103 protein-coding genes, 1 tRNA gene and 3 pseudogenes (1 of these 107 only partly in view) are annotated in these 114,618 nt (G+C 70.9%); 61 read left to right on the top strand and 46 right to left on the bottom strand.

The window, feature by feature from the left end:
• The first annotated feature begins 77 nt into the window (after positions 1-77).
• The 17 genes from ACZ607_RS14025 (at position 78) to ACZ607_RS14105 (ending at position 16,763) form a co-directional block, all read left to right on the top strand.
• On the top strand, positions 78-944 hold the full coding sequence (locus ACZ607_RS14025) for a hypothetical protein (protein WP_469734977.1): 867 nt from the start codon (positions 78-80) through the stop codon (positions 942-944).
• Positions 945-1,028: 84 nt separating this feature from the next.
• A complete protein-coding gene (gene cpaB / locus ACZ607_RS14030; RefSeq protein WP_469734978.1) occupies positions 1,029-1,733 on the top strand; it encodes a Flp pilus assembly protein CpaB in 705 nt (234 codons plus the stop codon).
• An 8-nt stretch (positions 1,734-1,741) separates the two neighbouring features.
• Positions 1,742-3,016: an AAA family ATPase gene (locus tag ACZ607_RS14035; RefSeq protein WP_469734979.1), complete on the top strand. Its 1,275-nt coding sequence runs from the start codon at positions 1,742-1,744 to the stop codon at positions 3,014-3,016.
• Positions 3,013-3,429: a TadE/TadG family type IV pilus assembly protein gene (locus tag ACZ607_RS14040; RefSeq protein ID WP_469734980.1), complete on the top strand. Its 417-nt coding sequence runs from the start codon at positions 3,013-3,015 to the stop codon at positions 3,427-3,429. Before ACZ607_RS14035 ends, ACZ607_RS14040 begins: the two co-directional genes overlap by 4 nt.
• Before the next feature lie 6 nt (positions 3,430-3,435).
• Positions 3,436-3,831 carry a TadE/TadG family type IV pilus assembly protein gene (locus ACZ607_RS14045; protein WP_469734981.1) on the top strand — a complete coding sequence of 132 codons (396 nt, stop codon included), beginning with the start codon at positions 3,436-3,438 and terminating at the stop codon, positions 3,829-3,831.
• 34 nt (positions 3,832-3,865) lie between these two features.
• On the top strand, positions 3,866-5,203 hold the full coding sequence (locus ACZ607_RS14050; protein ID WP_469734982.1) for a CpaF family protein: 1,338 nt from the start codon (positions 3,866-3,868) through the stop codon (positions 5,201-5,203).
• 10 nt (positions 5,204-5,213) lie between these two features.
• The gene (locus tag ACZ607_RS14055) at positions 5,214-6,149 is read left to right on the top strand and encodes a type II secretion system F family protein (RefSeq protein WP_469734983.1); all 936 of its coding nucleotides are present in this window, start codon (positions 5,214-5,216) and stop codon (positions 6,147-6,149) included.
• A 13-nt stretch (positions 6,150-6,162) separates the two neighbouring features.
• Entirely contained in the window at positions 6,163-7,050 is an 888-nt protein-coding gene (locus ACZ607_RS14060; RefSeq protein WP_469734984.1) for a DUF5936 domain-containing protein, read from the top strand.
• Between the two features lie 10 nt (positions 7,051-7,060).
• Entirely contained in the window at positions 7,061-8,398 is a 1,338-nt protein-coding gene (locus ACZ607_RS14065) for a sensor histidine kinase (RefSeq protein ID WP_469734985.1), read from the top strand.
• A 67-nt stretch (positions 8,399-8,465) separates the two neighbouring features.
• Positions 8,466-9,545, top strand: coding sequence for a response regulator (locus ACZ607_RS14070; RefSeq protein WP_469734986.1), 1,080 nt, complete (start codon positions 8,466-8,468; stop codon positions 9,543-9,545).
• A 203-nt stretch (positions 9,546-9,748) separates the two neighbouring features.
• A complete protein-coding gene (locus ACZ607_RS14075) occupies positions 9,749-9,994 on the top strand; it encodes a hypothetical protein (RefSeq protein WP_469734987.1) in 246 nt (81 codons plus the stop codon).
• A gap of 35 nt (positions 9,995-10,029) precedes the next feature.
• Complete coding sequence (locus tag ACZ607_RS14080; RefSeq protein ID WP_469735570.1) at positions 10,030-10,632, top strand: pilus assembly protein TadG-related protein; 603 nt, start codon at positions 10,030-10,032, stop codon at positions 10,630-10,632.
• Positions 10,633-10,659: 27 nt separating this feature from the next.
• Positions 10,660-11,250: a hypothetical protein gene (locus tag ACZ607_RS14085; RefSeq protein WP_469734988.1), complete on the top strand. Its 591-nt coding sequence runs from the start codon at positions 10,660-10,662 to the stop codon at positions 11,248-11,250.
• Positions 11,251-11,258: 8 nt separating this feature from the next.
• On the top strand, positions 11,259-11,909 hold the full coding sequence (locus ACZ607_RS14090) for an OmpA family protein (protein WP_469735571.1): 651 nt from the start codon (positions 11,259-11,261) through the stop codon (positions 11,907-11,909).
• Positions 11,910-12,010: 101 nt separating this feature from the next.
• The gene (locus tag ACZ607_RS14095) at positions 12,011-13,306 is read left to right on the top strand and encodes a hypothetical protein (protein ID WP_469734989.1); all 1,296 of its coding nucleotides are present in this window, start codon (positions 12,011-12,013) and stop codon (positions 13,304-13,306) included.
• A gap of 273 nt (positions 13,307-13,579) precedes the next feature.
• The gene (locus tag ACZ607_RS14100) at positions 13,580-15,979 is read left to right on the top strand and encodes a Tox-REase-5 domain-containing protein (protein WP_469734990.1); all 2,400 of its coding nucleotides are present in this window, start codon (positions 13,580-13,582) and stop codon (positions 15,977-15,979) included.
• 31 nt (positions 15,980-16,010) lie between these two features.
• Positions 16,011-16,763, top strand: a complete 753-nt coding sequence (locus ACZ607_RS14105; protein WP_469734991.1) for an Imm52 family immunity protein — start codon at positions 16,011-16,013, stop codon at positions 16,761-16,763.
• A 73-nt stretch (positions 16,764-16,836) separates the two neighbouring features.
• Here the strand turns inward: ACZ607_RS14105 and ACZ607_RS14110 are convergent, their stop codons facing one another.
• The 3 genes from ACZ607_RS14110 to ACZ607_RS14120 form a co-directional block, all read right to left on the bottom strand.
• Positions 16,837-17,283 (bottom strand): DUF3592 domain-containing protein, encoded by a 447-nt coding sequence (locus ACZ607_RS14110; RefSeq protein ID WP_469734992.1) that lies wholly within the window; start codon positions 17,281-17,283, stop codon positions 16,837-16,839.
• A gap of 100 nt (positions 17,284-17,383) precedes the next feature.
• Positions 17,384-17,965 carry a hypothetical protein gene (locus tag ACZ607_RS14115; protein ID WP_469734993.1) on the bottom strand — a complete coding sequence of 194 codons (582 nt, stop codon included), beginning with the start codon at positions 17,963-17,965 and terminating at the stop codon, positions 17,384-17,386.
• Between the two features lie 93 nt (positions 17,966-18,058).
• Positions 18,059-20,044, bottom strand: a complete 1,986-nt coding sequence (locus ACZ607_RS14120; RefSeq protein ID WP_469734994.1) for a Flp family type IVb pilin — start codon at positions 20,042-20,044, stop codon at positions 18,059-18,061.
• Positions 20,045-20,232: 188 nt separating this feature from the next.
• Between ACZ607_RS14120 and ACZ607_RS14125 the strand changes: the two genes are divergently transcribed.
• The 7 genes from ACZ607_RS14125 to ACZ607_RS14155 all read left to right on the top strand — a co-directional run bounded on the left by ACZ607_RS14125 (position 20,233) and on the right by ACZ607_RS14155 (position 25,877).
• Positions 20,233-21,747, top strand: a complete 1,515-nt coding sequence (locus tag ACZ607_RS14125; RefSeq protein ID WP_469734995.1) for a Hint domain-containing protein — start codon at positions 20,233-20,235, stop codon at positions 21,745-21,747.
• A gap of 54 nt (positions 21,748-21,801) precedes the next feature.
• Positions 21,802-22,131: a hypothetical protein gene (locus ACZ607_RS14130; protein WP_469734996.1), complete on the top strand. Its 330-nt coding sequence runs from the start codon at positions 21,802-21,804 to the stop codon at positions 22,129-22,131.
• 29 nt (positions 22,132-22,160) lie between these two features.
• Positions 22,161-22,694 carry a hypothetical protein gene (locus ACZ607_RS14135; protein WP_469734997.1) on the top strand — a complete coding sequence of 178 codons (534 nt, stop codon included), beginning with the start codon at positions 22,161-22,163 and terminating at the stop codon, positions 22,692-22,694.
• A gap of 22 nt (positions 22,695-22,716) precedes the next feature.
• Positions 22,717-23,208 carry a hypothetical protein gene (locus tag ACZ607_RS14140; RefSeq protein WP_469734998.1) on the top strand — a complete coding sequence of 164 codons (492 nt, stop codon included), beginning with the start codon at positions 22,717-22,719 and terminating at the stop codon, positions 23,206-23,208.
• A gap of 133 nt (positions 23,209-23,341) precedes the next feature.
• Positions 23,342-23,785: a hypothetical protein gene (locus ACZ607_RS14145; protein ID WP_469734999.1), complete on the top strand. Its 444-nt coding sequence runs from the start codon at positions 23,342-23,344 to the stop codon at positions 23,783-23,785.
• 31 nt (positions 23,786-23,816) lie between these two features.
• Entirely contained in the window at positions 23,817-25,007 is a 1,191-nt protein-coding gene (locus ACZ607_RS14150; protein ID WP_469735000.1) for a hypothetical protein, read from the top strand.
• Positions 25,008-25,091: 84 nt separating this feature from the next.
• Positions 25,092-25,877, top strand: coding sequence for a hypothetical protein (locus tag ACZ607_RS14155; RefSeq protein WP_469735001.1), 786 nt, complete (start codon positions 25,092-25,094; stop codon positions 25,875-25,877).
• Here ACZ607_RS14155 and ACZ607_RS14160 read toward each other — a convergent pair.
• Positions 25,849-26,238, bottom strand: coding sequence for a DUF192 domain-containing protein (locus ACZ607_RS14160; RefSeq protein ID WP_469735002.1), 390 nt, complete (start codon positions 26,236-26,238; stop codon positions 25,849-25,851). The two genes, ACZ607_RS14155 and ACZ607_RS14160, sit on opposite strands and share 29 nt — an antisense overlap.
• 105 nt (positions 26,239-26,343) lie before the next feature.
• Between ACZ607_RS14160 and ACZ607_RS14165 the strand changes: the two genes are divergently transcribed.
• The 3 genes from ACZ607_RS14165 (at position 26,344) to ACZ607_RS14175 (ending at position 28,604) form a co-directional block, all read left to right on the top strand.
• Positions 26,344-27,135: a prepilin peptidase gene (locus ACZ607_RS14165; RefSeq protein WP_469735003.1), complete on the top strand. Its 792-nt coding sequence runs from the start codon at positions 26,344-26,346 to the stop codon at positions 27,133-27,135.
• 82 nt (positions 27,136-27,217) lie between these two features.
• Positions 27,218-28,045, top strand: a complete 828-nt coding sequence (locus tag ACZ607_RS14170; RefSeq protein WP_469735004.1) for a class I SAM-dependent methyltransferase — start codon at positions 27,218-27,220, stop codon at positions 28,043-28,045.
• 103 nt (positions 28,046-28,148) lie between these two features.
• Positions 28,149-28,604: a hypothetical protein gene (locus tag ACZ607_RS14175; RefSeq protein WP_469735005.1), complete on the top strand. Its 456-nt coding sequence runs from the start codon at positions 28,149-28,151 to the stop codon at positions 28,602-28,604.
• A 209-nt stretch (positions 28,605-28,813) separates the two neighbouring features.
• On the opposite strand, the gene mgrA is transcribed toward ACZ607_RS14175, so the two are convergent.
• Entirely contained in the window at positions 28,814-29,851 is a 1,038-nt protein-coding gene (mgrA, locus tag ACZ607_RS14180) for an L-glyceraldehyde 3-phosphate reductase (protein WP_469735006.1), read from the bottom strand.
• A gap of 263 nt (positions 29,852-30,114) precedes the next feature.
• Between mgrA and ACZ607_RS14185 the strand changes: the two genes are divergently transcribed.
• The 4 genes from ACZ607_RS14185 (at position 30,115) to ACZ607_RS14200 (ending at position 35,148) form a co-directional block, all read left to right on the top strand.
• Positions 30,115-30,876 carry an isoprenyl transferase gene (locus tag ACZ607_RS14185; RefSeq protein ID WP_099174712.1) on the top strand — a complete coding sequence of 254 codons (762 nt, stop codon included), beginning with the start codon at positions 30,115-30,117 and terminating at the stop codon, positions 30,874-30,876.
• Between the two features lie 336 nt (positions 30,877-31,212).
• Entirely contained in the window at positions 31,213-32,535 is a 1,323-nt protein-coding gene (locus tag ACZ607_RS14190) for a PhoH family protein (RefSeq protein WP_124274453.1), read from the top strand.
• Positions 32,536-32,924: 389 nt separating this feature from the next.
• Positions 32,925-33,626 carry an aggregation-promoting factor C-terminal-like domain-containing protein gene (locus tag ACZ607_RS14195; protein WP_469735007.1) on the top strand — a complete coding sequence of 234 codons (702 nt, stop codon included), beginning with the start codon at positions 32,925-32,927 and terminating at the stop codon, positions 33,624-33,626.
• A gap of 127 nt (positions 33,627-33,753) precedes the next feature.
• Positions 33,754-35,148 carry an AI-2E family transporter gene (locus ACZ607_RS14200; RefSeq protein WP_469735008.1) on the top strand — a complete coding sequence of 465 codons (1,395 nt, stop codon included), beginning with the start codon at positions 33,754-33,756 and terminating at the stop codon, positions 35,146-35,148.
• A 59-nt stretch (positions 35,149-35,207) separates the two neighbouring features.
• Here ACZ607_RS14200 and ACZ607_RS14205 read toward each other — a convergent pair whose 3' ends face one another.
• Both ACZ607_RS14205 and ACZ607_RS14210 read right to left on the bottom strand, forming a co-directional pair.
• Positions 35,208-35,741: an alkyl hydroperoxide reductase gene (locus ACZ607_RS14205; protein ID WP_469735009.1), complete on the bottom strand. Its 534-nt coding sequence runs from the start codon at positions 35,739-35,741 to the stop codon at positions 35,208-35,210.
• Positions 35,742-35,752: 11 nt separating this feature from the next.
• Positions 35,753-36,307 (bottom strand): peroxiredoxin, encoded by a 555-nt coding sequence (locus tag ACZ607_RS14210; RefSeq protein ID WP_469735010.1) that lies wholly within the window; start codon positions 36,305-36,307, stop codon positions 35,753-35,755.
• 132 nt (positions 36,308-36,439) lie between these two features.
• Here ACZ607_RS14210 and ACZ607_RS14215 point away from each other — a divergent pair, with 132 nt between their 5' ends.
• Positions 36,440-37,405, top strand: a complete 966-nt coding sequence (locus ACZ607_RS14215) for a LysR substrate-binding domain-containing protein (RefSeq protein WP_469735011.1) — start codon at positions 36,440-36,442, stop codon at positions 37,403-37,405.
• A 31-nt stretch (positions 37,406-37,436) separates the two neighbouring features.
• On the opposite strand, the gene ACZ607_RS14220 is transcribed toward ACZ607_RS14215, so the two are convergent.
• The 5 genes from ACZ607_RS14220 to ACZ607_RS14240 all read right to left on the bottom strand — a co-directional run bounded on the left by ACZ607_RS14220 (position 37,437) and on the right by ACZ607_RS14240 (position 42,370).
• Positions 37,437-39,833 (bottom strand): FtsX-like permease family protein, encoded by a 2,397-nt coding sequence (locus ACZ607_RS14220; RefSeq protein WP_469735012.1) that lies wholly within the window; start codon positions 39,831-39,833, stop codon positions 37,437-37,439.
• Entirely contained in the window at positions 39,830-40,516 is a 687-nt protein-coding gene (locus tag ACZ607_RS14225; RefSeq protein WP_469735013.1) for an ABC transporter ATP-binding protein, read from the bottom strand. The genes ACZ607_RS14220 and ACZ607_RS14225 overlap by 4 nt, the downstream gene beginning before the upstream one ends.
• Positions 40,513-41,037 carry a PadR family transcriptional regulator gene (locus ACZ607_RS14230; RefSeq protein WP_469735014.1) on the bottom strand — a complete coding sequence of 175 codons (525 nt, stop codon included), beginning with the start codon at positions 41,035-41,037 and terminating at the stop codon, positions 40,513-40,515. Before ACZ607_RS14230 ends, ACZ607_RS14225 begins: the two co-directional genes overlap by 4 nt.
• Positions 41,038-41,138: 101 nt before the next feature.
• Positions 41,139-41,402, bottom strand: coding sequence for a type II toxin-antitoxin system antitoxin (locus ACZ607_RS14235; protein WP_469735015.1), 264 nt, complete (start codon positions 41,400-41,402; stop codon positions 41,139-41,141).
• Complete coding sequence (locus ACZ607_RS14240) at positions 41,399-42,370, bottom strand: SPFH domain-containing protein (protein ID WP_469735016.1); 972 nt, start codon at positions 42,368-42,370, stop codon at positions 41,399-41,401. The genes ACZ607_RS14235 and ACZ607_RS14240 overlap by 4 nt, the downstream gene beginning before the upstream one ends.
• Before the next feature lie 231 nt (positions 42,371-42,601).
• On the opposite strand from ACZ607_RS14240, the gene ACZ607_RS14245 reads away from it, so the two are divergent.
• On the top strand, positions 42,602-44,833 hold the full coding sequence (locus ACZ607_RS14245) for a transglycosylase domain-containing protein (protein WP_469735017.1): 2,232 nt from the start codon (positions 42,602-42,604) through the stop codon (positions 44,831-44,833).
• 85 nt (positions 44,834-44,918) lie between these two features.
• On the opposite strand, the gene ACZ607_RS14250 is transcribed toward ACZ607_RS14245, so the two are convergent.
• The 4 genes from ACZ607_RS14250 to ACZ607_RS14265 all read right to left on the bottom strand — a co-directional run bounded on the left by ACZ607_RS14250 (position 44,919) and on the right by ACZ607_RS14265 (position 51,261).
• Entirely contained in the window at positions 44,919-46,856 is a 1,938-nt protein-coding gene (locus ACZ607_RS14250; RefSeq protein ID WP_469735018.1) for a SpoIIE family protein phosphatase, read from the bottom strand.
• Positions 46,857-47,239: 383 nt separating this feature from the next.
• Entirely contained in the window at positions 47,240-47,968 is a 729-nt protein-coding gene (fomD, locus tag ACZ607_RS14255) for a cytidylyl-2-hydroxypropylphosphonate hydrolase (protein WP_469735019.1), read from the bottom strand.
• 44 nt (positions 47,969-48,012) lie between these two features.
• Entirely contained in the window at positions 48,013-49,416 is a 1,404-nt protein-coding gene (locus tag ACZ607_RS14260) for a class II fumarate hydratase (protein WP_469735020.1), read from the bottom strand.
• Between the two features lie 177 nt (positions 49,417-49,593).
• Positions 49,594-51,261: a fumarate hydratase gene (locus ACZ607_RS14265; protein WP_469735021.1), complete on the bottom strand. Its 1,668-nt coding sequence runs from the start codon at positions 51,259-51,261 to the stop codon at positions 49,594-49,596.
• A 204-nt stretch (positions 51,262-51,465) separates the two neighbouring features.
• Between ACZ607_RS14265 and ACZ607_RS14270 the strand changes: the two genes are divergently transcribed.
• Both ACZ607_RS14270 and ACZ607_RS14275 read left to right on the top strand, forming a co-directional pair.
• Positions 51,466-52,137 (top strand): DUF1707 SHOCT-like domain-containing protein, encoded by a 672-nt coding sequence (locus ACZ607_RS14270; protein ID WP_469735022.1) that lies wholly within the window; start codon positions 51,466-51,468, stop codon positions 52,135-52,137.
• A gap of 155 nt (positions 52,138-52,292) precedes the next feature.
• Positions 52,293-52,658 carry a WhiB family transcriptional regulator gene (locus ACZ607_RS14275; RefSeq protein WP_099174696.1) on the top strand — a complete coding sequence of 122 codons (366 nt, stop codon included), beginning with the start codon at positions 52,293-52,295 and terminating at the stop codon, positions 52,656-52,658.
• Between the two features lie 61 nt (positions 52,659-52,719).
• On the opposite strand, the gene glpX is transcribed toward ACZ607_RS14275, so the two are convergent.
• Complete coding sequence (gene glpX / locus ACZ607_RS14280) at positions 52,720-53,751, bottom strand: class II fructose-bisphosphatase (RefSeq protein ID WP_469735023.1); 1,032 nt, start codon at positions 53,749-53,751, stop codon at positions 52,720-52,722.
• A gap of 144 nt (positions 53,752-53,895) precedes the next feature.
• Between glpX and ACZ607_RS14285 the strand changes: the two genes are divergently transcribed.
• The gene (locus ACZ607_RS14285; protein WP_469735024.1) at positions 53,896-54,450 is read left to right on the top strand and encodes a DUF4245 domain-containing protein; all 555 of its coding nucleotides are present in this window, start codon (positions 53,896-53,898) and stop codon (positions 54,448-54,450) included.
• Between the two features lie 91 nt (positions 54,451-54,541).
• Here the strand turns inward: ACZ607_RS14285 and ACZ607_RS14290 are convergent, their stop codons facing one another.
• The 4 genes from ACZ607_RS14290 to ACZ607_RS14305 form a co-directional block, all read right to left on the bottom strand.
• On the bottom strand, positions 54,542-55,132 hold the full coding sequence (locus tag ACZ607_RS14290) for a malonic semialdehyde reductase (protein ID WP_124274469.1): 591 nt from the start codon (positions 55,130-55,132) through the stop codon (positions 54,542-54,544).
• Between the two features lie 144 nt (positions 55,133-55,276).
• Complete coding sequence (locus tag ACZ607_RS14295) at positions 55,277-55,531, bottom strand: exodeoxyribonuclease VII small subunit (RefSeq protein WP_469735025.1); 255 nt, start codon at positions 55,529-55,531, stop codon at positions 55,277-55,279.
• Between the two features lie 94 nt (positions 55,532-55,625).
• Positions 55,626-56,837, bottom strand: a complete 1,212-nt coding sequence (gene xseA, locus ACZ607_RS14300; RefSeq protein ID WP_469735026.1) for an exodeoxyribonuclease VII large subunit — start codon at positions 56,835-56,837, stop codon at positions 55,626-55,628.
• A gap of 69 nt (positions 56,838-56,906) precedes the next feature.
• Complete coding sequence (locus ACZ607_RS14305; protein ID WP_469735027.1) at positions 56,907-58,250, bottom strand: APC family permease; 1,344 nt, start codon at positions 58,248-58,250, stop codon at positions 56,907-56,909.
• A 78-nt stretch (positions 58,251-58,328) separates the two neighbouring features.
• Here ACZ607_RS14305 and ACZ607_RS14310 point away from each other — a divergent pair, with 78 nt between their 5' ends.
• Both ACZ607_RS14310 and ppgK read left to right on the top strand, forming a co-directional pair.
• Positions 58,329-59,318, top strand: coding sequence for a 4-hydroxy-3-methylbut-2-enyl diphosphate reductase (locus ACZ607_RS14310; RefSeq protein ID WP_187281816.1), 990 nt, complete (start codon positions 58,329-58,331; stop codon positions 59,316-59,318).
• 160 nt (positions 59,319-59,478) lie between these two features.
• On the top strand, positions 59,479-60,216 hold the full coding sequence (ppgK, locus tag ACZ607_RS14315; RefSeq protein ID WP_469735028.1) for a polyphosphate--glucose phosphotransferase: 738 nt from the start codon (positions 59,479-59,481) through the stop codon (positions 60,214-60,216).
• 219 nt (positions 60,217-60,435) lie between these two features.
• Here the strand turns inward: ppgK and ACZ607_RS14320 are convergent, their stop codons facing one another.
• Entirely contained in the window at positions 60,436-61,059 is a 624-nt protein-coding gene (locus ACZ607_RS14320; protein ID WP_469735029.1) for a DUF6542 domain-containing protein, read from the bottom strand.
• Positions 61,060-61,289: 230 nt separating this feature from the next.
• On the opposite strand from ACZ607_RS14320, the gene ychF reads away from it, so the two are divergent.
• Entirely contained in the window at positions 61,290-62,378 is a 1,089-nt protein-coding gene (gene ychF / locus ACZ607_RS14325; protein WP_469735030.1) for a redox-regulated ATPase YchF, read from the top strand.
• Positions 62,379-62,728: 350 nt separating this feature from the next.
• Positions 62,729-64,789 (top strand): Shedu anti-phage system protein SduA domain-containing protein, encoded by a 2,061-nt coding sequence (locus ACZ607_RS14330; protein WP_469735031.1) that lies wholly within the window; start codon positions 62,729-62,731, stop codon positions 64,787-64,789.
• Between the two features lie 17 nt (positions 64,790-64,806).
• On the opposite strand, the gene ACZ607_RS14335 is transcribed toward ACZ607_RS14330, so the two are convergent.
• The 4 genes and pseudogenes from ACZ607_RS14335 to ACZ607_RS14350 form a co-directional block, all read right to left on the bottom strand.
• On the bottom strand, positions 64,807-65,670 hold the full coding sequence (locus ACZ607_RS14335; protein ID WP_469735032.1) for a hypothetical protein: 864 nt from the start codon (positions 65,668-65,670) through the stop codon (positions 64,807-64,809).
• Positions 65,671-66,226: 556 nt separating this feature from the next.
• Positions 66,227-66,486, bottom strand: a pseudogene (locus ACZ607_RS14340) (transposase family protein); the annotation flags it as partial.
• 7 nt (positions 66,487-66,493) lie between these two features.
• Positions 66,494-66,996: pseudogene (locus ACZ607_RS14345) on the bottom strand (HAD domain-containing protein); the annotation flags it as partial.
• A gap of 15 nt (positions 66,997-67,011) precedes the next feature.
• Positions 67,012-67,698 (bottom strand): SAM-dependent methyltransferase, encoded by a 687-nt coding sequence (locus ACZ607_RS14350; protein ID WP_469735572.1) that lies wholly within the window; start codon positions 67,696-67,698, stop codon positions 67,012-67,014.
• A 145-nt stretch (positions 67,699-67,843) separates the two neighbouring features.
• Here ACZ607_RS14350 and ACZ607_RS14355 point away from each other — a divergent pair, with 145 nt between their 5' ends.
• Together ACZ607_RS14355 and ACZ607_RS14360 are read left to right on the top strand one after the other, a co-directional pair.
• Positions 67,844-68,380, top strand: coding sequence for an NUDIX domain-containing protein (locus ACZ607_RS14355; protein WP_469735033.1), 537 nt, complete (start codon positions 67,844-67,846; stop codon positions 68,378-68,380).
• Positions 68,377-68,838, top strand: a complete 462-nt coding sequence (locus tag ACZ607_RS14360; RefSeq protein WP_469735034.1) for a hypothetical protein — start codon at positions 68,377-68,379, stop codon at positions 68,836-68,838. Before ACZ607_RS14355 ends, ACZ607_RS14360 begins: the two co-directional genes overlap by 4 nt.
• Before the next feature lie 16 nt (positions 68,839-68,854).
• Here ACZ607_RS14360 and ACZ607_RS14365 read toward each other — a convergent pair whose 3' ends face one another.
• Entirely contained in the window at positions 68,855-69,397 is a 543-nt protein-coding gene (locus ACZ607_RS14365; protein WP_469735035.1) for a hypothetical protein, read from the bottom strand.
• 872 nt (positions 69,398-70,269) lie between these two features.
• On the opposite strand from ACZ607_RS14365, the gene ACZ607_RS14370 reads away from it, so the two are divergent.
• The 3 genes and pseudogenes from ACZ607_RS14370 to ACZ607_RS14380 all read left to right on the top strand — a co-directional run.
• Entirely contained in the window at positions 70,270-70,521 is a 252-nt protein-coding gene (locus tag ACZ607_RS14370) for a type II toxin-antitoxin system VapB family antitoxin (RefSeq protein WP_469735036.1), read from the top strand.
• The gene (locus ACZ607_RS14375) at positions 70,518-70,934 is read left to right on the top strand and encodes a PIN domain-containing protein (protein WP_469735037.1); all 417 of its coding nucleotides are present in this window, start codon (positions 70,518-70,520) and stop codon (positions 70,932-70,934) included. The genes ACZ607_RS14370 and ACZ607_RS14375 overlap by 4 nt, the downstream gene beginning before the upstream one ends.
• Before the next feature lie 32 nt (positions 70,935-70,966).
• Positions 70,967-71,165 (top strand): annotated as a pseudogene (locus ACZ607_RS14380) (ATP-binding protein); the annotation flags it as partial.
• 76 nt (positions 71,166-71,241) lie between these two features.
• On the opposite strand, the gene ACZ607_RS14385 reads toward ACZ607_RS14380, so the two are convergent.
• Both ACZ607_RS14385 and ACZ607_RS14390 read right to left on the bottom strand, forming a co-directional pair.
• Positions 71,242-72,105, bottom strand: a complete 864-nt coding sequence (locus ACZ607_RS14385; protein WP_469735038.1) for a CPBP family intramembrane glutamic endopeptidase — start codon at positions 72,103-72,105, stop codon at positions 71,242-71,244.
• A gap of 92 nt (positions 72,106-72,197) precedes the next feature.
• Entirely contained in the window at positions 72,198-73,145 is a 948-nt protein-coding gene (locus tag ACZ607_RS14390) for an alpha/beta hydrolase (RefSeq protein WP_469735039.1), read from the bottom strand.
• Between the two features lie 83 nt (positions 73,146-73,228).
• Here ACZ607_RS14390 and ACZ607_RS14395 point away from each other — a divergent pair, with 83 nt between their 5' ends.
• Entirely contained in the window at positions 73,229-73,789 is a 561-nt protein-coding gene (locus ACZ607_RS14395) for a helix-turn-helix domain-containing protein (RefSeq protein ID WP_469735040.1), read from the top strand.
• 8 nt (positions 73,790-73,797) lie between these two features.
• On the opposite strand, the gene ACZ607_RS14400 is transcribed toward ACZ607_RS14395, so the two are convergent.
• The 3 genes from ACZ607_RS14400 to ACZ607_RS14410 all read right to left on the bottom strand — a co-directional run bounded on the left by ACZ607_RS14400 (position 73,798) and on the right by ACZ607_RS14410 (position 77,900).
• Positions 73,798-76,335: an ABC transporter permease gene (locus ACZ607_RS14400; protein WP_469735041.1), complete on the bottom strand. Its 2,538-nt coding sequence runs from the start codon at positions 76,333-76,335 to the stop codon at positions 73,798-73,800.
• Positions 76,332-77,156, bottom strand: coding sequence for an ABC transporter ATP-binding protein (locus ACZ607_RS14405; protein ID WP_469735042.1), 825 nt, complete (start codon positions 77,154-77,156; stop codon positions 76,332-76,334). Before ACZ607_RS14405 ends, ACZ607_RS14400 begins: the two co-directional genes overlap by 4 nt.
• Positions 77,157-77,318: 162 nt before the next feature.
• Positions 77,319-77,900 (bottom strand): hypothetical protein, encoded by a 582-nt coding sequence (locus ACZ607_RS14410; protein WP_469735043.1) that lies wholly within the window; start codon positions 77,898-77,900, stop codon positions 77,319-77,321.
• Positions 77,901-78,119: 219 nt separating this feature from the next.
• Here ACZ607_RS14410 and ACZ607_RS14415 point away from each other — a divergent pair, with 219 nt between their 5' ends.
• A complete protein-coding gene (locus ACZ607_RS14415) occupies positions 78,120-78,734 on the top strand; it encodes a TetR/AcrR family transcriptional regulator (RefSeq protein ID WP_469735044.1) in 615 nt (204 codons plus the stop codon).
• A gap of 361 nt (positions 78,735-79,095) precedes the next feature.
• On the opposite strand, the gene ACZ607_RS14420 is transcribed toward ACZ607_RS14415, so the two are convergent.
• The 5 genes from ACZ607_RS14420 to ACZ607_RS14440 all read right to left on the bottom strand — a co-directional run bounded on the left by ACZ607_RS14420 (position 79,096) and on the right by ACZ607_RS14440 (position 85,346).
• Complete coding sequence (locus ACZ607_RS14420) at positions 79,096-79,299, bottom strand: hypothetical protein (protein ID WP_469735045.1); 204 nt, start codon at positions 79,297-79,299, stop codon at positions 79,096-79,098.
• A 405-nt stretch (positions 79,300-79,704) separates the two neighbouring features.
• Positions 79,705-80,550 carry an SDR family oxidoreductase gene (locus ACZ607_RS14425; RefSeq protein ID WP_469735046.1) on the bottom strand — a complete coding sequence of 282 codons (846 nt, stop codon included), beginning with the start codon at positions 80,548-80,550 and terminating at the stop codon, positions 79,705-79,707.
• A 163-nt stretch (positions 80,551-80,713) separates the two neighbouring features.
• Positions 80,714-82,606, bottom strand: a complete 1,893-nt coding sequence (locus ACZ607_RS14430) for an SMI1/KNR4 family protein (protein WP_469735047.1) — start codon at positions 82,604-82,606, stop codon at positions 80,714-80,716.
• Positions 82,607-82,660: 54 nt separating this feature from the next.
• Positions 82,661-82,734 (bottom strand) — tRNA-Trp (locus ACZ607_RS14435).
• The gene (locus tag ACZ607_RS14440; RefSeq protein ID WP_469735048.1) at positions 82,725-85,346 is read right to left on the bottom strand and encodes a discoidin domain-containing protein; all 2,622 of its coding nucleotides are present in this window, start codon (positions 85,344-85,346) and stop codon (positions 82,725-82,727) included. Before ACZ607_RS14440 ends, ACZ607_RS14435 begins: the two co-directional genes overlap by 10 nt.
• 90 nt (positions 85,347-85,436) lie before the next feature.
• Between ACZ607_RS14440 and ACZ607_RS14445 the strand changes: the two genes are divergently transcribed.
• The gene (locus ACZ607_RS14445) at positions 85,437-85,919 is read left to right on the top strand and encodes a cupin domain-containing protein (protein WP_469735049.1); all 483 of its coding nucleotides are present in this window, start codon (positions 85,437-85,439) and stop codon (positions 85,917-85,919) included.
• A gap of 15 nt (positions 85,920-85,934) precedes the next feature.
• On the opposite strand, the gene ACZ607_RS14450 is transcribed toward ACZ607_RS14445, so the two are convergent.
• Entirely contained in the window at positions 85,935-87,053 is a 1,119-nt protein-coding gene (locus ACZ607_RS14450) for a threonine synthase (protein ID WP_469735050.1), read from the bottom strand.
• 163 nt (positions 87,054-87,216) lie between these two features.
• On the opposite strand from ACZ607_RS14450, the gene ACZ607_RS14455 reads away from it, so the two are divergent.
• The 6 genes from ACZ607_RS14455 (at position 87,217) to ACZ607_RS14480 (ending at position 94,089) form a co-directional block, all read left to right on the top strand.
• The gene (locus ACZ607_RS14455) at positions 87,217-87,969 is read left to right on the top strand and encodes a GntR family transcriptional regulator (RefSeq protein ID WP_469735051.1); all 753 of its coding nucleotides are present in this window, start codon (positions 87,217-87,219) and stop codon (positions 87,967-87,969) included.
• A gap of 202 nt (positions 87,970-88,171) precedes the next feature.
• The gene (locus tag ACZ607_RS14460; protein ID WP_469735052.1) at positions 88,172-89,893 is read left to right on the top strand and encodes a purine-cytosine permease family protein; all 1,722 of its coding nucleotides are present in this window, start codon (positions 88,172-88,174) and stop codon (positions 89,891-89,893) included.
• A 203-nt stretch (positions 89,894-90,096) separates the two neighbouring features.
• Positions 90,097-90,279, top strand: coding sequence for a hypothetical protein (locus ACZ607_RS14465; protein WP_033298025.1), 183 nt, complete (start codon positions 90,097-90,099; stop codon positions 90,277-90,279).
• 40 nt (positions 90,280-90,319) lie between these two features.
• On the top strand, positions 90,320-90,724 hold the full coding sequence (locus ACZ607_RS14470) for a (deoxy)nucleoside triphosphate pyrophosphohydrolase (RefSeq protein ID WP_469735053.1): 405 nt from the start codon (positions 90,320-90,322) through the stop codon (positions 90,722-90,724).
• Between the two features lie 151 nt (positions 90,725-90,875).
• The gene (locus ACZ607_RS14475) at positions 90,876-91,313 is read left to right on the top strand and encodes an ATP-binding protein (RefSeq protein ID WP_469735054.1); all 438 of its coding nucleotides are present in this window, start codon (positions 90,876-90,878) and stop codon (positions 91,311-91,313) included.
• 193 nt (positions 91,314-91,506) lie between these two features.
• Positions 91,507-94,089 carry a SpoIIE family protein phosphatase gene (locus ACZ607_RS14480; protein WP_469735573.1) on the top strand — a complete coding sequence of 861 codons (2,583 nt, stop codon included), beginning with the start codon at positions 91,507-91,509 and terminating at the stop codon, positions 94,087-94,089.
• Positions 94,090-94,121: 32 nt separating this feature from the next.
• Here ACZ607_RS14480 and ACZ607_RS14485 read toward each other — a convergent pair whose 3' ends face one another.
• The 7 genes from ACZ607_RS14485 to ACZ607_RS14515 form a co-directional block, all read right to left on the bottom strand.
• A complete protein-coding gene (locus ACZ607_RS14485) occupies positions 94,122-94,835 on the bottom strand; it encodes a PspA/IM30 family protein (protein ID WP_469735055.1) in 714 nt (237 codons plus the stop codon).
• 102 nt (positions 94,836-94,937) lie between these two features.
• Positions 94,938-97,016, bottom strand: coding sequence for a TPM domain-containing protein (locus tag ACZ607_RS14490; protein WP_469735574.1), 2,079 nt, complete (start codon positions 97,014-97,016; stop codon positions 94,938-94,940).
• Between the two features lie 79 nt (positions 97,017-97,095).
• Entirely contained in the window at positions 97,096-98,562 is a 1,467-nt protein-coding gene (locus ACZ607_RS14495) for a glucoamylase family protein (protein WP_469735056.1), read from the bottom strand.
• A 189-nt stretch (positions 98,563-98,751) separates the two neighbouring features.
• Positions 98,752-99,954 (bottom strand): glycoside hydrolase family 1 protein, encoded by a 1,203-nt coding sequence (locus ACZ607_RS14500; protein ID WP_469735057.1) that lies wholly within the window; start codon positions 99,952-99,954, stop codon positions 98,752-98,754.
• Between the two features lie 80 nt (positions 99,955-100,034).
• On the bottom strand, positions 100,035-100,895 hold the full coding sequence (locus ACZ607_RS14505) for a carbohydrate ABC transporter permease (RefSeq protein WP_469735058.1): 861 nt from the start codon (positions 100,893-100,895) through the stop codon (positions 100,035-100,037).
• The gene (locus ACZ607_RS14510) at positions 100,892-101,878 is read right to left on the bottom strand and encodes a carbohydrate ABC transporter permease (RefSeq protein ID WP_469735059.1); all 987 of its coding nucleotides are present in this window, start codon (positions 101,876-101,878) and stop codon (positions 100,892-100,894) included. Before ACZ607_RS14510 ends, ACZ607_RS14505 begins: the two co-directional genes overlap by 4 nt.
• A gap of 2 nt (positions 101,879-101,880) precedes the next feature.
• Positions 101,881-103,128, bottom strand: coding sequence for a sugar ABC transporter substrate-binding protein (locus tag ACZ607_RS14515; protein ID WP_469735060.1), 1,248 nt, complete (start codon positions 103,126-103,128; stop codon positions 101,881-101,883).
• Between the two features lie 262 nt (positions 103,129-103,390).
• Between ACZ607_RS14515 and ACZ607_RS14520 the strand changes: the two genes are divergently transcribed.
• Positions 103,391-104,443 (top strand): acetylxylan esterase, encoded by a 1,053-nt coding sequence (locus tag ACZ607_RS14520; protein ID WP_469735061.1) that lies wholly within the window; start codon positions 103,391-103,393, stop codon positions 104,441-104,443.
• Here the strand turns inward: ACZ607_RS14520 and ACZ607_RS14525 are convergent.
• Positions 104,390-105,445 carry a LacI family DNA-binding transcriptional regulator gene (locus ACZ607_RS14525; protein WP_469735062.1) on the bottom strand — a complete coding sequence of 352 codons (1,056 nt, stop codon included), beginning with the start codon at positions 105,443-105,445 and terminating at the stop codon, positions 104,390-104,392. The genes ACZ607_RS14520 and ACZ607_RS14525 overlap by 54 nt on opposite strands.
• Positions 105,446-105,777: 332 nt before the next feature.
• Between ACZ607_RS14525 and ACZ607_RS14530 the strand changes: the two genes are divergently transcribed.
• The 6 genes from ACZ607_RS14530 to ACZ607_RS14555 form a co-directional block, all read left to right on the top strand.
• Positions 105,778-106,185: a MarR family winged helix-turn-helix transcriptional regulator gene (locus ACZ607_RS14530; RefSeq protein ID WP_469735575.1), complete on the top strand. Its 408-nt coding sequence runs from the start codon at positions 105,778-105,780 to the stop codon at positions 106,183-106,185.
• Positions 106,182-107,666 (top strand): MFS transporter, encoded by a 1,485-nt coding sequence (locus tag ACZ607_RS14535; protein WP_469735063.1) that lies wholly within the window; start codon positions 106,182-106,184, stop codon positions 107,664-107,666. The genes ACZ607_RS14530 and ACZ607_RS14535 overlap by 4 nt, the downstream gene beginning before the upstream one ends.
• 66 nt (positions 107,667-107,732) lie before the next feature.
• A complete protein-coding gene (locus ACZ607_RS14540; protein ID WP_469735064.1) occupies positions 107,733-108,284 on the top strand; it encodes an isochorismatase family protein in 552 nt (183 codons plus the stop codon).
• 193 nt (positions 108,285-108,477) lie between these two features.
• Positions 108,478-110,733 carry an ABC transporter family substrate-binding protein gene (locus ACZ607_RS14545; protein WP_469735065.1) on the top strand — a complete coding sequence of 752 codons (2,256 nt, stop codon included), beginning with the start codon at positions 108,478-108,480 and terminating at the stop codon, positions 110,731-110,733.
• 335 nt (positions 110,734-111,068) lie between these two features.
• Positions 111,069-112,943: a translational GTPase TypA gene (gene typA / locus ACZ607_RS14550; protein ID WP_469735066.1), complete on the top strand. Its 1,875-nt coding sequence runs from the start codon at positions 111,069-111,071 to the stop codon at positions 112,941-112,943.
• A 628-nt stretch (positions 112,944-113,571) separates the two neighbouring features.
• Positions 113,572-114,618, top strand: partial view of a peptide ABC transporter substrate-binding protein gene (locus ACZ607_RS14555; protein WP_382708608.1) — the 5' portion only. 576 nt of this gene lie beyond the right edge of the window; 1,047 of the gene's 1,623 nt are visible here — the first part of the coding sequence; the start codon lies at positions 113,572-113,574; the stop codon falls past the right edge of the window.

Below are 114,618 nucleotides of genomic sequence, written 5' to 3' on the forward strand. Positions count from 1 at the left end.
CATGAGCGATTGCGGCCGGAGTCACCCCAGACGACGGCCGGGGCCGAACGGGGAAGAGCGTGCCGACCGCAATAGCAGTGACCAGCGCTGATCTCGTACTACCGCCGACCGATCAGCAGACACCCACGGCAGCCCTGTTGCAGGCACCCGAGGCCCAGTCGCTCGATCTCGCCATCGGTGACATGAACCTGCTCCTGGAGCAGCACGGCTATGTGGTCGCGGTCTACCCCACCGGCATCAGCCCCGCCCATGAACGCAGGCTGCACGCCATCCGCTCCGTCCTGGAGAGCGACCGCATCGCGCTGCTCAGAACCGATCTGCCGCCGCTGGGCGTCGCCGTGCTCGTGCGCCAGCTGCGCCAGCTCTCCATCTGCGACTTCAGCCCGGGAGTGGTCGCCTCGGCGGCCCGGCTGCTCGCCCACTACATCCATGCCGGCGCCCTGCTGAACTCCGTGGCCCGCCTCGACCGCGTCCCCGTCAGCCTCAAGAGCCACGCCAAGTCCTGGGTGCCCGGCTCCCAGTTCGCCGTGCTCGCCGGTCCGAACCCGCAGCTCATCAAGATCGGCCCGACAGTCGAACCGCCGGCTGGGCCCACGTTCGCCACACAACTGCTGCTAGCCAAAGGTCAGTTGACCTCCGATTGGGTCCAGCAGACCCTGGCGCCGGCCTGGGGGGTCCAGACTATTCAGGAGTGCGCGCTGCCTTCCGGTTCGGCACGCTGGTGGGGCACGGGGAAGCTGGTGGAATTCGCCTCCTTCCTTCCGGACATCTCCGTGATCTACCAGCTGGTGTCCTCCGTGCGCCGGGAAAGCTGCCACTGGTGCGGAATGGAGCTCATCGGCGACCGCTGCGGCTTCTGTTCCTCGCCCCTGGTACCTCCGGAGAACCGAATGCTCTCTCCGAGTGTCCTGAGCCATGGAGTGCCCGCGCCGCCCAGCACCTAGCGCGCCCAGGGCTCTCCGCAGACACCGCGCATCCCTCTCTGTCCGCTGCCCCACGCATCCGATTCGAACGAGGTTGTCCGGCCCATGAACTCCCGCCAGCGCCGCGGCGTGATACTCCTGCTCCTCTCGGTCCTGTGCGCCTTCGGCGCCTTCGCCGGGGTGCTCTCGGTGATCAGCGACGTCAACTCGAAGGTCGGACCCGAGGTCGACGCCTACCGGCTCAAGAACAACGTGGCGCCGTACACGAGCCTGTCCGCCGACCAGTTCGAGAAGGTCTCCATGCCCAAGCGCTGGCTGTCGGACAACGCTGTGACGGAGATCGACGAGATCGACGGGAAGATCGCCGTGACCGAACTCCGCAAGGGCTCCCTGATGCAGTCCGACATGATGGTCAGGAGCCCGGAACTGCGCCCGGGTGAGCAGGAGATCGCCATCATGATCGACGCCGCCACGGGTGTCGCGGGCAAGATCCGCCCGAACGACAAGGTGAACATCTACGCCACCTTCGCGGGCGAGCGGGACGGCGAGGCCTCCCAGTCCAAGGTCATCGTCTCCAACGCCAAGGTCCTCGACGTCGGTGAACTGACCGCCTTGGAACCGAAGAAGGACGACCGGAACCAGGCCACCGAGGCCGTGCCGATCACTTTCGCGCTCAACACCCTCGACACCCAACGCGTGGCCTACGCGGAATCCTTCGCCGAGCACGTACGGCTCGCACTGATCGCACCCGGCAGTGACGGCACCATCCGGCCGGGCGACCGGACCTACACGCTCGACAAGGACAAGTGAGGGCCCGGATGACCACCAGAATCCTCCCGGCGGTCGGTGACGCCGACGCGGCCAGGTCTGTGACCACTCTCCTCAGCCAGCTCCCCGACGCGGAGCCGGCGGCGCCTGTGGGCGACTCGACGCAGCTCATCGACACCCTCGCACGGCTCGCCGGCGAGTCCATCGAGGAGCTGCCCGAGGTCGTGCTGGTCCACGAGCGGATCGGCCCGGTGCCCGCCCTGGAGCTGATCCGGGAGGTTTCCCTGCGCTTCCCCGCCGTCGGGGTCGTGCTGATCACCGCCGACGCCAGCCAGAGCCTCTTCGCCGCCGCCATGGACGCCGGCGCACGCGGCCTGGTCACCCTCCCGCTCAGCTACGAGGAACTCGCCAACCGGGTCCAGGCCGCTGCCCAGTGGTCCACGGGCGTACGGCGCCACCTCGGGTCCGGCGGCGACGTCTTCACCGGCCCCGGCGGCACGGTCGTCACCGTCACCGGCGCCAAGGGCGGGGTCGGAGCGACCGTCACCGCTGTGCAACTGGCCCTGGCCGCCCAGGCCTCCGGGCACACGGCCGCCCTCGTCGACCTGGATCTCCAGACGGGCGACATCGCCGCCTATCTCGACGTCCAGTTCCGGCGCTCCGTCGTCGACCTGGCGGCCATCACCGACATATCGCCCCGGGTCCTTTCCGACGCGGTCTTCTCCCACGACACGGGTCTGGCCCTGCTGTTGGCCCCCGGGGAGGGCGAGCGCGGCGAAGAGGTCAGCGACCGCGCCGCCCGCCAGATCGTCAGCGCCCTTCGCTCCCGCTACGAGGTCGTCGTCCTCGACTGCGGAAGCCAGATGAGCGGCGCCAACGCCGCGGCCATCGAGATGGCCGACACCGCCGTGCTGGTGACGACACCGGACGTCGTCGCCGTGCGGGGCGCGAAGCGGATCGTACGGATGTGGGACCGGCTCCAGATCCGCAAGGCCGAGGAGACCGTCACCCTCGTCAACCGCTTCAACCGCAACACCGAGATCCAGCCCGCCCTGATCCAGCGGATCACCGGGACCCGGATGGCGGGCACGGCTGTGCCCGCGAACTTCAAGGAACTGCAGGGCGCGGTGGATTCGGGCCGTATGCACGAACTGGACCCACGTTCCACCGTGAAACAGGCCCTCTGGGCCCTGGCGGGCGAGCTCGGACTCGTGAAGCCTTCCCAGGGAGCGGAGCCGCGCGGCGGCATGCTGCGCGGCGACCGGGGCTCGATCGGGGGCCGCAAGCGCAGGAGCGGCACGACCAGCGGGGGAGGCCGACAGTGACAGCGGGCAGAGGACAGCCGGGCCGGATACGGGCACGGCTGAGACACGACCGCGGCCAGCTGACCATCGAGTTCACCGGGATGGTGCCGATCATCCTGGTGACCCTGGTGCTGCTCTGGCAGGCGGTCCTCGTGGGATACACCTTCACCCTGGCGAGCGGCGCGGCCGACGAAGGCGTACGCAAGGCCGTCGCCTCCGGGGCGTGGGACCGTCGGAGCAGCTGCGAGGCGGCCGTGCACGAACGGCTCCCGAGCGCCTGGGACGGGCCCGCGCGGATCCATGAGTGCGGGGCCCAGGGGGACGACATGGTCAAGGTCAGGATCACTCTGAAGGCCCCCGTCCTGTTCCCCGGCTTCGCCAGCCTCCCCATCCCCGTCGACGCGACGGCCGGTGCGGCCGCGGAAGGGAAGTGACGTGCCATGGCACCCGTACGGACCTCACGCACGGCCCCGCGGGGGCCGCGCAGGACCGGGGACCGGGGCTCGACCGCCATCGAGTACCTGGGTTTCCTCCCCGTCCTCATCCTCATCGGCCTCGCCGGCCTCCAGCTCGGCCTGATCGCCTACACCGCACAGCAGGCCGGCACCGGTGCGAGAGCGGCCGCCCGCACCGCCTCGCAGGACGGCCTGCGCGGCTCGTACGAGCGCGTCGGCAAGGCGTCGATGACCGGATGGGTCGCCCAGCGGGCCCGGGTCGCCCCGCCCACAGGGGGCGACCCGGTCACGGTGAAGGTCACGGTCACCGTCCCGGACGTCCTGCTCGGCCTGCTCGGCGACCGGACCGTCGAGAAGTCCGCCACCATGCCCCGCGACTGAGCGCGCCCCCCATCCCATTCGAGGAGTACCACCCATGAGCCTGCGGGCACGCATCACCGCCCCCGAGGAGCGCGGAGGGGGACGGGAGGACGGCCACCTGGTCGCCACGTACCGCGCCAAGCTCCTCGAGGAGATCGACCTCGCGGAGATGTCGTCGCTGGCCGCAGCCGACCGGCGCGCCCGACTCGAACGCGTCCTGGGCCACATCATCAGCCGGGAGGGCCCCGTCCTCTCGACCGTCGAACGCTCCCAGCTCATCCGCCGGGTCGTCGACGAGGCACTGGGCCTCGGCGTCCTCGAACCGCTCCTGGAGGACGCTTCCATCACGGAGATCATGGTCAACGGACCCGACCAGATCTTCGTCGAACGGGCCGGCCGGGTCGAGCAGCTCCCTATGCGCTTCGCCAGCCACGAACAGCTCATGCAGACGATCGAACGCATCGTGTCCACCGTCAACCGGCGCGTGGACGAGGCCAATCCGATGGTCGACGCCCGTCTGCCCAGCGGCGAGCGCGTCAACGTCATCATCCCGCCCCTCGCCCTCACCGGCGCCACGCTCACCATCCGGCGCTTCCCCCGGTCCTTCTCGCTCCAGGAGATGATCGGCTTCGGCTCGCTCGACCAGCAGATGCTGCTGCTGCTCGCCGGCCTCGTCCAGGCCAAGTTCAACCTGATCGTCTCCGGGGCCACGGGCACCGGGAAGACCACGCTCCTCAACGCGCTCTCCGGGCTCATCCCCGAAGGAGAGCGCATCGTCACCATCGAGGACTCCGCGGAGCTCCAGCTCCAGCAGAACCACGTGATCCGGCTGGAGTCACGCCCCGCGAACGTCGAGGGCAAGGGCCAGATCACCATCCGCGACCTGGTCCGCAACTCCCTGCGTATGCGGCCCGACCGCATCGTCGTCGGTGAGGTCCGAGGCGGCGAATCCCTCGACATGCTCCAGGCGATGTCGACCGGCCACGACGGATCGCTGGCCACCGTCCACGCCAACAGCGCCGAGGACGCGCTGATGCGACTCCAGACCCTGGCCTCGATGTCCGAGATCAAGATCCCCTTCGAGGCGCTGCACGACCAGATCAACAGCGCCGTCGACGTGATCGTCCAGCTGACCCGCCACGCCGACGGCACCAGGCGTGTCACCGAGATCGCGGTCCTCGACTCCCACGGACGTGACCCGTACAGGATCGTCACCGTCGCCCGGTTCGACGCCCGGCCGATGGACACCGACGGTGTGATCCACGGCGAGTTCCAGGCCCTCCCGCTCCCGCGCCGCATCGCCGACCGGCTCTACATGGCCGGACAGCCGATTCCCCAGGCCTTCGGGGTCGCCCCGTCAGACGAATACCTCGCCACCCGAGAGGCCAGATAGGTACACCGACATGGACAACCTCGCACCGCTCACCATCGGCGTCACACTGCTGTGCTGCGTACTCGGCGTCCTGGGCCTGCATGCCTACACCTCGGGCAAGGCCCAGCGCGAAGCCCTCGTCGACCGGCTCTCCTCGACCGGCCAGATCGACCTGGGCCCGCAGCGACGCTTCCGCGGCCTCGACCGCAGGCTGCGCCGTACGAAGCTGGGCAAGAGGATCGAGCTGAAGCTCGCGGCCACCGGCCTCGACCTCACCCCGGGCGAGTACTTCCTCTACGTCCTGGCTTCCGTGGCGGCCCTCTGGCTCATCGCCGCGTCCGTCCTGGCCTCCTTCTTCGGGCCGCTCGCCGGAATCGCCGCGATCTGGGGCGGCAACACCTTCCTGAACTGGCACCGCACGAAACGAACCGAGGCCTTCATCAGCCAGCTGCCGGAGATCTCCCGGGTGCTCGCCAACGCCACCCAGGCCGGGCTCTCCCTGCGTACGTCCATCGCCATGGCCGCGGACGAACTCGAAGCGCCCGCCGGGGACGAACTCCGCGTCGTCGCCGACCAGCTCGCTGTCGGCCGCACCCTCGACGACGCACTCGGTGAACTCGCCGAACGCCTGCCCTCCCGCGAACTCGTCGTCCTCGTCTCCACGCTGATCCTCTCCAACCGAGCCGGCGGCCAGGTCGTCTCCTCACTGCGCAACCTCACCGTCACCCTGGAGGAACGCAAGGAGACCCGGCGCGAGGTCCGCACCCAGCTCTCACAGGTCAACACCACCGCGTACGCCGTCCCCGCCATCGGCGTCGGCGCCATGCTCCTCGTGAACTCGATCATCCCCGGAGCACTCGACCGGATGACCGGATCCGTCGCCGGTCAGATCGCGGTCATCATCTCGCTCGGCCTCTACGTCCTCGGTTTCATCGCCATCCGCCGCATTTCCAAGATCGATATCTGAGGAGGGGACCGGTATGGAACTGCTGCTCGCGCTCGTCGTCGGCCTCAGTGTGTTCGGCGTTTTCAAGGGCGTCCGGATGTACCGGGCCGAGGCCACCCTCCCCGGGGACCTCGCCCTCGCCCTCGAAGTCGGCTCGACCCGCACCACCGCAGTGGGTTCCGGCATCGACCGGCTCGGCATGCGCTGGGCACCCCTGGTCCTACGCCTCATGGGCCCCAAGAAGGTCAACGAGAAACGCCGCAAGATCGACATGGCCGGCAACCCCGGCGGCCTCACCATCGACCGTTACGCCGCCCGCCGCGCCGTCTACAGCGCCCTCGGCGGCTTCGCCGCCTTCGCGATGCTCACCAGCGGCAAGATCTTCATGGCCCTGTTCATGATCGCCTTCGGCCTGTTCTGGGGCGAGGTCGGTATCTGGGCCGCCGTCCGCAAGCGCCGCGACGACATCGACCGCACCCTCCCCGACTTCCTGGACGTCCTCGCCGTCGTCGTCTCGGCGGGCCTCGGCTTCCGGCAGGCCCTCGACCGGGTCGCCGAGAAGTACCAGGGCCCCTGGTCCGACGAACTCCGCATCACCCTGCGCCAGATGGACATGGGCGTCAGCCGCCGTCAGGCCTTCGATGAACTGCGCAAACGCAACGACTCCGAACAGGTCGCCATGTTCGTCACCGCCCTCCAGCAGGGCGAGGAGCTCGGCGCGCCGATCGTCGACACCCTCATCGCCATCGCCAACGACATGCGCCGGACCGACGCGCAGAACGCCCGGCGCAAGGCGGCCAAGGCCGTCCCCAAGGCCACCCTGATGGTCACCACCTTCATGATCCCCGCGACCATGATCCTCATGGGCGCGGCCATGCTGCTCGGATCCGACACCAACCTCGGATCCCTCACAGGGGAGTGAGCGGCCGCCGATGACGATCTCCCTGCACCCGGGCGCCGAGGAATCCCGACACACAGCCCTGTCCACCCCCGCCGGCCCGGCGCCCACCGTCTCCATCCAGGTCAACGCCCTCTCGGCGCTGGCCCGCCAGGTGTTCCTCTTTCGGCTGGCCATGATCGCCATCGGCACCCCGCAGGCCCTCGACAACACCGCCCCCGGCCTCCCGAGCTGGCTGGTCGCCTCGGCCGTCCTGGTCACATTCGTCGGCTCGTACGCCCTGTACCGCGACTGGGAGCGCTTCGGGCCGCTCCTCGTACGCTCTCCGCTCCTGCTCGGCGCCGACACGGTCTTCGGTGCCCTCCTGCTGTTCACCGCCACACCCGACTCGACCCTCGGATACGCCGTCGTCTGCACCCCCCTCCTGGCCGGACTGCTCTACGGCTGGCGAGCGGCAGGCGTCTTCGCCGCCGTACAGGGCCTGATCCTGGCCGCGGCCTACGGAGCCGAGGCCAAGCTCCAGGCCGACGGCCTGGCCTCCGTGCTCCTGCTGCCCGGTTTCTGCGTCCTCGCCGGGGCGGTCGGCGTGGCCCTGCGCAACCTGATGCTTCGCGTCGGCGCGGCCAGCCAGGCACTCACCGAGACCCGCGCGCGGCTCGCCGTCAGTGTGGCCGTCGAGGAGGAACGCGCCCGCCTCGCCCGCGAGATGCACGACTCGGTCGCCAAGACCCTCCACGGCCTGGCCCTGGCAGCGGACGGATTGGCGCACTCCTCCGACCGGATGGACCCCCTCACCGTCCGGCACCAGGCGGAGCTGGTCGCGCGCTCGGCCCGCCGCGCCGCTGCCGAGTCCCGCGAACTCCTCTCCGACCTGCGTCGCGAGTCCGGGCTGGACGGCGGGGTCGACATCGCCGCCGAACTCCGCGCCAGAGCGGACGACTTCTCCCGGCGTCACGGTACGAGCACGGTGTTCCGCACCCTGGGCGACACCCCGGTGCCGCCGGTACCGCACATTGTTGCCCGCCAGTTGCTCACCGTCGCCTCCGAAGCCATGGAGAACGCGCACCGGCACGCCCACCCCACCTACCTCGCCGTCCTGGCGGGGATCAAGGGCGACGTTCTGCGCGTCAGCGTGTACGACGACGGCCGGGGCCTCCCGGCAGGCACCACCCTCGACGACCTCCGGCGGGCCGGCCATTTCGGCCTCGTCGGCATGGTCGAGCGCGCGGCCTCGATCGGGGCCCGCATCCGCATCGGCAAGGGCAGGGCCGCCAAGGGCACGGAGGTACGTCTGGAACTCCCCGTCGCGGCACTGTCACCACCCCCGGTGACGGCCGGGACCTCCGTCCCGGATCCGGCCGCAAGCCCGTAACGGCTCCACCGATCCTGCTCCGCTCCCCGCTCCTTCGTCCCCACCACACCTGAGAGGAGGTCGCAGAATGCCGGACGACATCTCCCGTGCCTCGGGCCAGAACTGGGCCTCGCAGAACCACGTCTCCCAGCACACCTCCCCGCACTCCAGTCCCCTCAGCACGGAGAGCAGCTCCGCCGGATTCCCGGCCGCCCCGCACTCCCCGACAGCCGAATCGATGCCTGCGTTCCCCAGCGGCCCCGATGTGCCGGTTGCCGGCCCCCTGCGGGTCGTGGTCGCCGACGACAACCCCGTCGTACGGGCCGGCCTGGGCGTCCTGCTCAGCGGCCGCGCCGACATCGAGGTCGTCGCCGAGGCCGCGGACGGCCGTCAGGCGTACGAGGCCGCCGTCCGCCACCGCCCCGACGTCGTCCTGCTCGACGTACGGATGCCCGGCGTGGACGGCATCTCCGCCTTGCCCCACCTGGTGCAGGTTGCACCTGTGATGATGCTGACGTACAGCCGCGAGAGCGACATCGTCCACGAGGCGCTGCGGCTGGGCGCGGGCGGCTACCTGGTCCACGGCGAGTTCACGGCGGACGAGCTCGTCCAGTCCGTACGGGACACGAAGAACGGCCGGGCCCCCTTCACCACCACAGCGGCCAACGCACTGCTCGCCCATATGCGCCAAGGCCCCGAACAGGTCCCGAGGAACCTCCCGGAAGGCCTGGGGACGGCCCTGACGCCCGGCGCCCCCCATGGGAGCCCCGCCCGCGCGCCGCAACAACCGGGGAACACTCCGCCCACCGCGCCGCCGCCCAGTCCCTCGGGCACGCGACCTGCGGGCCCGCCGGAAGGCCTTTCGCAACTGCAACCTGTTGTGGCACAGTCTTCGACTGAGGGAAGCCATAACCGGCAGCTGGCGCCCAACAGGCAGCAATATGAACTGAGTTCGAGGGAGGCGGAGGTCATGGAGCTCATTGCGTCCGGGATGAGCAACCACCAGATCGCCGCCACCTGCTTCATCAGCGAAAAGACAGTCAAGAACCACATCAACAGGATCTTCACCAAGCTGCACAGCAGCAGCCGCAGTGAAGCGATCGCCCGCTGGCTCGGCACAGCGCCGGGCCCGGGACCTGGGACGAGGGGGACAGGCCGCCATGGCTGAACGGGGGAGAACGACGGGGCGGGCCCAACGCGCGTTTTGGGCCCGGCTTTGGGCCCTGGGGCCCTGCGTCGAACGGGGTGCCCGGCCGTACGTTTCTCATGTCACCGACGGCACCGGCCAGGAGGAAGCCGGTAACGCAGGTGGCACCAGAGAGACTTGCGAGCCGACCGGCACACGGTTGGCCGAACCCGGAGGGGAACAACATGAGCAACCCGATGCTGAAGGCGTCCGTCAACGCCAAGGTCTGGGCGAACACGTCCGTCGAGCGCATGAAGGCCCGGGCGGACCGCGGGCAGGGTGCGGTGGAGTACCTGGGCATCATCGTGGTGGTCGTGGCAATCATCGGGGTGCTCATGACGACGAACTTCGGCAGCGCGATCGCTGGCGCGATCACCACGCAGATCGGCAAGATCACGGGGGGCGGTGGCGGCGAAGGGGCCGGCCACTAACCGGACGGTCGCGCGAGGTAGGGCAGGCTTTCCCCATCTACATCATGGTGGTGGCGGGCCTGCTCTTCCTTGCGTTCGCTTACTTCGCGGTGGGCCAGGCGTCGATGAAGAAGAACGAGGCCCAGACAGCCGCCGACGCCGCCGCGCTGGCGGCGGCCCAGGACGCGCGGGACGAGTGGAGCTGGCCCGGGGCCTTCGACCTCGACGCGTGGGACGACCTGCTGAGCGGCCGGGACATCGGAGGAAGGTCGTGCTCCGCAGCCGACCGGCTCGCGGCGGCGAACGACGCCCGTTCGGTCACATGCGATCCGGACTACTGGCCCGAGGCGTCCTACACGGTCACGGTCGAGACCAACGGGACGGTCGGTAGCTCGGTGATCGCCAGCACCGGGACGAAGAAAGCCGAGGCAACCGCCAGGGCGGTGATCGAGCCGCGCTGTCGCATCGAACAGGACACACGTCCCACGCCGAGTCCCTCGGCGGATGACGACGACGGCGACACGGACGAGTCCGAGGAGCAGAAGGCGTACAAAGCCGTCTGTGATGACGAAGACTTGGACTTCGATATCGACCCGAAGAACCTCAACCTCCTGCCGGACCTGGCAGACCTTTTCTCCGTCCACCTGGCCGACAAGTAAGTGAACGTCACCGAGAGGAACACGCCCATGCGTGCAGCCATGACCCGGATTCGCTTCAAGGGGGCCGCCGTCGCTGCCGCCTCCGTAGCCATGGCTGTCGTCCTGACGGCCTGTGGCGGCGATGACGGTTCGGACAAGCCGGGTAGTGAGCAGAAGGAATCCAACTCCTCTGCGTCGCAGAAGGAGGAGTCCCCGGACACGGAGGAAAGCGCCGACCCCTCAGTTGTACTGGCCAGCGTGAAGGGACCGGGCGAAATCGGCCTGGTAGTGAACTCGGCCGAGAGGGATTCCGGTGGATTCGTCACGGTCAAGGGCAGCGTAACGAACGATTCGAAGCAACAGTTCACCGCTCCGGGCTGGCAGGGGACCGAGCAGGAGATGGTGAGCAACGGCGCCTCCGTTGCCGGTGCTTCCTTGGTGGATCAGGCTGGCAAGAAGCGCTACCTGACTCTGCGGGACACTGACGGAAGGTGCCTCTGCACGGCGTTCACCACAGGCATCGCGCCGGGACAGACCGCGCCGTTCTTCGTCCAGTTCCCCGCCCCGCCCCAGAGCACCACCGAGGTCGACTTCCAGATCCCCACCATGCCCACCGCGACGATCAAGATCTCGGGGTGACGACCGCCATGCAGCCACTCACCCCCACACCAGCCGCACCACGCAGTGCCCTCCGATGCCGCGTCGGACTCTGCGCCGCCGCGGCGGTCGTCCTCGGCACCTCGACCCTCTGGGGGGCCACCTCTGCCTCGGCGGACGACAACCCCACCGCCGTGCCGAGCGCCTCGCCGCCCGTCGAGGTCGACGCCAACTCACCGGGTCTCATGCTCGGCGACGGAGCGGCCCTCGGCGACGTCCGCGTGCTCGACATCAAGTCCATCGTCGAGGACATGGGCGGTGAGGAACGCCGCGAGGACACCAACGCCGACATCACCTTCGCCCTTCAGGCCGAAGTCCTCTTCGGTAAGGACAGTGCCAAGCTGAGCGGCGAGGCCACGGCCCGTATCAACGCGATCGCCCTGGAGATCCAGACGCAGAACGCCCCGAAGGTGCGCGTCTTCGGTTTCACGGACAACCTCGGGTCGTCCGCCCACGGCGACGTCCTGTCCAAGCAGCGGGCGAACGCCGTACAGGGAGTGCTGGCCACCAAGCTCCCGAGCGTCACGTTCGAGATCCGCGGTTACGGCGAGCAGTACCCGATCGCCAGCAACGACACCGAAGAGGGCCGCAAGAAGAACCGTCGCGTGGAGGTCTCCTTCCCACGCACCGAAGGCTCGTAGGGGCGGCACGCAGTCTGGGGGTTCGGTGCCCGCGGCCGTAAGGTCGGGCACCGGACCCCGTATGAACGGGGCCTCCGTGCCCGACGAGAGGAATCGGAATCGTGTCGAGGCCCCGAGGCGGTGCCGCTGCCGGGGTGGCGGCAGCGCTCTGTGTCCTGCTGCTGCCGAGCGCCGCGACGGCGGCCCCCCGTGCGGACGACGCCCCGGGCGGCGCCGCCCGCTCGTACCGGCCGGCCGAAGGATCGGTGCCCGTCACCGGCGCGGAGTCGAGCGTGGACGGGCCCGAGCTGGAGCGGGCGAAGATCTACTCGGACACCATCGCGCCGGGCCAGAAGAAGTACTACCGCGTCCGGCTCGACGACACGTCCCATGCGTACGTCTCCACCGTGCTCGCCCCGCCCCCCGGCAGCAGGAGCGGCATCCTCGACGGCATCCAGGTCTCCCTGACCTCCCCCGACGGCATGACGTGCGGCTCCAGCCCGGCCGCCTACTTCGGGGGCGAGACCGCTCGTACGATCGCGAGCTACGCCTCGCGGCGCATCAAGGACAGCAGCACACCGTGCCAGGAGGCCGGGGACTACCTCTACACCGTGTCCTGGGCGGGCACGAAGACCGGTGGCGGAGCGAAGTGGCCGATCGAGCTGACGTACATGGCGGAGCCCGGCCTCAAGCCCGGTGCCGATGAGCCGGCGGCGCCGACCGGCTGGAGCTCGAAGGCACCGTCACCGAGCGGCGGAACCCCGCAGAAGGTGAGCGGCGGAACCGGGTTCAACGACGCGGCAGCCGTGGAAGGCGGCGCCTGGAGGGACGACATCCGGCCGGGCGAGAGCCGCTTCTACCGGGTGCCGGTCGCCTGGGGCCAGCAGCTCTTCTTGCGGGCCCAACTGGCCAACGCCACGTCGGACACGTCGGTCTTCACCGTCAACGGGCTGCGCCTCGCGCTGTACAACACCGCCCGTGGCCGCGTCGCCGACAAGAGCACCGGCTATTCGGGCGCCCCCACGGGCGTCGATCTCGGCACGGCCCCGGCCGCGTACGCGAACCGGTTCGCGGAGGGCACGGACGCGACGTCGGCGATGCGGTTCCAGGGCTGGTACTACGTCCAGGTCACCCTGGACCCCAAGGTGCCCAGCAACGTCCCCATGACGTTGAACGTCGGCGTGGAGGGCGAGGCGCAGCAGGGTCCCGCGTACGACGGTGACGCGGAGGCGGCCGGGTTCGGGCTCGGCAGCGACGTCCCCGGCGTCGGCGCCGACTCCACGATGCGCGCGGTCGGGTTCGCGGGGATCGGCATCGGCACCGTGCTGGTCCTGGGCCTGGGTGCCTGGCAGCTCGTGAGCCGTCGCAGGCACCCGGCCGGCGGGCCGGCGGAGGGGAACGTCGCCTACGGCGGGTGAGGGGACCTTGTCTGCCTGGATCATGGGTCAACGATCCATGATCCGGGCCAAGGCCGCACAAGGCTGTGGATAACCGCCTCTTTTGGGCCCTCGGACCCATGCTTCCGGCCACCCGCCTGTGGTCCGATGGACCGGGTGGGTGAACTCTCGCCTCACAGCGCCTGGTTGGGGGCCGGAGTGTCTGGTACAGGGGGATTTGCGGCATCGGGAGGCGTCGGCGGACTGCCGGCTCCGGCGGGCGGGGGCGGGGTTCCGCTGCCGAGGCCGTTGGGGGTGGTGCTGCTCCTCGTCCGGACGCTGTTCGTGTTCACGGTCGTCGGGGGCGTCGGCGTACTCCTCCAGGCCGCGTCGGTCGACGCCATCGACGGTGAGCTCCTCGGACTCCTGCTGTACGCGGCACTGCCGGGCGCCGCCGGGCTCGCGCTGTCGGCGTACGTACGCTCCGGGGACACCTGGATCTGGCGCGGGCTCGTCGCCGTACACGTGTGGTTCCTGCTCGGCGCACTGGCGACGCTGAGCGGGGACGGCGACCCGCGGGGAGTACCGCAACTGGTGATCCCGGTCGCCGGCCTGATCCTGCTGCTGCGCCGTAGCTCGCGCGACTGGTTCGACGTGCCGGTCGCGCAGCGCGTCGCACACCGGCGGTTCAGCCTCGCGCGGATGATCCGGTGGCGCCGCGACGGGGGCCAGACGGCGATGGAGTACCTGGGCCTGATCGTGATCGTCGTCGCCATCGTGGGCGCGCTCGTGGCGTCCGGGATCGGCGGGCAGGTGACCGGGGGGATACGCAGCGCCCTCTGCGACCTGACCGGCAGCGCGTGCCCTGCGTCCGACGGGGGCGAGGTCGTGGCGGGCGACGGGCCCGAGTCCGACGGGGAGGGCGGGACCGAGGGCGGGACCGAGGGGAGTAACGAGGGCGGGGATCCCGGCGGTACGGGGGCGACCGGCGGATCCGGTAGTTCCAGCGGTGGGGCGACCGGCGGATCCAGCGGCGAGGCAACCGGCGGATCCGGTAGTTCCAGCGGCGAAACGACCGGCAGCTCCGGCGGTTCCAGCGGCGAGGCGACCGGCGGATCCGGAGGCGAAACGACCGGCGGCGCCAGCGGCGAAACGACCGGAGGTTCCGGTGGCGAGGCGTCCGGCGGTTCCAGTGGTGATCCCGGGGCCGTGCAGGTCGGGGACGGCGGCGACGACGTGGACGACTCGGGCGGCGCGGACGGCGGCGATCCGGGTGAGGGCGGTGGCGACGAGGAGAAGAGCGGCGAGAGCTGCACCTCGGGCGTGGGCGCCTTCCTCTCCTGCGCCGGGCACCAGACCGGCGGGTTTTTCACCGGTGTGTTCGCCAACGGCCTGTGGGGTGACGTCACCGGCACGTTCGACACGGTCATCCACCCCGTCAAGGCGTGGAACGGCCTCATGGACTACGGCAAGAGCCTCGGCGACACCTGGTCCAAGAACTCGGAGGGCGCCGGCGACAAGTGGTCCGACGGCGACTACCTCGGGGCCGTCTGGGACTGGACCAAGGCCAGCGGCAGCACCGGCCTGAAGGTGGTCGACGACGTCTTCATCGGCGACGAGGTGCGGGACCAGTGGAAGGACGGGAACGAGGGCCAGGCCATCGGCACCGGCCTCTGGAACGTCGGCTCCCTCTTCATCCCCGGCTACGGCGAGGCCAAGCTCATCGGCAAGGTGGGGAAGCTCGGCAAACTGGGCAAGCTCGGCAAGCTGGGAGAGGTCGCCCAGAAGGCGTCCGAGGCCGCCGCGAAGGCCAAGAAGGCCGCCAAGGCCGGCGATGTGGAGGGCGCGGAGAAGGCCGCCGCCGACGCGCAGAAGCACGCGGACGACGCGGCGGACGAGGCCGGCCTGACCGGCTGCACCGTCGGACTGGGCGGCCTCCTGCGCGTCCCCTACGGCGATCCGGCAGGCCCCGGGGCGGACACGAGCACCGGCACAGGCACCGGCACCGGCCCGGTCGGGGCCACCGGCACCCGCACGGTCGGGGTCTCCGGCAGTGGCACCGGCGTCCTCGCGGCCGCGCACGCCTCGGTGCGCGTCGGGTTCCGTACCGAGCGGTGCGACGAGGTCGACCCCGAGAAGAAGGCGGCCGCCGACGAGGCGCAGAAGCAGGCCGACGAGGCCAAGAAGGCCGCCGCCGAGGCCAAGCGGAAGAAGGAGCTGGAGCGGGCCAGGAACGCGCCGAAGCCGGCCTGGTACAAGGACCTCAAGAACCCCCGGGCCGGTTCGAAGGACGGCGGCACCGGCACCTGGACGAAGATCAAGCCCGGCGTCTGGAACTACCCGACCGAGATGGGCGCGCGTTACCAGGAGCAGATCTCCAAGGTGGCCCGCGGCAAGGAGTACCAGGTCCCGCTCGACAAGCTCACCGGGAAGCCGGTCGACTTCGACGGCTGGGACGCCGCGCGGGGCACCTACCTGGAGGCGAAGTACGGCTACCGGGGCAAGGACTTCTACAACGCCGAGACCGGGGAGCTCACCCCGAAGGTCCAGCAGCGCTGGGCGGACCAGGCGACCCGGCAGGTGGACGCGGCGCGCGGCAAGCCCGTCGAGTGGCACCTGTCCGACCCGGACGTCGCCGAGGCGGCGCGGGAGCTCTTCGAGGAGCGGGGCATCGACGTTAAGGTCATCAACACGCCTGGCGATGTGACGGGGTGAGGCGCCGGCGGGAGCGCGTGCCGGCGGCGCGGTGGAGAAGGACGAGGAGAGCGTCGTGCTGAACGTCGTCGTCAACGGATTCTGGGGCACCCGGGAAGAGGACCCGCAGGGCATCGCCGAGCGGTGGTACGCCACCCTGGCGCGGCTCGCGGACATCGACGGCGGGACGTTCCACGGGTGGCACGAGGCGGGGGACGGTATTCCGGCCGACCCCCTGCTGATGCCCACCGTCCCCGCCCTGGCCGACTACCTCGTCCGGGAGAACCCCGGGCCGGACCTCGACGTGGTGGGCCTCGGGGGGTCGCTGTGGGCGCACAACCAGGACGCGGCGAAGGTGACGTCGAACGTCCGCGCGGGCGGCCTCTCCCCGTACATCACCCGCTCCGCCTCGGTCGTCTTCCGCTCGCGCACGGTGGACGAGGACGCGGACGTCGTCCGGCGCACCCCCGAGATCCTGGCGGTCATCGGCGAGGAGTGGGACATCGACGCCGGGCAGGTGTACGACAGGCCGCTGTACCGGGCGGTCGCGGACCACTTCGGCCTGAAGAACTCGGACCCCCGGTGCGGCCGTGCGGTCTGGCTCTCCGAGCGGCGGGCGGCGCTCGCCCCCGAGGGGCTGCCCGGCACGTACACGCCTGCCGCGCACGGCGGGCTGGTCATCGACCTGACGTACGGCGGCACGCGGACGCCGTCGGTGGAGACCGTCATTGACGTCAACACCCAGCTCCGCGCGACGGGGGCGCTGGACCCGCTCGCCCCGCCCTTCGACCGCGCCAAGCTCTGAGAGTCCGCCCCGCCCTTCGACCGCGCCAAGCTCCGAGAGGCCGGTACGCTCCGCCCCCCCCGCCTCCGTCCCCTCAGCCCAGCACCGTCGCCGCGAACCCCGCCAGCAGCCCCAGCGAGAACAGGCCCAGCACCGTCGCGAACACCGCCGGCATCAGCAGCGGCCCCCATGCCCCCGGCCCCGCGACCGTGGCCCGCAGCTCCGGGGCCGCCGGGTCGTAGGAGACGCGTACCGGGGCGCCGACCTCGAAGCCGAAGGGGCCCGGGGCGTGGTCGGTGAACTCCACCTCCCGGCCGTCCGGGGTGCGGAAGGCGAAGACGTACTCCGTGCGGTAACGGTTCTCCGTGCCGGTCCCGCGGTCCTCCACCCGCCGGTCCGCGCAGCGGCCCTCGGCGCGCTCGCCGCGCCGGACCAGCCGCAGCACACGTATCAGTCGCAGGCCGGAGCGGATCGCGAACGCCCCGAGGAACAGGCCGAACAGCAGCAGGAAGGTGGCCGTGCCACCCGGCAGTACGTCCATCGACAACGCTCCGGTACGGATTACTCGAAGACGGCCGGCCTGCTGCTCGACGGGGTCGGGCGTAATCGACGGCGGCCGGCCGGTCTGACGGCGGTCGGGCCTACTTGACGGTGATCGACCCGACGAACGCGTCGAGGTCCGCCGGACTCAGCGCCTCCTTCACCGCGTTGATCCGGATGGCGAACGGTACGTCCTTCGAGTCGACGCCCGCCACCACGACCCCCGTCATCCGCGTTCCCTCCGCCGGGGTCGACTCCTCGCCCGTGGACGTGAACTCGTAGTCGATCCTGCGTGCTTCACGGGCGCTCTCCTCACCCGCGAGGCTCACGTCCCGGGTGTCCTTGCGGGTGGTCCCGAGGCCGATCCCGGCGCCCGCCGCGGCGGCGGCCTCCCCGGCGTCGCTGACACCCGTGGCGAAGTCCAGCTGGACCGAGACCATGCCGGTGCGTACGCCCTTCTCCTCCTTGAGCGCGACCGCCGCGTTGGCCTTGCCGCGCTCGGCAGCCGGCTGCGGCGCGTACCCCTGGTCCTTCGGATAGCCCACGGACACGCTCTTCGTGTCGAGCGTGCCCCAGCCCTCGGGGACCGAGGCGGCGTCCGTGCCGCCGCAGCCGCCGAGGAGCGTCAGGCCGAGGGCGGCGGCGACGGCCGCGCCGAGCGTCCTGGACTTCGTCAACGTCATCGCCTCTTCCGGGCCGGGTGGGGGTTCACTGCGGTTCATAGCGATGCACTGCGGTTCCAGCGATGCACTGCGGTTCCAGCGATTCACAGCGGTTCAGCGGGCGCAATAGCTGTACGGGAGGTACGTGCGCTTGTCGCCCTGCGGAGCTCCGAGGAACTGTGCGTCCGTCAGTGTCTCCTTCTTGTGCTCGTCGGAGACCGAGAACCCGAGGCTCATGCCCAGCGACACCTCGAAGCCGAACTCCTGGGCGTCCGACTCGCCGTGGTACTGCATCGTGCTGGACAGGCCGTCCTGGAACATCAGCTGGTCGAAGGGGTCGGTACCGGCGGGCTTCTCCTGGAGGGAACGGTCGCCGAACATGTACTCGAACGGGGCGGTGTTGTTACCGGAGCCGTCGAGCCACTGCTCGGCGACGGCGCGCTTGTCCTCCGTGGCCTTGTCGGTCTCCTTGCCGAAGACGATCGAGTTCGTCTGCACCTCGATGCCGGTGTCCCCCGAGGAGTCGGTGACGCTGCCCTTGCCGCCCCGCTTGTCCGAGCCCGTCTTGCCGTTGTCGCCGCCGGCCTCGCCCTTGTCGGAGGTCGAGGTCTTCTCCACCGTCTTGGTCATGTCGATCCGGACGATCTTCCCCGTCTTCTGGTCACGGGTGACGGTGAGAGCCCCCGTGCGGGTGTCCTTGGCGCCCGCGGTCCCGCCCAGCGGGCCCGCGTTGCCGCCGACCTTGCCCTCGATCTCCAGCTTGGCGGTGTAGGTGTACGACTCGTTGCCGTTGACGTCGTCCTTGGTGATCGTGACGTCCGGCGAGAACTTGGCCTTGCCGCCGAGCTTCGCGCCGAGCTTGTCCTCGTCGCCCGCCTTGATGGAGAGGCCGCCGTCCGCGTAGACGTTCAGCCCGATGGTCGAGTACGAGATCTTCTTGTCGCCGATCTTCTTCTCGATGTCCTCCTTCTTGTCGGCCCACTTCATGCCGGAGTACCAGCCGCCGCCGTAGCCGCCGCTGTGCTTCATCGAGGTCTCCCACATCTTCATCTCCTCGATGTCGTCCCTCATCTTCTGGGCGTCGGCCTCGCTCCTGAACACCCAGGTGTCACCGTTGGTGATCTTGATGCCGCCGCCGATGTCGACGTCCGCCTTGCCCAGACTGCCGAGCTTGACGCCCGGCGTGCTGGCGTTGACCCCCGCGGAGGCGGCGTCGGTGAAGGTCATGTAGACGAGCTTGTCGTTCTCGTCGACCTTCCCGTCCTCGTTCACATCGGTGTTGGCCTGGGCGACCTTCTGCTGGAAGCCGTACTCCTCACCCCACTCGAACCAGCCGATCTTGACCTTGCCGCCCGCCGTGTCCGAGACGGCGGAGATCTGGCAGAGCTTGGGCTCGTAGTCGGCGTCGGTCTTCGGCTTCGCGGTGCCGTCCCCGCCCGTGGTGCAGCCGCCGCCGTCCCCGGTGAGCGAGCTGATGGCACAGCGGATGCGCTCCCCGATCCTGCCCCCGACACCGGCCATGGCGAGCGCGCCGATCAGTGCGACGACCAGGACGATGACGCCGAGGTACTCGGTGGCCGTGGCGCCGCGCTCACGCCAGTCGTACGAGCGGGTGTACGCCGACGGGGACGCGGGCCCGTCGTCCCGGTCCTCGACGAGCCGGTCGAGGGCCAGCCCCACGGCGGCACCGGTGACCATGGCGACCACCGGCATCAGAAGGCCCTCGGTGCCGACGACGTCCCAGGTCACGGCATAGCCGTACGCGAGCCCGGCGACGGGGACGGTGAGCGTGCCGAGGGAGTACAGCAGACGGGAGTCCCGGTGGCGGGCGGGGAGCGTACGGGCTGCCGCCAGGACCGTCAGTACGGTGACGACGACGCCGGGCAGGTGCAGCAACGCCAGGCGCCAGCCGAACAGTTCGAGGCGCTCGTCGGTGGCGAGGGTCTCGATGAGCGCCCGCGTCATCAGGAACCCGGCGATGACGTAGACGAGGGCGCCGGCCGCCCAGCTGCGGGTCAGCGGGAAGAACCAGCCGCCCTCCGGACCGCCCGGCGGTATATGGCCCGTGCCCCTGTCGCCCCAGCCGCCTCCACCGCTCACGGTTCACCCTCTCGCCCGTCACCCGCCCATTGCGTTTCGGGTGAATGTACGGTCGGCGCCCGCGCCTGACCCGGGCCCGCAGCCCCAAAAGCGGTCCCAACGGGTGTGCGCACTTTGGGTGCGTACGGCGACGGTTTGGGCCCGCGGGCCCAAGACCGCGCGTGCGTCCGGTGGTTAGCGTCACGGGTATGACTGGACCGGGGGAAGTGCGTCGTCGGCTGCGCCGTTGGTCGCGGGAGAGGGTGCCGCGGACCGACGCGCGCCTGCTGGGGCTGAGGCGTGCGCGTCGGGGGCAGCGGGGCCAGGGGGCGATCGAGTACGTCGGTCTGGTCATGGTGGTCGTGGCGATCGTCGGCGCGCTGGTGGCGACGGGGATCGGTGCGGAGCTGTCGGAGAAGATCGGTGCGCAGGTGTGCCGTATCGCCGGCGGTGGTGACTGCGGCAGCGGGGGGAATCCCGAGGCGCAGGGCTCTCCGGGGGACGGCCGGCCGGTGTCCGACGACGGCACGCCGAAATCCCAGTCGCAGATCGACTACGACGCCGCGCTGAAGGAGCTTCAGGACGCGCAGAGCGCGGAGAAGACCAGCTCGGACAAGGCGGTCGAGGCGGCGAAGGAGCTCGCCAAGATCCTGGCCGAGGAACTCGGGATCACCGACGCGCTGGACTGCATCACCAAGGGCGACATGGGCGCCTGCACGGAGACGTTGATCAATGTGCTGCTGAGTCTGATCGGGGGTGCGGTCGGGAAGCTCGCGGCGAAGTACGGGGCGCCGTGGAAGTGGAAGAAGGCCGCGAAGCTGATCAAGGCGTTGAAGAAGCACGGCGGAGACCTCTACGACGGGCTGAAGGGCCTGGTCAAGAACCGTAAGAAGGTCAAGGACGCCGAGAAGAAGCTCGCCGACGCGAAGAAGAAGCTCGACGCAGAGAAGAAGGACCCGCCGAAGAAGGACGACAAGCCGGACGGCAAACCGACCACGTGCCCGGCAGCACACAGCTTCCCTCCGGGAACGCGGGTCCTGCTGGCGGACGGTCGTCGCACAGGGATCGAGAAGGTCACCGCCGGTTCCCTGGTGTACGCGACGGACCCGGACACCGGATTGTCCGAGCCCCGTGCTGTCGAGCGGCTGATCACCACACACGACGACAAGCACTTCACCCAACTGACGTTCCGTACGCCGGCAGGTCCCGCAGTCGTCACGGCGACCGACACCCACCCCTTCTGGCAGCCCGACGAGGGGCGGTGGCTCGACGCGGGGGACATCCGGCCCGGAGCAGATCTGCGCACAGCGGACGGCACCACGCTGACGGTGGCTTCCGTCTCCCGTTACACGGAGCGGCAGACGACGTACGACCTCACCGTCTCCGGCATCCACACGTACTACGTGGTCGCCGGGTCCGAGGCGGTCCTGGTGCACAACACCGACTGTGGCGTTCCGATCTCGAAGGGGCGATGGGACCACATCTGGGATCGCCATGTGAATCGGTCGAAGTACCCGAACAAGAGCAAGTTCACCACCACGAGCAAGCCCAAGATCGAGAAGATGATCAAGCGTGCCCTCAACGGCGAGACACGCGACGGGACGTACTACCACAAGTTCAACTCGGCCATCGGCAAGACTGCGTCGGGAGATCCCCAGTACTACATCCGAGTGGTCGTGCGTGATGGGAAACTCATCACCGCGTTCCCGTCCGCAGCGCCGTAGGGCGGGCCCGTGACAAGGACTCTGACGGTGAGACATGAGAGACGAAGGTGGCCCATGGGCGTCGACGCAGTGCTGATGCGGGTGGAACAGCCCGGCACCGGTCCGAGACGGCGCCGGCTGACCCAGGTCGATGTCTTCGTGGACGAGGCGGACCTGTTCGCGCGGCTCTGTACCGGGAGCGGTCTGCCGATGCTGTCCCGGGTCGATCCCTACGGGACACTGGTCCTGACAGCCGTCGAAATGGCGCAACTGCTCTCCGAGATCGACGCGACGCGCAGGGGTGTCACCGAGGCGTCGCAGCGAGCGGCTCTGGACGAGGTCGGTCGTCTGGCCAGTATCTGCCAGGAGGACTCCTCCACGGAACTCCATCTGGAGGGCGATTGATCCAGAGGTACGGGCCGGACTCGTGAACCATGGCTGCTGAGTCCGAGAACGATCTGTCGGCACGTCTGTCCGCGCTGGACGCGGCGGTGAACGGGGATACGGACCCCCCGGCCAAGGCCTCCTGGGAGGACGGCCATGCCCGGTGGGAGCTCTACCGCCGGGCCGTGGAGCAGCCCGCGGCACACGCGCTCCTGCTGGATGCCGTACGGGCGGAGACCGACGGGCCTCTCGCCTCGGCCGTCGTGGTCCTGATGCTGGAGAGGACGCCCGTCGCGGAGCACGGCAGTTGGACCGCCGCCCTGGATCCCGAGGTCCGGGAATTCGCCGAACGGCGCTCGGGGGAACTGGCGGTGCTCGACTCCTTGGACCGGCGTATGGCCGGCTACGACGCTGCGGAGGTCGGGTCCTGGTCGGACTGGCTGCAGCTGCGTGTGGCGCAGAGCCGCGCGGAGGGCCACCGGCACGCCCTGGAGCTGCTGGCCGGGCACGGCAGGACGAAGAGGATCCGCCGCACCGCGACCGAGTCGCTGGCGGACATCGGGAAGGCCGGCCCGCGGGCCTGACGAAGCGCTGAGGGGGTCGCCGATGGCCGCGTACACGTTCCTGACCGTGCACCGGCTCCCGGTGGCCGCCATGGCGGTGGCCCTGGCCGAGGTGGTCGGGGTGACGGCGGCCGAGGTGGACATCGCCGACGAGTCCGGCCGACACCGTGACTGGGCGGCCGCGGTGCTGTGCGACCGCATGAGCCTGGCCGGTGACCTGGCTCTCGCCTGGGACGTCCATGTCTCACCCCGCGTCGGGCCCGCGCCGCCGCCCGAGGCCGAAGCCGCCCTGCGGCTCGCGGCCCGGCTCGGTACGACCGTCCTCCATCCGGCCGACGGGGTGCGCCCCTCGGCCTACTGGGCGGCCACTCCGGACGGCTTCAGGACACGAGCCCGGGTTCTGGACGGCGGTGGGGGCGGGGTCATGGACGGGGACGGCCGGCCGTTCTTCACCGTCGACGCCGTCGAGAAGGCCGTCGCACAGCTGCCTCGGGCTCGGGTGGAGCGCATCGTCGAAGCCCGACAGGACGGCTGAGGCCCCCTCTTGGGCCCCTGGGCCCAAGACGGGACGCCGCCATGGCCTTAGCGTCTGTGCCGCAGGTGATCGACGCCCGTCCCGGCGCACCCCCACGGCGCCGGGCCGGGCCGCAACCGGAAGGTGACGGCGCGTGCCCACGGCTCAACAGCTGGCCCTGACCGATGAGGAGACCCGTCTCCTCCAGCAAGGGCTGATGGAATGGTGCGGCCCCGCCCGCTGCACGGAGGAGTTCGCCGTCGCCATGGGCTTCGACAGCGCCCAGGACCTCAGCCGACGCGGCATGACGATCCGCAGCTCCCTCGCGGCGAGGGGGGAGCTGGAACCGATGGACTGGGCGCGGGCCCTGCTGGCGACCGAGCTGGCCTTCGTCAGCGAGCTGGTCGGCTCGGGATACGAGTGGTCCACCACGACCGGGTGGCCCGACGACACCACCCTGCGGGTCCTGCGCTCGACGCAGCTGAAGCTGATCCGCACGGTCAGCCCGCTGGTCGGCCGGGGTCTCGGCACCCGGGAGGACCCGCACACGGAGGTCCTGCGGGCCGGCGGAGGGCCCCCGCCGAGCCCGGCTTGGTGACCGCCACGGGCGCGGCCCCATAATCGGCCGTATGCCCGATCCGCTCACGCGCCCCCGCCCCGCGGCGGCGCCCGTACCCCGCGGTGCCCGGCCTCGCGCCAAGGCCCTGCTCGCCGCCGCCGCGCCCGCCCTGGGTGCCTACGCCGTGGTCAGGGCCGTCGGGCTCCTCGTCTTCTGGATCTCCGCCTCGGCCGCCGGGAAGGACGCCCCGCACCTGCTCGGCGGACGCTGGGACTCCGTCTGGTACCAGCGGATCGCCGTCCACGGCTACGGCCACACCGTCACCCTCCCCGACGGCGGCGTCCACCCCGACCTGGCCTTCTTCCCGCTCCTCCCGGCCCTGGAACGCGGCATCGCCGCGGTCACCCCGCTCACCGTGCAGGGCGCCGGGATCGCCGTCGCCTGGCTGGCGGGGCTCCTCGCCGCCTGGGGGATCTTCGCCGTCGGCGCCGAGCTGCACGGGCGGCGCACCGGAGTGGTGCTGGCCGCGCTGTGGGGCGCGTACCCGACGGCGTTCGTGCAGTCGATGGCCTACACCGAGACCCTCTTCACCGCCCTCGCCGCCTGGTCGCTGTACGCGGTGCTCAAGGACCGCTGGATCGCCGCGGGCGCGCTGTGCGTCCTGGCCGGGCTGACCCGCCCCTCGGCCGCCGCGCTCATCGCGGCGCTCGCGCTCACCGCCGTCGCCGTCCTCGTACGGGAAGGGCGCTCCGGCGGCCGGGACGGCCTGCTGCGCCGGAACGGGCGCATGCTGCTGGGGGTCTGCCTGGCGCCGCTGGGGTGGCTGGCCTACGTCGTGTTCGTCGCCGTACGGCAGGGCGGCCCGTTCGCGTACTTCGACGTCCAGGCACAGTGGGGCAACAGCATCGACGGCGGCCGGGCGCTCGCCGCGTTCATCGCCGGGCTGCCGCTGCCCGCCGCGCTCGGGCTCTGTGCCGCGCTGGGACTGCTGGGGTGGCTGGTGTTCCTGTGTGTACGGCAGCGGCAGCCGCTGCCCGTGCTGGCGTACGGCATCGCGATCGTCGTCGTCTCGCTCGTCGGCTCCGGCTACTTCGGGTCCAGGCCCCGCCTGATGATGCCCGCGTTCCCGCTGCTCCTGCCGCCGGCCGTCGCCCTCGCGGGGCTGCGCACGACGGCGCGTACGGGCGCGGTGCTCGCCGCGCTCGCCGTCGGCTCCGCCGCGTACGGGGCGTGGACGCTGCTGGGGTCCGGCCCGCCGTGAGTTGGGCCCACGGGCCCACGCGCCGGGAGCGCCCCGGTTGTTAGCGTGCTGATCCGGTGCACGTCGGGTCAGGAGCGGTGAGCGATGAGGGTACGTACCACGGTCGTGGCGGCGAGCGCGCTCGTCCTCTGCCTGGCAGCCGCGGGCTGCGGGCCCGACGACGGGGGCGGCGACGGCAAGGGGACCGGCGCGAAGGCCACCGCCTCGCGGACACCGGCCGCCGGCTCCGGGGCCGTCGCCAGCGGGGAGCCCGCCCCGTCCGGGGAGCCCGCGCCCACGGTCACCAGCGACGGCAGGACCCTCACCGAGCCCGAACTCGCGAAGGTGGCCCTCACCACGGGCGAGGTGCCCGGCTACGCGATCGCGCCCCTGGAGGGCACCGACGAACGCGGCACCGAGAAGCCGGAGGACGAGGCCTGCCGGCCGATCACGGCGATCATCAACGGCTCGCCCGAGCCCGCTCCGGCCGCCACCGTCTTCCGTACGGCCATGGACACGGCGGAGGAGGGCAAGGACGACCAGACCGTCGTCACCGAGATCCTCACCTCGCACCCGAAGGGCGGCGCCGAGGAACTGCTGCGCTCGGTCCGGGACGCCGTACGGGCCTGCGCAGCCGGATTCCGGACGACGAGCGACGACGGCCCGTCCACCTACACCGGGGTGAAGACGCTCCCCGCACCCGGCGCGGGCCAGGAGTCGTTCGCCTACCAGGTGACGGGCAGCCTGGAAGGCGTCAGGGTGCCGCTCGTCTTCCACCTCGTACGGACCGGGTCGACGGTCGTCACCTTCTACGCCGCCAACTTCCTCCAGGAGACGGCACCGGAGATCCCGGCCGCACTCGTCACCGCGCAGGCGGCGAAACTTCCGTAGCCGGTACGGAGACCCGCACCCGCGTCCCGGGCCGCAGGCCCCACCGCTCCATCGCGCCGGCCTCCGACTCCACCACATGGCGGGCGCGGATCCTGGGCAGCCCGAGCCGGCCCGGCCTCATCGTGCGGACCGCCAGCACGTTGAACTTCCGGTCCAGGTAGGCCACATCGATGGCGAACCGCATCCGGAACGTGTGGATGCTCCCGCACGGGGTGATCAGCAGCGCGCCCTCGACACCGTCCGCGCCGAGCAGCCCGCGCGTCCGCGCCCGGTACGAGGCGGCGATGCGCAGCGGCACCTCCCGCACCTCGGAGTCCGCCCCGACCGTCAGTGTCCCGCCACCGTCACGCCATTTCCCCATGGGAACCGACCGTAGCGGCTGCGGCCGGCCTGTGGGCCCGGAACGGCCGGCAGTGGGCCCCCGGGCCCAAGACCCCGCCGTGCGGGGCGGATTAGGGTCGCCACCGTGGACGCCACACTGATTGCGGTCGCCGCGCTCTGGGGCGCCGCCGCCGGACTGCTGGTCCCGCGCGCCGCGTACCGCTTCTCCGTCGAGCCCGAGGAGCCCTGGCGGGACGCCTGCCCGGCCGGGCACGCCCTCACGGGGCCGGCCGGGGGCTGGCTGGGGCCCACCAGGTGCGCGGCGTGCGCCGTGACCGTCCCCTCCCTTCCGGAGGGCTCCGCCCCGGGGGCCCCGGCGCCGGCCGCGCCGGGCCGCTACGCCCCCGCCGTGCTCGCCCCGGTCGTCACCGTCGTCGCCTGCGTGGCGCTCGCCGCCGCCACCGGGGCCCGCCCCGAGGCCGTCGTCTGGCTGCTGCTGGCGCCCGTCGCCGTGCTGCTCGCCGTCATCGACCGGCGCGTCCACCGGCTCCCCGACGCGCTGACGCTGCCGCTGGCCGGTGCCGCCGCCCTGCTCCTGGGCGGCGCGGCGCTGCTGCCCGAGCACGGCGGGTCCTGGACGTCGGCCCTGCTCGGCGGAGCGGCGCTCGGCGGCTTCTACCTGGTGCTGTTCCTGATCAACCCGAACGGCATGGGCTTCGGCGATGTGAAGCTGGCCCTCGCCCTGGGCATCGCGCTCGGCTGGTACGGCTGGGGCGTGCTCTGCGCGGGAGGCTTCGCCGGGTTCCTGTTCGGCGCGCTGTACGGGACGGGGCTGATGCTGCTGCGGCGCGCGGGGCGCAAGACGGGCATCCCGTTCGGCCCGTTCATGATCGCCGGTGCGCTGACCGGCCTGCTGTTCGGGGGCCTCGCCGCATGACCCCGCCCCGCACCTCACCCGGCACACGGATGTACGGAATATCCGGTCGCGCCCGGCGGTGTCCGGCTGACACCCTTCCCGTATGACCGGATCGTCCGCCCCTTCCTCCTCTTCTTCCTCCTCCGCCTCCGAGGCGCGTTTCGACGCCCTCGTCGCGGAGGCCGACGCCGTCTCCGTCGACGGCTGGGACTTCTCGTGGCTCGACGGGCGGGCCACCGAGCAGCGCCCCTCCTGGGGGTACGCGCGGACCATGGCGGACCGGCTGGCCCGGGCCGGGGCGGCGCTCGACATCCAGACCGGGGGAGGGGAGGTCCTGGCCTCCGCGCCCGTGCTGGCGCCGCTCACCGTGGCCACCGAGTCCTGGCCGCCGAACGTCGCCCGTGCCACAGCCCTGCTCCATCCGCGCGGCGCCGCCGTCGTCGCGGACTCCGACGAGCCGCCGCTGCCCTTCGCCGACGGCGCCTTCGACCTGGTCGTCAGCCGGCACCCGGTGACGACGTGGTGGGACGAGATCGCCCGGGTCCTGGCACCCGGAGGGACGTACCTCTCCCAGCAGGTCGGTCCGGAGAGCGTGTTCGAGCTCGTCGAGTACTTCCTCGGCCCGCGGACGGCCGAGGAGCGCGGCGCGCGGGACCCGGGGCGAGCCCGGGAGGACGCGGAGGCCGCCGGCCTGGAGGTGGCGGACCTGCGCGCCGAGCGGCTGCGCGTCGAGTTCCTGGACATCGGCGCCGTCGTCTACTTCCTGCGGAAGGTCATCTGGATGGTGCCGGGATTCACCGTCGGCGCCCACCTGCCCCGGCTGCGCTCCCTCCACCGGCAGATCGAGGAGGAAGGGCCGTTCGTCGCGCACAGCGCACGCTTCCTGATCGAGGCCCGGAAACCTGATCGACCGTCAACGAACCGTCGCTGAGGGAGGCTTCACCCGCCACGGATGCAACGGCATCACCTGCCCCTCCGTCCTACCCATCAGTAGTGCGACCCTGGTGGTTGAGCGCACAATGAAGGAGCAGGTCATGTCGGTGGGAAGGGAAATGCCGGGCGGAGAGATCAGCCCGCCGGCCGGCCGGCCGCGCCACGGGAAGGCCGACTGGCTCACGGGTGCGCGGATCACCGCCGTCCAGGGCCTGTTCTACCGCCCCGAAGGCCGCGCGGGGGAACCGGAAGCCGTCGAATTCGTGCTGGAGGGCGGCCAGTCGGTGCTGCTGACCTGCGCCTCCGACCACACCCTGAACATCACCGCGGGAGCCTGGCCCGGCCTGCCCGACTGGTGCGTCCCGGCAGGCCAGTGGCAGTTCGAGCAGCTGAGCAGGCTGCCTCCCCCTCCGTACGGCGGGGCGTGGACCGTCGTCGGCACGCAGGAGCGGCGCGACGAGCACGGCGAGGTGCGCGAGGCGGTGCTCCGGTGCGAGAACGGCGACTTCGTGATCCTCGGCGGCGACACGGTGGCGATCCGCTTCCAGCCCGGCTGAGACCTGGCCGCGCCGCCGCTCCTGAGGGCCCGCGACCGTGCCCGCAGCGCAGTCCGGCGAATTCGGAGAGTGATTATTTCGTGGCGTGGCACCCAGCAGCACTTACGAAGGGTTATGGTGGAAACCCCCCCTCGGGCCGGTCCGTACCCCCCCCCACGGACCGGCCCGTTTTTTGTGCCCGGACTCCGGTCCGGGGCGGGGGCCGCGCGTCAGCCCCGGTTGGCCCAGATGTTGGTGCTCGCGGTGTCCACGGCGAAGGTGTCGATCTCCTTCAGCTCGGCGGCGGTCAGCGCCGGGGCGGCGAGCGCGGCCACGTTCTCCTCCAGCTGCCGCACGCTCGACGCGCCGATCAGGGCCGACGTCATACGGCTGTCGCGCAGGACCCAGTTGAGCGCCAGCTGCGCCAGCGACTGTCCCCGGCCCCGCGCGATCTCGTTCAGCCCCCGCAGCCGGCGCACCATCTCGTCCGAGAGCAGCCCCGGGTCCAGGGACTTGCCCTGGCTGGCGCGCGAACCCTCGGGGATGCCCGCCAGGTACTTGCCGGTGAGCAGCCCCTGGGCGAGCGGGGCGAAGGAGATGCAGCCCATGCCGGCCGTCTCCAGGGTGTCGAGCAGCCCGTCGGCCTCCACCCAGCGGTTGACCATCGAGTAGGACGGCTGGTGGATCAGGGCGGGCACGCCCATCTCCTTGAGGATCCGTGCCGCCTCGGCGGTCTGCTCCGCGTTGTAGGAGGACACGCCCGCGTACAGGGCCTTGCCCCGGTTCACGGCGGAGGCGAGCGCCCCCATCGTCTCCTCGAGCGGGGTGGCGGGGTCGAAGCGGTGGGAGTAGAAGATGTCGACGTGGTCGAGGCCCATCCGCCGCAGGGAGGCGTCGAGCGAGGACAGCAGGTACTTACGGGACCCCCATTCGCCGTACGGGCCGGGGTGCATCAGATAGCCGGCCTTGGTGGAGATGACGAGCTCGTCCCTGTACGGGGCGAAGTCCTGGCGGAAGAGCTTGCCGAAGTTCAGCTCGGCGGAGCCGGGCGGCGGTCCGTAGTTGTTGGCCAGGTCGAAGTGGGTCACGCCCAGGTCGAAGGCGCGGCGCAGGATCGCCCGCTGGGAGCCGAGGCTGCGGTCGTCGCCGAAGTTGTGCCAGAGGCCGAGCGACACGGCCGGCAGCTTGAGCCCGCTGCGGCCGGTGCGGCGGTATTCCATGGAGTCGTAGCGGGACGCTTCGGGGAGGTAGGAGAGGGAATCAGTCACGTTTCACTCTAAGACGGAGCGGCGCACGCGGGCGGCGTCGCACCCGCCCCCGTGCGCCGGTCGGCCTTATCACGGAGTTGTGACAGACCGGGTTGGGCCCCTGTGACCCCGCCGCAGTAATGTGGCGGCTTCGGGACATGCCGATCCGCTGCGCGAGAAGCGCGGGGTGCGGACCGCGCGGCGATCCCCCGGGGGGCGGCCCCGGACCCCCCGCGAGGGGGAGGACGGGCCAGGGCCCGTACGGAACCGAGAGGGTGAACTCAGTGAACTTGCGCGACCTGGTGTACGGGCTCTACGCACGCCGGGTGGGAGGCCGCCTGGACCACGACCAGGTGCCCAAGCACATCGGAGTCATCCTCGACGGCAACCGGCGGTGGGCGAAGGCGTCCGGCGGCTCGGCCGTGCAGGGACACCAGGCCGGGGCGGACAAGATCTCGGAGCTGCTCGGCTGGTGCAGCGAGACGGACGTCGAGGTCGTCACCCTCTGGCTGCTCTCCACGGACAACTTCGACCGGCCGGAGGCGGAGCTCATCCCGCTGCTCGGCATCATCGAGAACACCGTGCGCCAGCTGGCGTCCGACGGCCGCTGGCGCGTCCACCACGTCGGCACCCTGGACCTGCTGCCCTCCAGGACCCAGACGGTCCTCAAGGAGGCCCAGGAGGCCACGGCGGGGGTCGACGGGATAATCGTGAACGTCGCCGTCGGCTACGGCGGGCGTCAGGAGATCGCGGACGCGGTCCGCTCGCTCCTCCTGGAGCACTCCTCCCGGGGCACCACCTTCGAGGAGCTCGCCGAGGTCGTCTCCACGGACCTGATCTCCGAGCACCTCTACACCCGCGGACAGCCCGATCCGGACCTCGTGATCCGTACGAGCGGGGAGCAGCGGCTGTCGGGCTTCATGCTCTGGCAGAGCGCCCATTCGGAGTACTACTTCTGCGAGGTCTTCTGGCCGGCCTTCCGCAAGGTCGACTTCCTGCGCGCCCTGCGTGACTACGCGGCGCGCCACCGGCGCTACGGCGCCTGAGGGGCCCCGCGGCCGCTCCCGGGTCCCCGGCCCGGGCTGATCCAAACGGAAGACCCTTGTCGCAGGCAGGGGCATGGCTTCGCGTGTTCGAGGGAATACAGCTCTCAGGTCGATGTCCGGTCAGTAACCAGGCGGACGTCGCAGCCAAGTGAGCGGCACCCAGCCCGCTCGCCCGGGAGGCCCTTTGCACACGAAGGACCGCACACCGTGCGGCCGACGCGGAGGGCCGGTGTTCGGCCCGCGCACGGGGCCCGAACCCGGTCCGTCCTCTCCCTTCGGGAAGTTGCGCGACGTCCGTCGCACTCCCCGACCTCGTCCGAGGGGGTACGTCCTTCCGTGGTGACCAGCACTAAGCGCCGCATGCCCGACAGGCGCACCTATGTTCTCGACACCAGCGTCCTGCTGGCCGACCCCAAAGCCATGACCCGGTTCGACGAGCACGAAGTCGTGCTGCCGATCGTCGTGGTCACGGAGCTGGAGGCCAAACGGCACCACCCCGAGCTGGGATACTTCGCCCGGCAGGCCCTGCGCCTTCTGGACGACTTCCGGATCAGGTACGGCCGGCTGGACGCCCCGATCCCGCTCGGGGATCTGGGCGGGTCGCTCCGTGTCGAACTCAACCATTCCGACCCCGGCGTGCTGCCCGCCGGCTACCGGTTGGGGGACAACGACTCACGGATCCTCGCGGTCGCACGCAATCTGCAGGCCGAGGGGTACGACGTCACCGTCGTCTCCAAGGACCTGCCGCTGCGGATCAAGGCGTCCTCGGTCGGCCTCCTCGCCGAGGAGTACCGCGCCGAGCTCGCGGTCACCGACTCCGGCTGGACCGGGATGGCCGAGCTCACCCTCGCCGCGGAACAGGTCGATCTGCTGTTCGGTGAGGAGAGCCTGTTCATCCCCGAGGCGGCCGAGTACCCCGTGCACACGGGGCTCGTCCTCCAGTCCGAGCGGGGCAAGGCGCTGGGCAGGGTTACGGCCGAGGGCAACGTGCGTCTCGTACGCGGCGACCGGGAGGCCTTCGGGATCCACGGCCGCAGCGCCGAGCAGCGCATCGCGCTCGATCTGCTCCTCGACCAGGACGTCGGCATCGTGTCCATGGGCGGCCGGGCGGGGACGGGCAAGTCGGCCCTGGCGCTCTGCGCGGGCCTGGAGGCCGTGCTGGAGCGCCGTCAGCACCAGAAGGTGATGGTCTTCCGTCCGCTGTACGCGGTCGGCGGGCAGGAGCTCGGCTATCTCCCCGGCAGCGAGGCCGAGAAGATGAGCCCCTGGGCGCAGGCCGTCTTCGACACGCTGTCGGCGGTCGCCGGGCGCGAGGTCATCGAAGAGGTGCTGGGCCGTGGGATGCTGGAGATCCTGCCGCTCACCCACATCCGGGGCCGCTCGCTCCACGACGCGTTCGTGATCGTGGACGAGGCGCAGTCGCTGGAACGGAACGTCCTGCTGACCGTGTTGTCCCGTATCGGGGCGAATTCACGGGTGGTGCTCACGCACGACGTGGCGCAGCGGGACAACCTCAGGGTCGGCCGGTACGACGGAGTCGTCGCCGTGGTCGAGAAACTGAAGGGGCATCCGCTCTTCGCGCACGTCACGCTCACCCGTTCCGAGCGCTCCCCGATCGCCGCGCTGGTGACCGAAATGCTGGAGGACGGTCACATCTGACCCGTAACACCCCATAGGTGCCGCCCGGCGAGCCAAGGAGCTTAGCCGGGCGGCATTGTGCTGCGCCGTCATTTCCGAAAAAGTGGTGCGCCAAACGGGGTGTGACCTTTCCCACGCAACACAGAATTGCAACAGGCCGTGTCCGTCCGGCAGAGTCTTGCTTCCGTCAGGCCCCGCATACGGCACTTGGGCACCTCCAGAGGCGCCACGCACCACACAACTCAACAATCGCCGTCCGTATGCCGCCCGCGAGAACCATGCGGCGCTTCCGTGAGGAAGTCGCCCACCGGGCCCGTGCCTCCCGTGACCCATGCAGTAGGGAGGCCAGTGTCAAGGGCACGATTGCGCCCGCGAGGTCACCTAAGCGGGCGATGCTGGAAGGACACCGTGTGAGCCGGATCTCGGTCCGGGGGTTCGCCGTGGCATCTGCCACCGCGGTCACCACCGTAGGCGCCGTCGTAGGCGTTGCGTCGGGCAGCACTCCCGCTGCCGACGACAACAACTTCGAGGCGGCCGCAGCCGACACCACGCTGCTCGCAGACATCCCCGCGGGCCAGCAGGCCCAGGTTCAGACCGCTTCGCTGACGCAGCAGGCCGACGCCCAGGCGTCCGCGGCCGACGCGGCGGCGAAGAAGTCCGCCGAGGAGACGGCCCGCATCCAGGCCGCCAAGGACGCCAAGTCGAAGAAGCAGGCGGCCGAGGACAAGCTGGAGGCGGAGCGCAAGGCCAAGGACGACGCCGAGCGCGCGAGCCGCGACTCCGTCCGTGACGCCTCCTCGTTCTCGGCGCAGGGTTCCTACAGCGTGGCCGACGTACAGGCGATGGCCCGCCAGATGATCCCCGCCGACCAGTTCCAGTGCTTCAGCAACATCGTGAACCACGAGTCGAGCTGGAACTACCGGGCGAGCAACCCCTCCTCGGGCGCGTACGGTCTGGTCCAGGCACTGCCCGGCTCCAAGATGTCGTCCGCCGGTGCCGACTGGCAGACCAACCCGGCCACCCAGATCAAGTGGGGCCTCAGCTACATGGACGGCCGCTACGGCAGCCCGTGCGGCGCCTGGTCCTTCTGGCAGGCCAACAACTGGTACTAGAACCCCGCGAGGTTCGCTCAACTCCGGGAAGCCCCGCACCGTCCTACGGTGCGGGGCTTCCCGCGTGTACGGTCGTCCGGACAACCCCCGGGGGCGTGTGCGGGGCGAATGGGGGAAGGAAAGATCCATGTCGAAACTTCCGGGGTGGCTCGGCCGGCTGGGCGCCGAACTCACCGAGATCGGGGCGCGCCTGGAAGAACGCCGCGCCGAGGACGAACGCAGGGCCGAAGCGGATGCCGTGAGCGGCTCGTCGTCGACGCTCTCCACGGTCGTCGCCGAACAGGTGCCCGCCCCGCCCTCCTACGCCCCCTCCGTGGCGGCGAAGCCCGACCCGGTCGCCGCGATCCCCTGGGGGATGCGGGTGGCCGCCGAGGCGGGCTGGCGGCTGCTGGTCCTGGCCGGCACCCTCTGGGTGCTCATGCGGATCATCAGCGCCGTCCAGCTGGTCGTCCTCGCGTTCGTCGCCGCCCTGCTGGTGACCGCCCTGCTCCAGCCGACCGTCGTACGGCTGAGGCGGTCCGGGCTGCCGCGCGGGCTGGCCACCGCGGTCACCGCGGTGCTCGGCTTCGTCGTGATGGGCCTGGTGGGCTGGTTCGTCGTGTGGCAGGTGATGGACAACCTGGACACGCTCTCCGACAAGGTGCGTGACGGCATCGACGAGCTGAAGCGCTGGCTCCTCGACAGCCCGTTCCATGTCACCGAGTCGCAGATCAACGACATCGCGAAGAACCTCAGCGACACCATCGGCACCAACACCGAGGAGATCACCTCCGCCGGGCTCCAGGGCGTCACCGTGATGGTGGAGATCCTCACCGGGATGCTGCTGGCGATGTTCTCGACGCTCTTCCTGCTGTACGACGGGAAGCGCATCTGGCAGTGGGTGCTCAAGCTGGTCCCCGCCCAGGCCCGTCCGGGCGTCGCGGGCGCCGGACCGCGCGCCTGGCGGACGCTGACCGCCTATGTGCGGGGCACGGTGATCGTCGCCCTGATCGACGCGATCTTCATCGGGCTCGGGATCTACTTCCTCGACGTGCCGATGGCGGTGCCGCTGGCCGTCTTCATCTTCCTGTTCGCCTTCATCCCGCTGGTCGGCGCGGTGGTCTCCGGCGCTCTCGCGGTGGTCGTCGCGCTCGTCACCCAGGGCGTGTTCACCGCGCTGATGGTGCTGATCGTGGTGCTCGCCGTGCAGCAGATCGAGGGCCACATCCTCCAGCCCTTCATCCTCGGCCGCGCCGTACGCGTCCACCCGCTGGCCGTCGTCCTGTCGGTCGCGGCGGGCGGCATGGTCGCCGGCATCGGCGGAGCGGTCGTCGCCGTACCGCTGGTCGCGGTCACCAACACGGTGGTCGGCTATCTCCGCTCGTACGGGCAGGACGCGGCCGTGCTCCAGGGGCCCGGGCCGCACGGCGCCACGGCGTTGTCCGCCCTGCCGCCCACGGAACCGCCCACCGCCCGGCGGGCCGAGGAGCCCGAGGGCGGGGACGGGCGGCCGGAACACCCGGCGGACGATCCGGAGAAGTGACATGAGAAGGGCCCCGGGGACGGTCGGTCGTCCTCGGGGCCCTGCTCGTTCACGGGGTACTACACGGCGAGGACGGCCTCGGCTTCGAGGGTCACGCCGACCGCCTGGATCACCGAGGCGATCTTGACGGCTTCCTGAATGGTCTCACGGTCGACGCCCGCCTTGCGCAGCACCTGCTCGTGGGAGTCCAGGCACTGGCCGCAGCCGTTGATCGCGGAGACGGCGAGCGACCACAGCTCGAAGTCGACCTTCTCCACGCCCGGCTTGCCGATGACGTTCATCCGCAGGCCCGCACGGAGGTTTCCGTACTCGGGGTCCGACAGCAGGTGCCGGGTGCGGTAGAAGACGTTGTTCATCGCCATGATGGCGGCCGCCGACTTCGCCGCGGTGTACGCCTCGGCGGAGAGGTTGGCCTTGGCCTCCGGCTCCAGCTCGCGCAGCACCTTCGGCGAGCGCGAGGCGATCGCGCAGGCCAGGACGGTGCCCCACAGCTGCTGCTGGGGAAGCTCGCTGTTGCCGATGACCGAACCGAGGTTCAGCTTCAGGTCCTTGGCGAAGTCCGGTATGGCGGACTTCAGTTCATCGAGTGCCATGTCGTATCAGCTCACTCGCCCGAGAGGAGGGCGACCGGGTCGAGGGTGTTCTCGCCCTTGGTCCAGTTGCAGGGGCAGAGCTCGTCGGTCTGCAGGGCGTCGAGGACCCGCAGGACCTCCTTGGGGTTACGGCCCACGGAACCGGCGGTCACCATCGTGAACTGGATCTCGTTGTTCTGGTCGACGATGAAGACGGCGCGCTGCGCGAAGCCGTCCTCGTCCTCGATGCCGAGGTCACGCATGAGCTCGTGCTTCGAGTCGGCCAGCATCGGGAAGGGCAGGTCGGTCAGGTCCGGGTGGTCCTTGCGCCAGGCGTGGTGCACGAACTCGGAGTCGCCGGAGAAGCCGAGGACCTGCGCGTCACGGTCGGCGAACTCGTCGTTCAGCTTGCCGAAGGCGGCGATCTCGGTGGGGCACACGAAGGTGAAGTCCTTCGGCCACGCGAAGACGATCTTCCACTGACCCTCGTAGGTCTTGTGGTTGATCTGCTCGAACTCCTTGCCGCTCTCCAGCGACACGCAAGCGGTCAGGTCGAACTCGGGGAACTTGTCACCGACAGTGAGCACGCGCACTCCTTGCTGCGTAGGAAATCCCCTTTTGGGGGCGTTCCTGGGGGTTGGACTGCCCCCACCTTGGCACAGAGTGCATTGATCACGGAAATAGCTACACTCGGTCCGGATGATCGGAGGTGCCTATCAGTGGCGTATGTAAATCAGGCTATTAGGGTCAAGCAGCCCAGCCTCTCGCAGCTGCGCGCCTTCGCGGCCGTGGCGGAGCATCTGCACTTCCGGGATGCGGCGGCAGCAATCGGGATGAGTCAGCCGGCACTCTCCGGAGCGGTGTCCGCGCTGGAGGTGGCACTGGGTGTCCAGCTCATCGAGCGTACGACGCGCAAGGTGCTGCTCACGCCCGCGGGGGAGCGCCTCGCGGTGCGGAGCCGGGTGGTGCTGGAGGCGCTCGGCGAGCTGATGGACGAGGCCGAGGCGGTGCGCGCGCCGTTCACCGGGGTGCTCAGGCTCGGGGTGATCCCCACGGTGGCGCCGTATCTGCTGCCGGCCGTGCTCCGGCTGGTCCATGAGCGCTACCCGGACCTGGACCTCCAGGTCCACGAGGAGCAGACCTCCTCGCTGCTGGAGGGGCTGGCCGCCGGACGGCTCGACCTGCTGCTGCTCGCCGTGCCGCTCGGGGTGCCCGGGGTGACGGAACTCCCGCTGTTCGACGAGGACTTCGTGCTCGTCATGGAGAAGGAGCACCACCTCGCCGGGCGCACCGGCCTGCCGCGCGGGACGCTGCGCGACCTGCCGCTGCTGCTGCTCGACGAGGGGCACTGCCTGCGGGACCAGGCGCTGGACATCTGCCGGGAGGCGGGACGCACCCAGGGCGCCCCGGTGACGACGACCGCGGCCGGGCTCTCCACCCTGGTCCAGCTCGTCGCGGGAGGGCTCGGGGTGACGCTCCTGCCGCGTACGGCGGTGACGGTGGAGACCGGGCGGAACGACGCGCTGTCCACCGGGTACTTCACGGACCCGGCGCCCTCGCGGCAGGTGGCGCTGGCGGTGCGGACGGGCTCGGCGCGCCACGAGGAGTTCGAGGAGCTCGCCGCCGCGCTGCGCGGGGCGCTGGGGTCCCTGCCGGTACGCGTGGCGGCGGACGGCCGGACCTGAACCACGGTCCGGCCGCCCGCCGCGGGCGGTGCTACTCGCTGCGCAGCCCGTCGGGGCGCATCATGCGCCACAGCGGCGGCAGGGAGAGCAGGGTGACCAGCAGGATGAGGGCGGCGCCCGCGCCGGCCAGCGGCAGGAACAACCACCAGTCGGACACCTGCTTGCGGACCATCCAGCACAGGGCGGCGCCGAGGGCCAGGCCGCCGGCCACCGCCACGGCGAGCCCGAGGACCACCGGGACCGCGGTCTGCCACAGCACCGACCAGCCGAGGGTGGCCCGCCGGGTGCCGAAGGCCACCAGGACCGACAGCAGCCGCTTGCGCTCACGCAGTTGCTCCAGCTGGGAGACCAGCATGGACGCGGCGATCAGCAGCAGGGTGGCGGTCGCGCCCACCTGGAGACCGGTCTGGATGCTCGCGTACTGGCGGTCGCGTTCGTAGGACGTCATGGTGACCAGGCGCATGCCGGGGTCGATGCGGGCCGCCGTGTTGCGTACGTACTCGGCGGCGTCCGGGACGCTGTCGTCGATACGGATCTGCGAGACGGTGCTCGCGCCCGGCAGGGTGGTCGCGTCGATCGCCCCGGGCGTGACCATGATTCCCCAGCGGTCCTCGCCGACCGGGTCCTTGCGGCCGACCACGGTCCGCGCGTCGGCGGGCAGCGTCCAGCGCAGCTTCCTGCCGGTGCCGGACTCGAACTCGACCTCCTTGCCCTTGCGGGCGGTCTTGTCCATCCAGCCCGACATCTCCTTGTCGTCCCTGGGGTGCACGACGAAGGTGTCGCCGTCCTCGCAGGAGTCGATGCGGGCGACCTCGCGCAGGGTGGCGCAGTCACCGATGCTGAAGGAGGTGGTGGGCTGGATGTCGTCCTCGGCGTACTTCCCGGGCTTGCTGGCGTACGCCTCGATCATGCCGATGACCTGGGTGACGCCCTCGGTCGCGCGGAACTCCTGGATGGTCTGCACGGCGGCGTTGCCGCCGACCTGCTCCGACGTGGCGTAGAACTGGGCGCGGCTGGTGTCCTGCCCGGTGGCCTTGTTGAAGTCGGCGTTCATCGCGGCGAACAGCATCTGCACGGCCACCGCGCCGGCCACCGCCACGGTGACGCCGCTGACCGCGCGGGAGGCCGCCCCGCTGCTCAGCTGGAGCCTGCGGGTGGCGAGCTGCCAGGGCACCGGTCCGCCGCGCAGCCGGTTCACGCTGGCCTCGACCAGCCACGGCAGCAGCAGGGCGAGCCCGACGAGGACCAGGACCGCGCCGCCGGCGATGGCGTACGGGTTGACGACCTCGTACTCGCCGGCCCTGCCGGTGAGCCCGAACACGCCGAGCCCCGCGAGCGGCAGCAGCAGCCGCCACCACACGCGGCGCTTGCGGGCCCGGCTGTTGCGGACCACGCCGAGCGGTTCGATGACCACCGAGCGCATCGCGGTCAGCGTGACGAGCACCGCGGTCAGCGGGACGGCGAGGGCGATGAGAAGGCACAGCCGCAGGTCGGGGGCGAGGTCGGCGGGGAAGACGCTGACGTCCCAGATCTCCACGAGGCCGACGAACCGGCGCCCCGTCAGGAACAGCACCAGCCCGATGAGAAGGCCGAGGGCCGAGCCGAAGAGGGCCTCGCCCGCCGCGATCCGGCGGGTGGACCTGATGTCCGTGCCGACCAGGCGCAGCGCGGCCAGCCGGCGGTCCCGGCGGTCGCCGCCCAGGCGCACGGCGGTGGCGATGAAGATGGCGACGGGCGCCAGCAGCACCACGCAGACCATGATCACCAGCACCACGAGCAGCGGGGCGAGCGGCGGGGTCGGTGAGGGATCGCCGTAACCGATGACGCGGTGGGCGCCCGAGGCCGGGGTCAGCGTGTCGCTGCCGGCGTAGTACAACAGCTCCTTGGGTGACCGCAGTCCCTCGTCCTTGACGGTGCCGGTCACCTTGTAGGGGAAGCGCTCCTTGAGCAGCGCGTGGTCCGGGTCGTCGAGGAAGTCCTTCAGGGCGGGGGAGACCACCATCTCACCGGCCGCCGGCAGGGCGTCGACACCCGGCGGGACGACCGGGTGGGCCCCCTCGGCGCGCATCAGATGGCCGAGGATCGTGCGGTCGCGGTAGTCGGTCTCCGCCGCGATCCGCATGACCGAGGTGTCGGACTTCGTCCCCTGGGCGTCGGGGTTGTCGGAGATCCTGGTCTCGCTGCGCGCGTTCTCCCGCTCGGTACGCGCGTCGAGCGCGTGCGGCACGGAGGCGGCGAGGAACAGGAGCGTCACGCCGAGGCCGACACCGACCGCGGTGAGCAGGGTGCGGGTCCAGCCCTCGCGGCCGCCGCCCGCGGCGAACCGGATGCCGAGGGCGAGGTCGCGCAGCCAGGGCGGGGTGCGGGAGGGGCGGGCCGACGGCGCGGGGGCGGGCGCCGGGGTCCGCTTCTCGTCGAGCAGCGTCATACGGCGTGCTCCAGGTCGCGGGCCCGGCCGTCGCGCACGGTGATGTCGCGGTCGGAGTAGGCGGCCACGCGGGCCTCGTGCGTCACCAGGACCACGGCGACGTTGGCGGAGCGGGCCGCGTCGGTGAGCAGCTGCATGACGCGCTCGCCGTTGAGGGAGTCCAGCGCGCCGGTCGGTTCGTCGGCGAAGATCACCTTCGGGGTGGCGGCGAGCGCGCGGGCCACGGCGACGCGCTGGCCCTGGCCGCCGGAGACCTCACCGGGGCGCTTGGCGCCGAGGTCCTCGACCTCCAGGCGCTCCATCCAGGAGAGGGCGGTGCGCTCGGCGTCCTTGCGGCGGACACCGTTCAGCCGGAGGGGCAGGGCGACGTTCTCCACGCAGGTGAGCTCGGGGACGAGCTGGCCGAACTGGAACACGAAGCCGAAGTCGCTGCGGCGCAGGGCGCTGCGCTGGGCGTCGGACATCGCGGACATGTCGCGGCCGGCGTAGGTGATGGTGCCGGAGTCGGGGGTGACGATCCCGGCGAGGCAGTGCAGCAGGGTCGACTTGCCGGAGCCGGAGGGGCCCATCACGGCGACGACCTCGCCGGGGTGGACGGAGAACGAGGCGCCGTCCAGCGCGGGCGTCGAGCCGTAGGTCTTGTGGAGGTCGTGGGCGGCGAGCAGGGAGCCGGCGGGGATCACGGGGCCACCACCTCGGCGAGCTTGCCGAGCCGGGCGGCGGTCAGTTCCAGCCACCGCAGATCGGCTTCGAGGTGGAACAGGGCATGGTCGCAGATCAGCTGATCGGCGAGGTCCCCCTTGCGCTTGCGGTCGGTGAGGATGCGCATCAGGCGCAGGTGCTCGGAGCGCTGCGCGTCCAGTACGTCGGCGGCGTTGCGGCCGGTGAGCATGGCCAGGACGACCTTGGTGTACAGGGTCGACTGGAGGTAAGGCTCGGGCTTCTCGGGCTGTGCCAGCCAGGCGGCGACGTCGGTGATGCCGGCGTCCGTGATGGCGTACCGCTTGCGCTCGGGCCCGCCGTCCGTCTCGACGCCGTCGACCTCGACGAGCCCGTTCTTGAGCAGGCGGGACATGGTCGCGTAGACCTGGCCGTAGTGCAGGGGGCGATCGTGCCCGAACTTCTCGTCGAAGGCGCGCTTGAGGTCGTAGCCGTGGCGGGGGCCGGACTCCAGGAGCCCGAGGAGGGTGTGACCGATTGACATGTGCTGCACTGTACATGGTGTGTATACCCGGCATGTATACGCCCCCCGGACCCCCGCGCCTCAATCGCCGGCGGGGCTGGAATGTGCGGGGCCGGAATGTGTCACTCCGGGGGCGGCTCCGGCGGCGGGGTCTTCGGGGGGCGGCCCCGGCGGGGGATCGGGGACGCCCCGCCGGGCAGCCGGCCCGCCTCCGACAACGCCCGCCGCAGCAGGAACTCGATCTGCGCGTTCGCGCTGCGGAGCTCGTCCGAGGCCCACCGGGCCAGCGCATCGTGCACCGCCGGATCGAGCCGCAGCAGCATCTGCTTACGGGTGGGCCCGCGCCGGGCGCCCCGTCCGGGAGGAGGAGCCGCGTCGTCGGTCACTGGTAGAGCGACCCCGTGTTCAGGACCGGCTGCGCCGCACGGTCACCGCACAGCACGACCATCAGGTTGCTCACCATCGCGGCCTTCCTCTCGGAGTCGAGCTCGACGATGTCCTGCTCCGCGATCCGGGTCAGCGCCATCTCGACCATGCCCACCGCGCCCTCGACGATCTGCTGGCGGGCCGCGACGACCGCCCCCGCCTGCTGCCGCTGGAGCATCGCCGAGGCGATCTCCGGCGCGTACGCGAGGTGACTGAAGCGGGACTCGATGATGCGGACACCCGCCGCCTGCACCCGCGCCGTGAGCTCGATCGCGAGCTTCTCGGTGATCTCCTCGGCGTTGCCGCGCAGGGAGAGCCCGCCCTCGTCATGGGCGTCGTACGGGTACTCGATCGCGATGTGCCGGACCGCCGCCTCGGTCTGGGTGGCGACGAACTCCAGGAAGTCGTCGACCTCGAAGAGCGCCTGCGCCGTGTCCTCGACCTTCCAGACGACGATGGCCGCGAGCTCGATCGGGTTGCCGTACGCGTCGTTGACCTTCAGGACGGCCGTCTCGTGGTTGCGGACCCGGGTGGAGATCTTGCGGCTGGAGGTCAGCGGGTTGATCCAGCGCAGGCCGTCCGCGCGGATCGTGCCGACGTACCGGCCGAAGAGCTGGATGACCCGGGCCTCGCCCGGAGCGACCATCTTCACACCGCTCATGCAGAAGAAGGACGCGATGGCGAGGAGCAGCCCGAGGACGAAGAGCGGGACGCCGACCCCGTTGTGGCCGTCGGAGCCGAGGACGCCGCCGACGATGCACAGGGCCACGCCGAGGAAGACCCCGAGGACGGTCAGGAGCAGGCCGAGACCGCCGGGGATGGAGTGGGCGGTCACCTCCCTGACCTGCGGCGCGGGCATCTCGGGCGTGTCCGGGGTCAGTTCGGCGCCAGGGCCGTCGGCGCCGGGAAGGTCGTGTGGTGCGGACATGGGTCCCCCGTTTCCTGCGGCTTAGCACCGCGCTAGCAATGTGATTACACATTAATGCCTCTCGCAACCTTGTCCACCCCTCGGGAGTCGGTTCCTTCAGGACCGGGTGCTGATTCTCACGTCCGGAAAAGGCCGGATCGCTTGTCTTTTGTCCAGGCTTTCGGTGTTAGCTGGCACGTCTGACCTGATCGGTACGAGCGGTACGAGCAGAAGAACAGGAGCACCACAGCGATGGGTCGAGCGGATGCGCGACGAGCCCAGGGGCGGGAAGCGCGCCGGGCCGCCAGGGGCGGTGGCATACGCCGGCTCTTCACCTGGCGGAAGATGCTGGGCACCTTCTTCGGACTCTGCCTGCTCGTGATGGGCGCCTTCGCGGTGCTCTACGTCTACGTGGACGTGCCCGAGGCCAACGCCCAGGCCGAGAAGCAGAGCAACGTGTACAAGTACAGCGACGGCACGCTCCTCGCCCGGAGCAACTCCGAGGTCAACCGCGAGATCGTCGACATCGGCGCCATACCCAAGGGCGTCCAGCACGCCTTCGTGGCCGCCGAGAACAAGTCCTTCTACCGGGACCAGGGCGTCGACCTCAAGGGCACCGCGCGAGGCCTGCTCAACACGCTCTCCGGCAAGGGCAAGCAGGGTGGCTCCACGATCACCCAGCAGTACGTGAAGAACTACTACCTCACGCAGGACCAGACGGTCAGCCGCAAGCTCAAGGAGCTGGTGATCTCCCTCAAGGTCGACCAGCGGACCGAGAAGGACGACATCCTCGTCGGCTACCTCAACACCGTCTACTACGGGCGCGGCGCGAGCGGCATCCAGGCGGCGGCCCAGGCGTACTACGGCGTCGACGCCAAGGACCTCGACACCTCGCAGGGCGCCTATCTCGCCGCCCTGCTCCAGGCCCCCAGCCAGTACGACTGGGCGGTGGCCTCCGAGCGTGGCAAGAAACTGGTCAAGGACCGCTGGGCCTACACGCTCAACAACATGGTCGACGAGGGCTGGCTCGACCGGGCCGAGCGGGACAAGATGACGTTCCCCGTCCCGGACGCGCCCAAGGCGGCCCCCGGCATGGACGGCCAGACCGGCTACCTCGTCGAGGCCGCGAACAACGAGATGAAGCGGCAGGGCGTCACCGAGGAGATGCTGGACGCCGGCGGCTGGACGATCACCCTCAACATCGACAGGAAGCGGCAGAAGCAGCTGGAGAAGTCGGTCGACAAGCAGCTGGAGGACCAGCTCGACCGTAAGACCAACAAGGTCGACGCGACCGTCCAGGCGGGCGCCACCTCCGTGGACCCGAAGACCGGCAAGGTCGTCGCGCTGTACGGCGGTGTCGGCGCCACCGAGCACTACATCTCCAACGCCACCCGCCAGGACTACCAGCCGGCCTCCACCTTCAAGCCCCTGGTGCTCGCCTCCGCGCTGGAGAACGAGTCGACCACCCAGGACGGCGACCTGATCGGCCTGAACACGGTCTACGACGGCACCAGCAAGCGCCCGGTCGTCGGCAGCGACACCCCGTTCGCCCCGGAGAACGAGGACGACGTCAGCTACGACAGCCCGACCGTCCAGAGGGCGATGGACAAGTCGATCAACTCCGTCTTCGCCCAGATGGTCGTCGACGTCACCCCGAGCGTCGTGAAGCAGACCGCCCTGGACATGGGCGTACCGGACAAGAACTTCCCCGAACGCCCGGCGATCACGCTCGGCACCATGAACGCCTCGACGTGGGACATGGCCGGGGTGTACGCCACGCTCGACAACCACGGCAAGAAGGTCACCCCGACCATCGTGAAGTCCGCCGAGCACCGCGACCACACCATGGAGCCCGTCGACGGGGTGGGCGGCCAGGCGATCAGCCGGGCCTCCGCGGACACCGTGACGCAGGCGCTGACCGAGGTCGTCGACGTCGGCTCGGGGCACGAGGCGAACACCTCCGCCTACGACGCCGCGGGCAAGACCGGTACGTCGGAGAACAACAAGGCGGCGTGGTTCGCCGGCTACACCCCGGAGCTCACGACCGTCGTCGCCCTCTACGGGGAGTCGACCAAGGAGGGCGGCGGCCAGGTCAGCCTGACCGGCACGGCCAACTCCGGCCGCGCCAACGGCGGCGGCTTCCCCGCGAAGATCTGGGCCGACTACACCCGGGGCGCGCTCGGCGGCGGTTCGGACGCCACCTTCGACCTGGAGGACGTGGAGCGCGGTGAGACCTCGGTGACCGAGAGCCCCTCCGTCACCCCGTCCGAGAGCGACGAGCCATCGGAGACCCCGTCCGAGGAGCCCGAGACGCCCAGCGAGTCGCCGAGCGAGACAGCCGGCGAGGAGTCACCGCCGGCCGATACCCCCAGCGAGACCCCCTCGGGGGACCCGAGCGGGAGCCCCAGCACCACGAAGGACCCCGACGACGGGGACCAGCCGCCGGGCGAGCGCCCGGGCGGCGACGACCTGCTGGGGCAGTAGCGGAGGCCGCGGACAGCGATACGGGTGAGGGGCGGGTGCCGGCACGGCACCCGCCCCTCACCCGTATCCCGCCTCGGGGATCAGGTCACGGGGTGGCCATCTCGAACCAGACGACCTTGCCCGTCGAGAGCCGGGTCGCACCCCACCGCCGGGCCAGCCGGTTGACCAGGAACAGCCCGCGCCCGCCCTCGTCCGTCTCCCGGGCGCGCCGCTGCCGGGGCAGCTGCGGGGAGTCGTCGCCGACCTCGCAGCGCAGGATGTCCGTCCGGAGCAGTCGCAGCGTCACCGGCCGCTCCGCGTAGCGCACCGCATTGGTCACCACCTCGCTGACCAGCAGCTCCACCTCGTCCGAGAGGTCGTCCAGACCCCAGCGGCTCAACGCCCTGCGGGCCAGCCTGCGGGCCCGGCCGGGGGCCGCGTCCTCCGGCTCCAGGAACCAGTACGCGACATCGCTCGGCGCGATCCCGTCGAAGCGTGCGGCCAGCAGCGCGATGTCGTCGTCCCGGTCGCCCGGGCCGAGCATGTCCAGCACGTCGTCGCAGAGGGCCTCCAGCGGCGGCGAGTGGTCCGGGCCGGTGAGCTGGGCGGTGGCGGCGAGCCGCTCCCGCAGGATCTCGATGCCCGTCCAGACGTCCCGCATCCGGGACTCCACCAGGCCGTCCGTGTACAGCAGCAGCGTGGCCCCCGCCGGGGCGTCCAGCTCGACCGCCTCGAAATCGACCCCGCCGACACCGATCGGCGCGCCCGGCGGCACCCGCAGCACCTCGGCCCGGCCGCCCAGGTGGAGCAGCACGGGCGGCGGGTGGCCGGCGTTGGCGATGGTGATGCGGTGGGCGACGGGGTCGTACACCGCGTACATGCAGGTCGCCATGCGGTCGCTGCCGAGCCGCTGCGCCTGCTCGTCCAGGTGGTGCAGGACCTCCTGCGGGGGCAGGTCGAGGCCGGCCAGGGTCTGCGCGGTGGTGCGCAGCTGGCCCATGATCGCCGCGGACGTCATGGAGTGCCCCATCACGTCACCGACGACCAGGGCGACCCGGCTGCCGGGCAGCGGGATCGCGTCGTACCAGTCGCCGCCGACCCGGGCCGTCTCCGCCGCCGGGAGGTAGCGGGAGGCCAGGCGTACGCCCGTGGGCTGCGGCAGCGAGTCGGGGAGCATGGTGCGCTGGAGCTCGTCGGCGATGTACGCCTCGCGGCCGTACAGCACGGCCTTGTCGATGCCGAGCGCGGTGTGCGTGGCCAGCTGGGCGGCGACCAGGAGGTCGTTCGCCTCGAACGGCGGACGGTCCGTGCCGCGCAGGAAGACGGCCGCGCCGATGACCCGGCGGCGGCCCCGCAGCGGAGCCAGGATCGCGCGGTGCCCGGTCGGCACGGTCCGCCCGGCACCCAGCAGCTCGGGCAGGGCGACGCGGGCCGCGGCGGAGTCCCCGAAGACGGGCCGCACCCCGCGCAGCACCTCGTCGAGCGCACCGCCCGCCCGGATCTCGCAGAGGTCGGCGGCGGGCAGCAGCCCGGCCTGCGAATCGGTGACGGACAGCCGCAGCCGCTCGCCCTCCGGCCCGCTCTCGCTCTCCTCGTCGGCCAGCCGCAGCCGGTCGGTGCGCCGCAGCCGCAGCACGAAGGGGCTGACGGGCCGCTCGTCGCCCACCGGGAGCGGGTCGCGCAGGTAGACGAGTATGGCGTCGGAGAAGGTGGGCACGCTCGCCCGGCACAGGCCCAGCACGATCTCGTCCAGGTCTATGCCGCGCGCGATCCGGCGGGTCGCCGCGCCGACGAAACGCAGCCGGTCCCCCTCGCGGCGGCTGACCGTCTGCGTGTCGGCGACGGCCGCGGCGCCGTCCGCACCGGGTGCCGGACTCGGTACGGCGCCCGGGCCTGCCGCCGGGTGCGGCACCGGGGAAGGGCCGGGGATCGCGGCGGTGGCAGCGGCGCCCGGCGGGGCCTCCTCCTGCCGGGGCCGGGCGCGTTCCTGCGGCCGGGCGGCCAGGGGCTGCCGGCCTTCGTGGGAGGTGGGGTGCTCCGTCACGCGTGGGATTCCGTCCGTCCGGGCCGGTTGTATGAGGCAATCACCTCGGGGGGCTGCGCCACTGTGCCCCGGCAAGAGCGGTGAGAACAACGGCTGTCACCGGATGCCCTCGGAAAAGGGGCCGAAACCGTACGCTCGGCGGGCCGGTCGGCAGGGGGTCTGCCGGTGGCCGGGCAGCGGACAGCGAACACGTCTCCACCCCCTCGTAGTGGTGCGTGCGACGCATGGCCCGCCCGGCTCCGTAAACCGTGTGACTCATGCGATGCGTGCGGTGACTGGTGGTCAGGCCCCTGTCCGGTCACGCCGGTTGTGGCGCATCGGTCCGGTGGAGCGGTTCATGGAGGGCGATCCTACGTTTGCCCCCCTGGGGTGCATCAAGGGTCTCACGACGGCGTGGGGGCGGGGGTGCGGTCCCAGTCATCCGGCAGCGGCGGGACCTGCCACCGGGGATCGGGCCGCCAGTGCTCCCAGCCATCGCTGAACGGTGAGCCCCAGCGCTGGATCACCTCGACGGCCGCCAGGCCCGCCTCACGCACCCGCCGCGCGGTGGCCTCGTCCATCAGACCGACCCGCTGGGCCTGGGCGAACTCGTCCTCGTCGAGCCACTCCCAGCTGTGGTCGGGGCGCACCGAGATGTCCAGGAAATGGTCCTGCGAATCGACCCCGCCCGCCCAGCGTGACCGGGGCTCCTCCAGGTTGACGTACCAGTTGCGGAAGAGCCAGCCGCGGTCCCAGAACAGCCAGACCGACCAGGGGTCGCCCGGCCGGGCGAGCTTGAGCACGCCCGAGCCGAACCACCGGGAGCGCACCGTCGTGCGCGGCCGGGTGTAACGGGTGGCGAGCGGCTCGGCGTGCACCTGGGTGCCGTCGGCGAGGACCGGCCGCACGCACTCGGTGCCGGACGCCATCCAGACCGCCAGCAGCTCGTCGGTGTCCTGCACGACGGTGACCGGCCGGCAGATGTGCACCGTCCGGCCGCCCCCGGCCTCACCGGGGCGGGGTTTCTCGTTGTCCCGGTAGCGCCAGAGGATCCGGTCCCCCGGCGACCAGCGCACCCCGTCCCCCGCACCCGCCCCGGAGCCTGCTCCCGTACCCGCGTCCGTCGCTGTCATGAAGAGATCTTAGGGACGCACCCGCCCGTACGGTGCGTTACGCGTCAGGGCCGGGTCATACGCAACACGTCCAGGGCCTCGTCCAGCTGTTCCCGCGTCAGGTCGCCGCGCTCGACGTATCCTCCGGCCAGCACGGTCTCCCGGATCGTCGTGCCGTCGGCCAGGGACTTCTTGGCGACCTTCGCGGCCTCCTCGTAGCCGATGTACTTGTTCAGCGGCGTCACGACCGAGGGCGAGGACTCCGCGTACTGCCGGGCCCGCTCCACATGGGCCGTGATGCCGTCGACCGTACGGTCGGCGAGCAGCCGGGAGGCGTTGGCGAGCAGCCGCACCGACTCCAGCAGGTTCTTCGCGATGACCGGGAGCATGACGTTCAGCTCGAAGTTCCCGGCCGCGCCCGCGACGGCCACCGTGGTGTCGTTGCCCGTGACCTGGGCCGCGACCATCAGCACGGCCTCCGGGACGACCGGGTTGACCTTCCCCGGCATGATCGAGGACCCGGGCTGCAGGTCGGGCAGGCTGATCTCCGCGAGCCCCGTACGGGGGCCGGAGGCCATCCAGCGGAGGTCGTTGGAGATCTTGGTGAGGGAGACGGCGACCGTACGGAGCTGGCCCGACGTCTCGACGAGCCCGTCCCGGGCACCCTGCGCCTCGAAGTGGTCACGGGCCTCGGTGAGCGGCAGCCCGGTCGTACGGGCGACCTCGGCGATCACCGCGGCGGAGAAGCCGGGCGGGGTGTTGATCCCCGTACCCACCGCCGTACCGCCCAGGGGCAGTTCGGCGAGCCGGGGGAGCGAGGAGTGCAGCCGCTCGACACCGTGCCGGATCTGCGCCGCGTACCCGCCGAACTCCTGGCCCAGGGTGACGGGGGTGGCGTCCATCAGATGCGTACGGCCCGACTTCACGACGTCCGAGAATTCGGCCGATTTCCGCTCCAGGGAAGCGGCCAGGTGTTCGAGCGCCGGGATCAGGTCCGCGGTGACCGCCGCGGTCGCCGCGATGTGGATCGACGACGGGAACACGTCGTTCGACGACTGGGAGGCGTTGACGTGGTCGTTGGGGTGGACCTCGCGCCCGAGCCGCTCCGTGGCGAGCGTCGCCACGACCTCGTTGGTGTTCATGTTGGACGACGTGCCGGAACCCGTCTGGAACACGTCGACCGGGAAGTGCTCGTCCCAGCGCCCCGCCACCACCTCGGCGGCGGCCTCCTGGATCGCGTCCGCGATGTCCGGATCCAGCACCTTCAGCTCGGCGTTGACCTTCGCCGCCGCGGCCTTGATCCGGGCCAGGGCCTCGATATGGGCCCGCTCCAGCCGCTGGCCGGAGACGGGGAAGTTCTCCACCGCGCGCTGTGTCTGTGCCCGCCACTTCGCGTGCGCGGGCACCCTCACCTCGCCCATCGAGTCGTGCTCGACGCGGTACTGCGTGTCCTCGGCCGGTTCGCCCATGGTGTCCTACCTCCTGCTGAGGCGAGCACGGTCCGCGCCCGCCGTATTCCCCGCTACTCCTGCCCGGGGCACGCGGACGGATCACACCCCGCCCCGACGTTCACGCGTCCACCGGGGCCGCGCACGCCGGAGGGGCGCGTCCGGCGAACCGGGCGCGCCCCTCCGTCGGGTGTGCGGTCAGCCGAGGCCGGGGCCGCGGACCGGGATGCTGGTGAAGGTGGGGGCCGGGGCGGGCTCGGTGAAGAAGTCGTTGCCCTTGTCGTCGACCACGATGAACGCGGGGAAGTCCTCGACCTCGATCCGCCAGACCGCCTCCATGCCGAGCTCCTCGTACTCGACGACCTCGACCTTCTTGATGCAGTCCTGCGCCAGGCGCGCGGCGGGGCCGCCGATCGAGCCGAGGTAGAAGCCGCCGTGCGCGTCGCACGCGTCGGTGACCTGCTTGGACCGGTTGCCCTTGGCGAGCATCACCTTCGAGCCGCCCGCCGCCTGGAACTGCGCGACGTAGCTGTCCATGCGGCCGGCCGTCGTCGGGCCGAAGGAGCCGGAGGCGTACCCCTCGGGGGTCTTCGCCGGGCCCGCGTAGTACACGGGGTGGTCCTTGAGGTACTGCGGCATCTCCTCGCCCGCGTCCAGCCGCTCCTTGATCTTGGCGTGCGCGATGTCACGCGCCACGACCAGCGGGCCGGTCAGCGAGAGCCGGGTCTTGACCGGGTACTTGGTCAGCTCGGCGAGGATCTCGTCCATGGGGCGGTTGAGGTCGATGCGTACGACGTCGCCCGCCTCGTCGAGGTGCTCGTCGGTGGTGTCCGGGAGGAAGCGCGCCGGGTCCTTCTCCAGCTGCTCCAGGAAGACGCCCTCGGCGGTGATCTTCGCGGTGGCCTGGCGGTCGGCCGAGCAGGACACGGCGATGGCGACGGGCAGCGAGGCGCCGTGCCGGGGCAGGCGCACCACCCGCACGTCGTGGCAGAAGTACTTGCCGCCGAACTGGGCGCCGATGCCGATCTTCTGCGTCAGCTCGAAGACCTTCTGCTCCAGCTCCTTGTCCCGGAAGCCGTGACCGGTGGGGGAGCCCTCGGCGGGCAGCTCGTCCAGGTAGTGCGCGGACGCGTACTTGGCGGTCTTCAGCGCGAACTCGGCCGACGTACCGCCGACGACGATCGCCAGGTGGTAGGGCGGGCAGGCAGCCGTGCCCAGCGAACGGATCTTCTCCTCCAAGAACTTCATCATGGAGGCCTCGTTGAGGACGGCCTTCGTCTCCTGGTAGAGGAACGACTTGTTGGCCGAGCCGCCGCCCTTCGCCATGAAGAGGAACTTGTACGCGCCGCCGTCGGTCGCGTACAGCTCGATCTGGGCCGGGAGGTTCGAGCCGGTGTTCTTCTCGTCCCACATGGTCAGCGGGGCCATCTGCGAGTAGCGCAGGTTGAGCTTGGTGTACGCGTCGAAGATGCCGTGCGAGAGGGCCTCCTCGTCACCGCCCTCGGTGAGCACGTTCTGCCCGCGCTTGCCCATGACGATCGCCGTACCGGTGTCCTGGCACATCGGCAGGACACCCGCTGCGGCGATGTTCGCGTTCTTCAGGAGGTCCAGCGCGACGAACTTGTCGTTGGAGGAGGCCTCCGGGTCGTCCACGATGCGGCGCAGCTGCGCCAGGTGGGCGGGGCGCAGGTAGTGGGAGATGTCGTGCATGGCCTCGGCCGCCAGGGTGCGCAGGGCCTCCGGCTCCACCTTGAGGAACGTACGGCCGTCGGCCTCGAAGGTCGAGACGCCGTCGGCGGTCACCAGCCGGTACGGCGTGGTGTCCTCTCCCAGGGGGAGCAGATCGGAGTACGCAAACTCTGGCATTACGGCCATTCCTCACTCGGCGACAGCGGCTGACCACCCTTGGGCAGCGCATCCACCAGGGTAGAACGCCACCGACGCGCCGGGCCTGTGAGGTAAGGCTCACCCGGGGGCGCCCCGATCCCGTACGCCGGATTCCCGGGCTTCTTCGGAGCGAGGCCGGTGAGGTACTGGTCGCGATCTATCGCGTTTGGGTAGTCTGGTCCGGTGGACCTCGAGAAGCAGCCCCAGCAGCCCGTCGCTCCGGCCGGTCCCGCGCCCGCCGGAATCCGCGCCTCCGACGCGGACCGTGACCGGATCGCGGACATCCTGCGCGACGCCGTGGCCGAGGGCCGGCTGACCGCGGACGAGCACGCCGAGCGGGTCGATCTCGTCTACCGGGCCAAGACGGTCGGTGAGCTGGAGCCGCTGGTCCAGGACCTCCCGGCGACCGGAGGCGCGGCCCGGCCGGCCGCCTCGCCGTACGGCTACGGCCCCGAGGAGACGCCAGGACCCGCCGAGAACCTGGTCGCGGTCTTCAGCAACTCCACCCGCAGGGGCCGTTGGCGCGTCGGGGGGCGCACCAACGCCTTCGCGCTCTTCGGCAGCGTGGAGATCGACCTGACCGAGGCGCTGTTCGGCCAGCGTCTGACGGTCATCAACGCGACGTCCATCTTCGGCAGCGTCGAGATCAAGGTTCCCGAGAACATCTCGCTGCGGGGCAGCGGGACGGGCATTTTCGGCAATTTCGAGGTCGACACACTGGAATCCACCGACCCGGAAGCCCCGGTGGTCGTCGTCAACGGCTACTCGGTGTTCGGGAACGTCGAGGCGAAGCCCAAGCGTGGCAAGCTCATCACCAATCTCCAGAAGCAGTTGCGCAAGCACCTCGGCCACTGAGGCCGGGGGACGGCGAATTCCGGCCAACGGGCGGCACGGGGGCGCGGCGTGGGCCGCGCGGCGGAACCACTCAGTGCATAGGCGTGCGTACAGCGGGTAGGGAGTGCTGCATCGCCTCTCGCTCACGAAGCCGAAGCCGTCGTCAGGAGTGGACCGTGCTGCACATGCCGCATCAGCCCCTGCAGGTCGCCGCCGTTCCGTCCCAGCGCACACCCGCGCGGGAGGACCAGGCGGGGCCCTGGCACTCGGAGGCGGTGTGCCGCCGGGACGAAGCCGGGCTGTTCTTCGCCCCGTCGAAGGAGCCGACTGCTGCCCGGCTGTCCCGTGAGCAGGCCGCGAAACAGGTCTGCGCGGGATGTCCGGTGATGGTGGAGTGCCGGGAGCACGCGCTCGTGCAGCCCGAGCCCTACGGGGTGTGGGGCGGCCTCACCGCCGCCGAGCGCCGTGTGGTGCTCGCCCGGCGCCGCAGGCGGGACGTGGAGCTCAAGGCCGCGGCGCCGACCGGCCGTATAGCCGGCTGAGACCGTATGTGGAGGTGGGGGCCGCCCGGCCGGGCGGCCCCCACCTCCACGCGTTCCGGGGCTACTTGGCGCGGTCGAAGTCGATCGCGCTGTAGGCGCGCAGCTTCGACAGCCGGTGGGTCGAGGAGATCGTCCGGATCGTGCCGGACTTGGACCGCATCACGATCGACTCGGTGGTCGCCGTCTCCGCGCGGTACCGCACACCGCGCATCAGCTCACCGTCGGTGATCCCCGTCGCCACGAAGAACACGTTGTCGCCGCTGACCAGGTCGTCGGTGGACAGCACCCGGTCCAGATCGTGGCCCGCGTCCAGCGCCTTCTGCCGCTCCGCCTCGTCCTTGGGCCAGAGCTTGCCCTGGATGACACCGCCGAGGCACTTTATGGCGCACGCCGAGATGATGCCCTCGGGGGTGCCGCCGATGCCCATCAGCAGGTCGACGCCGGTGCCCTCGCGGGCGGCCATGATGGAGCCCGCCACATCGCCGTCGGAGATGAACTTGATCCGGGCGCCGGTCTCGCGGATCTCCTTGACGATGCCCTCGTGGCGGGGCCGGTCCAGGACGACGACGGTGACGTCCTCGGGCGCGGAGTTCTTCGCCCGTGCGACGCGCCGGATGTTCACCGCCACGGGCGCGTTGATGTCCACGAAGTCCGCCGCCTCCGGGCCCGTGACCAGCTTGTCCATGTAGAAGACCGCCGACGGGTCGAACATCGCCCCGCGGTCGGCGGCCGCCAGCACGGCGATCGCGTTCGGCATGCCCTTGGCGTTGAGCGTGGTGCCGTCGATCGGGTCGACCGCGATGTCGACCTCGGCGCCGGTGCCGTCGCCGACCCGCTCGCCGTTGAACAGCATGGGGGCTTCGTCCTTCTCGCCCTCACCGATGACGACGACGCCGTTCATCGACACCGTGGAGACGAGCGTGCGCATGGCTTTCACGGCGGCGCCGTCGGCGCCGATCTTGTCGCCGCGGCCGACCCAGCGACCGGCGGCCATGGCGGCGGCCTCGGTGACCCGCACCAACTCCAGGGCCAGGTTGCGGTCGGGGGCCTCCGGGGAGACCTCGAGCTGGGACGGCAGATGATGCTCGGACATCGGAGCGCACCTTTCTGTACGACGACGACCGGAAAAGAGGGTGCTGTGACTCTATCGGTAGGTCGATAAAATGAGCAGAGCGGGTCACTTATGAGCGGGTGCCCGCTGGCCGGGTCGCGGGCGGCTCATGCCACCATTGAGTCCGTGGCAAGCAAGCGAGGCAAGCAGACCGTCCGGGACATGATCCTGTCGATGCTCGTGATCACCGCAGTGGCGGGCGTCGTCTACATCTTCATCCCGCACGACGACAAGGCCGACCCGATCAAGGCGGTCGACTACCGGGTCGAGCTCGCGACGGCCCGCCGCGCCGCGCCGTATCCGGTGGCGGCCCCGGCCGGGCTGGCGGACGGCTGGAAGCCCACCTCCGTCTCGTACGAGGGGCACAACGGCGCGGGCTGGCACCTCGGCTTCCTCGACCCGGACGACAAGTACGTGGCCGTGGAGCAGTCGACGAACCCGGCGAAGAAGTACGTCCCCCAGGTCAGCCAGGACGCCGAGAACACCGGCCGCACCCGCGACGTCGGGGGCCGGGCCTGGGAGGTCTGGAAGGGGCCCAAGTACGACGCGCTGGTGCTGCACGCCGAGGGCGTGACGACCGTGGTCACCGGCTCCGCCCCGGCCGGACGGCTGGCGGAGATGGCCGCCGCGCTGAAGACGGACTCCGCCGACGACGCCTCCGGCGCTCCCGCCGCCTCCTGACGCCGTACGGACGTGCGCGAGAGCCCCGCGACGCTCGGCGTCGCGGGGCTCTTCCGCTGTTCCGGGGGCTCGTGCCGTCCCGGGCGGGGGCTCAGACGGTCGTGACGACCTCGTCGTAGGAGAGGCGCGGCAGACGCGGGAACCAGGCGTCCTCGCCCGGCTTGCCGATGTTGACGGCCATGAGGAGCTTGTGGTCGCCGTCCAGGAACTCCTTCTCGATGCCCGCGGCGTCGAAGCCGGTCATCGGGCCGGCGGCGAGACCGGCGGCGCGGACGCCGATGATGAAGTAGGCGGCCTGCAGCGCGGCGTTCAGCGCGGCCGACTGCTCGCGGACCGGGCGCTCGGAGAAGAACGCGTCCTTGGCCTGCGGGAAGTGCGGCATGAGTGCCGGGAGTTCCTCGTGGAACTCGTGGTCCGCGACGAGGAGCGCCACCAGCGGGGCGGCGGAGGTCTTCGGCCGGTTGCCCTCGGCCATGTGCTTCACGAGACGCTCGCGGCCCTCCGGCGTACGCACCAGGACGACGCGCAGCGGCGACTGGTTGAAGGCCGTGGGGCCGTACTTGACCAGGTCGTAGATCGCCTGGACCTGCTCGTCGGTCACCGGCTCGTCGGTGAACGTGTTGGCAGTGCGGGCCTCGCGGAAGAGGAGGTCCTGGGCGGCGGGGTCAAGAACGAGGGACATCTGGAGCGTTACCTTCCGGACGGTACGGGTCAAGCGATGCGATCACCGTAACCGAGGAATAGATTAAACTTCAACTAAATCTGTTCCGGAGTGATCCACCGCACAGACGACCCCCGGACCGGCTCCGGACCGCCCCCGGGACCCCTACTCCGAGCCGTCGCCGGACTCCGGGTCCTCCTCGGGGCGCGCCAGCGCCGCGTCCAGCCGGGCCCGGGCGCCCTCCAGCCAGTGCCGGCACACCTTCGCCAGCTCCTCGCCGCGCTCCCACAGCGCCAGCGACTCCTCCAGCGTCGTGCCACCCGCCTCCAGGCGGCGTACGACCTCGATCAGCTCGTCCCGCGCCTGCTCGTACCCGAGCGTGCCCGTCGCGGCAGCCGTCGTCGTCCCGTCGTCCGTCATGCCGACCACCCTATGCGCGGCCTCCGACAAACCCGGCCCCTCACGGCCACACCCGCGCGGGCCGGCGGGAGCGGGAGGGGGAGCGGCCGGGCCGTCACTCCGCGACCCGTACGGTGAACTCGCCCTCGGAGACCCGCGCCCGCAGCTCCCCGCCCGGCGCCCCGGCGTCCGCGGGGGAGCGCACCACATGGCCGTCCGGCCGCTGGAGCACCGCGTAACCCCGCTCCAGCGTCGCCGCGGGCGACAGCGCCACCACCCGGGCCCGGGTGTGCGACAGCTCCGAATCGGCACGGTCCAGCAGATGCCCGAACACCCTGCGGCTCCGCCCCACCAGCGCGTCGACCTCCGCCTCCCGCTCGTCCACCATCCGCTGCGGCCGCTCCATCGAGGACCGGCCCAGCGCGTGCGCCAGCCCCCGCTCCTCCCGGTCGATCAGCCCGCGCACGGTCCGCAGCGCGCGGTCCCTGAGCCCCTGCACCCGGTCGAGCTCCTCGCCCACGTCCGGCACGACCTTCTTCGCCGCGTCCGTCGGCGTCGACGCCCTGACGTCGGCCACCAGGTCCAGCAGCGGCGAGTCCGGCTCGTGCCCGATGGCCGAGACCACCGGCGTACGGCACGCGGCCACCGCCCTGATCAGCGCCTCGTCGGAGAACGGCAGCAGGTCCTCGACGCTGCCGCCGCCGCGGGCGACGACGATCACGTCGACCTCCGGCAGCCCGTCCAGCTCCTGGACGGCCCGCACCACCTGGTTCACGGCGTGCACGCCCTGCACCGCGGTGTTGCGCACCTCGAAACGGACCGCGGGCCAGCGCCGCCTGGCGTTCTCCAGGACGTCGCGCTCCGCCGCCGACGCCCGCCCCGAGACCAGCCCGATGAGCTGCGGCAGGAAGGGGAGCGGCTTCTTGCGGTCCAACGCGAAGAGCCCCTCGGCCGCCAGCGACTTCTTCAGCTGCTCCAGCCGCACCAGCAGCTCACCGATGCCCACCGGCCTTATCTCCGTGGCCCGCAGCGACAGCTGGCCACGCGGGGCGTACCACTCGGGCTTGGCGAGGACGACCACCCGCGCGCCCTCCGTCACCACATCGGCGATCCGGTCGAAGACCTGCCGGAAGCAGGTCACACTCACCGAGATGTCGTGGGACGGGTCGCGCAGCGTCAGGAACACCACCCCGGCGCCGGGCCGGCGCGAGAGCTGGGTGATCTGCCCCTCGACCCAGACCGCGCCGAGCCGGTCGATCCACCCGCCGATCAGCCGCGACACGTCGCCGACGGGCAGCGGGGCTTCCGGGGACGTAGTGAGAGCCATACGGGCGAGCGTAACGGCCGGTACGGACAACCAGAGGCCTCCCCGGCCCACGCGCCCGGACGGGCCCGGCTAGGCGGTCCGCCGCCCCCACTGCACCGCGAGCACCACCAGGCCGATCCCCAGCCAGCACACGCCCACCAGCTGGGCGCTCGTCGTCGCCTCCAGGATCACCGCGACCAGCACGGCCGCGCCCACCACCGGCACCACGATGTGACGCCACCAGCTCGGCGGCCCCTCCATCCGGCGTACGGCGAACCAGCCGACCACCGACGCGTGCAGCAGCACGAACGCGGTGAGCGCGCCCACGTTCACCACCGACACCAGGTGGTCGAGGCCGTCGTCGCGCCGGGCCGCCCACACCGCCGCCACCAGCGTCACGACCGCCGCGCACGCGATCGCGACACGCGGCACCCCGGAGCGGCTGTCCACCCGCGACAGGAACGACGGCAGCCGCCCCTCCCGCCCCATCGCGAACACCAGACGGCCGGCCGCGGCCTGCCCGGCCAGCGCCGCGAAGGCCGCGCCGATGGCCTTGCTGACGGCCACCAGGTCGTGCAGCCACGTCCCGACCGAGGCGTCCACCGCGTCGTAGAACGCCGAACCCTGCTTCACCGGATCCGCGGCCAGCTCCGCCGAGCTCACCGGCTCCAGCAGGGCCGCCAGATACGACTGGACCACGAACAGCGCCCCGGCGAGCAACAGGCAGAACAGCACCGCCCGCGCCACCTTCGCCGACCCCCCGGTCACCTCCTCCGCGAACGAGGCGATCGCGTCGAAGCCCAGATACGAGAGCACCGCGACGGAGACCGCTCCCACCACCGCCGTCATCGAGAACCCGGTGTCCCCGGTGAGCGGCGACAGCCAGCCCCGCTGCGCCCCGTCCCTGGCCAGCACCACCACCGCCGACACCACGAACACCAGCAGCACCACGATCTCCATGGCGAGCACCGCGAAGCCCACCCGGGCAGCCGCCCGTACGCCCCAGAGGTTGAGCAGGGTCGTCACGACGACCGCGATCGCCGTCCACACCCACCGCGACACCTCGGGGACCAGCGCGTTCATCGCGATCCCGGAGAAGAGGTAGGCCACCGCCGGGATGAGCAGGTAGTCGAGCATCGCCATCCAGCCGGCGATGAACCCCGGGCCCTCCCCGAGCCCCTTGCGGGCGTACGCGAAGACCGATCCGGCGAGCGGGGCCACATGGACCATCTGGGCGTAGCTGAACGCGGTGAAGGCCATCACCACGGTCGCCGCCAGGTACACCAGCGCCACGGCCCCGTCGGACCTGGCGTCCAGCGTGCCGAAGACCCCGACCGGGGCCATCGGCGCGATGAACAGCAGCCCGTAGACCACCAGGTCCCGGAACCCGAGTGTGCGCCGCAGCTTCCCCTTTTCCGTGCTGCTCCCCACCATGAAGCCTCCGTCGCTGGTCCGCGTACGCCCCAGTCTCACCACCACACCGTCCCGGCGCCTGTTCGGTACGGCCTTACGATGGGACGCATGACTGCAACGCCTGCCCGCCGTGTCCTGCTCGCCGCACCCCGTGGCTACTGCGCGGGTGTGGACCGCGCCGTGATCGCCGTCGAGAAAGCCCTGGAACAGTACGGTGCCCCGGTCTACGTCCGGCACGAGATCGTGCACAACAAGTACGTCGTGCAGACGCTCGAGAAGAAGGGCGCGATCTTCGTCGACGTGACCGCGGAGGTGCCCGAGGGCTCCATCGTGATGTTCTCGGCGCACGGCGTCGCCCCGACCGTCCACGCGGAGGCCGCCGAGCGCAAGCTCGCCACCATCGACGCGACCTGCCCGCTGGTCACCAAGGTCCACAAGGAAGCCGTCCGCTACGCCAAGGAGGACTACGACATCCTCCTGATCGGCCACGAGGGCCACGAGGAGGTCATCGGCACGAGCGGCGAGGCGCCCGACCACATCACGCTGGTCGACGGCCCCGAGGATGTCGCCAACGTCGAGGTCCGCGACGAGTCGAAGGTCGTCTGGCTCTCCCAGACCACGCTCTCGGTCGACGAGACGATGGAGACCGTCGGAGCGCTGAAGAACAAGTTCCCGAACCTCCTCTCCCCGCCGAGCGACGACATCTGCTACGCCACGCAGAACCGCCAGATCGCGGTGAAGAAGCTGGCCGAGGACGCCGAGCTGGTCATCGTCGTCGGCTCGAAGAACTCCTCCAACTCGATCCGCATGGTCGAGGTCGCCCTGGACGCCGGCGCGCCCGCCGCCCACCTGGTGGACTTCGCCGACGAGATCGACGAGGCATGGCTGGAGGGCGTCACCACCGTCGGCCTCACCTCGGGCGCCTCGGTGCCCGACGTCCTGGTCGACGGCGTGCTGGAGTGGCTCGGCGAGCGGGGTTACGCGGACGTGGAGACGGTGAAGACGGCGGACGAGTCGATCACCTTCTCGCTGCCCAAGGAGCTCCGGCGCGACCTGCGCGCCGAGGCGGCGGCGCTCGCCGCGGAGTAACCACCGGTACGCACCCGGGCGCGCGGGGTGCCCGGGGGCGTGCGGTGCCGGGGGGCGTGCTCTGGGCACCGCCCGCCGGATCGCGGACCGCGCCTCGGATCGCCCGTCGGATCGCCCCTCCGGGGAGTGATCCCCGCCACCTGCCCGTACCGTGGATCACATGGAGATCTTCGGTGTGGATATCGGCGGTTCGGGCATCAAGGGCGCGCCCGTGGACCTGGACCGCGGAGAGCTGGCGCAGGCGCGCCACAAGGTACTGACACCCCACCCGGCCACGCCCAAGAGCGTGGCCGACGGTGTGGCCGAGGTCGTCGGGCACTTCGACTGGAAGGGCCCGGTCGGCATCACCTTCCCGGGAGTCGTCACCGGCGGCATCACCAGGACCGCGGCCAACGTGGACAAGGGCTGGATCGACACCGACGCCCGGACGCTGCTCAGCGACCGCATCGGCCAGCCCGTCACCATCCTCAACGACGCCGACGCCGCCGGTGTCGCCGAGATGACCTTCGGCGCGGGCCGCGACCGCAAGGGCACGGTGATCATGCTGACCCTCGGTACGGGCATCGGCAGCGCGGTCTTCACCGACGGGCAGCTGGTCCCCAACACGGAGCTCGGCCACCTGGAACTGCACGGCCACGACGCCGAGAAGCGCGCCTCCACGAAGGCCAAGGAGGACGAGGACCTGAGCTGGCAGCACTGGGCGCACCGGGTGCAGAAGTACCTGGTCCACGTCGAGATGCTGTTCTCGCCCGAGCTCTTCATCGTCGGCGGCGGCGTCAGCCGCAAGGCCGAGAAGTTCCTGCCGCTCATCGAGCACGTACGGGCCGAGATGGTCCCGGCCCAGCTGCAGAACAACGCGGGCATCGTCGGCGCGGCCATGGCAGCCGCGGGAAAGTGAGCCCTGGTCCCTAGGGCGTGTTTTGAAAGTCCCGCCTGCCCGGCGACGCCTGGCACGCACGCTCGCGGCGTTGCAGAAATGCCCTAGTAGCTCCTCCCCCATAGCCTGAAGGGCATGGGAGGGGCCCCCACCGAGAACATTTCCGCGCCTTGCGATCGCACGCACCAGACGCCGCCGGGCCCGCCCTCCGGGCGGACGGCGCTACTTTCAAAACACGCCCTAGACGCGGGGGCGGCGGGCGGCGCGGCCGGCCCTGAGCAGGTGGCGCTGCCGCTCCCGCATCTGCCGGACCTTCCGTACGGAGGCGATGAGACCCGCGACGAGCGTGCCGCCGTACAGCCAGCCGGCCTGGACTGCGAGCGCGGTCACCACGGCCATCGCCTGCCCGCCGAAGCCGCCGGTGCCCCCGGCGACGGGGACCACGCCGACCGCGAAGGCGATGGGCACGATGATCGGCGCGGTCACCAGGTCGGCGGGCCGCACCCAGAGGGCGGTCAGGGCGCTGACGGGCAGGAACAGCACCCCGTACACGAGGTCCGAGCCGCCGAACAGCACCCGGTCCACGCAGGCCAGCAGGAACATCGTCAGGGCCGCGAAGAGCCCGGCGCCGATGCCGGTCAGCCGGGGGTTGGGGAACCGGCGCAGCGCCAGGACCACGGGCGGGGTGCCACCGGGCCGGGAACCGCGCGTCACCGGCCCCGGGCCCGTCGCCGGCGCGGGGGCGACCGCGACCGACACCGGCCGGCCGGCCGAGGCCGTGGCCTCGCCGAGGCCGCCGGGCGGGGCGGGCTGAACCTGCGGGGACTGCGTGCGCTGCGGGGTACGTGTCCTGTGCTGCTCCACCCCGACAACCTAGGTCGCCGGGTGCACTCTTTCGGGCGTTGGACACGCGCTTTGGGTGAGCTTGGCGTTGCGTTCGATCCCGCACGGCCGAAACAGGGCCGTCCGGCCCCCTCGCGCCCTCCTCCTCCGTACCCGTGACGGGACGCGCGCCCCCGCCCGTAAACTGGAGAATCGGCCCACCCACGGGCCCGCCCGCGCAGCCCCTCTCCTCACTTCAGGAAGTCGCCAAAGTGTCGCTCACGATCGGAATCGTCGGCCTGCCGAATGTCGGCAAGTCGACCCTGTTCAACGCCCTGACCAAGAACGACGTGCTGGCGGCCAACTACCCGTTCGCCACCATCGAGCCGAACGTCGGCGTCGTGGGCGTCCCCGACCCCCGCCTGGACAAGCTGGCCGAGATCTTCAGCTCCCAGAAGCTGCTCCCGGCCACCGTCGACTTCGTCGACATCGCGGGCATCGTGCGGGGCGCGAGCGAGGGCGAGGGCCTGGGCAACAAGTTCCTGGCGAACATCCGCGAGTCCGACGCGATCTGCCAGGTCATCCGTGCCTTCAAGGACGAGAACGTCGTCCACGTCGACGGCAAGGTCTCGCCGAAGGACGACATCGAGACGATCAACACCGAGCTGATCCTCGCCGACCTCCAGTCCGTCGAGAAGGCCGTCCCGCGCCTGACGAAGGAGTCCCGCCTCCAGAAGGACAAGGTCGCGGTCCTGGCCGCCGTCGAGGAGGCCCAGAAGATCCTCGAGGCGGGCGACACGCTCTTCTCCCAGGGCATCACGGCCGGCACCGAGAAGGGCCGCCTGCTCCACGAGCTGCACCTGCTGACGACGAAGCCCTTCCTGTACGTCTTCAACGTCGACGAGGACGAGCTGGTCGACGAGGACTTCAAGAACGAGCAGCGCGCCCTGGTCGCCCCGGCGGAGGCCATCTTCCTCAACGCGAAGATCGAGTCGGAACTGATCGAGCTCGACGACGAGGAAGCCCTCGAACTGCTCCAGTCGATGGGCCAGGAAGAGCCCGGCCTGGCCACCCTCGGCCGCGTCGGCTTCGACACCCTGGGCCTCCAGACCTACCTCACGGCAGGCCCGAAGGAAGCCCGCGCCTGGACGATCAAGAAGGGCGCCACGGCCCCGGAGGCGGCCGGTGTGATCCACACCGACTTCCAGAAGGGCTTCATCAAGGCGGAGATCGTCTCCTTCGACGACCTGGTCGAGACGGGCTCGGTCGCCGAGGCCCGCGCCAAGGGCAAGGCCCGCATGGAGGGCAAGGACTACGTGATGCAGGACGGCGACGTGGTGGAGTTCCGCTTCAACATCTAATTTAATATTCAACTAAATTTCGTCCTGTATAGCCGCAGGTCAAGAGGGGCCCATCAACTCAAGACGGGCCCCTCTTGTGGGTCCATCGATGGCCGGACGGTGGCTTGGCGCTGGATGCTGTCCCGGAGGGTCGGATCGGACCACCTGTCGGCACCCGTGGTCACCCCCGGGATGCTGTCCCGTGCTGACATTGTGTTTTGCGCGGAAACGTCCCGAAGCGCGTCGAAGTGCCGAGGGTGGCGGATGTAGGAACTGACTGCCCCACTGCAAAACCTCTCGCCCTGGAGCCGACGGACGCAAGAGTCGTCAATAACCTGCAGGGCTAGCCGAGGGGCGTCCATTCTGGGTGCATGACTCAGCCCGATCACTCCTCTCCGCAGCGTGGCGCGCCGAGGATCACGGCGGTGACGCGACGCGTCATCTTTGACTACCTGCGCGATGACGGGGGTCCCTGGTGGGGACAGCTCGAGGAGACGTGCTTCCTGGAGGGTCTCTATGACCTTGACGGGCTGCCGTCAACGGATCGCAGGTTCGCTACTGCACGAGCCGACATCATCCAGCACCGGATCACCAATCCAATGGACTGGCCCGACGACTGGATCTTCGAGGATCCGCGATTCCAACTCCTGGAAGGCCCGGACCAGATACTCCTCAACTTTCTGGCACGACTTGTGCATCCAGAAGTACAGTCCGACGTAGATCAGTCGACACAGCGTGTTGATGACCTGAATCGGCTCCTGGGGCCGGACGGCTGGACCCTCCGTGTCTTCGAGTTCCTCTCGGGCCGGCCGATCTACACGCCGATCCCGACAGATGCCACCGGACCGCTGGTATCGCTGCCAGTCGAAGACGACGACGCTGGGAAGCTCGACCTCATCCTTGGGCAGACCTACAGCCTCCTTGACCGGGACGGTGAGGAAGAGGCACGAGACCTGCTTCGTGCTGCCGTGCTCTCGCTGCGCCGTGACGGCGGCTTCTATCACCCCATGCCCGGTGACGGATGGACGACCAGCACTTGTGAGGCAGTCCTAGCGGTGGATCGTGCGCTCTTGTCAGAGTTCACGAAACCAGTCATAGATGCGATCTGGGCTCGACTCGAACCTCTCCTCACGTGGCTCCAGCGAGAGGATGTGCAGTCCCTCGTAGTCGAAGGCGAGGTTAGGGCGCTGCCGGCCATCCCGGCAGACTGGAGGAACGAGGCAGCCCAGCCTGTTGCGCGGGCCGGTAGAGGCTTTGGTATCAGCTTTCCGACCTCGGAGTTCGACGTCACACGGCAGGATCTTTCCGACCTTGAGGTCCGCGGTAACGGATACACCTACTTCTACGACACCCGCACCCGTCGCAGGATCACAGATTTCCTGCTTGATGACCGGCCGCTGGTAGCAACGCTGTGCCAAGTCACCCTCATCAATAGGGACGGCGTCCTCTCACCCAGGATCAAACTGTGGAAGAAGGACAAGAACAAGGCCGCGAGGACTGTGGTCATGGAAGCCATCCCTGGTACTGATTCCACTCAGGTCATCAAAGCGCTCGTCGATACCAACGATGTCCACGAGAACTTTTGGAAGGTCATCTGCTTCATCCAGAAATGCGTTGGGTTGAACAACATCCCTGGCGGTATCCGACGGCTAATTGTCGGCGATGAGGCAGAGCTGGCTCAGCTGCTAGCCGACCAGGACCGCAGGACCCTGCTCGAAGCGCTCAGGAGCGCCGTCGGCGGCACGCTCACAGATGAGGACATTAGGCGGATCAGCAACCGAAAGTCACAACTACAGCGATTCGAAAAATTGTTGACCAATCCGGAGTTCTTTGAGCGAGAACTTGGGCGGACGGCGGGGCCGGAGGCGGTCTGGCAGGGCTTCTTTGAAGAGAACCCGTGGATCTTTGGTTATGGCCTCAACCTCGTCGCATGTGAACCTCTCGACGATGGCAAGCTGGAGCGTATTACGACTGGTGCGAACATCTTCACAGGGGCTGGCAAGCGCAGTGACGCCGTCATGCGTTCCAAGGGCTTCATCAGCAGCCTGCTGCTTTGTGAGATCAAGACCCACTTGACCCCCTTGTTGGCCAACGCCCCGTATCGGCCCCCGGACGTCTATCAAGTCTCCAAGGACGTTGTCGGAGCAGTGGCGCAAGTCCAGAAGACTGCCTACAAGGCCCTGCGGCTGGTCACAGGCGAACTGCACAGGCTCTACCGAGACGATGGCGCACCGACGGAAATCGAGATCTCCACCATCCGTCCCAGACAGGTGCTGGTGATCGGAAGCCTCAGCGAGTTCGCGGATCGCGGAGGGGCGAACGCAGAGAAGATCACTTCATTCGAGCAGTACAGACGATCTATCCAGGACGTCGAAGTGATCACCTTCGACGAGCTATACGAACGGGCGTGCTTCATCGTTAAGGACTACTGAAAGCGTGCGTGGGCGTGTTAGTTGAGATCAGCGACCCTACTGGGCGGTTGCATCTTGGGTTGCGTGTGACTGGAAAATGCCTGCGCGCGACGGACGAACTCAGATTCTCCGTGAGAGCGCAGCACTGCGCGAGCTCGCGGTGCGATCTGGTAACACCACTTAGGCGAGGTAGCGGGGCGATCTGGCTGGTCAGGATTCAGAACGACTAGTCCGGATTCGACAAACTGAAGTAGAGTAAACCGCCGGATCGATTCCCGGCTATTTGGTTTGTAGTCCTTGCCGTATACCTCGCGAACCCACTGCATGATCTCCACCATGCGCAAAACGGGCGCATCGGATTCCCGCCACTCGGCTTCCGGGTTAAGTTTCAAAAGGGCGAGTAGGACCAGGGCGGAGCGCTCATTGGAGCGTTCGGCATCGAACCCGAACAAGCTAAGGGCTTGGCGCGCCTCCTCGATGCGTCGAGTCTGTGTGCGATCACGCTTGGGAAAGGTCGAGTTCCTAGCCGCATGGTCGGCGTGCTGGGTTGATGCTTGCCTGCCGAGCAGGTTTGCGTGCCCGTCTCGGGCTGCCTGCTCTCTTCTGGCCTGCTGGAGGCGCTGGTCGGCCGCCGTTGCCAGCGCAGACTCTGCCTTCCGCCGAAGTTCCAGCCAGTGACCAGAGTCCCCACCCCATGCCCTTACCGTGAGCTCTAGGGAATCTCGGCCGGGCAGCTGCTTCCCAGCCAGCCACGCGTAGTAGGTAGTCCTGGTTACCCCTACCTGATCACAGGTGGCTCTTGCGCTGCCAGCGGGACCAGCGGCATCCCGGAGCTTGACGAGCTCCATGGCGAACGCATGGAGGGGGTCACTGGGGTTGAGTGGCTTCGGTCTTCTTCCCATGGTTCACCTCCGATAGTGCTAAATAGTCCTGAGTAGTTCGTAGGTAGTTGTGAATCATAGCTGCAGCCTATGCCTGGAGTGGATGCTCAAGCCGTTCAGCTTCACTCACCCGTACAGCGGAGGTCCTAGGTGCATCTGTCGTTCAGCGTCAGGGTGTTGCTCGTCTTGGCGGCGGCACTCGCATCGATCAACGTGGGACTGCTCGCTGGCATCCTCGCCCGTGCTGAAGGGGCGCGCATGCCGAGCTGCATCGTGCGCGGAGGAGCCGCGTGTGGTGCCTCGCTAACCCTGTTCGTCCTGCTTCTCGTTAGCTTGGGAGCCTTGGGATGACCAAGGTGGAGGCCCGATGCGTTATATGGGCATGGGGCCGGATAGGCAGCGTGGCTTCTTGTGTCGTTCAGTTCAGGTGTTGTCCAGAGGCCACTTGCCGCCGCATTCCCTCAGGATGGGGGCCGCCCATGATCTAGGCCACGCCTGGAGAGCAACGGGGCAACTAAAGCGTGTTGCACAAGCCTGGGATTGGTCTGGGGGAAGCTGCATTCTGTGCTCTTGGGGATCATGCGGCCAGGGCGTGGTTGTGGAGTGTGGCGACGGCTTGAACTGCGTAGTGGAGGCCGTTGCCGCGTTGTCGGCAGTCGCGGAGGATTTTGTAGTGCTTCATGCGGCGAAGGCATGTTCCACGCGGGCTCGCACGCGTCGGTGCTCCGCGTTGTCGGTTTCTTCGCCGGGCAGGAGTGGGCGGCCGGGGCGTTTGCGGTGAGGGACGACGAGGCCGGTGTTGATGTAGGCGCCGTCGCCGAGCACCGTCACGCCCTGGTACCTGTACTTCCGCGAGATGGGCCGTACGGAGTCCGATATGCGGGTCGGGCTGCACGAGGAGGGTCGCCACTCCGTGGGCGGTGCGCTCTGCCGCCCATGCGTGGTCGAGGCTGGTGAAGTCGTCGTCGATCCAGATGGCGGGGGCGTCTGCCAGCCAGACGTCGACGTGGTCGCGTTTCCAGAGGTAGCCGTCGCGGTGACTGGTGGTGATCTGGAGTCGAGGCAGGTCGAGGTAAGGGAAGTCGGGCAGCCCCAGGAGGGGGCCGATGACCGTGGTGGCGTCCTTGCGCCAGCTCGTGCACCACACGGGAGTGACGAGTCCGCTGGTCAGGAGATCGGTGAGAATGCCACCCTGGCTCGGTCGAGCCAGATGAGCACGGGGTCGTCGGGGTGTCGGCTGGTGGGCAGGACGGTGTGGCGGACGTGGGTGGGCGGGGTGCTGCCGTCGGCGGCCGGGAACGGGATGAGGACGCCGTCGATGTCCAGGAGCAGGTAGGGCAGGGTCATCGGTGCCTCCGGCGGTCAGCGTTTGCGGGCGGTGATCAGGAGGGTGGTGGGCCACGGGTCGCGGCGCGGGTGCCGCAGCTCCAGCGCCGATGTGATGCGCAGGCCGGTCCGGGAGAGGTGGGCTCCCCAGCGGCGGGCGTCGAACTCCCATCGGGCCAGGGGGAGTCGGGTGCGGTCGGGCATGGTGACGTAGTCCTCGCGCGGACGGTCGTCCGTGGATGGATGTCTTCCGGCCCGTGCCGGGTGAGGGATGGAGAAGGCCAGGACACCGTCTGGTTTCAGGCGTCGGGAAATGGCGGCGAGGAGGAGCTCGGGGGCGACGAGACCGACGGCGCCGAAGACGGAGTAGATCGCGTCGAAGGTGTGGCCGGTGGCCTGCAGGTGGTGCAGTGCGTGGCCGGCGGCGAAGGTGGCGCCGTCGATGCTCTCCTCGCCGCCGAAGACGCGCTGCTGCGCGAGGACGGTCCCCAGCCCAGCTTCTCCCGCGTCAGCGGCCCCGCCGCCGGCACCGTGGCCAGCCACACCGCACGCACGCTGACCGACCTCGCCGACCACATCGGCACGGAACAGCAGCACCGCGACGCGCTCACCCGCTGGGACCCGGAGAAGTACAAGCGCGTCCACGCCCTCACCCACGCCGACCTCGGCGACAGCCTCGCCGCCCAAGCCCGAGCCGACGAAGCGGTCGCAGCCTGGACCCAGGCCCTCGTCCTCATGGAGGGCATGACCTCCGACCGCACCCGCAAGGCGATCACCTCGATCCGCTCCACCCTCGCGGTCTACCAGCGCCGCCGCGTTCCTGGCGCCGCGGATCTGGCCCGCCGAGCCCGCGAGGCCCTCGCCTAACATGCCCAACAACCGGCCCGACGAAGGGAAACCCGTGGCCCAGCAGACCGACAACCGTCCTCCAGCCCTCAAGCCGGCGCTCGACTCGATGACGCTGCTGGTTGCGGCCGTCATCGTCCACGACAAGGCCACCAACCGCGTCGTCCTCCTCCAGCGCAGCGAGAACGCCAAGTTCGCCCAGGGCATGTGGGACCTGCCCGTCGGCAAGAGCGAACCGGGCGAGCCCATCACTGAGACTGCAGTCCGCGAGCTCTACGAGGAGACCGGCCTTACGGTCAAGCCTGAGTCCCTCAAGGTCGCCCACATCATCCACGGAGCCTGGGGCGTTGAGTCCCCCAATGGGTTCCTCACGGTCGTATTCGCCACCCACGAATGGACCGGCGAACCCGAAAACTGCGAACCCCGCAAGCACTCCCAGGTCCGCTGGATCGACGCCAACGCCATCCCTGAGGCGTTTGTGGATACCACTGCCAGCGCCCTCCACCACTACCTGAATGACGGCTCGGAGGTCTCGCTGGACGGCTGGTCGGCAGCGTGAGCATCACGCTGCTTCACCTCATACCCAAGGATCCGCACTTTTCGCCTGCGTCGGCCGCGAGCGAGGCTGCGCAGGCCCAGCTACAGCAACTGGTTCCTGAAGCGCTGGGCGGTTATGACGTCTGGGACATCCCCGGCGCAGCCTTCATCGACCCCGGGGAGAACTGGCGCGGTGTTCGGTGCCCCGTGTGCGGCTCCGACATCGAAGACTGGTGGGGCAACGCGATGGACACGGCAGCCCTTCCGGACGGCTATTTCGACTCGCTTGCCGTTACGGTGCCCTGTTGCTCTGCCCAGACGGACTTGAACGCCCTCGACTACGTCTGGGCTGCGGGTTTCGCCAGGTACAGCCTCGTCACCACAGATCCAGAATGCGGGCTGCCGCTACGGCAAGCCAGCGTCCACGCGCTGGAGGACCTCCTGGGCACGGACCTGCGGCAGGTCATCGCCCGGTACTGACGTAGCGCTGGCTTCGTTATGCAGGGCCACTCGGAAACAGAAGCTTGTAAGGCAGGTAATCGTCGTCCGGTACGCGCGGCACGTAGTCCGGTGCCGTGCGTGCAGCCACCGCCAGCAGGCGAGCGGCAGCCTCCTCCTCGGAGATGGAGGCAAGCCCGAGGGCGTGCAGAAGGCGGTCGCGCTCGGCGTCGAAGTCCGGGTGGTCGGCCCGAAGGCCCGAGCCGAGCTCGCTGATCGCGAAGCCCTTCGCCAGGCCGCGCCAGAAGGGCATCATCACGATGAGTGTGATGGCCTCGACGAGGTCGGCGCCGATCAGTGTGGCCTGGCCTTCCGAGTCGGCGTACAGGACGGGCCTCTCCTCGGCCCCGGCTTCCCCGCACAGGAAGTACGTGCCGCCAGCGCCGCAGCTGGCTATCGGGTGTAGGGGGATACCGGTGGGAAGGGCAAGGTCCTCGATGGGGTCCCGGCGTTCGACGTCGAAATCGCCAGGCCACGCGAGCGCGGCAGCAAGGGAAGGCTCCTGTTCGATCCGGCGGAGTAGATCGTCTGATGCGGTCATGGGACGGAACGTAAGGGCCTGCGCTGGCACTGCACAAGAATGGAGGTCGCGGCGACCTGCACCTGAGCGCTCAGGCTGCTGCTTCGCCCGGGTACTCGTCCTCCGGGGAATCGTCCGCATCGGACTTTGGAGAGACCCAGGTGGTGCCAGGAGGCAGATCTTCCCCTGTCTCCTCCTTGTACTGCGCCTTCTTCTCCTCGCTGGCGTTCCAGCCGTGGTGGAGATTCCGCAGGTGGTTCTTGGCGGAATCGCGAGGACTGCTCGTCCTTTCGGAGGCGGAGGGCTGCTCTTGGCCAGCGACACCCTCGACTTCCGCGGCACCCTCAACATCCTCGGCGTTTGCGGGCCTCTCGGCATAGCTGGGGAACTCGTCTGCGGTTTACAGCCCCAGGGATTTCGCTGCCTCGGATCCCCCGGCAAGTCCGCAGCCAGTCCGCAGGACACCCGTAAATGGTCGTCGGGAGCCAACGCATGCCAACCAGGAAGTACCAGGTCAGGGGCATGCAGGACGCTCCGCCGCAGCCAGGTACGGGCCGCGGACATTCCGCTTCAACGTGTAGCGGGTGACGTGCCACCACGTCGCTGATCTGACAAACATGCAGGTCGAATGGGGTCCGACTCTTCGGGGTCGGGCCCTTGGTTTTTCCGTGCCACGAGCCGATCGTTGGGAGGAACCCAGTCCGCCGCGCCCAGACCAAGGCGTTCGTGCAGGTTCTCGCCGAGCGGCGCTCGCCGGTCCGAAGTTGATCAACCAGTCCAGGTCGGGCTCCTGACTCTGATCGATGCGCCCTCGATACGCTCCGCATTTTGATGCCATTTCTGAGGCCTAATTGATATCGTTATTGGGGCGTCGAGCTGTGGAGGGACAACTGATGGCCAGGACTGTGATCGATCTGGATGAGGAGATCGTCGAGCAGGCGATGCGGATGTACGGGGTGAGAACGAAGGCCGCCGCAGTGCGGGCGGCCATGGAGGAGGGGGTGAGGCTGCGGCTGCGCCGGGAGCTGTTCGATGCCATTGATGAGGGTGAGTTTGAGGACGCGTTCGCGGAGATCCGGTCGCATACGGGGCCGCGGAATCCGGACGGCTCGCTCAAGCGCGGAGGCGGGGCTTCGGCGGCGTGAAAGGGCGCTACCTCATCGACAAGTCCGCGCTGGCCCGCCGGGGTAAACCGGCGGTTCGTGCGCGGCTGGATGCGCTGGACCGCGATGGACTCCTAGCGGTGTGCGCCCCGACCGAGTACGAGGTTCTGCACTCGGCGCGTGGAAAGCCCGAGGCGTTGCGCCTGCGTACCCTGCTTCGTGGTTTCGACTACTTGCCCTGCAACGACGAGGCGTTCGAGCAGGCGCTCGCGATCCAGGCGCTGGCGCTGAACGCCGGCTTTCACCGGGCGCTGTCGCTGGCTGATGTCCTCATCGCGGCAACCGCAGAACGGCACGGGGCCACGGTCCTGCACTACGACGGCGACTTCGACATGATCGCCTCGGTGAGCGGATTGCAAGCCGAGTGGGTCGTGGAACCCGGCACCGCCGACTGATTGGAAACGCAGCCTTCTGTGTCAGCGAGTGCGCGGTCGAGCCGCTTGCCCGGATACTGCCCGACGGCCAGTTCCCCGCAGCGGCGGCGGTAGGTGGCTACTGGACCCGCACCAAGGATGTCGAGATCGACATCGTCGGTGCGGACCGTGCTCCCGCGCAGCGGCGTCGACGCTCCGGGCCTCGACGTGACCTACGGCCCCGGTGACCTGCTGGTCGCTTGGCCGCTGTGAGTGGCGATCGCGGACGCGGCGCGGGAGTTCGCCGTGTACGGTGCGGCGTCCAGGCCGGGCGTGAGCTGTCTGCCCGTCAGGTTCGGACGGTTTCCGGTGCGCCGGGGAGCGGCGCCTCGGCCGGTCGTACGTCCATGGCTGGACCGGTCGGCCGGTGCCGGGCCGTGGCCAGGAGCAGTGCGATGAGGATGATCTGGCAGCCCATGATCAGGGCCTGCGTCGCGGGGGTCCTCACGGCCAGCAGGACCATCGTCGTGTTGACGGCGAAGTGCACGGCGATCGAGGCCAGGACGCCGGCCCGCTCGTAGGCGCAGGTGACCAGCATCGCCATGGGGATGTTGCCGACGGCGAAGAGCACACCGCCCGGGGTCGCGAGGCCCAGGTCGTTCTGGACCGTGCCGTCGATGAAGAACAGCGGCAGGTGCCACACCGCCCAGATGACGCCGAGCACCAGGGCGATCCGGAAGCGGCCCATCGTGGCGCGCATCCTCGGGTAGGCGGTGCCGCGCCAGCCAGGCTCCTCGGAGAGCGGGCCCGAGATGATCATGCTGACCAGGAACGCCGCCGGGCCGCCCATGGCACTCATCGTGTCCTGCGCGTCCGACCAGCTCGGTGCCGGGTCGCCGGCCGCATGCCCGATGACCGCGGCTGCCAGGACGGCTCCCGAGGCCGCCAGCATCAGCAGCGGGGCCAGGAGCAGGGCGGACGGCCGGAACCGGACCGCGTGTTCCGGGACCGGCTCGCCCCGGCGCTTGCGCCGGATGCGGATCACCAGGGCGCCTGCCAGCGGGCCGAAGGCGCCGAGCAGGAAGGGGACGTACGTGGGGGTGCCGGCGGCCGCCGGGCCGCCGAGGGCGATCGCGGTGCCCCAGCAGGCCCAGCTCATGCCGAAGGAGATCAGCATGAAGAGCTTCAGGTCGGTGCTCCGGCGGGTGGGCACGGGCGCGGGTGTGTGTGACATGGGTGTGCGTGACGTGGGCATGCCAATTGATCCCTTGTCGTGGGTGGGGGTGCGTGCGGAGGGGTGGCGGGTCAGAGAGCGGCGGGTCGGCTCTCGGGGAGCGTCTTGCGGCTGTCCGCGCACAGGTGGCCGGTGAGCCACTCGGCGACGAGGTCCAGCAGGGCGGGGTCGACCGGTTCGCGCAGCAGGCGGCGGTACGCGTTCAGGGTGGGCTCTCCGGAGTCGCGCCGCAGGACGTGGGTGAGGCCCTTCACGCAGTGGGTCTCCGCGCCGCCGGGGACCAGCCGGGCGATCTCCTTCAGGTCCTCCGGGTCGACCTGGAGGTCCTTGTCGCCCGTGACGGCGAGGACCTCGGCGTCGATGGCGGCGAGGTCGTCCCGGGTGTCATGGGCGAGCATCTCCCGCAGCCAGCGGGCGTTGACCTTGGCCCCGGCCACGCGCGCCACATCCGTGCGGGTCCCCTTCACCCGGGTGAGGACCAGGTTGCCCAGTCCCGCCAGCGGCCGGCGGAGCAGCCGGACGGGGGCGGGCATGCTCGCGACGATCGAGCGGCCCTGCCGGCGGAACGCGTCCTCGCCCGGGCCGGCGAAGCCTGCCAGCAGCACCACCGCGCGTACATCCGTCCGGGCCCCCAGGGCCATGGCGTGCAGCGCGCCCTCGCTGTGGCCGATCACCCCGATCGCGTCCGCGCGGATGTCGGCCCGGTCCGCCAGGGCGCGTACGGCCGCTGCGGCGTCCCGGCGGTTACCGGTGAAGCCTGCGGCCCGCCAGTCGCCGGGGGTGGTGCCGTTGCCGCGACGGTCGTAGCGCAGGGTGGCGATGCCCCGTGCCGCGAGGGCGTCGGCCACCGGCCGCGCCAGGTTCATCGGGAGCTTCGGGGTGTTGCCGTCGCGGTCCAGCGGGCCCGAGCCGTGCAGCAGCAGGACGGCCGGGTGCGGGCCGGGGCCGGCCGGCAGCGTCAGGGTGCCGGCCAGCGGGGTCCCGTCGTCCGCGGTGACCGTCATGTCGATGTCGGGCAAGGGCTCGCCTCTTCCGTTCCACGGTGCTCGTTCCGGCTTCATTCTCAACTCCGAGAACGTTATCAGATGTGAGACCATGAACCATGGCAACCGCGAATCTCCTCCTCCACCCGGTCCGGATGCGCATCCTCCAGACCCTGGTCGGCGCCGGTGAACTGACCACCGCCCAGCTCCGGGAACGCCTCCCCGACGTCTCGCCGGCCAGCATGTACCGGCACGTCGCGACCCTCACCCAGGCCGGCATCCTGGAGGTGGTCCAGGAGAGACCCGTACGCGGGACGGTCGAACGCAGTTACCGGGTCCGGCAGGACGAGGCCCTCGTCGACGAGGACGCCCGCGCCGGGATGACCAAGGACGACCACCGGCAGGCGTTCACCGTCTTCACCGGCGGGATGATGGCCGATCTCGACCGCTACCTCTCCCGCGACGACGCCGACCCCCCGAACGAGGGCGTCCTCTACCGGCAGGGAGCGGTATGGGTGACCCCCGGCGAATTCACCGAACTGGTGGCGGAGATGGAGGCGTTGGTCGCCCGGTACACCGGACACGCCCCCGGGGACGACCGCGTCCGCCACATCGTCAGCCTCGCCCTGGTGCCCGACAAGGCGGCCGGGGAGCAGGGCCCGGCCGCCCCTGAGGCGTAGGGCGCGCGTCACGACCAGCGGCGCAGTGCCGCCCGCGCGGGCAGTGTCACCGCGAGCAGCGCCAGGGCGACAGCGGCCGCCGCGAAGGAGCCGTACAGCAGCGGGGGCACGTACGGGCCGTCGCCGGTCAGGCCGCGGATCATCGGGATCAGCGTGGCCGCGACGATGGCGGTACCCAGGGCCACGCCCACCGTCGCGACCAGCAGGCCCTCCCAGCGGAGCATCTGCAGCACCTGGCGCCGGGTGGAGCCGACGAGGCGCAGCGTGCCCAGTTCGCGACGGCGGTCGAGGACCGTCATGACCAGGGTGTTGACGGCGGCGACGGCGGCGAAGCCGCTCAGGAGCACGGCCATGGTGGTGTTGGACCAGGCGCCCAGCTCCGCGTCGAGGCTGCGCCCGGCGGCGTAGCCGGAGGCGTCGGTGACCTCGCCCAGGCCGGCGAGTGACTCGGCCGAACCGCCCCGTACCAGCAGCGTGCTGTCGAAGCCCGAGGTCACGTGCCCGGCCAGGGACGCCCGGTCCATGGTCACCGTGGCCAGGCCGAGGCCGCGGCCGTACACCGCGACGACCTCGGGGCGGGCCTCGGTGCCGTCCGGGAGGTGGAGCGGTAGCGGATCGCCCACGCCGACCTCCGCCGAGGCCGCCAGGGTCGTGTCGATGGCGACGCGCCCCGTACCGAGCCGGTCGAGACTGCCTTCGCGTACGTCCAGGTCCTGCACCTTCGCGAGGTCCGCGCCCGTGCCGCCGATCCCCTGGGCCGCCGCGCCCTGAAGCGACGCGAACTCGCCCGAGCCCAGCGGGATCAGCACCTGTGTGCTGAGCACGCCGACGGCCGCCTCCACACCCGGCACCCGGGAGGCGCGTGCCGCCGCGTCCACCGGGATCCCGGCCGGGTCCGTGACCACATGGTCGGCGATGAGGCCCGCGCGCAGCTGCTTGTCGGCGATGTGGCTCTCGCTCGTGTGCATGAAGACGAGCGTCGAGGCGAAGCCCATGGCGAGCACGATCGGGGTGATCGCGGACGCGAGACGCCGGGCGTTCGTACGGGAGTTGGCGGCAGCCAGTTCACCGGCCGGGCCCGCCCCGCGCAGCGGCAGGCCGAAGAGGCCCGCGCACACCCGGGCCACCAGCGGGCCGAGCAGGGCGACGGCGAGCATGAAGCACATGACGACACCGAGGGCGGCGCCGGCCGCGTCGTCCCCCGCGGAGGCCGCTGAGACCCCGGTGAGGATCGCGCCGCCGACGAGGGCGCCGACGCCCAGCACCGTACGGATCACGCCCGGCCGCAGCCGTTCCACGGACGCCTCGGTGAGCGCCTGTCCCGGCTTGGTCCTCGCGGGCCTGCGCCCGGCGGCCCAGCCGGCGGCGAGCGCGGTGAGCAGCCCGATGGCGACGGCGACGAGGAGCGGGATCCAGGAGACGTGCACCCGCACCGCCGCCGGGATCGCGCCGCGGTCCTGCAACTGCCCGAACCACCAGTGCGCGAGCCCGATCCCGGGCAGGCAGCCGACGACCCCGGCGAGCGGCGCGACGAGCAGCGCCTCGGAGGCGACCGCGCGGCGGATCTGCCGAGGGGTCGCCCCGACGGCGCGCAGCAGCGCGAACTCGCGGGCCCGCTGGGACACCGACAGCGCCACCGTCCCGGCCGCGGTGAAGATCGCGACGATGGTGGCGATGCCGCCGAAGGAGCCCCCGATCCCGAAGAGCGTCTCCTTCGCGTAGCCGAGGCCCGGATCCTCGACGGCGCCCCGCTCGTCACCGAGGTGTACGTCGGCGCCGGAACCGGCCAGCGCCGTACGCACGGACCCGGCGAGGGCGTCGGCACGCGTACCGGGCTCCGCCAGTACGGCGATGGCGTCCGCCGTGCCCGGATGGCCGGCGAGCGCGGGGGCCTGGGTGTCGGCGAACCAGACGAGGGCGCCTCCGGCACCGGTGTTCCGGGCGGTGTCCCCGGGCCCGGCCTCGGCGAGGCCCGCGACGCGGAAGTCCCGTCGCCCGGCCGCCGTCCGGAGCGTGACGGTGTCGCCGACGGCGGCCTTCGCGGCACGGGCCGTACCCGCGTCGAGCACGACCTCGCCGTCGTGGGGTGCGGAACCCGTGGCCAGCGCCGTACCGGTGAAGGCGTGCGAGCCCCACCCGTGGGCGGTGAACGCACCGCTGGGAACGGGCAGTTCACGTGAGCCGGCCGTCGCGTCCGCCGTGCGCACGGGGAAGGTGAAGTCCGCGACGGCGGTGGCCGCGCCGGGCGCCGCGGCCGCCTTCGCCACCAGCCCGGCGTCCACCCGTGCCCTGTCCGGCAGCGGGACGGCCTCCTCCTCGCTGTCCTCGCCGCTGCCCGTGACCACGCGTACGTACTGGTCCGCCGCCGCGACGACCGGCACCTGCGCGTACCGCTCCGGCGGCACCGACGCACGCAGGCCCGTCTCCAGCAGGACACCGCAGGCCGAGACGATCAGCGCGGACATCAGCAGCGCGAGGAAGGTGCCCGCGAAGGACGCGGGCTTGAAGCGGACGGCGGCGCGCGCCAGTCCGTTGGGGCGCATCATGCCGCCACCCCGGCCCCCGCGCGGGTGGTACGAGCCGTGAGCGCCGCCATCCGCTCCGCGATCCCCTCCGCCGACCCGCGCTCCAGGCCGCCCGCGAAGACGCCGTCCGCGAGGAAGAGCACCCGGTCCGCCCAGGCGGCCGCGACCGGGTCGTGGGTGACCATCACGACGGTGGCGCCGAGCCGGTCGACGGCGTGCCGGAGCAGACCGAGGACCTCGGCGGCGGTGCCGGTGTCGAGGGCGCCGGTGGGCTCGTCGGCGAACACCACGTCCGGGGCGGTGACCAGCGCGCGGGCGACGGCCACCCGTTGCTGCTGGCCGCCGGACAGCTCGCCCGGGCGGCGCCGCGCCTTGTCGGCGAGCCCGACCTGCGCGAGTACGGCCGCCGCCCGGTGGCGGTCCTGGCGCCGCCCGGCGAGGCGCATGGGCAGCAGGACGTTCTGCGCCACGGTCAGCGACGGCAGCAGATTGAAGGCCTGGAACACGAAGCCGACCCGGCTGCGGCGGAGTTCGGTGAGCTCGTTCTCGCTCATGCCGGTGATCTCCGTACCCCCGAGGCGTACGGACCCCGCCGACGGCCGGTCGAGCCCGGCCGCGCACTGCAGGAAGGTGGACTTGCCCGAACCCGACGGGCCCATCACCGCAGTGAACGTGCCGCGCGCGAGGGCCAGGTCGACGCCCGCGAGGGCGTGCACGGAGCCCGCTCCCCGGCCGTACTGCCGCCGTACGCCGCGCAGTTCGACGGCCGGACCGGGTGGGGCGGCGGCCGGGGCCACCTGTTCCTCGTCGGTGCTCCGGCGTCTGCCGCTGCGTAGCCTCATGATCCACCCTTCCGCGTTCGTCTCGACCGGGAGGAGTGTGCGGTGGCGGCAGCGCGCCGGGCGTCATACCGGGGAGCTGAAGTGGGGGTGCTACCGGAGTAGGGGGTGGAGGAGGCGCGGCGAGCGGATCAGGCGTCCGCGCCGGTGCGGCGCGGGAGCGGGTCAGGCGTCCGCGCCGGTGCGCTTGAGGCGGAGGGCGGAGACCAGGAAGAAGACGCCGCCGAGGAAGGCGTAACCGGCCAGATTGCTCAGCGTGGCGCCGTCCGCGCCCGCCTGCGCGAAGAACGACGCCCCGGCGAGGGTGGAGATGGCACCGCTGGCGATCATCGCCCACTGGCCGCCCAGCCGACGCCGTACGGCGCCCACGACGAGCTGGACGAGGCCCGCCGTGACTGCCCAGACGCCCCAGACGCGCAGGACGGCGGGGATGCCGGACGTGGCGGCGACGGCGAGACCGATGGCGGTGAGGGTGCTGAGGGCGATGTTCACGTACAGACCGCGGACCGGACCGCCGCCCGCCCTCGCGGACCGGGCGTCCACCACCGCGCAGGCCACGTCGAACAGGGGATAGACCACCAGCAGCGCCGCGCTCAGCGGACCCAGGGTGTCGGCGGTCGCGAACAGCAGGCCGGCCCATACGGCGGCGAACGCGAACCGCAGGAAATACAGCTTCCGCAGAGCCGTTGCGGCGCTGGTGGCGGGGACGGTGCCGGGGCTGACGGAGGTGCTGACGGAGGTGTTCATGGGGTGCGGTGCCTTTCGGTGGGGGCGCATCGATGTCGACGCGCGGAGGGTGCGAGAGGGAAGGCATGCGAGAGGTGCGCGAGGGAGAACGTTCGCTCTCTGAGGGAGAACGTTCGGTAGCGAGGGAGAACGTTCAGTCTCTTGCCACCATCAAAGGGCGCCAGCGGGCACCTGTCAAGACCGAACGTTCTCCCTCACCTGTTTGGTAGTCTCGGGAGCATGAGTCGGGGCACAGGAAGCGGAAGCGGCAGCACGTCCGAGGCGCGAGCCAGGCTGCTCGGTACGGCGACGCGGATCTTCTACGCGGAGGGAATCCACTCCGTAGGCGTCGACCGCATCATCGCGGAGGCGCAGGTGACCCGGGCGACGCTGTACCGGCACTTCTCGGGCAAGGAGGAGCTCGTCCTCGCTTACCTCGACCAGGCCGACCAGGGGATCCGGGGACAGGTCGCGGCCGCGCAGGACGGCGACGCGCCGGCGGCGGACCGGATCCGGGCCGTCGGGCGGTCCATCACCGAGGGCATCAGGTCACCCGGATTCCGCGGGTGCGCCTTCCTGAACGCGGTGGCCGAGTACCCCGACCCCGCCCACCCGATCCACCAGGCCGTGCTGGCCCATCGTCAGTGGTTCCTGGACACCGTCACGGAGTTGCTGGCGGAGGCGGGGCACACGCCCGCCGGTGCGGCGGGCCGGCATCTCGTGATGCTGCGGGACGGTGCCATGGCGGCCGGCTGCCTCTTCGACCCGGAGCTCGTCTCCGAGACCTTCCTGCAGGCTGTCGAGGGGCTGTTGGAGACGCGCCCCGCTCCGAAGGGCGCGGGGGCACGGGCCTGAAGCGGGCCCGGCACGGGGCCTGACGCGGGCCGTTTCGAAGGCCTGACGCGGGCCTGACACGGGTCGTCCGGGGGCGGCCGACGCGCGCGGAGCCTCCCGGACTCGCCGGCGTTCTCACGGTCGAGTCGTACGGTCCACATCGGAGACCTGTCGCGCGCCATCCGGCGCCCGCTCCTCGCGCGAGCACCGGGGGCGTGATCGTGGGACGTGAACGCGGCGCCCCACGGCTGCGGCGCCCCACGGCTGCGGCGCCCCACGGCTGCTGCGCCCCACGGCTGCTGCGCCGCACGGCCGTCATGCCCCCACGACCGCTATGCCCCGCGGCCTGACCGGCATCGGGGCATACGGGTTCGGAGTCGGCTCAGGCCGAGAGCGTGGAGGTGGAGCCGAGCCCGGCGACACCCAGCCCGTCGACGCCGAGGGCGCCGGAGAATCCCGCGGAGAGCGAGGAGAGCGGCGTCTCGAGGGAGACCTCGCCGGCCAGGCCGGCGAAGGCGCCACCGGACACGTTGTCCAGGTCCGCGTCGGAGATTTCCTGGGCCTGTATCTGGGGGGCGGAGCTCATGAGGTGAATTCCTTTCACGTTTTGCTTCCGAATCGCGGGAGGCCGGCTCCGTCAGGAAAGAAGGCCTCTTCGCCGCTGTCACGACGGCGGCTTCCGCGGTGCGAAGGATGAAAGCACGGGGGTGCGTCGTGAGGCCACCCGCCCGGAAGTGCCTCGGCCTGCTCTTCCTCACGGAAAGGGCAGGGCGGTCACATCGGTTCATGGACCGGTGCGATTTCTTCACCCGACCGGACGGCTGAATTTCCGCCGGCCGTATTCCTGATCCGCCGCGAACGGGACATTCCCCGTGCCGGTGGCGGTCGTTCCCGCCGCGTGGAGAGAACGGCCGTCACCGGTGGGCCCACCTGCGTGCGCCGTGTGGAGATCCGCCGCAGAAGGGCCCGGAGGAGCCTCCCCGACCCCAGGTCAGTGCCCGACCGGTGTGCCGGGCTCGGTGTCGTACGCCTTCTGTACGAGGGCGGGGCGGCGGCCGTCGTTGAGCTGCCGGTCCCACTGCGCGTCCACCTGCGCGCGGGCCTGCGGCTCCATTTCGGCGGGGAGCAGATGCCGGTAGCGGCGGTCCTCGCCCAGAAGGACCTCGACGGTCCTCCGGTGGACCGGTTCGGGATCGTACTGCTCGTGCGGGAAAGCGAGCCGGCCGTAGTCGAAGAGGCGGTCGGCCGGGTTGTCGCGCCATTCCTTCCACGTCTCGAACATGGTGTCGTTGAAACCGGTGAGGAAGGGGCCCGGATTCACGGTCGCGACCGTGACCCCGAACTCCGCGAGTTCCTGGTCGAGCGCGTCGGCGAACGCCTCCACCGCGTGCTTGGAGGCCGCGTAGGCGCCGGTGAACGGATCGACGGTGAGACCGGCGACCGAGGACATGAATACGATCCGCCCGCTGCGGCGGGCCGCCATCCGGCGGGCGATGCCCTGGGTGAGCAGCACGGTCCCGAAGACGTTCACCTCGAACTGGCGGCGCAGCCGTTGCTCCGGGATGTCGGCGGTCGCGCCGCCCTCGGAGACGCCGGCGTTGTTGAGGAGCACCTCGACGTCCCAGGACCAGGCGTTCTCCCGGTCGCCCGGATCGGTCACGTCCAGCTTCTCGACCCGCAGCTCGGCGCCCCGCTCGCGGGCGTCGGCCCGTACCGCGCTGACCTGGGCGATGATCTCCACCCCCGCGATCACCTCGTGCCCGGCCGCGGCGAGGCGCAGGGCCACCTCCTTGCCGAAGCCGCTGCCCGCGCCGGTGATGAGAATCGGTCCTGTCACGTCGTCACGCCTCTCCGCGCCGGGACCCCGGCGCGCCCGCTGTCCTGACCAGCCCGTACCCGCCGCACCCTATGCGCGGAGTGCGGACATTCCGGTCACCCTCGCGGCGAGGGCGAGGGCGAGGGCGAGGGCGAGGGCGAGGGCGGGCGCGCGGGGGCCGGGGTCAGGACAGGCCCCGCCCGAAGCGGATGTACGCGAAACTCTCCCCCTCGCGCGGCGCCCTGGCCCAGGAACGGGTGACGAAGGTGCGGAGGCGACCGCGGGTCAGTGCGAAGCGCGGCAGGGACAGCCCGAGCACGGTGTGCAGCGCCCCCAGCGCCCGCAGTCCGTTGTCCGGGTCGGTGGCGTCCGGGAGGAACAGCCGTGCCGGGTCCAGGGCCTCCGGTATCGCGCCGGAGCGCTGGATCTCCGTACCCCGCACGGTGAACGCGTAGAGCTCCGCGCCCTGTTCGGCCACCGACAGGTGGAACACGGGCGGGCGGCCATCCAGGTCCGGGCGGCCCGGATCGTGCCACACGACCACCGCGCGGCCGGACGCGGAGGCGGCCGGGGCGGGGGACACGAACCGTTCGTTCAGATACCCGGGCTCGCGGTCGAAGGCGAAGGCCCACCCGTCGGCGGTACGGCCGACGGCGACCGGGGCCCGGTCCTCCCAGGGTTCCGCGTGCTCCCGCGCGCCGGCCGAGGCCGCCTGCCGCCAGCGTCCCCAGCTCTGGTCCGTGGGAGGGCCCAGCACCGAGCCCTCCTCGCCGATCAGACCCGGCAGGCGGGCGGGATCGACCTCCTCGGCCCAGACACAGCGGAAACCGTCGGGCGCCTGCCGGTACGGATCGGATTCCGTCAGCCAGGCGAGACCCGGCGGATCGAGATCGGGCACCGGCTCGGGAGCGGGGCCCTTCTCCCCGGACCGAGGCGTCGCGAGGATCTCCCGCCCGCGCTCCGGGGTGATCAGCGACCCCAGGAACGGATCGGCGAGCAGGCCGATCGGGGCGATCAGCCAGGGGTCGGGCGCCTCCCACAGAGGGAGCGCCGCCCGCAGCACCCGCCACGCGGCGTCGGTCGCGCCCCAGCGGGCCGACTCCCGGGCCTCGGTGACGGCCCGGCCCCACGGACCGGGAGGCGCGTAGCGATGGGTGCCGTCGCGCATCGCACCCAGTACGGACTCGGCGGCCTCCCGGGGGACCCCGCGGGCGGCCATCATGCCGAGCCAGTGGTCGTCCCCGCCCAGCCGCCACTCGCCGCGCGCCGGTTCCATGGCCTGCACGGGGAGGATCTCGGGCAGACAGCTCGGGTCGGCCACCAGGAGGCCGTGGTCCCGGGCACTCTGCGGGGCCAGCAGATGTTGGAGCTGGTTCAGCAGGGCGGCGCTGTGCGGCCGTCCGAAGGACCGCGCGTCCTCCAGCAGGGCCAGGGACTCCTCGTACCGGCCGCGCAGGGCCAGCAGACGGGCCTCCTCGACGTGGGCGTCCTGGGCGCGGGTGGTCGCGTTCACGAAGCCCGGCATCGCCGCCCGGTCCGCGTGGAAACCGCGGTACATGGCCTCCATGTACGCGCGGAACGACGGGTAGCGGTCCGGGTATTCGCCGCTCCAGCCCTTGTACACGTAGAGCGCCCACTCGCCGTCCTGGTCCCGGTCGCCCGGGTCGAGCAGGGCCGACGACATGTCGGACTCCGTCTCCAGCCGGAGCGCCCGCCGCCACATGCCGGCGAGCAGGGTCTCCTCCTCGCGCGGGCTGTCGCCCAGGTTCTCCTCGTACAGCGGGGTCAAGCCGTGCGGATCATGGAACCAGTCGATGTCCGCGGCACCTCCGAGCTCATGGATCGCGGCCGTCTGCTCCACGCGCCATCCGTCGCTCGCGGCCAGGAACTCCCGGTAGGAAGGCGGCAGTCGCTGCCCCAGCCGTCTCTCGGCCGCGGCGATCGCGGCCTCGCCCGCTCCGGGGCGGGCCGGGCCGGCGAGGGGCGACTCGTCGTCCGGCTCGTCGTCCTCGCCGGGAACCCACTCCTCCTGCCAACGGCCCAGGAAGTCGTGCCAGTCGAAAGTCTCATCGCTCATGGCTGGGATGCTGCCACCCGGCACCGACAACGCCGCCTGCGCCCGGGTTCCAGGCGGAGCCGACCGGATTCGAACCGGCGTCCTCGCGGTTGTGGAGACCGGCGCGACGACCTCTGCGCTACGGCTCCGCCCGGCCCGGCATGCTAACAACCGTCTGTTCGCCCGTACCGACGGCCAGTTCACTTACCCCCGCCGGTTTCCCCGCGTCCTCGGAGCGCACCGTCAGCCTGACCCGGCGGGCCGGATCGCCCGGGTGGTACGGGTGCCAGGTGCGGCCGTCCAGGGAGGTCTCCAGGGTGTGGGAGGCCGGGGCGGTGTCCGTCCACCGGGGCTCCAGCGAGGCGATCCGGGTCACCTGACGCAGGGTCACCGTCAGCGTGCCCGTCGCGCCGTCCGGTGACCAGGAGGTCGCCGGGCTGCCGTCCACCGCCGCCTCGGCGTACAGGCCCGGGGCCTCGGAGGTGGCCGTCGCCGGGCGGCAGCGGGCCGCGTCGGTCGTCGGGGCGAGGTCGGGCCGGCGGGTGGGGAGCGTGAGAGCGCCGGAGAGGCGGCGCGGCCCCGCCGGGGTGTGGACCGTGAAGGGCGCGCCCGCCGTCAGCCGGACCGTGGTCGACCGGGGGCCGAGGGAGATGTCGTACGTACTCCCCCGGTAGCGCAGCCCCGTCAGCTCCACGCCCGTACGCAGCTGCGGCGGCAGGAGCGGATCCAGGCGTACGCCGTCCTCGCGCAGCCTGAGCCCCGTCAGGCCGTGCGTGAACACCTGGAGGAAGCCGCCCTTGCCGGTGAGGAAGTCCTCGGCCGGGAAGCCCGAGAGCGGGTCCTCGGCCCCGGACTTCTCGCCCCGCGCCTCGGAGAAGAGGCTGTACGGACCGCGGACGAACGGGCGCACGGCGCGCCGGAGGTAGGTGTACGTGGCGCAGCCCGGCTCCCCGATCGCGGCGGCGTCGATCGCGTGCACCGAGTCGGTCATCGCGGGGCCGTCCGGGTCGGTGCGGGCGGCGTAGTGGTCGAGGGTCGCGGCGGCGGCGCCCTCCTCCATCGGCCACTCCAGCGGGTAGACCAGCAGCACCGTGTCGGCCTGCTTGATCGTCGAGTCGTTGTAGCCGGCGTACTGGAGGAACAGCTTCCGCTCGGCGTCGTACGGGATGCGCAGCCCGTCGGCGACCCGGGTCCAGCCGGCGGGTGCCGGGTGGCCGAGGAGGGCGGCTGCGCGGGTGGCGTGGCGCAGGGCGGTGGCGGCGACCGCGTTGGTGAAGACGCCGTCGGTGACGCCGTTGCTGTACTCGTCGGGGCCCGCGACGTTCTTCACCGACCAGGTGCCGTCGGCGTTGGCCGTGGCGCGTGACTGCCAGAAGTCGGCGATGCCCTTCAGCAGCGGCCAGCCCCGGTCCGCCAGCCAGGCGCGGTCCCCGGTGGCCAGGTAGTACTGCCAGACGGCGAGCGCGATGTCGCCCTGGAGGTGGTTCTGGGTGAGGCAGTGCGGCGGGTCCCAGCTCTGGCACTCGGAGTCCAGGCGCCCCTTGCTCGCGCTCGTCCAGGGGTAGAACAGCCCTTCGTAGCCCAGCTTTTCGGCGTTCGCGCGGGCGGCGCCCCGGGTGCGGTAGCGGTACTCGACGACCGAGCGGGCCAGCTCGGGGCGGGTCGCGAGGAGCCCCGGATACATCCAGGTCTCGGCGTCCCAGAACACCATGCCGGCGTAGTTGTCGCTGGTCAGCCCGGCCGGGGCGATGCTGTCCGAGGAGCCGGGCCGGGTGCTGGCGAGCAGCCCGTACTGCGCGGCCCGCAGCCATGCCTGGAGGTCCGGGCTGCCCGGGGTCCTGACGTCGGACGCCCAGGCCTCGCGCCAGGCCGCCGCGTTGTCCGCGAGGACCCGGGACCAGCCGCGCCGCACCGCGCGGTCCGCCGCCGCGCCGGCGGAGACGAGCGGGGTGCGGGAGGTCAGGGCGGTGTCCACGCCCACGTACTTCTCGAAGGTGTACGAGCGGCCGGCCCTGACCCGGGTGGTGCGCGCACCGTCCGTGCCCCGCTGGACGATCGCCCCCTCCGTCCCGGTGCCGAGCGTCCGGAACGTGCCGTCGCCGGCGACCGTGACCCGGCGCGCCCCGCGCCCGTCCAGCCGGCCCGTGACCGTCGCGGTGCCGCTCCAGTGTGGGGTCATGCGCAGGCGTACGGCGCCGGTGTGGACGTCGGAGCGGTCGGCCAGCACTTCGTAGGTCAGGTCGGTCGCGCGGCCGTCGGCCGTGGTCCACCGCAGGGACGTGACCACGACACCGCAGCGCAGGTGCAGGGTCCGGCGGTAGCGGGAGACACGGCCGGCGGGGGTGGCGGAGCCGTAGGTCTCGGAGCCGACGCGTACGTCGAGCGTGGACCAGGACGGCAGCGCCGCGATCACCTCGCGGCCCCCGGCCAGGCCCTCGTCCCGGGCGTAGAGCCCCGACACGAAGGCACCGTCGTACCGTGGGGTGTAGAGGGGCCACCCCGTCTTCTCGCCCGTGGCGGCGTATCCGGCGCCGGTGGCGGGCACCCGGTGGCCCAGGTAGCCGTTCCCGACATAGGGGTCGTACCCGGCGGCCTCGCCGAAGGTGGTGGACGTCGGTGCCCAGGAGGCGTCGGAGGGAGTCTCCGTCCTGCCGCACACAGGCGCCGGGGCGGGACCCTCGGCGTACGAGAGGGGCGGCAGGGGGAGGATCAGCGCGCCCGCGGTCAACGGCGCCAGGAGAGAGATGCGCGTGAGGCTCACCCCACGAAGGTAGGGAAGACGACGCCGCCGGTGCGGTACCGGCGCGCGGGACGAGCGGCCCGGTCCAGGACCGGGGGCAGGGAGAGCGGCATGTCCTATCCGGAACCCGTCTACACGGACGGCGCGGGCGAGATCAGTGCGACGTACCGTCCGGCGGACACCGTCCCGCATCTGCTGACACGCAGCGGCGGGAACACCCACTACCTGGCCACGGCGGAGTCGACGCACGGCGAGTTCGGGCTGTACCGCATCAACATGGCGCCCAGGGCGGGCGGCCCCGCCGAGCACTTCCACCGGTCGATCTCGGAGTCGTTCTTCATCCTCGGCGGGACGGTCCGGATCTACGACGGCGAGCGATGGGTCGACGCCACCGAGGGCGACTTCCTGTACGTGCCCCAGGGCGGCCTGCACGCCTTCCGCAACGACTCCGACGAACCCGCCTCCATGCTGCTGCTCTTCACCCCGGGAGCGCCCCGCGAGGAGTACTTCGAGAAGGTCGGGCAGGTCTCCGACTGGCCGGAGAAGGAGCGGGCGGAGTTCTTCTTCAAGCACGACACGTACTGGACGGGCTGAGACCTTCCCCGGCCGCTACGGCACGAGGCCCGTCTTGAGCCCGGCCCCGCAGAGCGGGACGACCACGCTCCGGTCCTTCACCCCGCCGACGGCCGCCCAGCAGGCGACCCCGGTGGTCTCCACGAAGAAGCCGCGCGCGGCCAGGTCCTCCTGCGCCGCCCGGATCTGGTCCTCCGTCACCGTCAGGAAGGTGCCGCCCGACTCCCGGACCGCGGCGAGGATCTGCCGGGCGCGCGGCGGCCGGGGGATGGCGATCCCCTCGGCGAGCGTGGGCCGCACCCGGTCCGAGGGATCGTCCGGCAGCCGGTCGGCCCCCGCCCGGAACGCCGCGGCCAGCGGGGACACGGCCTCGGCCTGTACGGCGACGAGGGCCGGGCGGCGGTCGATCAGGCCGTGGGCGAGGAGCTCCGCGGTGGCGAGGGCGGCACCCAGGAGCAGCGTGCCGTTGCCGACGGGTACGGCGAGCGCGTCGGGCAGGGTGCCGCCCAGGTCCTCCCAGATCTCGTAGACGTACGTCTTGGTGCCGTGCAGGAAGTACGGGTTGAAGACGTGCGAGGCGTAGAAGGTGCCGGGCGCTCCGGCGGCGGCGCGGGCGGCGGCGGCCGTGGCCTCCCGGCCTCCGGGCACGGTCTCCAGGCGGGCGCCGTGGGCGCGGATCTGCTCGGTCTTCTTGGCGGAGGTGCCCTCGGGGACGTACACCGTGCAGGGCAGTCCGGCGCGGGCGCAGTACGCGGCGACGGCCGTCCCCGCGTTGCCGCTGCTGTCCGCGACGACCCGGTCGGGGCCGATCCTGCGGGCCAGTTCGGCGAGCATGACCGCGCCCCGGTCCTTGAAGGAGAGCGTCGGCATCAGATAGTCGAGCTTGGCGGAGACCTGGTCCGTGAGGGCGACGAGAGGGGTGCGCCCTTCCCCCAGGGAGACCGCGGGGGCGGCCAGCGGGAGGGCCTCCTCGTACCGCCACAGGGAATTGACGCGGGTGCTCAGCGCGCCGGCCCGGACGGGCGGGAGCGGCCCGGTGTCCAGGTCCCAGGGGCCGCCGCAGGCCGGGCAGCACCAGGCCGTCGTGGAGCTGTCGGCACGCGCCCCGTCCCGGGGGCAGACATAGGTCGCGGTGGGCATAGGTGTCTCGGCCATGGAGCAAACCTATTCCGGGAGCCCGCATACCGGTGCGCACACGGTCGGGTATGCGCCGGTGGCCAGGGAATCATCACATCGGGTGAAACTCTGGCCCGCGCTTGCGGTTCTCAACCCACGGTTGCGACGCTGTTGCTGTCTGTCAACCTGTTGGGAGTGGCCTGTGCCTTTCGGTGAGCAGCCCGCCTATCTGCGCGTGGCGAGCGATCTCAGGGAGAAGATCGTCAACGGCGCGCTGCCGCCCCATACCCGCCTGCCGTCACAGGCCCGGATCCGCGAGGAGTACGGGGTCTCGGACACCGTGGCCCTGGAGGCGCGCAAGGTGCTGATGGCCGAGGGCCTGGTCGAGGGGCGGTCGGGCTCGGGCACCTATGTGCGCGCGCGTCCGGTCCCGCGCCCGATCGCCCGCTCCGGCTACCGGGCGGGCCCCGGCACCACGCCGTTCCGTCAGGAGCAGACGGCGGAAGGGGCGCGGGGGACCTGGGAGTCCCGCAGCGAGCAGGAGGGGGCGAGCGCCGAGATCGCCGAGCGGCTCGGGATCGAGCCGGGCGACCGGGTGATGCGCACGCGGTACGTCTTCCGGGAGTCGGGCGAGCCGATGATGCTGTCCACGTCCTGGGAGCCCCTCGCCGTCACGGGCCGCACACCGGTGATGCTGCCGGAGGAGGGCCCGCTGGGCGGCTGCGGAGTCGTGGACCGCATGGCGGCGATCGACATCGTCGTGGACAACGTGGCGGAGGAGGTCGGCGCGCGCCCCGGCCTGGCGGAGGAGCTCCTGGCGCTCGGCGGTGTGCCGGGCCATGTGGTCATGGTGATCGGCCGGACGTACTACGCCTCGGGGCTGGCCGTCGAGACGGCCGATGTGGTCGTCCCCGCCGACCGCTACCGGATTGCCTACCATCTGCCGGTCAAGTGAGCACCGCCCAGGGTGGGGTGACAGGTGGGACGGCTGTGGTGACCGCTGGGAGCGACGGCTTGTCCGCCCCGGGTGATACGGAGTTAACGGGCCCGCTCCGCACGTAACCGGCGGGCAATCGCACGCCGTGACAGCTTGTCATGTTCAAGTCCTACCTTCCCGTTCGTCACCGCACACCGGACCGACGAACGGGAAGTCACCGATGACGGACATCGCCACGCCCACGACGGGCGAAGCGCCTGGCCGGGCGCCGCAGGAGGCACCCCGGGCGCCCCGCCGCAGTTACGCCGCGCTCGCCGCCGACGAGAGCCGCGAGGACTACTCCCTCCGCTACGCGCCGCACTCCTTCCGGCGCTGGTCGCCCTCCACGGTCGCGGGGACCGCGCTCGGGGGCATCGCGTATCTGGCCGACTTCGCGATCGGTGCGTCGATCGTCTTCACCTACGGATTCACCAGCGGGCTCGCCTCGATCCTGGCCGCGGCGACGATCATCTTCCTCACCGGCATCCCGATCGCCCGGGCCTGCGCGAAGTACGGCCTGGACATGGACCTGGTCACCCGCGGGGCCGGCTTCGGCTACTTCGGTTCGACGCTGACCTCGCTGATCTACGCGTCCTTCACCTTCATCTTCTTCGCGCTCGAAGGCTCGATCATGGCGCAGGCCATGCACCAGGCCGTCGGTCTCCCCGTCGAGGCCGGCTATCTCGTCACCACGCTGATCGTCATCCCGATCGTGTTCCGGGGCATGGGCGCGCTGGCCAAGGTGCAGGCCTGGACCCAGCCGGTCTGGATCATCGGCATGGTGCTGCCCTTCGTGGTGCTCGCCGTCGAGGCCCCCGGCTCCTGGGGCGCGTTCAGCTCGTTCACGGGCACGGAGGGGGCCCGGCCGGGCTTCTCCTGGATCGCCTTCGGGCTCGGCACGGGCGTCGCGCTCTCGCTCATCGCCCAGATCGGCGAACAGGCCGACTACCTGCGCTTCATGCCCGCCAGGACCGAGGCCAACAAGCGGCGCTGGAACCTCGCCGTGCTCGCCGCCGGCCCCGGCTGGGTCGTCATCGGGGCGGCGAAGCAGCTCGGGGGCGCGTTCCTCGCCTTCGTCGCGCTGGAGGCGGTGGGCAGGACGCACGCGCTGGAGCCGATCGCCCCGCAGATCGAGGCGCTGAAGCCGTGGCTCGGCTCGTTCGCGCTCCCGGCCGCCGCCCTCTTCGTGATCGTCTCCCAGATCAAGATCAATGTGACCAATGCCTACAGCGGCTCGCTGTCCTGGTCGAACTTCTTCTCCCGGATCACGCACCGGCACCCCGGCCGGGTCTGGTACATCTTCCTCAACCTCACCATCGCGCTCACGCTGATGGAGATGAACATGTTCGCGGCCCTGAACAAGCTGCTGGGCTTCTACTCCAACGTGGGCATCGCCTGGATCGCGGCCGTCGCCGCCGACCTCGTCATCAACAAGCGGATCGGCCTGAGCCCCCGTTACATCGAGTTCAAGCGTGCCTATCTGCACGCCGTCAATCCGGCCGGCTTCGGGGCGATGGTGATCGCGTCGACCGTCTCGATCCTGGCCTTCTTCGGTCTCTTCGGCAGGTACGCCGAGGCGTTCTCGACCTTCATCGCGGCCGGACTGTCCCTGGTCCTGTGCCCGTTGATCGCCTGGCTGACGAAGGGGAAGTACTACCTGGCCCGGCCGAACCCGGTGAACGGCCCGGACGTCGAGATCGCCGACATCACCGCCACCCACACCTGCGCGGTGTGCGAGACCGCCTACGAGCTGCCGGACATCGCGGACTGCCCGGTCAGGTCGGGCCCGATCTGCTCCCTGTGCTGCTCGCTGGACCAGGAGTGCGGGGACGCCTGCCGCAAGGACCCCGCGGCCGGCCCGGTGCTGATGCCGTTCCCGGTCGTACGGACACCGGCCGGCTGACGCGCCGGAGAGGGCCGGAAGGGGGCGCATTCGGTGGATGCGCCCCCTTGGGTATGGCCGGATGCGTGTCTCTTTGTGCAAACACGCATCCGCTGAGTGAAGGTCAGGCGTACGCTCGGGCATATGCGTACTGCGGTTTCCTGGGGATCCTTAGAGACGTGCACGCCGTGGGGGAGAGGGGCGGGATGCTGGGGAGGAACGTCATGACGGACAGCGGTGCCGTACTTCCCTGGCTGGTGATCAGACAGGACGACAACGGCAACAGGTACCGCGTCGGGCGCTATGCGACGCAGGACGAGGCACAGAAGATCGCCGACGGCCTGGACCGTCACGGACACAAACAGCTCTACTGGGTGGAGCGAACGAGCCGGAGCGCGCGCCCGTAGGGGCGCGGACGGGCACGGGCCACCGGCTACGCTCCGGCACATGAGTGATTCCGTGGTCGTGGCCGGGGCCGTCTGTGACGGCGGGCGGCTCCTGGCCGCCCGCCGCAGCGCCCCGCCCGAGCTGGCCGGACGCTGGGAGCTGCCGGGCGGCAAGCAGGAGCCGGGGGAGACCGGCGAGCAGGCGCTCGTACGGGAGCTGCGGGAGGAGCTGGGCGTGGAGGCCGAGCCCCTGGAGCGCATCCCGGGGGAGTGGCCGCTGAAGCCCGGCTACGTGCTGCGGGTGTGGACGGTCCGGCTGCTGTCGGGCGAGCCCAGCCCGCTGGAGGACCACGACGAGCTGCGCTGGCTCGCGCCGGAGGAGACGGACACCGTCGACTGGCTGGACCAGGACCGCCCCGCCGTGGCCGAAGCCGTACGCCGCCTGCGGGAGGCCTCGCGCGCCTGACCGGCGGTCAGCGGGACGCCTGGACGGCACGGCGCTAGAGATGCACCCGTACGCCCCATAGTGCGCCGTCTGCGATAGGTTGCTCTGAATATCGGGTATGTGCCGATCAAGCCCTTCGAGAGGGCACATCCCCCGCTGCCGGCTCCGGGAAGTGATCGGCGTGACCGATACCGAAGGCGACTGCGCCGAGTGGAGCTTTCCGGCGGTGCCGGGCTCCGTGCGCAGCGCCAGGCACGCGGTCCGTGACGCACTGCACCAGTGGGGGTTCGACGCGACGGTGGGCGACGTCGCCGTACTGCTGGTCAGCGAGCTGGTGACCAATTCCCTGCGCTACGCCTCCGGCCCCATCGGGGTCCGGCTGAGGTGGCCGCATCCCGACGGCGAGGGGCCGGACAGGGGTGCCGAGCCCCAGGGGCTGCTGGTGGAGGTCTCCGATCCGGTTCCGGATCCGCCCACCGAACGCACGGCCGGACCCGAGGACGAGGGCGGCCGTGGGCTGCAGCTCGTGGCTTGTTCCGCGCGCCGCTGGGGGACCCGGCGCGGAAATGGTGGCAAGACCGTGTGGTTCGAGCTCCCTCTGCCTGGTTAGGAGTGGGAAGGGACGCACAGCGATCACCGGAGGTCGGGCAGGACCTGGCTGAAAGGGACTGAGACCGTGCTGTGATCGTGAACGCCGTGCCGGTGAGGCCCGTAGTGCTGAATACTGCGGGCAGGACCGGTCCGGTGTGTGAGCTGGAGGGGACGGTCGCGTGAGCGAGATACCTGGGACGGCGGGCGACGTCATGTGGCAGAGCAGCCCGCCCGGCTCGATCTATGACTACATCAGGGTCGCATCGTTCTCGATCGGGGCCGACGGCCTGATCGAGCAGTGGAGCCGGAGGGCCGCCGGTCTGTTCGGCATGTCCTCCGCCGAGGTGGTGGGCAGAGACCCGGTCGAGGCGTTCATGCCCGCCGAGCTGCGCCCGGACGCCCACCGCGCGGTGAGCGAGATCCTCGACGGCAAGGAGTGGACGGGCCTCGTCCCGTTCCGGATCCCCGGCGAGAACGCGGTCCGCGGGCTCGCGGAGATCTACGTCATGCCGAGCGAGACGGAGACCGGGGAGCGCGCCGCGCTGTGCATCGTCGTCGACGTCAGGGCGCTGCGCCGCATCGAGACGGACCTGGCTGCCTCGCAGGCGATTTTCGGCCAATCTCCCTTCGGCTTCGTGCTCTTCGGCACCGACTTCACCGTCGTACGGGCCAACAAGCGGTTCGCCACCGTCTTCGGCGGCGAGGCCGACGACCACCGCGGCCGCACGGTGGACGACTACCTGGCCCGCCCGGAGGCCGAACGCCTCTCCGCCACGCTCCGGCGCGTCCTGGAGACCGGTGACGCCGTCACCGACCTCCAGCTCGTCGGCACCCCGCCCGGCACCACGGGCCGGCGCCACTGGTCCATGAACCTCTACCGGGTGCACAGCGGCGCCGGACGTCCCGTCGGCATCGCCGGACTCGCCACCGACGTCACGCAGCGGCACATCGCCGCCCGGGAGGCGGCCAGCGCCCGCCGCAACCTCGCCCTGCTCAACGAGGCCAGCGCGCGCATCGGCAACTCCCTCGACCTGGAGACCACCGCCAGGGAGCTGCTCGACGTCGCCGTGCCCGGCTTCTGCGACCTCGCCTCCGTCGACCTCTACCAGGGGCTGCTCACCGGCGAGGAGGCCTCGCCCACCAGCTGGGGCAGGTACCACCAGGAAGCCGGCACCGGCTCGGCGGAGCTGCGCCGCGTCGCCCATGCCAGCGCCGTCTCCGACGCCCTCCCGGAGGTCTACTCCGCCGCCGGCACCGGAAGCGGCGCGGAGGACGGCGGGGACACCGGCCCGCCCGCGCTCGGTTCGGTGCACCGCTACCCGTTCCACTCGCCCTGCGCCGTCGCCCTGCGCACCGGCCGCGTCGAGGACGTGCCCGGCGACGAGCGGGGCTTCGTCCACTCCACCCTCGCCGTGCCGATGGTCGCCCACGACGTCGTCGTCGGCCTCGTCCAGTTCTCCCGCACCAAGGGCAGCGAGTCCTTCGGCGAGCGGGACCGGGCGCTGGCCACCGAGCTCGCCGCCCGCGCCGCGGTCTGTATCGACAACGCCCGCCTCTACCGCCGGGAGCACGAGCGGGCGCTCATCCTCCAGCGCAGCCTGCTGCCCCCGGGCGACCCCGAGGCCGCGGGCCTGGACATCGCCTGCCGCTACCTCCCCGGCAACACCGCCACCGAGGTCGGCGGCGACTGGTTCGACGTGATCGAACTCCCCGGCCACCGCACGGCCCTGGTCGTCGGCGACGTGATGGGCCGTGGGCTGCGGGCGGCCGTCGCCATGGGCGAACTGCGCACCGCCGTACGCACACTGGCCCTCCTGGACCTGGAACCCGCCGAGGTGCTCTCCGCCCTCGACGAGGTCGCCCGGGGACTCGGCACCCCGGGAGGCGGCGAGCGGAGCGACGGCTTCGGCGCGGGCGGCGGAGCCCAGTGGCCCTCGCGCGCCGCCCACAAGTCACGCGAGGCCGACCTCTCCGAGGTGTATCTGGCGACCTGCGTCTACGCGGTGTACGACCCGGTCACCCGGCGCTGCACCTTCGCCAACGCGGGCCATCTGCCCCCGGTCGTCGCCGAACCGGGCGAGCCCGCCCTGCTGCTCGACGTACCCCCGGGCATGCCGCTCGGCGTCGGCGGCGAGCCCTTCGAGGAGGTCGAGGTGGAGCTCAAGGAGGGCGCCCTCCTCGCGCTGTACACCGACGGGCTCGTCGAGTCCCGCGACCATCCGCTCGACGAGGGCCTCGACGCCTTCCGGCGGGCCCTCGCCGAACCGTCCCAGCCGCTGGAAGACGTCTGCGACCACGTGCTGACGACCCTCGACACCCGGCACGGCGAGGACGACATCGCCCTGCTGATGGCCCGTATCCAGGGGCTCGCCCCGGACGCGGTGGGCGACTGGCGCCTCCCGCGCGAGCTCCGCTCGGTCGGCCGCGCCCGCGAGCTGGCCCGCGAACAGCTCACCGCCTGGGACCTGGACGACCTGGTGGACACCACCGAACTGCTCGTCAGCGAACTCGTCACCAACGCCCTGCGCTACGGCGAGGGCGAGATCCGGCTCAGGCTGCTCCGCGACCGTACGCTCGTCTGCGAGGTGTGGGACGCGGGCCTCGTCCAGCCGCGCCGCCGGCGCGCACGCGACACCGACGAGGGCGGCCGCGGGCTGCAACTGGTGGGCCTGCTCAGCGCGGCCTGGGGTTCGCGGCGCACCCCGCGCGGCAAGACGGTCTGGTTCGAGCTGGCCCTGCCCGACGGGGCGCCCGCCGCCGAGCTCTCCGTGGAGCAGCTGCTGAGCATGTACTGACCGGGCGGGGCGGGCAGGTGGCCCGCCCCCGGTCAGGAAGCGGACTTCAGGGCGGCGAGCCGGGCCTCGATCTCCGCGCTCTCCCCGAGGCTGTCCAACTGCTCGAACTGGGCGTCCAGGGAGGAAGCGGCGAGCTCCTGCTTGCCGACCGCCCGCGCCTCCTCGCGCCGCACCTTGTCCTCGAAGCGCCCCAGCTCGCTCGTCGGGTCCATGACGTCGATGCTCTTCACGGCGTCCATCATCCGGTTCTGCGCCTGCGCGGACGCGGCGCGGGCGACCAGCTCGTCGCGCTTGGACTTCAGCTGGGTCAGCTTGTTCTTCATCTGGTCGAGGCCGGACTTCAGCTTGTCCACCACCACCGTCTGCGAGGCGATCGTCGGCTCGGCCGTCTTCGCCTCCTGCTCCGACTGGAGCTGCCGGCCCAGCGCGACCTTGGCGAGGTTGTCGAACGTGTCGGCCTCCGCGCCCGAACCCCCGGCGCGCAGCTCGTCGGCCTTCCGGCTCGCGGCCAGCGCCTTCTGGCCCCACTCCCTGGCCGCGTCGACGTCCTCGCGGTGGTCCTCCTCCATCAGCCTGAGGTTGCCGATGGTCGCGGCCACCGCCTGCTCGGCCTCCGCGATGTTGGCGGTGTAGTCGCGGATCAGCTGGTCCAGCATCTTCTGCGGGTCCTCCGCCTGGTCGATCAGGGCGTTGATGTTGGCCCGCGCCAGCTGGGTGACGCGGCCGAGGATGGTCTGCTTGGTCATGACACCTCTCCTTGTACGAATCCTTGTGCCGAAGTCCCGTGTGCGAAGTCCCCCGGGTGAAGTCCCTCCGGGGGAGATCCCGTCGTACGCGCGCGGCCCGTGTCAGAAGCGGCCCCCGCCGCCGCGCCGGCCGCGGGTCCCCCCGCCGCCGAAGCTGCCCGGACCCCCGCCGTACCCGCCGCCGAACCCGCCCCCGAGACCTCCGCGCCGCCCGCCGCCGCCGAGCAGTCCGCCGAGGATGATGCCGCCCAGCACGGCGCCGCCGGCCCCGCCTCCGCCGCGCGGACCGCCGAATCCGCTCCGGTCGCGGTAGACGCGTACGTCCTGCTCGGCCAGGCTCCGCGCCTGCGTGGCCAGCGCGTCCGCCTGCTGCGCCTCGGCCAGCGCGGCCTGCGGGTCGTCGCCCTCGGAGAGCTCCCGGGCCCTCTCCCAGCGCCGCTGGGCCTCCGCGAGCCGGGTGCGGGCCTGGCTGCCGACCGCGCCCCGGTGGGTGGTGATGTAGTCGGCGGCGGCGCCGATCGCCGCCCGCCCGGTGAGCATCGCCTGGTCCAGCAGCGAGCGTGCGCGCCGGCCGCCCCGCTCCTGTTCCCGGGCCCCGGCCAGCGCCTCGTCCAGCGCCGCGTCGGCCTCCTCCACCCGGCGCAGCGCGTCGACCGGGTCGTACGGTCCGGCGCCGATCTCGTTCCGCACATCGCCGGTCACCGCCTCGGCCCGGGCCACCCGGCCCCGCAGGTCCGCGGTCGGCACCCCCTCCGGGGTGCCGCCCAGCAGGCCCCTGGCGTCGGCCAGATCCGTCTCCGCCTCGGTGAGCGCGCCCGGCAGCCGGTCCGCGGCCTCGGCCAGCTCCCCGGCCCGCCGGTCGACCGCGTCCACGAGGGTGGTCACCTGGTCGATCGCCCCCTCGGCGGCGCGGACGTACACCGCGGCCCGGGCGTGGTCGCCGCTGTCCACCGCCTCGCGCGCCTGGTTGAGGGTGGACGTGGTGAACGTCAGCCGGTCCTTCGCCTGTTCGAGGTCCCCGGCGGCGGGAGCGGCCGCCGACTCGGCGTACCGCTCCCGCATCGCGCCGAGGGACGCCTGTGCGGCGGCGACGCGCTCCGTCAGGGTGCGGTAGGCGGTCTCGGCGGTGGCCACCGCCTGCGGGGCGGTCTGTTCGAGGGAACGCAGCCGGTCGAAGTCCTCGGACACGGCGTCCAGGTGCTCATCGGCGTCCCGGCAGCGGCTGATGATCTCGTCGAGCATGCGGCGCCGTGTCGCGTCGTCCTCGGGGAAGGCGTCGTCCAGCTGCTGCCGCAGCCGGAAGGCGGCGGTCAGCTGGGAGCGGGCGTACCGGACGGCCTCGGCGAACGGGGCCGCGGCCTCCTCGCCGAACTGGGCCGTGGCGAAGCCGAGCTCCTCCTCGCTGGTCCGCACGGCGTCGTCCGTGTCGACCAGGTCGCCCTTCGCCCGTGCGTCCAGGTCGGGCAGGGGGACCGGCGGCTCGCCGGCCGCCCCCGCGCCGGCACCCCAGCCGCCCGCGGCCGGAGTCGTACGGGTGCTCGTACGGCGTCTGCGGCGGGCGAAGGTGAGGGCGGCGACGGCCACCACCACGACGACCAGGGCCAGGGGCAGGATCAGTCCGGCCGACGAGCCTCCGGAGCCCTCCCCGGGGTCCGCGGCGCCCGGGGTGAGCGCGGGGGCCGGCACGGGGTCGCCCGCGAGCACCGCGGCGTAGCCGTCGGCGGCGCCGATCGCGGCCCCGGCCCAGTCGTTCTGCCGGAGCGCCGGTTCGATCGCCGTGTTCGCCACGTCCCGGAGCTGGGCGTCGGTGAGGCGGGAGCCCCGGTCGACCGAGTAGGCGTACCGCCGGTCGTGCGTGGCCACGGCGAGCAGCACGTCATCCTGGCCCAGGCCGTTGCGGTTCGCGGTCTCGTCGGTCCAGGTCTGGGCGTCGCGGCCGGAGAAGTCACGGACGTACGCCACGAACAACTGCACCCGCTGCTCGTCGAACAGACGGTCGAGTGCGGCTGCGGTCTGCCGCTCACGGTCTCCGAGCGCGTCCACCTTGTCGGTGATCTGCCCGTCACGGGACAGGGTGACGGGGTCCTCGGCCCGGGCACCGCCGGCGCCCGGCAGGGCGATCCAGAGCACCGCTGTCAGGGCGGCGACGAGGACCCTGCCGGGTATCGAAGGCCGGGACATCCCGGTACGGCTCGCAGGCGGCGTCACATTCCGGAGGCTATGTCCGCCCACTGCCGCCCGCGACCCGGCGCCGGAGCGGTCAGATGCCGAAGCGTTCCGCTTCGAGCAGCGGACGCACCCGCGACCGGAAGCCGCCCGTCCGGAACGGCCGCTGGAGCAGCCCCGGCTTCAGGGCCTGCGCCAGCGCGGCGACGATCATGCCCTGGTCGAGCGCCAGCATGAAGTCGCTGACCCGCCCGGTGTCCACGTTCACCGAGTCCCGGAAGCCGTAGCCCTCGTGGTACGCGCCGAAGTCACGCTCCAGCGCCCGGAGGTTGGCCACCGCCTCCCGGCCGGCGTACGGCAGCGCGAGGAACGAGGCGTGCGGGGTGACGACACCGTTGGTGAACGCCGACGGGTCCGGCAGGGGCGCGCCGTCCGTGGTGTACGTACGGTCCGTGTTGGACGCGTAGCCGTCGACCTGCATCCCCAGCGCGTCGACGCCGTACTCCTGGTAGCCGCCCTCGGGGACGTTCGCGGGGGAGAAGCCCCAGTAGCCGTACCGCGCCTCCTCCAGGCCGTGCTCGATCTGGCCGCGGACGTACCGCTGATGGCTGCGGCCCCAGGACCGCGGCGACCACTCCGGCTCGGGGACGAACAGCGGCACCATCAGCGCCTCGAACATCGAGCCGCCCCAGGTGGGGACGAGCTTCCGCCCGCCGTGGGTGTAGTGGCCCCGCCAGACACGCACCCCGTCGACCACGGCGTACGCACCACCCGGGTGCTGCTCCTGTTCGTGCTCGGGCAGCATCGTGCGCAGCAGGTGCCAGTAGTGCTCCGGGGGCAGCGAGCCGTCCGCGATGCCGAGGTAACTGGCCATCCGGGGCTCGGTGTTGAGGGCCCCGTAGTGGTGAGGGGTGGGCTCCTCCGTGTCGGTCCAGACGCCGCCGCGCAGCTGCCCGGGACCGGCCACGGGATCGGACGGGTCGTACGGCGTGTAGTAGTACGACCAGTCGGCGGTGGAGAGGATCCGCGCGATGCGGGGGCGGAGCGAGGGGGCGGCGTCGGCGGCGATCCGCAGACCCGTGACCAGCCAGGCGTTGTCGACCGAGGAGAGGAACGGGCGGACCGGGTCTCCGGTGCCGGGCCACTCCGTCAGCACCGAACCGTCGTGCGCGTCGTACCAGTTGAGCCAGAAGCCGTGATGGCGCTCCAGCTTCTCGACGGCGGAGACGGTGCGTTCCAGGGTGCGGAGCAACGCGGCCCCGCTGATCACGCCGAGCCCTCCGGCGGCGACCGCTGACCAGAGTCCGCAGCCGATGTTGGTGGGTGAGGTCTGGCGGGAGACGACGGGTGCGGCGCCGCTGACGTCGATCTTGTCCGCGGTGAGACCGAGGCCGGTCGTCATCGCCTCGATCGAGCGGTACGTGTCGGCGAACCAGGTCAGCAGCTGTCCGGAGCCGGTGCGGGCGGCCGGCGCGGCGGTGGCGTACGGAGCGGTGAGGGCTCCGGCCGACAGGGCGGCGGCTCCCGCCCCGGCTGCGGTGAGAAACGTGCGACGGTCCATCGGAACCTCTCGGGAAGGGTCGGGGTCATCGTCGGTCACGGTGCGGCCCGGACGTGTCCGGGCGGGGTGGCGGGGGAGCCGCCGCAGGTCAGGTGGCGGCGGCTCCCCCGCCGGAGGGAAGCCGTCAGGCGCTCCCCGTTCCGGGGCCGGTCCCGGTGCGGCGGCCGGCGGGCTCCGCCGGCCGCCGCCTCAACCGGCGATGCGGGGCAGCTCGCGGGAGCGGCCGAGGGAGCCCAGCCACTCGGCGGAGGGACGGGCGGTCCGCTCGAACGTCTCCCAGTCGATGCCGATGAGGCCGAAGGTCGGGGTGAAGGAGCCCCACTCGTAGTTGTCCAGGGCGCTCCAGGCCAGGTAGCCCCGGACGTTCAGCCCGTCCTCGATCGCGGCGGCCACCTCGTTCAGCGCGCCCGTGTAGTAGGCGACGCGGCGGGTGTCGTCGGCGGTGGCGATGCCGTTCTCCGTCACGATCAGCGGCATGCCGGTGCCGATGACCTCGGCGGTGTGGCGCAGGGCGTGCCCGACGGCGGCGGGGTAGTACTCCCACTGCGTCAGCGTCCGCTCGACCTCGTCGGACGCGGGGACCGGGCCGTCGGGGCCGATCTCCGTACGGGTGTAGGACTGGACGCCGATCCAGTCGTCGCCCCGGGCGGCCTCGATGAAGACGTCCTCGCGCGGGTGGCGGTAGGCGGCGGTGACGTCCTCGGCGCCAGGACGCGCCTGGTAGACCTGGTTGGCGATGGTCCAGCCGACCTGGATCCCGGCGTCGAGTGCCCGGACCTCCTTCACGGCCGCGTGGTGCGCCGCGATGACGGCCTCGGTGGTCTCGTCGTCGGGGGTGGGCAGCCCCGCGGGCGGGAAGCCGATGTCGCCGCGCTTGGCCTGGCCGGCCATCACCGCGATCATGTTCGGCTCGTTGATGGTGCAGACATGGCTGACGCCCTCGGAGATCACCGGGGCGCAGGCCGCGACGTACCGGGCGAACAGCTCGACGGCGCCGTCGGCCGTCCAGCCGCCGCGCGCCTCGAACCACTGCGGCACGGTGAAGTGGTGCAGGGTGACCATCGGGCGCAGCCCGCGGGCGATCGCGCCCTCGACCATGCGGCGGTAGTGGGCCAGCTCCGCACGGGAGAACCGTCCCTCGACGGGCTCGATCCGGGCCCACTCGACCGAGAAGCGGTAGTCGGTGAAGCCGAGCGACGCCAGCAGGTCCATGTCCTCGCGCCAGCGGTGGTAGCTGTCGCAGGCGTCCAGGCTGGGCTCCTGGATGTGGGTGCCGGTGGAGTGCTCCTTGACCCACCAGTCGCTGTTGGTGTTGTTGCCCTCGATCTGGTGGGCGGCGGTGGAGGCGCCCCACAGGAAGCCTTCGGGGAACGGGACAGGGGCGTGCGTCATCGCGGAGTGTCTTTCTGTGCGTGAAGGGGTGCGGCCGCGGGGTGGGGTGCGGCCTCGTGTACGTACGTGGGGCGGGCGGGCTACTTCATGCCCGCCGTGGCGATGCCCTGGGTGAAGTGCCGTTGCAGGGCGATGAAGAGGATCAGCACCGGCAGGACGACGAGGAAGGCCCCGGCCATCAGCATGCCGTTGGAGCCGCCCGCCTTGTTGGGGTCGGTCGCGAACGTGGCGAGGGCGACCGGGAGCGTGTACTTGTCCGGGTCGTTGGTCGCGATCAGCGGCCAGACGAAGTTGTTCCAGGAGCCGAGGAAGGTGAAGATCGAGAGCGTCGCGAGGGCGGGCTTCACCAGCGGCATGACGATCCGCCAGAAGATGTACCACTCGCCGGCGCCGTCCATCCGGGCCGCCTCCAGCAGCTCGTCCGGGATCGACTGCATGAACTGCCGCATCAGGAAGACGCCGAACGCCCCGGCCGCGAACGGCAGCACCAGACCCGCGTACGAGTCGATCAGCCGGAGCTTGCTCATCAGCACGAACAGCGGCAGCAGCATCAGGTTCCCCGGCACCATCAGCGCGCCCAGGACCACGCCGAAGATCTTGTCGCGGCCGGCGAACCTCAGCTTGGCCAGGGCGTACCCGAGCATCGAGCAGAACACCAGGTTCGAGACGGTGACCAGTACCGCCACGATCACGGAGTTCATGAAGTAGAGCGGCAGGTCCAGCTTGTCCAGCAGCTCCCGGAAGTTGCCCAGGGTCCACTCGGTGGGGATCCACACCGGGGGACTGGCGGACAGCTCGCTCGTGGTCTTGAAGGACGAGAGCGCCATCCAGAGGAACGGCGCCGACATGATCAGCAGGCCCAGCGAGAGCAGGACGTAGACCAGAGGGCTCTTCAGGTTCCGGGACGCGCCCGGACGCGCGGGTGCTCGGCCGACGGTCATTTGGTGTTGTCCTTCAGCAGTCGGAGCTGCAGCACCGTGATGCCCATGATCACCACGAAGAGGACGTACGCCATGGCGCTCGCGTAGCCCATGTGGAAGAAGTTGAAGCCCTCGCGGTACATGTTCAGCGACACGGTCAGCGTGGAGTCGGAGGGGCCGCCCTGCGTCATCACGAACGGTTCCTCGAAGACGTTGAGATAGCCGATCGTCGTGATCACCGTGGCGTAGAGCAGTGTGGGGCGCAGCAGCGGGACCGTGATCCCGCGGAACTCCTGCCACACCCCGGCGCCGTCGAGCCGCGCCGCCTCCCGGACCTCGGTCGGGATGGCCTGGAGGCCCGCGATGAAGAGCACCATGACCGTGCCGACGTTGCGCCAGACGGCCATCGCGATCATCGACGGCATGGCCAGCGCCTCGGAACCGAGGAAGTCCGGCGCGGTGAGGCCCACTTCGGAGAAGAGGCCGGCGACGAGCCCGTCGCTCGGGTCCAGGACGAAGCGCCACACCACGGCGACCGCCACGATCGTGGTGACCACCGGGGCGTAGAAGCCGACCCGGAAGAAGGTCCTCGCCCGGTCGATCCCGTTGTTCAGGAGCACGGCGACGACCAGCCCGAGGGCGATCGTCAGCGGGACGCCCACCACGACGAAGTACGCCGTGTTGAAGAGGGACGTCAGGAACTTCTCGTCGCCGAACAGCTCGGTGTAGTTCTCGAAGCCGATGAAGTTCGCTTCCCACGGGCGCGTGACGTTGCGCAGCCCGAAGTCCGTGAAGCTCATCAGCAGCGTGGCGAGGATCGGGAACGCCATGAAGACGGTGAACAGGACGAGGAACGGGGTGGAGAACAGCCAGCCCGCCGCGTTCTGTACGCCCATCGAGCGCTTCCGGCGCCCCGGCCCGTCCCGCCCGGCCCCGGGCGGAGGCGCCCCGGGGCCCTTCTTCACCTCGGCCGGCTGTGCGGCCCGTACGGTCGTGGTGCCCATGGCTACTTCTTCACGAGGCCTTCGATCTCGGACTGCGCGGTCTTCAGCGCGTCCTCGGCGGAGGCCTTGCCCTGCGTCACCTTCGCGATCGCCTGGTCGACCTTGTCGTTGATCTCGGTCAGCCTGGCCGAGGGGTGGGAGGACTTCGCGGTGTCCATCTGCTTCTTGAAGATCTGCAGGTTCACGTCGTCGGCGAGCTTGCCGGAGTCCCAGGCGGTGGTGTTCGCGGGGAGGTCCTTGGTGCGCGCGTACCAGTCGGCCTGGCCCTCGGTGTCGGTGAGGTACCGGATGAACTCCGTGGCCGCCGCCTTGTGCTCACTGTCCTTGGAGACCACCAGCGAGGAGCCGCCCGCCTGGGACGCGGAGGTCCTGTCGGCCGGGACGGGGGCCACCGCCCACTTGCCCTCGATCTGCGGCTGGCCCTCGTTCAGCAGGGTGACGTGCCAGGGGCCGCCGAAGAACATGGGGACCCGGCCGTTGCCGAAGTCCTTCACGACGTCGTAGCCCGGCTGCACCGAGGTGTTGGAGAGGCCCTGCTCGAAGTACGCGCCGTACTCCTTCAGCGCCTTGACGGCCTCGGGGCTGTCGATGACCGCCTCGCCCTTGTCGTCGACGATCGCGCCGCCGGCGGAGTACAGGAACGGGTAGAAGTTCTGCACCGTGTCCAGGCCGCTGGGCTGGATGGACAGGCCCCACTTGGTGCCGGCCTTCTTCTGGTACGCGGTCGCCAGGGCCCGCATCTCCTGCCAGTCGGCGGGCGCCTTGTCGACACCGGCCTTCTTCGCCAGGTCCGTGCGGTAGTAGAGGACGCGGGTGTCGACGTACCACGGCACGCCGTACGCGGTGCCCTCCACCTCGCCCTGGTTCCAGCCGGCGGGGAAGAAGTCCTTCTTGTCGAAGGTCTTCGTGTCGACCGGCTCCAGGACGCCGAGCTCGGCGAACTCTCCCATGTAGCTGCCGCCCATCTGCGCCACGTCCGGCATGGTGCCGGCCGCGGCGGCGGAGACGAGCTTCTGGTGGGCGACGTCCCAGCCGACCGGGGTCACCTTGACGGTGACGTTGGGGTGCGCCTTCTCGTACACCTCGGCCACCTCGGCGAGCTTCTCGCCCTCGGCCCCCATGGCCCAGACGGTGAGCGTCTGCTTCGCATCCGCGGCGACGTCCTCGCCCCCGGAACTGCCGCAGGCGGAGATGCCGAGGGCGAGCGCCACGGTGAGGGCGGCGGAGGCGGTTCTGGCGGTGCGGGACATGGAGGGCTCCTCCTCGAGCAATCCGAATGTATGCGCTGCCTGTAAGCGCATACATCACTCTGCGGCAGTCCTTCAGGAATCCGCAAGAGGGTGCTGGGTCACACTCGTGCAACGTGCTCGACACCTGGCCGTGCGTTCGGGGCACCGTAAGCACGCCGTTTGCGGAATTGAAGTGGATGTGACCGATTCCGCTTGGGACGCGGGATTCGGGGAGCGGGGGGCGGCCCCCTCCGGGGCCGGGGGAGGCCCTACTGTCCTACTCATGGCGCTGTTCCGGCACGACTTCCCGTTCGACCCCTCCTACGGCCGGACGCCCGACGACCTGCTGCGCGTCCCCGCGCCCGAGGAGCCCGTGGACTTCGAGGCGTTCTGGACGGCGCGCCACCGCGAGGCACGCGCCGTGGCCACCGCCCCCGAGGTGGGCCCCGCCGAGGAGGAGCGCGACGGGGTCCGGCTGCACGGCGTGACCTTCACATCCGTCGGCGGGGTACGCCTCGGAGGCTGGCTCGCACTGCCCGCCGACGGCCCGGCGGAGCACGGCTTCGTCGTCGGGCACGGCTACGGAGGCCGCCAGGAGGCCGGGCCCGACGTGCCGCTGCCGCTGCCCCGGTCCGCCGCGATCCTGCCCTGCGTACGCGGAATGGGGTCCCGCGGCCGACTGCCCGGCGTCCCGGACGAGGCGGCGGGACACGTCCTGCACTGCATCGGATCGCGCGACACCTATGTCATCGGCGACTGCGTGGCCGACCTGTGGTGCGCTGCCTCGGCGCTCCAGGAGCTGCTGCCCGCGCTCGCGGGCCCCGGCCGGCTCGGCTACCTGGGGGAGAGCTTCGGCGGCGGGCTCGGGGCCCTCGCGCTGCCCTGGGACGAGCGGTTCGGAGCGGCGCAGCTCACCGTCCCGACCTTCGGCAACCACCCGCTCCGGCTCACCCTGCCCTGCGTGGGCAGCGGGGAGTCCGTACGCGCTCACCACCGCGCGCACCCCGAAGTGACAGACGTGCTGCGCTACTTCGACGCGGCGACCGCCGCCGCCCGGCTGGAGCTGCCGACGCTGGTGGCCGCGGCCCTTTTCGACCCGTCGGTGCCGCCGCCGGGGCAGTTCGCCGTGCACAACGCGCTGCCCGGGCCCCGGGAGCTGATGGTGCTGCGGGCGGGGCACTTCCCGTACGAGGGGCTCGCGGAGGAGGGCGCGGAGCTCGCCGCGCGGCGCCGGCGCTTCTTCGGGACCTGGCTCAGGGGCGCCGCCCCCGGCGGCCGCGGATCAGCCGCAACCGCAGCTCGCCCGGCGCGCCAGGGAGACGGGCAGCTCCAGTGACACCGGGTCGCGACCCGGGTCGGCCAGGCGTTGCACCAGCAACTCCACCGCCTGCTCGCCCAGCTGCCGGATCGGCTGCCGTACGGTCGTGAGCGAGGGCCGCACGATCCGGCTCAGCGGAATCCCGTCGAAGCCGGTCACCGCGATGTCCTCGGGCACCCGCACCCCCCGCCGCTCCAGCGCGCGCAGCGCCCCCACCGCCATCTGGTCGTTGGCGAAGACCATCGCCTCCGGCCGCTCGGCGCCCCGGTCGAGCAGCGTCTCGGCGGCGCGCGCGCCCTCGGCCCGCGTCATCATCCCGGTCCGCAGGTCCGGTGCCTCCGGAACCGGCAGCCCCGCGTCACGGCACGCGTCGCGGAAGCCGCGGAACCGCGCCTCGGCGTCGGGGGACTCCGGGTCGCCCCCGACGAAGGCGAGCCGCCGCAGCCCGTGGTCCTCGATCAGATGGCGGGTCAGCTCACGCTCACCGGCGGCGTTCGCGACGACGATGTGGTCGAGGTGGTCGATCTCGCGCGGTCCGGCGAGCATCACCACGGGAAGCCGGCGCGATATGACGTCGAGGTCCTCGGTCGGCACGGTCTGGGCCAGCACGGCGAAGCCGTCCACCCGCCCCGCCACCTTCGCGACGAGGCTCTCGGGCCCGCCCTGGAGCGACGCGGCGATCAGCAGCGCGTAACCGTGGCGGCGGGCCGCCCGCTCCATGCCGCGGATGATCTGGTCGGAGTACAGCATCGCGGCGTCGTCGGCCCCGCTGTCGGTCTCCGCGTCGGCCTCGGCCTCCGGATCGGCGTAGTCGGGGAAGCAGAGCCCCAGCACCCCGGTGGTGCGGCTGGCCAGCCCCCGGGCGTTCCCGCTCGGTACGTAGCCGAGTGCGCGGGCCGCCTCCAGCACCCGCTCGCGCGTCTGGGCGCGCACCGAGTCGGGGTTGCGGTAGACCCGGGAGACCGTGGCGATCGAGACGCCCGACCGCTCGGCGACGTCGTACACCGTGGGGGCGCTCACTCGACCGACCGTCCGCTTCTTCTCTGTGCGCAGCACCCGCTGCTACGGGTGGCGGCCCTCTTCTGAAAGCGCATTCACCCTAGATCGCGGGCCCGGCGGCGGGCAACAGCGGCCCTGTCCGGCGCGCCGACGGCCGGTCGCGGCGCCCTTTGCCGAACAATGGACAGGTTGCCTTGCAAGATGCCCTGTCCATCTTTACGGTGGAGAACATGTCCGGAACATCCGAGAGCACCGAGAACCCCGGGGCCGCCGGGAACCCGGGGAACGCCGAGAGCCCCGAAAACCTTCGCGGCGCCTCGTCGGCGGGTCCCGTCGATCCCACCGCCGAGCGGGTGGCGACCGATCTCTCGGCCGTGGTCGGCCGGCTGCTCAGGCGGCTGCGGAGCTCCTCGGCGGACAGTCTGCTCACCCCCTCCCAGCGCTCGGTCCTCGCCCGGCTGGAGGACGGCGGACCGGCCACCACCGCGTCGCTGGCCCGCGCCGAGCTCGTACGGCCCCAGTCGATGCGGCTGACCCTCGGTGCCCTGGAGAGCCGGGGGTTCGTCACCCGGGCCCCCGATCCGGCGGACGGCCGCAAGTCGGTCGTGTCGGTGACCGAGGAGGGCAGCACGGTCCTGGCCGGCGTACGGGCCGCCAAGCGGAGCTGGCTGGCCGACGCGATCGCCGGTGAACTCGACGGGACGGAGTGCCGGACGCTCGCCGAGGCCGTGGAGCTCATCGGCCGTCTGGTCGACAAGTGACCCGTCACGGCACCGGGCTGACCACCGGCGTGCCGGTGGCGGGCACCGGTTCCGCGCCGTCCGCAACACCCGGCCCGGGTCACGCATCCGGCTCCGGACCCGCGCCGTCCGGGACACCCGGCCCGGGCTCCGGGTTCAGCGCGCGGCTCACCGCGCCGCTGCTGATGGGCTCCCTGCTCAACCCGCTCAACACCACGATGATCTCCACCGCCCTGGTGGCCATCGGGCACTCCTTCGGCATCGGGGCCGCCGACACCGCCTGGCTCATCTCCGTCCTCTACCTCGCCAGCGCCGTCGCCCAGCCCGTCCTCGGCAAGCTCGCCGACACCCTCGGGCCGCGCCGGGTCTTCCTGGCCGGCCTCGTCGTCGTGATCGCGTCCGGTCTCGTCGGTGCGCTGGCCCCCGGGTTCGGCACGCTGATCGTCTCCCGGCTGCTGCTCGGCATCGGAACGTCGGCCGCCTACCCCGCCGCCATGGCCGTCCTGCGCGACGAGTCGCGGCGCCTCGGCCGCCCCACCCCGCGCCCCGTCCTCGCCAGGCTCTCCTTCGCGGCCCTCGGCAGCGCCGCCGTCGGCCCCGCGCTCGGCGGACTGCTGGTCTCGGTCGTCGGCTGGCGTGGCATCTTCGCCGTCAACGTGCCGATCGCGCTGCTCGCCCTGGGCGCCGCGCTGCTCTGGGTCCCGGCCGACCCGCCGCGCGAACCGGCGGCCGACGGTTCCACGCCGAAGCTCTCCCTGGACCCGCTGGGCATCGGCCTGTTCACCACCGCGCTGACGGTGCTGGTCTTCTTCCTGCTCGACCTCGCCCACCCGCAGTGGTGGCTGCTCGCCCCCTTCGCCGTCCTGACGGCCGTCCTGGTCCGATGGCAGCTGCGCACCCCGCGGCCGTTCATAGACATCCGGATGATCGCGGGCAACGGCCCCCTGCTCCGTACGTACATCCGCCACGGCCTCAGCTATCTGCTGATCTACTGCGTCATGTACGGCTACACCCAGTGGCTGGAGGAGGCCCGCGGCTTCTCCTCGGGCCACACGGGGCTGCTCATGCTCCCGATGTCGGTGACCGCGCTCGTCTGCTCGCTGCTCGGCGCCCGTACGAAGGGTCTGCGGGGCCCGCTGACCGTGGCCTGCCTCCTGCTCACCGCCGGCGCGGGAATCCTGGTGTTCCTCTCCGGCGACACCCCGCTCGCCGTCCTGCTGCTCGCCGGAGCGTGCTTCGGCGCCCCGCAGGGACTCATCGGCACGAGCAACCAGGCCGCCGTCCAGGCCTACGCGCCGCCCGAGAGCATCGGGGCCGCCGCCGGGCTCCAGCGCACCGCCCAGTACATCGGCGCGATCACCGCGTCCAGCCTGATCGCCTTGGCCTACGCCGACGCCGCGACCGACGCGGGGCTGCACCTCATGGCGGCGGTCTCCGTCGTCCTCGCCGTCCTGCTGGCCGCCCTGACCCTCACCGACCGCGCCCTGCGCGCACGCACCTGACCCGCACCACGTCCGTACACCGGCACATCAGCACATCAGCACATCAGCACATCAAGGAGTACTCGCATGACCGCCACCGTCCTCGACCCCCGCACCGCTCTCGTCGTCGTCGACCTGCAGAAGGGCATCGTCGGCCTCCCCACGGCCCACCCGGCCGAGGACGTCGTCGCCCACTCGGCGACCCTCGCCGACGCCTTCCGCGCCAAGGACCTCCCGGTCTTCCTGGTCCGTGTGACGGGCGGCGCCCCCGGCCGCAACGAGAGCCGCGGCCCGTCCGGGAAGCCCGCCGCGGACTGGGCCGACCTCGTGCCCGAGCTCGGCCCGCGCGAGAACGACATCGTGGTCACCAAGCAGCAGTGGGGCGCCTTCCACGGCACGGCCCTCGACCTCGAACTCCGCCGCCGCGGCATCACCCAGGTCGTCCTCACCGGCATCGCCACCAGCATCGGCGTCGAGTCCACGGCCCGCGCCGCGCACGAGCACGGCTACCACGTCACCATCGCCACGGACGCGGTCACCGACATGGACGCCGACGCCCACCGCAACAGCATCGAGAAGATCTTCCCGAGGCTCGGCGAGACCGACACCACCGCCGCGATCGTCAAGCTCCTGGGCTGACCGCCGCCGGGCCGGTACCGGGGCCGCACGGGTGACTTCCGCGGCCCCGACCGCCGTGTCTGCCGCCTCCCGCGCGTGCGGGTGCTTTCAGTGGATCAGCGAATCAGTCTGATCAACTGCAAATGCCACCAGAACGCATCATCCGGTCCATTCCGGCACGGGGTGGGCCGGGCCGGCCCCGGAGGTATCAGCCATGGCCCACGTCGGCGTCCCACGCGGGACGGCCCGAAAGCGCCGCTCGGTCGCGCTCCTGGCGACAGGCGTGCTCACGATCCCGGTACTGGCGGGCTGCACCTCGGACAGCGAGGGCCCCACCTCGGTGGCCTTCCCGCAGGACGTCGCCCCGGCCTCCCGGGACCGGGTGGCCGACGGATCCACCCTCACCTGGGCCATCGACGCGGTCCCCGCCACGCTCAACGCCTACCAGGCCGACGCCGACAGCGCGACGACGCGGATCACCGGCGCCCTGCTGCCCTCCCTGTTCCCGCTGGACGCGCGGGGCGAGCCCCGGCTCAACCCCGACTACCTGGAGTCGGCGAAGGTCATCGAGCAGGAGCCCAAGCAGGTCGTCCTCTACAAGCTCAACCAGCAGGCCGTGTGGAGCGACGGCCGGGAGATCGGCGCCCCCGACTTCGTCGCCCAGTGGCGCGCGCTGAGCGGCAAGGACTCGGCCTTCTGGACCGCGCGCAACGCGGGGTACGAGCGGATCGAGAAGATCGAGCGGGGCAAGGACGACCTTCAGGTCCGGGTCACGTTCTCGAAGCCGTACGCGGACTGGCGCTCGCTCTTCTCACCGCTGTACCCGAAGGAGGTGACCGGCTCGCCCGGCACCTTCAACGACGGGGCCAGGGCCACCCTGAAGAACACCGCCGGGCCGTTCCGGCTGCGCAGCGTGAACAAGGACAAGGGGACGGTCGTGCTCGACCGCAACCCGCGCTGGTGGGGCAACGAGGCCAAGCTCGAATCCCTCGTCTTCCGCGCCGTCGAGCCCGAGGACCGTACCGACGCGCTGACCGCCGGCACCGTCGACGTCGCCGACATCGACGCCACGACGGCGAACGGCATCGCCCTCGCGGCCCGCTACCGCGGGGGGAACGGCGCGCCGCCCGCCCACGGCCCCGGCGCCGACATCACCCCGGCCGCCGCCCTGCGGTCCTGGGCGCTGGCCCACGGCTCGGACGAGGAGGCCGCGGAGGCCGCGCGGCTGGCCCGCGAGAAGAACCGGAAAGCCGTCGCGGTGTACGCCGCCGAGCAGAAGTCGCTCCAGGGTTTCGTCGTACGCAAGTCCCTGGAGCCGGCCTACACGCAGCTGGCGATGAACGGCGAGTCCGGCGCCCTCTCCGACGACCGGGTGCGCCGCGCCATCGCCCGCACCCTGGACCGCCAGGAGCTCGCCGACGCGGTGCTGAAGCCGCTCGGCCTGCCCGCGAAGCCGCCCGGCAGCCACCTGGCCCTGGCCGGGCAGCCCGCGTACAAGGACGGCAGCGGCGCGCTCGGCGACCAGGACACCAAGGAGGCGCAGGCGCTGCTGGCCGACGCGGGATGGACCGTGGGCGGGGCCGTCCGCAGGACCGAGGACACGAAGGCGGGCAGCGAGGCCGACAAGAAGAAGGCGTCGGGGGAGGCGACCGACAAGGCGTCGGCGAAGGCGACCGACAAGGCCTCGGCCAAGGCGAGCGAGAAGGCCGCCGAGAAGGACGGGAAGGAGGAGAAGGACGACAAGGCCTCGCGCGAGGAGGGGACGTACATCGTCGGTGACGACAAGCCCGGCGACGCCCCCGCTGACGGCACCGAGGTCGCCGCCGCCCAGGACAAGGGCCCCGCGGGCGCCTACGCCCCCGCCGGTACCGCGGCCCCCGCCCCCGCCTCGGTCAAGGCCCGGATCGGCAAGGGCGGCAAGCCCCTGACCCTCCGCTTCGTGCTGCCCTCCGGCCCCGGATCGCAGCCGCTGCGCACCGTCGGGCAGAAGATCGTCGAGATGCTGGACGCGATCGGCATCAGCACACAGATCACCAAGGTCGACGACGAGAGCTACTTCAAGGACCACATCGCCTCCGGCGACTACGACATGGCGCTCTACTCCTGGCCGGCCACCGCCTACCCCGCGACCGACGGCCGCCCGATCTTCTCCAAGCCGGAGCCCGCCACCGACGGCTCGCTGCTCGTCGAGCAGAACTACACCCGGGTCGGTTCCGACCACATCGACCAGCTCTTCGACCGGGCGGTCTCCGAGCTCGACGCCAACGCGTCGAGGGACCTCCTGAAGCAGGCCGACGCACGGATCTGGGCCGCCGCGGGATCGATTCCGCTGTATCAGAGGCCACAGCTGGTCGCCGTCGACAAGAAACTGGCGAACATCGGGGCCTTCGGCTTCGCCGCACCCCGCTACGAGGACATCGGATTCACCGGGCGCCAAGCGGCAGGTTCCCCCGCGAATCGGAAGAAGTAGCAGGTCAAGCCCACAATCAAAGCTCAGATACAGCTCAACTCCCTTGCCCGCCGGTACCCCCGGCGGGCAAGGTGGTGTCTGCCCTGACCCGGGCCGCTCGACCTCTCGCACCCCTTGCCGTCCGGCCGCTCACCGGCTGGATGATGACGTAATACCGGCTGAATATCGGCTGAATTCCGGCTGTCGTCCCGCCCTGAGGATCGGGCCGGGAAGCCCCGGACCCGTCGGGCCCGTACCATGGGACGAGCCGTGGCGTGCCGCCCGGCGGGCGTACGAGGACTCGAAGACCGACTGAGACGCCTGATCCCACGATCCGAGAGAAGCGCAAGCCACCCATGCCCACGCGCCACGACATCCGTAACGTAGCCATCGTCGCCCACGTCGACCACGGCAAGACCACGCTGGTCGACGCCATGCTCAAGCAGGCGGGCGCCTTCGCCGCCCACGCCGCCGAGAACCTCGACGAACGCATGATGGACTCGAACGACCTGGAGCGTGAGAAGGGCATCACGATCCTCGCCAAGAACACGGCGGTGAAGTATCACCCCAAGGACGGCGGGGACCCGATCACGATCAACATCATCGACACCCCCGGTCACGCCGACTTCGGCGGCGAGGTCGAGCGCGGTCTGTCGATGGTGGACGCGGTCGTCCTGCTGGTCGACGCCTCCGAGGGCCCGCTGCCCCAGACCCGCTTCGTCCTGCGCAAGGCCCTGACCGCGAAGCTGCCGGTCATCCTCTGCATCAACAAGACGGACCGCCCGGACTCCCGGATCGCCGAGGTCATCGACGAGACGTACGACCTCTTCCTGGACCTGGACGCCGACGAGGACCAGATCGAGTTCCCGATCGTCTACGCCTGCGCCCGTGACGGCGTCGCCTCGCTGACCAAGCCGGAGGACGGCACCGTCCCCGCGGACAGCGACAACCTCGAGCCCTTCTTCACGACCATCCTCTCCACGGTCCCCGCGCCGGAGTACGACGAGGCCGCCCCGCTGCAGGCCCACGTCACCAACCTGGACGCCGACAACTTCCTCGGCCGTATCGCGCTCTGCCGCGTCGAGCAGGGCGAGCTGCGCAAGGGCCAGACGGTCGCGTGGATCAAGCGCGACGGCACGATCTCCAACGTGCGCGTCACCGAGCTCCTGATGACCGAGGCGCTCACCCGCAAGCCGGCCGAGAAGGCGGGCCCGGGCGACATCTGTGCCGTCGCCGGTTTCCCGGACATCATGATCGGCGAGACCCTGGCCGACCCCGAGAACCCGGTCGCGCTCCCGCTGATCACGGTCGACGAGCCGGCCATCTCGATGACCATCGGCACGAACACCTCGCCGCTCGTCGGCAAGGGCGGCAAGGGCCACAAGGTCACCGCCCGCCAGGTGAAGGACCGCCTGGACCGCGAGCTCATCGGTAACGTCTCGCTCCGCGTCCTGGACACCGAGCGCCCGGACGCCTGGGAGGTCCAGGGCCGTGGTGAGCTCGCGCTGGCCATCCTGGTCGAGCAGATGCGCCGTGAGGGCTTCGAGCTGACCGTCGGCAAGCCGGAGGTCGTCACCAAGCAGGTCGACGGCAAGACGCACGAGCCGATCGAGCGCATGACCATCGACTCCCCCGAGGAGCACCTCGGCGCCATCACGCAGCTGATGGCGACCCGTAAGGGCCGTATGGAGACGATGACGAACCACGGGTCGGGCTGGGTCCGCATGGAGTGGATCGTCCCCTCGCGCGGCCTCATCGGCTTCCGTACGGAGTTCCTCACGCAGACCCGCGGTACGGGCATCGCGCACTCCATCTTCGAGGGCCACGAGCCCTGGTTCGGTGACCTGCGCACCCGTCACAACGGCTCGCTGGTCGCCGACCGCGCGGGCACGGTGACGCCGTTCGCGATGGTCAACCTCCAGGAGCGCGGTGTCATCTTCACCGAGGCCGGCACCGAGGTCTACGAGGGCATGATCATCGGCGAGAACTCCCGCGCCGACGACATGGACGTGAACATCACCAAGGAGAAGAAGCTCACCAACATGCGTGCGGCGTCCGCGGACACCACGGAGAACGTGGTCCCGGCCCGCAAGCTGTCCCTGGAGCAGTCCCTGGAGTTCTGCCGCGAGGACGAGTGCATCGAGGTGACCCCGGAGACCGTGCGTATCCGCAAGGTCGTCCTGGACCAGAAGCAGCGCGGCCGCACGGCCTCGCGCGCGAAGAACGGCTGATCCGGCCGGACCACCCGCTTACGGGGTCCGAACCGCCGGAACGAGCCATTGACATGAGACCCGGGCCCCCGCAGACACTGTGGGGGCCCGGGCCTTTGGTCCGGCCGGGAGCACGGGGGCGGCGTCGCGGGGCCGGACAGGCACTCCCTCAAGGCCGTACGGGCCCCGGGGGACCGGCGGCGTCGTCGGTTTCGAGGGCTCCGCGCCGCCCCGATTCCCCGCCGTGCGGCCGCGCGCGACCGGCTCCGCGCCGCCGCCCGGCACCCATGCGCCGGACGGTCCTGGTCAACTCATTTTCCTGACCGAGGTGTCCGCATATCGTGCGTCGCTCTCCGGAACATGTGTTAACGGTCCGTTTCGGGGGTGTCTGTCTGGGATCACTTTGTCCGGATTTCGGGCAACCATGGCTTCTCGATGTTGTCAAACCGAGACCCTTTAAGTGTGGTTTACAGCCCGGTGTTACTTAATAGTTGGCTCCATTGAGCTCGGGTCAATGGGTCGGCGCACTGTGGGGAGTGCGGACTCACGAGCACACTCGGGGCACTGCAAACGATCGCCGTCAGGGGTGTCGGTGGATCTCTACAGTGCCCCTCTTGTAGTCAAAAGTGGACTCATGAGGAGGAAACCCATGCGCGGTGCCAAGAGCGCCAAGTGGGTCGCGGGAGCGGCAATCATCGCCCTGGCCGCGACTGCCTGTGGCGGGGGCGACAGTGACGACAGCAGCAATGCCTCGAAGGAGAAGGGCAAGCCCGCGGGCTACGTCTCCCTCGACGTCGGTGAGCCGCAGAAGCCGCTGATCCCGGCCGACACCAACGAGTCGCTCGGCAGCTACGTCATCCAGGCAGTCTTCACCCAGCTGCTGGAGTTCGACGGCAAGGGCGAGATCGTCTACACGAACGCCGAGTCCGTGAAGTCGGAAGACAACAAGACCTGGACGGTCAAGCTCAAGCCCGGCTGGAAGTTCCACGACGGCACCCCGGTCACCGCCGAGTCCTACATCAAGGCGTGGAACTGGTACGCCAACATCAAGAACAACCAGCAGAACGCCTTCTGGTTCGAGGACATCAAGGGCTACGCGGACGTCCACCCCGAGAAGGGTGACCCGAAGACCACGGAGATGTCCGGTCTGAAGGCCGTGGACGACAACACGTTCACGATCGAGCTCGACAAGCCGGTCCCGTACTTCGAGTACAAGCTCGGCTACTACACCTTCGCCCCGCTGCCCGAGGTGTTCTACAAGGACACCAAGGCGTTCGGCCAGGCGCCGGTCGGCAACGGTCCCTACATCTTCGAGAAGTGGGACCACAAGAAGCTCATCCAGGTCAAGGCCAACCCTGACTACCAGGGTCCGAACAAGGCCAAGAACAAGGGCATCCTGTTCAAGAACTACGCGACCGTCGAGGCCGCGTACCAGGACCTCCTGTCCGGCAACCTGGACATGATCCGCCAGATCGGTCCGAAGGACCTGCCGAAGTACAAGACGGACCTCGGCGACCGCGTGATCGACGAGCCGTACGCGGCCGTCCAGTCGATCGTCCCGACGTTCTACTCGAAGACCTTCAAGGGCATCGACCCGAAGGTCCTCCAGGGTCTGTCGATGGGCATCGACCGCGCCACGATCACCAAGACCGTGCTCAACGGCACCCGCGAGCCCGCCACCAGCTTCACGCCCCCG

The organism is Streptomyces sp. NPDC104381, from assembly GCF_055583745.1.

Bases quoted from the DNA above. Each gene is read 5' to 3' on its own strand.
- ACZ607_RS14395 (WP_469735040.1), top strand. From the start codon at position 73,229: ATGGCAACCGCGAATCTCCTCCTCCACCCGGTCCGGATGCGCATCCTC.
- ACZ607_RS14480 (WP_469735573.1), top strand. From the start codon at position 91,507: ATGTGGCAGAGCAGCCCGCCCGGCTCGATCTATGACTACATCAGGGTC.
- ACZ607_RS14505 (WP_469735058.1), bottom strand. From the start codon at position 100,895: ATGACCGTCGGCCGAGCACCCGCGCGTCCGGGCGCGTCCCGGAACCTG.
- ACZ607_RS14200 (WP_469735008.1), top strand. From the start codon at position 33,754: ATGTCGAAACTTCCGGGGTGGCTCGGCCGGCTGGGCGCCGAACTCACC.
- ACZ607_RS14450 (WP_469735050.1), bottom strand. From the start codon at position 87,053: ATGGCCGAGACACCTATGCCCACCGCGACCTATGTCTGCCCCCGGGAC.
- ACZ607_RS14170 (WP_469735004.1), top strand. From the start codon at position 27,218: ATGACCGGATCGTCCGCCCCTTCCTCCTCTTCTTCCTCCTCCGCCTCC.
- ACZ607_RS14110 (WP_469734992.1), bottom strand. From the start codon at position 17,283: ATGGACGTACTGCCGGGTGGCACGGCCACCTTCCTGCTGCTGTTCGGC.
- ACZ607_RS14485 (WP_469735055.1), bottom strand. From the start codon at position 94,835: ATGACCAAGCAGACCATCCTCGGCCGCGTCACCCAGCTGGCGCGGGCC.
- ACZ607_RS14500 (WP_469735057.1), bottom strand. From the start codon at position 99,954: ATGACGCACGCCCCTGTCCCGTTCCCCGAAGGCTTCCTGTGGGGCGCC.
- ACZ607_RS14220 (WP_469735012.1), bottom strand. From the start codon at position 39,833: ATGACGCTGCTCGACGAGAAGCGGACCCCGGCGCCCGCCCCCGCGCCG.
- ACZ607_RS14260 (WP_469735020.1), bottom strand. From the start codon at position 49,416: ATGGGCGAACCGGCCGAGGACACGCAGTACCGCGTCGAGCACGACTCG.
- ACZ607_RS14410 (WP_469735043.1), bottom strand. From the start codon at position 77,900: ATGAACACCTCCGTCAGCACCTCCGTCAGCCCCGGCACCGTCCCCGCC.
- ACZ607_RS14070 (WP_469734986.1), top strand. From the start codon at position 8,466: ATGCCGGACGACATCTCCCGTGCCTCGGGCCAGAACTGGGCCTCGCAG.
- ACZ607_RS14415 (WP_469735044.1), top strand. From the start codon at position 78,120: ATGAGTCGGGGCACAGGAAGCGGAAGCGGCAGCACGTCCGAGGCGCGA.
- ACZ607_RS14160 (WP_469735002.1), bottom strand. From the start codon at position 26,238: ATGGGGAAATGGCGTGACGGTGGCGGGACACTGACGGTCGGGGCGGAC.
- ACZ607_RS14090 (WP_469735571.1), top strand. From the start codon at position 11,259: ATGCAGCCACTCACCCCCACACCAGCCGCACCACGCAGTGCCCTCCGA.
- ACZ607_RS14065 (WP_469734985.1), top strand. From the start codon at position 7,061: ATGACGATCTCCCTGCACCCGGGCGCCGAGGAATCCCGACACACAGCC.
- ACZ607_RS14470 (WP_469735053.1), top strand. From the start codon at position 90,320: ATGAGTGATTCCGTGGTCGTGGCCGGGGCCGTCTGTGACGGCGGGCGG.
- ACZ607_RS14520 (WP_469735061.1), top strand. From the start codon at position 103,391: ATGGCGCTGTTCCGGCACGACTTCCCGTTCGACCCCTCCTACGGCCGG.
- ACZ607_RS14060 (WP_469734984.1), top strand. From the start codon at position 6,163: ATGGAACTGCTGCTCGCGCTCGTCGTCGGCCTCAGTGTGTTCGGCGTT.
- ACZ607_RS14115 (WP_469734993.1), bottom strand. From the start codon at position 17,965: ATGACGTTGACGAAGTCCAGGACGCTCGGCGCGGCCGTCGCCGCCGCC.
- ACZ607_RS14155 (WP_469735001.1), top strand. From the start codon at position 25,092: ATGAGGGTACGTACCACGGTCGTGGCGGCGAGCGCGCTCGTCCTCTGC.
- ACZ607_RS14465 (WP_033298025.1), top strand. From the start codon at position 90,097: ATGACGGACAGCGGTGCCGTACTTCCCTGGCTGGTGATCAGACAGGAC.
- ACZ607_RS14545 (WP_469735065.1), top strand. From the start codon at position 108,478: ATGGCCCACGTCGGCGTCCCACGCGGGACGGCCCGAAAGCGCCGCTCG.
- ACZ607_RS14130 (WP_469734996.1), top strand. From the start codon at position 21,802: ATGGGCGTCGACGCAGTGCTGATGCGGGTGGAACAGCCCGGCACCGGT.
- ACZ607_RS14150 (WP_469735000.1), top strand. From the start codon at position 23,817: ATGCCCGATCCGCTCACGCGCCCCCGCCCCGCGGCGGCGCCCGTACCC.
- ACZ607_RS14430 (WP_469735047.1), bottom strand. From the start codon at position 82,606: ATGAGCGATGAGACTTTCGACTGGCACGACTTCCTGGGCCGTTGGCAG.
- cpaB (WP_469734978.1), top strand. From the start codon at position 1,029: ATGAACTCCCGCCAGCGCCGCGGCGTGATACTCCTGCTCCTCTCGGTC.
- xseA (WP_469735026.1), bottom strand. From the start codon at position 56,837: ATGGCTCTCACTACGTCCCCGGAAGCCCCGCTGCCCGTCGGCGACGTG.
- ACZ607_RS14295 (WP_469735025.1), bottom strand. From the start codon at position 55,531: ATGACGGACGACGGGACGACGACGGCTGCCGCGACGGGCACGCTCGGG.
- ACZ607_RS14400 (WP_469735041.1), bottom strand. From the start codon at position 76,335: ATGATGCGCCCCAACGGACTGGCGCGCGCCGCCGTCCGCTTCAAGCCC.
- ACZ607_RS14515 (WP_469735060.1), bottom strand. From the start codon at position 103,128: ATGTCCCGCACCGCCAGAACCGCCTCCGCCGCCCTCACCGTGGCGCTC.
- ACZ607_RS14445 (WP_469735049.1), top strand. From the start codon at position 85,437: ATGTCCTATCCGGAACCCGTCTACACGGACGGCGCGGGCGAGATCAGT.
- ppgK (WP_469735028.1), top strand. From the start codon at position 59,479: ATGGAGATCTTCGGTGTGGATATCGGCGGTTCGGGCATCAAGGGCGCG.
- ACZ607_RS14305 (WP_469735027.1), bottom strand. From the start codon at position 58,250: ATGGTGGGGAGCAGCACGGAAAAGGGGAAGCTGCGGCGCACACTCGGG.
- ACZ607_RS14045 (WP_469734981.1), top strand. From the start codon at position 3,436: ATGGCACCCGTACGGACCTCACGCACGGCCCCGCGGGGGCCGCGCAGG.
- typA (WP_469735066.1), top strand. From the start codon at position 111,069: ATGCCCACGCGCCACGACATCCGTAACGTAGCCATCGTCGCCCACGTC.
- ACZ607_RS14140 (WP_469734998.1), top strand. From the start codon at position 22,717: ATGGCCGCGTACACGTTCCTGACCGTGCACCGGCTCCCGGTGGCCGCC.
- ACZ607_RS14125 (WP_469734995.1), top strand. From the start codon at position 20,233: ATGACTGGACCGGGGGAAGTGCGTCGTCGGCTGCGCCGTTGGTCGCGG.
- ACZ607_RS14205 (WP_469735009.1), bottom strand. From the start codon at position 35,741: ATGGCACTCGATGAACTGAAGTCCGCCATACCGGACTTCGCCAAGGAC.
- ACZ607_RS14035 (WP_469734979.1), top strand. From the start codon at position 1,742: ATGACCACCAGAATCCTCCCGGCGGTCGGTGACGCCGACGCGGCCAGG.
- ACZ607_RS14420 (WP_469735045.1), bottom strand. From the start codon at position 79,299: ATGAGCTCCGCCCCCCAGATACAGGCCCAGGAAATCTCCGACGCGGAC.
- ACZ607_RS14370 (WP_469735036.1), top strand. From the start codon at position 70,270: ATGGCCAGGACTGTGATCGATCTGGATGAGGAGATCGTCGAGCAGGCG.
- ACZ607_RS14405 (WP_469735042.1), bottom strand. From the start codon at position 77,156: ATGAGGCTACGCAGCGGCAGACGCCGGAGCACCGACGAGGAACAGGTG.
- ACZ607_RS14335 (WP_469735032.1), bottom strand. From the start codon at position 65,670: ATGGGAAGAAGACCGAAGCCACTCAACCCCAGTGACCCCCTCCATGCG.
- ACZ607_RS14240 (WP_469735016.1), bottom strand. From the start codon at position 42,370: ATGTCCGCACCACACGACCTTCCCGGCGCCGACGGCCCTGGCGCCGAA.
- ACZ607_RS14355 (WP_469735033.1), top strand. From the start codon at position 67,844: ATGCCCAACAACCGGCCCGACGAAGGGAAACCCGTGGCCCAGCAGACC.
- glpX (WP_469735023.1), bottom strand. From the start codon at position 53,751: ATGTCCGAGCATCATCTGCCGTCCCAGCTCGAGGTCTCCCCGGAGGCC.
- ACZ607_RS14510 (WP_469735059.1), bottom strand. From the start codon at position 101,878: ATGGGCACCACGACCGTACGGGCCGCACAGCCGGCCGAGGTGAAGAAG.
- ACZ607_RS14540 (WP_469735064.1), top strand. From the start codon at position 107,733: ATGACCGCCACCGTCCTCGACCCCCGCACCGCTCTCGTCGTCGTCGAC.
- fomD (WP_469735019.1), bottom strand. From the start codon at position 47,968: ATGACAGCGACGGACGCGGGTACGGGAGCAGGCTCCGGGGCGGGTGCG.
- ACZ607_RS14490 (WP_469735574.1), bottom strand. From the start codon at position 97,016: ATGTCCCGGCCTTCGATACCCGGCAGGGTCCTCGTCGCCGCCCTGACA.
- ACZ607_RS14365 (WP_469735035.1), bottom strand. From the start codon at position 69,397: ATGACCGCATCAGACGATCTACTCCGCCGGATCGAACAGGAGCCTTCC.
- ACZ607_RS14050 (WP_469734982.1), top strand. From the start codon at position 3,866: ATGAGCCTGCGGGCACGCATCACCGCCCCCGAGGAGCGCGGAGGGGGA.
- ACZ607_RS14460 (WP_469735052.1), top strand. From the start codon at position 88,172: ATGACGGACATCGCCACGCCCACGACGGGCGAAGCGCCTGGCCGGGCG.
- ACZ607_RS14310 (WP_187281816.1), top strand. From the start codon at position 58,329: ATGGGACGCATGACTGCAACGCCTGCCCGCCGTGTCCTGCTCGCCGCA.
- ACZ607_RS14135 (WP_469734997.1), top strand. From the start codon at position 22,161: ATGGCTGCTGAGTCCGAGAACGATCTGTCGGCACGTCTGTCCGCGCTG.
- ACZ607_RS14290 (WP_124274469.1), bottom strand. From the start codon at position 55,132: ATGTCCCTCGTTCTTGACCCCGCCGCCCAGGACCTCCTCTTCCGCGAG.
- ACZ607_RS14330 (WP_469735031.1), top strand. From the start codon at position 62,729: ATGACTCAGCCCGATCACTCCTCTCCGCAGCGTGGCGCGCCGAGGATC.
- ACZ607_RS14055 (WP_469734983.1), top strand. From the start codon at position 5,214: ATGGACAACCTCGCACCGCTCACCATCGGCGTCACACTGCTGTGCTGC.
- ACZ607_RS14245 (WP_469735017.1), top strand. From the start codon at position 42,602: ATGGGTCGAGCGGATGCGCGACGAGCCCAGGGGCGGGAAGCGCGCCGG.
- ACZ607_RS14175 (WP_469735005.1), top strand. From the start codon at position 28,149: ATGTCGGTGGGAAGGGAAATGCCGGGCGGAGAGATCAGCCCGCCGGCC.
- ACZ607_RS14230 (WP_469735014.1), bottom strand. From the start codon at position 41,037: ATGTCAATCGGTCACACCCTCCTCGGGCTCCTGGAGTCCGGCCCCCGC.
- ACZ607_RS14495 (WP_469735056.1), bottom strand. From the start codon at position 98,562: ATGGACCGTCGCACGTTTCTCACCGCAGCCGGGGCGGGAGCCGCCGCC.
- ACZ607_RS14075 (WP_469734987.1), top strand. From the start codon at position 9,749: ATGAGCAACCCGATGCTGAAGGCGTCCGTCAACGCCAAGGTCTGGGCG.
- ACZ607_RS14265 (WP_469735021.1), bottom strand. From the start codon at position 51,261: ATGCCAGAGTTTGCGTACTCCGATCTGCTCCCCCTGGGAGAGGACACC.
- ACZ607_RS14085 (WP_469734988.1), top strand. From the start codon at position 10,660: ATGCGTGCAGCCATGACCCGGATTCGCTTCAAGGGGGCCGCCGTCGCT.